The 114,113-nt window shown below is 35.9% G+C and carries 125 protein-coding genes and 2 tRNA genes (1 of these 127 cut by a window edge); 64 read left to right on the top strand and 63 right to left on the bottom strand.

Annotated features, from left to right (window positions below):
• Positions 1-146: 146 nt before the first annotated feature.
• Positions 147-2,225, top strand: coding sequence for an LTA synthase family protein (locus G9C87_RS13505; RefSeq protein ID WP_172281993.1), 2,079 nt, complete (start codon positions 147-149; stop codon positions 2,223-2,225).
• Positions 2,226-2,329: 104 nt separating this feature from the next.
• Positions 2,330-3,190: a neutral zinc metallopeptidase gene (locus G9C87_RS13500; protein WP_172281991.1), complete on the top strand. Its 861-nt coding sequence runs from the start codon at positions 2,330-2,332 to the stop codon at positions 3,188-3,190.
• Between the two features lie 50 nt (positions 3,191-3,240).
• Here the strand turns inward: G9C87_RS13500 and G9C87_RS13495 are convergent, their stop codons facing one another.
• Together G9C87_RS13495 and G9C87_RS13490 are read right to left on the bottom strand one after the other, a co-directional pair.
• Complete coding sequence (locus G9C87_RS13495) at positions 3,241-4,092, bottom strand: GLPGLI family protein (RefSeq protein WP_172281989.1); 852 nt, start codon at positions 4,090-4,092, stop codon at positions 3,241-3,243.
• 13 nt (positions 4,093-4,105) lie between these two features.
• Positions 4,106-5,044 carry a GLPGLI family protein gene (locus G9C87_RS13490; protein WP_172281987.1) on the bottom strand — a complete coding sequence of 313 codons (939 nt, stop codon included), beginning with the start codon at positions 5,042-5,044 and terminating at the stop codon, positions 4,106-4,108.
• 211 nt (positions 5,045-5,255) lie between these two features.
• Here G9C87_RS13490 and G9C87_RS13485 point away from each other — a divergent pair, with 211 nt between their 5' ends.
• The 5 genes from G9C87_RS13485 (at position 5,256) to sufD (ending at position 9,825) form a co-directional block, all read left to right on the top strand.
• Positions 5,256-5,585 carry a HesB/IscA family protein gene (locus tag G9C87_RS13485; protein WP_172281985.1) on the top strand — a complete coding sequence of 110 codons (330 nt, stop codon included), beginning with the start codon at positions 5,256-5,258 and terminating at the stop codon, positions 5,583-5,585.
• A gap of 83 nt (positions 5,586-5,668) precedes the next feature.
• On the top strand, positions 5,669-7,117 hold the full coding sequence (sufB, locus tag G9C87_RS13480; protein WP_172281983.1) for a Fe-S cluster assembly protein SufB: 1,449 nt from the start codon (positions 5,669-5,671) through the stop codon (positions 7,115-7,117).
• 2 nt (positions 7,118-7,119) lie between these two features.
• Positions 7,120-7,629: a GNAT family N-acetyltransferase gene (locus G9C87_RS13475; protein ID WP_172281982.1), complete on the top strand. Its 510-nt coding sequence runs from the start codon at positions 7,120-7,122 to the stop codon at positions 7,627-7,629.
• An 18-nt stretch (positions 7,630-7,647) separates the two neighbouring features.
• Complete coding sequence (sufC, locus tag G9C87_RS13470) at positions 7,648-8,391, top strand: Fe-S cluster assembly ATPase SufC (protein WP_172281980.1); 744 nt, start codon at positions 7,648-7,650, stop codon at positions 8,389-8,391.
• A gap of 126 nt (positions 8,392-8,517) precedes the next feature.
• A complete protein-coding gene (gene sufD, locus G9C87_RS13465; protein WP_172282427.1) occupies positions 8,518-9,825 on the top strand; it encodes a Fe-S cluster assembly protein SufD in 1,308 nt (435 codons plus the stop codon).
• A 67-nt stretch (positions 9,826-9,892) separates the two neighbouring features.
• Here sufD and G9C87_RS13460 read toward each other — a convergent pair whose 3' ends face one another.
• Positions 9,893-10,816: a DUF3078 domain-containing protein gene (locus tag G9C87_RS13460; protein WP_172281978.1), complete on the bottom strand. Its 924-nt coding sequence runs from the start codon at positions 10,814-10,816 to the stop codon at positions 9,893-9,895.
• Between the two features lie 269 nt (positions 10,817-11,085).
• Between G9C87_RS13460 and G9C87_RS13455 the strand changes: the two genes are divergently transcribed.
• The 3 genes from G9C87_RS13455 to gdhA all read left to right on the top strand — a co-directional run bounded on the left by G9C87_RS13455 (position 11,086) and on the right by gdhA (position 14,546).
• On the top strand, positions 11,086-11,853 hold the full coding sequence (locus tag G9C87_RS13455) for a rhomboid family intramembrane serine protease (protein WP_172281976.1): 768 nt from the start codon (positions 11,086-11,088) through the stop codon (positions 11,851-11,853).
• 34 nt (positions 11,854-11,887) lie between these two features.
• Positions 11,888-12,997: a DNA-processing protein DprA gene (gene dprA, locus G9C87_RS13450; protein ID WP_172281966.1), complete on the top strand. Its 1,110-nt coding sequence runs from the start codon at positions 11,888-11,890 to the stop codon at positions 12,995-12,997.
• Positions 12,998-13,187: 190 nt separating this feature from the next.
• Positions 13,188-14,546, top strand: a complete 1,359-nt coding sequence (gene gdhA, locus G9C87_RS13445; RefSeq protein ID WP_172281957.1) for an NADP-specific glutamate dehydrogenase — start codon at positions 13,188-13,190, stop codon at positions 14,544-14,546.
• Positions 14,547-14,801: 255 nt separating this feature from the next.
• On the opposite strand, the gene G9C87_RS13440 is transcribed toward gdhA, so the two are convergent.
• From G9C87_RS13440 to G9C87_RS13430, 3 genes are all read right to left on the bottom strand, one after another.
• Entirely contained in the window at positions 14,802-15,122 is a 321-nt protein-coding gene (locus G9C87_RS13440) for a hypothetical protein (protein ID WP_172281955.1), read from the bottom strand.
• A gap of 119 nt (positions 15,123-15,241) precedes the next feature.
• The gene (locus G9C87_RS13435) at positions 15,242-15,730 is read right to left on the bottom strand and encodes a YkgJ family cysteine cluster protein (RefSeq protein WP_172281953.1); all 489 of its coding nucleotides are present in this window, start codon (positions 15,728-15,730) and stop codon (positions 15,242-15,244) included.
• Positions 15,730-16,701: an ion channel gene (locus G9C87_RS13430; RefSeq protein ID WP_172281951.1), complete on the bottom strand. Its 972-nt coding sequence runs from the start codon at positions 16,699-16,701 to the stop codon at positions 15,730-15,732. Before G9C87_RS13430 ends, G9C87_RS13435 begins: the two co-directional genes overlap by 1 nt.
• Positions 16,702-16,828: 127 nt before the next feature.
• On the opposite strand from G9C87_RS13430, the gene G9C87_RS13425 reads away from it, so the two are divergent.
• Positions 16,829-17,212 carry a group III truncated hemoglobin gene (locus G9C87_RS13425; protein ID WP_172281949.1) on the top strand — a complete coding sequence of 128 codons (384 nt, stop codon included), beginning with the start codon at positions 16,829-16,831 and terminating at the stop codon, positions 17,210-17,212.
• Here G9C87_RS13425 and G9C87_RS13420 read toward each other — a convergent pair.
• The 6 genes from G9C87_RS13420 to hflX all read right to left on the bottom strand — a co-directional run bounded on the left by G9C87_RS13420 (position 17,209) and on the right by hflX (position 22,564).
• Complete coding sequence (locus G9C87_RS13420) at positions 17,209-18,279, bottom strand: calcium:proton antiporter (protein ID WP_172281947.1); 1,071 nt, start codon at positions 18,277-18,279, stop codon at positions 17,209-17,211. The two genes, G9C87_RS13425 and G9C87_RS13420, sit on opposite strands and share 4 nt — an antisense overlap.
• Before the next feature lie 65 nt (positions 18,280-18,344).
• Complete coding sequence (locus G9C87_RS13415) at positions 18,345-18,674, bottom strand: DUF6122 family protein (protein WP_172281945.1); 330 nt, start codon at positions 18,672-18,674, stop codon at positions 18,345-18,347.
• Positions 18,674-19,393 carry a DNA alkylation repair protein gene (locus G9C87_RS13410; RefSeq protein WP_172281943.1) on the bottom strand — a complete coding sequence of 240 codons (720 nt, stop codon included), beginning with the start codon at positions 19,391-19,393 and terminating at the stop codon, positions 18,674-18,676. The genes G9C87_RS13415 and G9C87_RS13410 overlap by 1 nt, the downstream gene beginning before the upstream one ends.
• A 13-nt stretch (positions 19,394-19,406) precedes the next feature.
• Complete coding sequence (locus G9C87_RS13405; RefSeq protein WP_172281941.1) at positions 19,407-20,693, bottom strand: cation:proton antiporter; 1,287 nt, start codon at positions 20,691-20,693, stop codon at positions 19,407-19,409.
• 15 nt (positions 20,694-20,708) lie between these two features.
• The gene (locus tag G9C87_RS13400) at positions 20,709-21,338 is read right to left on the bottom strand and encodes a DUF4919 domain-containing protein (RefSeq protein ID WP_172281939.1); all 630 of its coding nucleotides are present in this window, start codon (positions 21,336-21,338) and stop codon (positions 20,709-20,711) included.
• Positions 21,338-22,564, bottom strand: a complete 1,227-nt coding sequence (gene hflX, locus G9C87_RS13395) for a GTPase HflX (protein WP_172281937.1) — start codon at positions 22,562-22,564, stop codon at positions 21,338-21,340. Before hflX ends, G9C87_RS13400 begins: the two co-directional genes overlap by 1 nt.
• Before the next feature lie 289 nt (positions 22,565-22,853).
• Here hflX and G9C87_RS13390 point away from each other — a divergent pair, with 289 nt between their 5' ends.
• The 5 genes from G9C87_RS13390 (at position 22,854) to G9C87_RS13370 (ending at position 28,370) form a co-directional block, all read left to right on the top strand.
• Positions 22,854-23,894: an MsnO8 family LLM class oxidoreductase gene (locus G9C87_RS13390; RefSeq protein ID WP_228457010.1), complete on the top strand. Its 1,041-nt coding sequence runs from the start codon at positions 22,854-22,856 to the stop codon at positions 23,892-23,894.
• Positions 23,895-24,057: 163 nt separating this feature from the next.
• On the top strand, positions 24,058-24,771 hold the full coding sequence (locus tag G9C87_RS13385) for a LytR/AlgR family response regulator transcription factor (RefSeq protein ID WP_172281933.1): 714 nt from the start codon (positions 24,058-24,060) through the stop codon (positions 24,769-24,771).
• Between the two features lie 150 nt (positions 24,772-24,921).
• Positions 24,922-25,401 (top strand): T9SS type A sorting domain-containing protein, encoded by a 480-nt coding sequence (locus G9C87_RS13380; RefSeq protein ID WP_172281931.1) that lies wholly within the window; start codon positions 24,922-24,924, stop codon positions 25,399-25,401.
• 5 nt (positions 25,402-25,406) lie between these two features.
• Complete coding sequence (locus G9C87_RS13375; protein WP_172281929.1) at positions 25,407-27,953, top strand: beta strand repeat-containing protein; 2,547 nt, start codon at positions 25,407-25,409, stop codon at positions 27,951-27,953.
• Between the two features lie 6 nt (positions 27,954-27,959).
• The gene (locus G9C87_RS13370; RefSeq protein WP_172281928.1) at positions 27,960-28,370 is read left to right on the top strand and encodes a hypothetical protein; all 411 of its coding nucleotides are present in this window, start codon (positions 27,960-27,962) and stop codon (positions 28,368-28,370) included.
• Positions 28,371-28,434: 64 nt separating this feature from the next.
• On the opposite strand, the gene G9C87_RS13365 is transcribed toward G9C87_RS13370, so the two are convergent.
• Complete coding sequence (locus tag G9C87_RS13365; protein ID WP_172281926.1) at positions 28,435-28,869, bottom strand: META domain-containing protein; 435 nt, start codon at positions 28,867-28,869, stop codon at positions 28,435-28,437.
• Positions 28,870-28,954: 85 nt separating this feature from the next.
• On the opposite strand from G9C87_RS13365, the gene G9C87_RS13360 reads away from it, so the two are divergent.
• The 4 genes from G9C87_RS13360 to G9C87_RS13345 all read left to right on the top strand — a co-directional run bounded on the left by G9C87_RS13360 (position 28,955) and on the right by G9C87_RS13345 (position 32,578).
• On the top strand, positions 28,955-31,159 hold the full coding sequence (locus tag G9C87_RS13360; RefSeq protein WP_172281924.1) for a S46 family peptidase: 2,205 nt from the start codon (positions 28,955-28,957) through the stop codon (positions 31,157-31,159).
• Positions 31,160-31,598: 439 nt separating this feature from the next.
• Entirely contained in the window at positions 31,599-31,856 is a 258-nt protein-coding gene (locus G9C87_RS13355) for a hypothetical protein (RefSeq protein ID WP_172281922.1), read from the top strand.
• Positions 31,795-32,328, top strand: coding sequence for a hypothetical protein (locus G9C87_RS13350; RefSeq protein ID WP_172281920.1), 534 nt, complete (start codon positions 31,795-31,797; stop codon positions 32,326-32,328). The genes G9C87_RS13355 and G9C87_RS13350 overlap by 62 nt, the downstream gene beginning before the upstream one ends.
• Positions 32,321-32,578, top strand: coding sequence for a hypothetical protein (locus tag G9C87_RS13345; RefSeq protein ID WP_172281918.1), 258 nt, complete (start codon positions 32,321-32,323; stop codon positions 32,576-32,578). The genes G9C87_RS13350 and G9C87_RS13345 overlap by 8 nt, the downstream gene beginning before the upstream one ends.
• 1 nt (position 32,579) lies before the next feature.
• Here G9C87_RS13345 and G9C87_RS13340 read toward each other — a convergent pair whose 3' ends face one another.
• Positions 32,580-33,071, bottom strand: coding sequence for a hypothetical protein (locus G9C87_RS13340; protein WP_172281916.1), 492 nt, complete (start codon positions 33,069-33,071; stop codon positions 32,580-32,582).
• A gap of 77 nt (positions 33,072-33,148) precedes the next feature.
• Here G9C87_RS13340 and G9C87_RS13335 point away from each other — a divergent pair, with 77 nt between their 5' ends.
• Positions 33,149-33,622 carry a DUF6876 family protein gene (locus G9C87_RS13335; RefSeq protein WP_172281914.1) on the top strand — a complete coding sequence of 158 codons (474 nt, stop codon included), beginning with the start codon at positions 33,149-33,151 and terminating at the stop codon, positions 33,620-33,622.
• 80 nt (positions 33,623-33,702) lie between these two features.
• Here the strand turns inward: G9C87_RS13335 and G9C87_RS13330 are convergent, their stop codons facing one another.
• The 6 genes from G9C87_RS13330 to G9C87_RS13305 form a co-directional block, all read right to left on the bottom strand.
• Entirely contained in the window at positions 33,703-35,238 is a 1,536-nt protein-coding gene (locus tag G9C87_RS13330; protein ID WP_172281912.1) for a YifB family Mg chelatase-like AAA ATPase, read from the bottom strand.
• 91 nt (positions 35,239-35,329) lie between these two features.
• Positions 35,330-35,800: a YbaK/EbsC family protein gene (locus G9C87_RS13325; RefSeq protein ID WP_172281910.1), complete on the bottom strand. Its 471-nt coding sequence runs from the start codon at positions 35,798-35,800 to the stop codon at positions 35,330-35,332.
• 182 nt (positions 35,801-35,982) lie between these two features.
• Positions 35,983-36,957, bottom strand: a complete 975-nt coding sequence (locus tag G9C87_RS13320) for a T9SS type A sorting domain-containing protein (protein WP_172281908.1) — start codon at positions 36,955-36,957, stop codon at positions 35,983-35,985.
• 44 nt (positions 36,958-37,001) lie between these two features.
• Positions 37,002-38,399 (bottom strand): outer membrane beta-barrel protein, encoded by a 1,398-nt coding sequence (locus G9C87_RS13315; RefSeq protein WP_172281906.1) that lies wholly within the window; start codon positions 38,397-38,399, stop codon positions 37,002-37,004.
• Entirely contained in the window at positions 38,392-38,958 is a 567-nt protein-coding gene (locus G9C87_RS13310; RefSeq protein ID WP_172281904.1) for an RNA polymerase sigma factor, read from the bottom strand. Before G9C87_RS13310 ends, G9C87_RS13315 begins: the two co-directional genes overlap by 8 nt.
• Positions 38,959-39,066: 108 nt before the next feature.
• Complete coding sequence (locus tag G9C87_RS13305) at positions 39,067-39,642, bottom strand: DUF4840 domain-containing protein (protein ID WP_172281902.1); 576 nt, start codon at positions 39,640-39,642, stop codon at positions 39,067-39,069.
• 281 nt (positions 39,643-39,923) lie between these two features.
• On the opposite strand from G9C87_RS13305, the gene G9C87_RS13300 reads away from it, so the two are divergent.
• Positions 39,924-40,856 (top strand): NADP-dependent oxidoreductase, encoded by a 933-nt coding sequence (locus G9C87_RS13300; RefSeq protein WP_172281900.1) that lies wholly within the window; start codon positions 39,924-39,926, stop codon positions 40,854-40,856.
• Between the two features lie 84 nt (positions 40,857-40,940).
• Here the strand turns inward: G9C87_RS13300 and G9C87_RS13295 are convergent, their stop codons facing one another.
• Complete coding sequence (locus G9C87_RS13295; protein ID WP_172281898.1) at positions 40,941-41,828, bottom strand: hypothetical protein; 888 nt, start codon at positions 41,826-41,828, stop codon at positions 40,941-40,943.
• Positions 41,829-42,002: 174 nt separating this feature from the next.
• On the opposite strand from G9C87_RS13295, the gene G9C87_RS13290 reads away from it, so the two are divergent.
• Genes G9C87_RS13290 through G9C87_RS13275 form a run of 4 tightly spaced genes read left to right on the top strand, consistent with a single transcriptional unit; the run spans position 42,003 to position 43,904 of the window.
• Positions 42,003-42,512 (top strand): hypothetical protein, encoded by a 510-nt coding sequence (locus tag G9C87_RS13290; RefSeq protein WP_172281897.1) that lies wholly within the window; start codon positions 42,003-42,005, stop codon positions 42,510-42,512.
• Positions 42,509-42,856, top strand: a complete 348-nt coding sequence (locus G9C87_RS13285) for a tRNA-binding protein (protein ID WP_172281895.1) — start codon at positions 42,509-42,511, stop codon at positions 42,854-42,856. The genes G9C87_RS13290 and G9C87_RS13285 overlap by 4 nt, the downstream gene beginning before the upstream one ends.
• 13 nt (positions 42,857-42,869) lie before the next feature.
• Positions 42,870-43,574 carry a 3'-5' exonuclease gene (locus G9C87_RS13280; RefSeq protein WP_172281893.1) on the top strand — a complete coding sequence of 235 codons (705 nt, stop codon included), beginning with the start codon at positions 42,870-42,872 and terminating at the stop codon, positions 43,572-43,574.
• Between the two features lie 3 nt (positions 43,575-43,577).
• Entirely contained in the window at positions 43,578-43,904 is a 327-nt protein-coding gene (locus G9C87_RS13275; protein ID WP_089028448.1) for an SUF system Fe-S cluster assembly protein, read from the top strand.
• 44 nt (positions 43,905-43,948) lie between these two features.
• Here G9C87_RS13275 and G9C87_RS13270 read toward each other — a convergent pair whose 3' ends face one another.
• Both G9C87_RS13270 and G9C87_RS13265 read right to left on the bottom strand, forming a co-directional pair.
• Entirely contained in the window at positions 43,949-44,791 is an 843-nt protein-coding gene (locus tag G9C87_RS13270) for a sulfurtransferase (protein WP_172281891.1), read from the bottom strand.
• Positions 44,792-44,883: 92 nt separating this feature from the next.
• Positions 44,884-45,732, bottom strand: coding sequence for a hydroxymethylglutaryl-CoA lyase (locus tag G9C87_RS13265; RefSeq protein ID WP_172281889.1), 849 nt, complete (start codon positions 45,730-45,732; stop codon positions 44,884-44,886).
• A gap of 186 nt (positions 45,733-45,918) precedes the next feature.
• Here G9C87_RS13265 and pepT point away from each other — a divergent pair, with 186 nt between their 5' ends.
• From pepT to G9C87_RS13230, 7 genes are all read left to right on the top strand, one after another.
• Positions 45,919-47,166, top strand: a complete 1,248-nt coding sequence (pepT, locus tag G9C87_RS13260) for a peptidase T (protein WP_172281888.1) — start codon at positions 45,919-45,921, stop codon at positions 47,164-47,166.
• Between the two features lie 183 nt (positions 47,167-47,349).
• A complete protein-coding gene (locus G9C87_RS13255; RefSeq protein WP_172281886.1) occupies positions 47,350-48,666 on the top strand; it encodes a hypothetical protein in 1,317 nt (438 codons plus the stop codon).
• Between the two features lie 169 nt (positions 48,667-48,835).
• On the top strand, positions 48,836-49,075 hold the full coding sequence (locus G9C87_RS13250) for a hypothetical protein (protein WP_172281883.1): 240 nt from the start codon (positions 48,836-48,838) through the stop codon (positions 49,073-49,075).
• 672 nt (positions 49,076-49,747) lie between these two features.
• Positions 49,748-51,223, top strand: coding sequence for an RCC1 domain-containing protein (locus G9C87_RS13245; protein WP_172281881.1), 1,476 nt, complete (start codon positions 49,748-49,750; stop codon positions 51,221-51,223).
• 289 nt (positions 51,224-51,512) lie between these two features.
• Complete coding sequence (locus G9C87_RS13240) at positions 51,513-52,109, top strand: porin family protein (RefSeq protein WP_172281878.1); 597 nt, start codon at positions 51,513-51,515, stop codon at positions 52,107-52,109.
• 69 nt (positions 52,110-52,178) lie between these two features.
• Positions 52,179-53,243, top strand: coding sequence for a sensor histidine kinase (locus tag G9C87_RS13235; protein ID WP_172281876.1), 1,065 nt, complete (start codon positions 52,179-52,181; stop codon positions 53,241-53,243).
• Positions 53,230-53,967: a LytR/AlgR family response regulator transcription factor gene (locus G9C87_RS13230; RefSeq protein ID WP_172281874.1), complete on the top strand. Its 738-nt coding sequence runs from the start codon at positions 53,230-53,232 to the stop codon at positions 53,965-53,967. Before G9C87_RS13235 ends, G9C87_RS13230 begins: the two co-directional genes overlap by 14 nt.
• A 1-nt stretch (position 53,968) precedes the next feature.
• On the opposite strand, the gene G9C87_RS13225 is transcribed toward G9C87_RS13230, so the two are convergent.
• From G9C87_RS13225 to G9C87_RS13215, 3 genes are all read right to left on the bottom strand, one after another.
• Positions 53,969-54,877: a DUF6268 family outer membrane beta-barrel protein gene (locus tag G9C87_RS13225; protein ID WP_172281872.1), complete on the bottom strand. Its 909-nt coding sequence runs from the start codon at positions 54,875-54,877 to the stop codon at positions 53,969-53,971.
• Between the two features lie 231 nt (positions 54,878-55,108).
• A complete protein-coding gene (gene thiL, locus G9C87_RS13220) occupies positions 55,109-56,173 on the bottom strand; it encodes a thiamine-phosphate kinase (protein WP_172281870.1) in 1,065 nt (354 codons plus the stop codon).
• Between the two features lie 84 nt (positions 56,174-56,257).
• A complete protein-coding gene (locus tag G9C87_RS13215) occupies positions 56,258-56,752 on the bottom strand; it encodes an acyl-CoA thioesterase (RefSeq protein WP_172281867.1) in 495 nt (164 codons plus the stop codon).
• A gap of 112 nt (positions 56,753-56,864) precedes the next feature.
• On the opposite strand from G9C87_RS13215, the gene G9C87_RS13210 reads away from it, so the two are divergent.
• From G9C87_RS13210 to G9C87_RS13195, 4 genes are all read left to right on the top strand, one after another.
• Positions 56,865-58,067, top strand: coding sequence for an NAD(P)/FAD-dependent oxidoreductase (locus G9C87_RS13210; protein WP_172281864.1), 1,203 nt, complete (start codon positions 56,865-56,867; stop codon positions 58,065-58,067).
• An 82-nt stretch (positions 58,068-58,149) separates the two neighbouring features.
• Positions 58,150-58,740, top strand: a complete 591-nt coding sequence (locus G9C87_RS13205; RefSeq protein WP_172281861.1) for a DUF2306 domain-containing protein — start codon at positions 58,150-58,152, stop codon at positions 58,738-58,740.
• Complete coding sequence (locus tag G9C87_RS13200) at positions 58,737-59,645, top strand: YARHG domain-containing protein (protein ID WP_172281858.1); 909 nt, start codon at positions 58,737-58,739, stop codon at positions 59,643-59,645. Before G9C87_RS13205 ends, G9C87_RS13200 begins: the two co-directional genes overlap by 4 nt.
• A 10-nt stretch (positions 59,646-59,655) precedes the next feature.
• Positions 59,656-60,078 (top strand): hypothetical protein, encoded by a 423-nt coding sequence (locus tag G9C87_RS13195; RefSeq protein ID WP_172281856.1) that lies wholly within the window; start codon positions 59,656-59,658, stop codon positions 60,076-60,078.
• On the opposite strand, the gene G9C87_RS13190 is transcribed toward G9C87_RS13195, so the two are convergent.
• From G9C87_RS13190 to G9C87_RS13180, 3 genes are all read right to left on the bottom strand, one after another.
• The gene (locus G9C87_RS13190) at positions 60,058-60,453 is read right to left on the bottom strand and encodes a DUF2809 domain-containing protein (protein ID WP_172281854.1); all 396 of its coding nucleotides are present in this window, start codon (positions 60,451-60,453) and stop codon (positions 60,058-60,060) included. The two genes, G9C87_RS13195 and G9C87_RS13190, sit on opposite strands and share 21 nt — an antisense overlap.
• Before the next feature lie 86 nt (positions 60,454-60,539).
• A complete protein-coding gene (locus tag G9C87_RS13185) occupies positions 60,540-61,199 on the bottom strand; it encodes a thioredoxin family protein (RefSeq protein WP_172281851.1) in 660 nt (219 codons plus the stop codon).
• A 14-nt stretch (positions 61,200-61,213) separates the two neighbouring features.
• Entirely contained in the window at positions 61,214-61,702 is a 489-nt protein-coding gene (locus tag G9C87_RS13180) for a TlpA family protein disulfide reductase (protein ID WP_172281850.1), read from the bottom strand.
• Positions 61,703-61,853: 151 nt separating this feature from the next.
• Here G9C87_RS13180 and G9C87_RS13175 point away from each other — a divergent pair, with 151 nt between their 5' ends.
• The 3 genes from G9C87_RS13175 (at position 61,854) to G9C87_RS13165 (ending at position 62,608) form a co-directional block, all read left to right on the top strand.
• Positions 61,854-62,015, top strand: a complete 162-nt coding sequence (locus G9C87_RS13175) for a bacteriocin (protein ID WP_172281848.1) — start codon at positions 61,854-61,856, stop codon at positions 62,013-62,015.
• 111 nt (positions 62,016-62,126) lie between these two features.
• Complete coding sequence (locus tag G9C87_RS13170) at positions 62,127-62,291, top strand: bacteriocin (protein WP_172281846.1); 165 nt, start codon at positions 62,127-62,129, stop codon at positions 62,289-62,291.
• A 158-nt stretch (positions 62,292-62,449) separates the two neighbouring features.
• A complete protein-coding gene (locus tag G9C87_RS13165) occupies positions 62,450-62,608 on the top strand; it encodes a hypothetical protein (RefSeq protein WP_172281844.1) in 159 nt (52 codons plus the stop codon).
• Positions 62,609-62,651: 43 nt separating this feature from the next.
• On the opposite strand, the gene mutS is transcribed toward G9C87_RS13165, so the two are convergent.
• Entirely contained in the window at positions 62,652-65,237 is a 2,586-nt protein-coding gene (gene mutS / locus G9C87_RS13160; RefSeq protein WP_172281842.1) for a DNA mismatch repair protein MutS, read from the bottom strand.
• Between the two features lie 125 nt (positions 65,238-65,362).
• Between mutS and G9C87_RS13155 the strand changes: the two genes are divergently transcribed.
• Positions 65,363-65,899 (top strand): GNAT family N-acetyltransferase, encoded by a 537-nt coding sequence (locus tag G9C87_RS13155; protein WP_172281840.1) that lies wholly within the window; start codon positions 65,363-65,365, stop codon positions 65,897-65,899.
• Between the two features lie 9 nt (positions 65,900-65,908).
• Here G9C87_RS13155 and G9C87_RS13150 read toward each other — a convergent pair whose 3' ends face one another.
• Positions 65,909-66,787 carry a cupin-like domain-containing protein gene (locus G9C87_RS13150; protein WP_172281838.1) on the bottom strand — a complete coding sequence of 293 codons (879 nt, stop codon included), beginning with the start codon at positions 66,785-66,787 and terminating at the stop codon, positions 65,909-65,911.
• 105 nt (positions 66,788-66,892) lie between these two features.
• On the bottom strand, positions 66,893-67,111 hold the full coding sequence (locus tag G9C87_RS13145; RefSeq protein ID WP_172281836.1) for a hypothetical protein: 219 nt from the start codon (positions 67,109-67,111) through the stop codon (positions 66,893-66,895).
• 50 nt (positions 67,112-67,161) lie between these two features.
• Between G9C87_RS13145 and G9C87_RS13140 the strand changes: the two genes are divergently transcribed.
• Entirely contained in the window at positions 67,162-68,055 is an 894-nt protein-coding gene (locus G9C87_RS13140; protein ID WP_172281834.1) for a bestrophin family protein, read from the top strand.
• Here the strand turns inward: G9C87_RS13140 and G9C87_RS13135 are convergent.
• Entirely contained in the window at positions 68,052-68,651 is a 600-nt protein-coding gene (locus tag G9C87_RS13135; protein WP_172281832.1) for a hypothetical protein, read from the bottom strand. The genes G9C87_RS13140 and G9C87_RS13135 overlap by 4 nt on opposite strands.
• A 55-nt stretch (positions 68,652-68,706) precedes the next feature.
• Here G9C87_RS13135 and G9C87_RS13130 point away from each other — a divergent pair, with 55 nt between their 5' ends.
• The 9 genes from G9C87_RS13130 to G9C87_RS13090 all read left to right on the top strand — a co-directional run bounded on the left by G9C87_RS13130 (position 68,707) and on the right by G9C87_RS13090 (position 76,145).
• Complete coding sequence (locus G9C87_RS13130; RefSeq protein WP_172281830.1) at positions 68,707-69,327, top strand: toxin-antitoxin system YwqK family antitoxin; 621 nt, start codon at positions 68,707-68,709, stop codon at positions 69,325-69,327.
• A 5-nt stretch (positions 69,328-69,332) separates the two neighbouring features.
• Positions 69,333-69,863 carry an RNA methyltransferase gene (locus G9C87_RS13125; RefSeq protein ID WP_172281828.1) on the top strand — a complete coding sequence of 177 codons (531 nt, stop codon included), beginning with the start codon at positions 69,333-69,335 and terminating at the stop codon, positions 69,861-69,863.
• A gap of 184 nt (positions 69,864-70,047) precedes the next feature.
• Complete coding sequence (locus G9C87_RS13120) at positions 70,048-70,698, top strand: CBS domain-containing protein (RefSeq protein WP_172281826.1); 651 nt, start codon at positions 70,048-70,050, stop codon at positions 70,696-70,698.
• 1 nt (position 70,699) lies between these two features.
• Entirely contained in the window at positions 70,700-71,566 is an 867-nt protein-coding gene (locus G9C87_RS13115) for an NAD kinase (RefSeq protein WP_172281824.1), read from the top strand.
• A 70-nt stretch (positions 71,567-71,636) separates the two neighbouring features.
• Complete coding sequence (gene fbaA / locus G9C87_RS13110) at positions 71,637-72,707, top strand: class II fructose-bisphosphate aldolase (protein ID WP_172281822.1); 1,071 nt, start codon at positions 71,637-71,639, stop codon at positions 72,705-72,707.
• An 83-nt stretch (positions 72,708-72,790) separates the two neighbouring features.
• Positions 72,791-73,645, top strand: coding sequence for an acetyl-CoA carboxylase, carboxyltransferase subunit beta (gene accD / locus G9C87_RS13105; protein ID WP_172281820.1), 855 nt, complete (start codon positions 72,791-72,793; stop codon positions 73,643-73,645).
• A 55-nt stretch (positions 73,646-73,700) separates the two neighbouring features.
• Complete coding sequence (locus G9C87_RS13100) at positions 73,701-74,210, top strand: DUF6973 domain-containing protein (RefSeq protein ID WP_172281818.1); 510 nt, start codon at positions 73,701-73,703, stop codon at positions 74,208-74,210.
• An 87-nt stretch (positions 74,211-74,297) separates the two neighbouring features.
• Positions 74,298-75,701 carry a nucleoside recognition domain-containing protein gene (locus tag G9C87_RS13095; protein WP_172281816.1) on the top strand — a complete coding sequence of 468 codons (1,404 nt, stop codon included), beginning with the start codon at positions 74,298-74,300 and terminating at the stop codon, positions 75,699-75,701.
• A gap of 51 nt (positions 75,702-75,752) precedes the next feature.
• On the top strand, positions 75,753-76,145 hold the full coding sequence (locus tag G9C87_RS13090; protein ID WP_172281814.1) for a hypothetical protein: 393 nt from the start codon (positions 75,753-75,755) through the stop codon (positions 76,143-76,145).
• A 15-nt stretch (positions 76,146-76,160) separates the two neighbouring features.
• Here G9C87_RS13090 and G9C87_RS13085 read toward each other — a convergent pair whose 3' ends face one another.
• The 4 genes from G9C87_RS13085 to G9C87_RS13070 all read right to left on the bottom strand — a co-directional run bounded on the left by G9C87_RS13085 (position 76,161) and on the right by G9C87_RS13070 (position 78,910).
• Positions 76,161-77,042 (bottom strand): ferric siderophore ABC transporter substrate-binding protein, encoded by an 882-nt coding sequence (locus G9C87_RS13085; RefSeq protein ID WP_172281812.1) that lies wholly within the window; start codon positions 77,040-77,042, stop codon positions 76,161-76,163.
• A 32-nt stretch (positions 77,043-77,074) separates the two neighbouring features.
• The gene (locus tag G9C87_RS13080) at positions 77,075-77,473 is read right to left on the bottom strand and encodes an ExbD/TolR family protein (RefSeq protein WP_172281810.1); all 399 of its coding nucleotides are present in this window, start codon (positions 77,471-77,473) and stop codon (positions 77,075-77,077) included.
• Between the two features lie 91 nt (positions 77,474-77,564).
• The gene (locus G9C87_RS13075; protein ID WP_172281808.1) at positions 77,565-78,269 is read right to left on the bottom strand and encodes a MotA/TolQ/ExbB proton channel family protein; all 705 of its coding nucleotides are present in this window, start codon (positions 78,267-78,269) and stop codon (positions 77,565-77,567) included.
• 179 nt (positions 78,270-78,448) lie between these two features.
• Entirely contained in the window at positions 78,449-78,910 is a 462-nt protein-coding gene (locus tag G9C87_RS13070) for a hypothetical protein (RefSeq protein ID WP_172281806.1), read from the bottom strand.
• A gap of 169 nt (positions 78,911-79,079) precedes the next feature.
• Here G9C87_RS13070 and G9C87_RS13065 point away from each other — a divergent pair, with 169 nt between their 5' ends.
• On the top strand, positions 79,080-80,876 hold the full coding sequence (locus G9C87_RS13065; RefSeq protein WP_172281804.1) for a DUF885 domain-containing protein: 1,797 nt from the start codon (positions 79,080-79,082) through the stop codon (positions 80,874-80,876).
• 153 nt (positions 80,877-81,029) lie between these two features.
• Positions 81,030-81,476: a DinB family protein gene (locus G9C87_RS13060; RefSeq protein ID WP_172281802.1), complete on the top strand. Its 447-nt coding sequence runs from the start codon at positions 81,030-81,032 to the stop codon at positions 81,474-81,476.
• Here the strand turns inward: G9C87_RS13060 and G9C87_RS13055 are convergent, their stop codons facing one another.
• On the bottom strand, positions 81,477-82,097 hold the full coding sequence (locus G9C87_RS13055; RefSeq protein ID WP_172281801.1) for an endonuclease III domain-containing protein: 621 nt from the start codon (positions 82,095-82,097) through the stop codon (positions 81,477-81,479).
• A gap of 32 nt (positions 82,098-82,129) precedes the next feature.
• Between G9C87_RS13055 and bcp the strand changes: the two genes are divergently transcribed.
• Entirely contained in the window at positions 82,130-82,579 is a 450-nt protein-coding gene (gene bcp / locus G9C87_RS13050; protein ID WP_172281799.1) for a thioredoxin-dependent thiol peroxidase, read from the top strand.
• 84 nt (positions 82,580-82,663) lie between these two features.
• Here bcp and G9C87_RS13045 read toward each other — a convergent pair whose 3' ends face one another.
• The 5 genes from G9C87_RS13045 to G9C87_RS13025 are packed head-to-tail and all read right to left on the bottom strand — an operon-like array spanning position 82,664 to position 86,873.
• The gene (locus G9C87_RS13045; RefSeq protein WP_172281797.1) at positions 82,664-83,197 is read right to left on the bottom strand and encodes a GNAT family N-acetyltransferase; all 534 of its coding nucleotides are present in this window, start codon (positions 83,195-83,197) and stop codon (positions 82,664-82,666) included.
• Positions 83,166-83,828: a hypothetical protein gene (locus G9C87_RS13040; protein WP_172281795.1), complete on the bottom strand. Its 663-nt coding sequence runs from the start codon at positions 83,826-83,828 to the stop codon at positions 83,166-83,168. Before G9C87_RS13040 ends, G9C87_RS13045 begins: the two co-directional genes overlap by 32 nt.
• 27 nt (positions 83,829-83,855) lie before the next feature.
• A complete protein-coding gene (locus G9C87_RS13035; protein WP_228457009.1) occupies positions 83,856-84,938 on the bottom strand; it encodes a mannose-1-phosphate guanylyltransferase in 1,083 nt (360 codons plus the stop codon).
• A gap of 2 nt (positions 84,939-84,940) precedes the next feature.
• Complete coding sequence (locus G9C87_RS13030) at positions 84,941-85,531, bottom strand: SprT-like domain-containing protein (protein ID WP_172281794.1); 591 nt, start codon at positions 85,529-85,531, stop codon at positions 84,941-84,943.
• A 1-nt stretch (position 85,532) separates the two neighbouring features.
• Positions 85,533-86,873 carry a TolC family protein gene (locus tag G9C87_RS13025; protein WP_172281792.1) on the bottom strand — a complete coding sequence of 447 codons (1,341 nt, stop codon included), beginning with the start codon at positions 86,871-86,873 and terminating at the stop codon, positions 85,533-85,535.
• Between the two features lie 97 nt (positions 86,874-86,970).
• Here G9C87_RS13025 and G9C87_RS13020 point away from each other — a divergent pair, with 97 nt between their 5' ends.
• The 7 genes from G9C87_RS13020 to G9C87_RS12990 all read left to right on the top strand — a co-directional run bounded on the left by G9C87_RS13020 (position 86,971) and on the right by G9C87_RS12990 (position 93,782).
• A complete protein-coding gene (locus G9C87_RS13020; protein WP_172281790.1) occupies positions 86,971-88,215 on the top strand; it encodes a bifunctional folylpolyglutamate synthase/dihydrofolate synthase in 1,245 nt (414 codons plus the stop codon).
• Positions 88,216-88,257: 42 nt separating this feature from the next.
• A tRNA-Val gene (locus G9C87_RS13015) sits at positions 88,258-88,332 on the top strand.
• A 33-nt stretch (positions 88,333-88,365) separates the two neighbouring features.
• A tRNA-Val gene (locus tag G9C87_RS13010) sits at positions 88,366-88,440 on the top strand.
• Positions 88,441-88,577: 137 nt separating this feature from the next.
• Positions 88,578-89,561, top strand: a complete 984-nt coding sequence (locus tag G9C87_RS13005) for a hypothetical protein (RefSeq protein ID WP_172281788.1) — start codon at positions 88,578-88,580, stop codon at positions 89,559-89,561.
• A gap of 54 nt (positions 89,562-89,615) precedes the next feature.
• Positions 89,616-90,086 carry a DUF4280 domain-containing protein gene (locus G9C87_RS13000; protein WP_172281786.1) on the top strand — a complete coding sequence of 157 codons (471 nt, stop codon included), beginning with the start codon at positions 89,616-89,618 and terminating at the stop codon, positions 90,084-90,086.
• A gap of 2 nt (positions 90,087-90,088) precedes the next feature.
• Positions 90,089-92,875, top strand: a complete 2,787-nt coding sequence (locus G9C87_RS12995; RefSeq protein ID WP_172281784.1) for a hypothetical protein — start codon at positions 90,089-90,091, stop codon at positions 92,873-92,875.
• Between the two features lie 4 nt (positions 92,876-92,879).
• Positions 92,880-93,782 (top strand): hypothetical protein, encoded by a 903-nt coding sequence (locus G9C87_RS12990; RefSeq protein ID WP_172281782.1) that lies wholly within the window; start codon positions 92,880-92,882, stop codon positions 93,780-93,782.
• A gap of 76 nt (positions 93,783-93,858) precedes the next feature.
• Here the strand turns inward: G9C87_RS12990 and G9C87_RS12985 are convergent, their stop codons facing one another.
• The 5 genes from G9C87_RS12985 to G9C87_RS12965 are packed head-to-tail and all read right to left on the bottom strand — an operon-like array spanning position 93,859 to position 97,518.
• The gene (locus G9C87_RS12985) at positions 93,859-94,761 is read right to left on the bottom strand and encodes a glycosyltransferase family 2 protein (protein WP_172281781.1); all 903 of its coding nucleotides are present in this window, start codon (positions 94,759-94,761) and stop codon (positions 93,859-93,861) included.
• Between the two features lie 4 nt (positions 94,762-94,765).
• Positions 94,766-95,731: a glycosyltransferase family 9 protein gene (locus tag G9C87_RS12980; RefSeq protein ID WP_317168554.1), complete on the bottom strand. Its 966-nt coding sequence runs from the start codon at positions 95,729-95,731 to the stop codon at positions 94,766-94,768.
• 2 nt (positions 95,732-95,733) lie between these two features.
• A complete protein-coding gene (locus G9C87_RS12975) occupies positions 95,734-96,153 on the bottom strand; it encodes a SufE family protein (protein ID WP_172281779.1) in 420 nt (139 codons plus the stop codon).
• Positions 96,154-96,199: 46 nt separating this feature from the next.
• The gene (locus G9C87_RS12970) at positions 96,200-97,294 is read right to left on the bottom strand and encodes a glycosyltransferase (RefSeq protein WP_172281777.1); all 1,095 of its coding nucleotides are present in this window, start codon (positions 97,292-97,294) and stop codon (positions 96,200-96,202) included.
• Positions 97,294-97,518 (bottom strand): uroporphyrinogen decarboxylase, encoded by a 225-nt coding sequence (locus G9C87_RS12965; protein WP_172281775.1) that lies wholly within the window; start codon positions 97,516-97,518, stop codon positions 97,294-97,296. Before G9C87_RS12965 ends, G9C87_RS12970 begins: the two co-directional genes overlap by 1 nt.
• 154 nt (positions 97,519-97,672) lie before the next feature.
• Here G9C87_RS12965 and G9C87_RS12960 point away from each other — a divergent pair, with 154 nt between their 5' ends.
• On the top strand, positions 97,673-100,204 hold the full coding sequence (locus tag G9C87_RS12960; protein ID WP_172281773.1) for an ATP-dependent Clp protease ATP-binding subunit: 2,532 nt from the start codon (positions 97,673-97,675) through the stop codon (positions 100,202-100,204).
• Positions 100,205-100,279: 75 nt separating this feature from the next.
• Here G9C87_RS12960 and G9C87_RS12955 read toward each other — a convergent pair whose 3' ends face one another.
• From G9C87_RS12955 to G9C87_RS12945, 3 genes are all read right to left on the bottom strand, one after another.
• Complete coding sequence (locus tag G9C87_RS12955) at positions 100,280-100,885, bottom strand: hypothetical protein (protein WP_172281771.1); 606 nt, start codon at positions 100,883-100,885, stop codon at positions 100,280-100,282.
• 71 nt (positions 100,886-100,956) lie between these two features.
• Positions 100,957-101,538 carry a Crp/Fnr family transcriptional regulator gene (locus tag G9C87_RS12950; protein ID WP_172281769.1) on the bottom strand — a complete coding sequence of 194 codons (582 nt, stop codon included), beginning with the start codon at positions 101,536-101,538 and terminating at the stop codon, positions 100,957-100,959.
• Between the two features lie 56 nt (positions 101,539-101,594).
• The gene (locus tag G9C87_RS12945) at positions 101,595-102,125 is read right to left on the bottom strand and encodes a hypothetical protein (RefSeq protein WP_172281767.1); all 531 of its coding nucleotides are present in this window, start codon (positions 102,123-102,125) and stop codon (positions 101,595-101,597) included.
• Between the two features lie 200 nt (positions 102,126-102,325).
• Here G9C87_RS12945 and mnmA point away from each other — a divergent pair, with 200 nt between their 5' ends.
• Positions 102,326-103,513: a tRNA 2-thiouridine(34) synthase MnmA gene (gene mnmA, locus G9C87_RS12940; protein ID WP_172281765.1), complete on the top strand. Its 1,188-nt coding sequence runs from the start codon at positions 102,326-102,328 to the stop codon at positions 103,511-103,513.
• 448 nt (positions 103,514-103,961) lie between these two features.
• Here the strand turns inward: mnmA and G9C87_RS12935 are convergent, their stop codons facing one another.
• The 11 genes from G9C87_RS12935 to G9C87_RS12885 form a co-directional block, all read right to left on the bottom strand.
• Positions 103,962-104,705 carry a LytR/AlgR family response regulator transcription factor gene (locus G9C87_RS12935; protein ID WP_172281763.1) on the bottom strand — a complete coding sequence of 248 codons (744 nt, stop codon included), beginning with the start codon at positions 104,703-104,705 and terminating at the stop codon, positions 103,962-103,964.
• A gap of 63 nt (positions 104,706-104,768) precedes the next feature.
• Positions 104,769-105,065, bottom strand: a complete 297-nt coding sequence (locus G9C87_RS12930) for a 2TM domain-containing protein (RefSeq protein WP_172281761.1) — start codon at positions 105,063-105,065, stop codon at positions 104,769-104,771.
• Positions 105,049-105,348, bottom strand: coding sequence for a 2TM domain-containing protein (locus tag G9C87_RS12925; RefSeq protein ID WP_172281759.1), 300 nt, complete (start codon positions 105,346-105,348; stop codon positions 105,049-105,051). The genes G9C87_RS12930 and G9C87_RS12925 overlap by 17 nt, the downstream gene beginning before the upstream one ends.
• A 177-nt stretch (positions 105,349-105,525) precedes the next feature.
• The gene (locus tag G9C87_RS12920) at positions 105,526-106,191 is read right to left on the bottom strand and encodes a hypothetical protein (RefSeq protein WP_172281757.1); all 666 of its coding nucleotides are present in this window, start codon (positions 106,189-106,191) and stop codon (positions 105,526-105,528) included.
• A gap of 79 nt (positions 106,192-106,270) precedes the next feature.
• Positions 106,271-106,834, bottom strand: coding sequence for a methyltransferase family protein (locus G9C87_RS12915; RefSeq protein ID WP_172281755.1), 564 nt, complete (start codon positions 106,832-106,834; stop codon positions 106,271-106,273).
• A gap of 55 nt (positions 106,835-106,889) precedes the next feature.
• On the bottom strand, positions 106,890-107,195 hold the full coding sequence (locus G9C87_RS12910; protein ID WP_172281753.1) for a 2TM domain-containing protein: 306 nt from the start codon (positions 107,193-107,195) through the stop codon (positions 106,890-106,892).
• The gene (locus G9C87_RS12905) at positions 107,182-108,513 is read right to left on the bottom strand and encodes a 2TM domain-containing protein (protein WP_172281751.1); all 1,332 of its coding nucleotides are present in this window, start codon (positions 108,511-108,513) and stop codon (positions 107,182-107,184) included. Before G9C87_RS12905 ends, G9C87_RS12910 begins: the two co-directional genes overlap by 14 nt.
• Before the next feature lie 140 nt (positions 108,514-108,653).
• Positions 108,654-109,304: a hypothetical protein gene (locus G9C87_RS12900; RefSeq protein ID WP_172281749.1), complete on the bottom strand. Its 651-nt coding sequence runs from the start codon at positions 109,302-109,304 to the stop codon at positions 108,654-108,656.
• A gap of 80 nt (positions 109,305-109,384) precedes the next feature.
• Positions 109,385-111,628, bottom strand: coding sequence for a TonB-dependent receptor (locus G9C87_RS12895; RefSeq protein WP_172281747.1), 2,244 nt, complete (start codon positions 111,626-111,628; stop codon positions 109,385-109,387).
• Between the two features lie 93 nt (positions 111,629-111,721).
• Positions 111,722-112,042 carry a GyrI-like domain-containing protein gene (locus G9C87_RS12890; RefSeq protein WP_410499276.1) on the bottom strand — a complete coding sequence of 107 codons (321 nt, stop codon included), beginning with the start codon at positions 112,040-112,042 and terminating at the stop codon, positions 111,722-111,724.
• A 13-nt stretch (positions 112,043-112,055) separates the two neighbouring features.
• Positions 112,056-112,613 carry a helix-turn-helix transcriptional regulator gene (locus G9C87_RS12885; protein WP_172281743.1) on the bottom strand — a complete coding sequence of 186 codons (558 nt, stop codon included), beginning with the start codon at positions 112,611-112,613 and terminating at the stop codon, positions 112,056-112,058.
• A 150-nt stretch (positions 112,614-112,763) separates the two neighbouring features.
• Between G9C87_RS12885 and G9C87_RS12880 the strand changes: the two genes are divergently transcribed.
• Positions 112,764-113,267 carry a superoxide dismutase family protein gene (locus tag G9C87_RS12880; protein ID WP_172281741.1) on the top strand — a complete coding sequence of 168 codons (504 nt, stop codon included), beginning with the start codon at positions 112,764-112,766 and terminating at the stop codon, positions 113,265-113,267.
• Positions 113,268-113,425: 158 nt separating this feature from the next.
• Here G9C87_RS12880 and G9C87_RS12875 read toward each other — a convergent pair whose 3' ends face one another.
• Positions 113,426-114,113 carry the end of a carboxy terminal-processing peptidase gene (locus G9C87_RS12875; protein WP_172281739.1) on the bottom strand. It continues 1,442 nt past the right edge of the window, so only the last 688 of its 2,130 coding nucleotides appear in the window; its start codon lies off the right edge, out of view; it ends in the stop codon at positions 113,426-113,428.

The following is a 114,113-nucleotide window of genomic DNA, read 5'->3' as shown; positions in this document are numbered from 1 at the left end:
TTTGAGGCTACAGCTTATAGAGAATTCAACTTAAGAATAATTTAATTTATTATAAAAAATACAACAAACTACCTGTTTTCATTTTTTCTCTTGAAAAACTGTGCATAAAAACTATCTTTGTAAAAGTTAACATATATCTAATCTGAATGTATTCGCAAAAAATAAAACCATTTTTATACTTAGGATTCTTTTATCTTATCGTATCACTGATCATTAGGATAGTGTTTTTTTTCCATCCAATAACTACAGCAAGCTTTGGCTTTTTTGAAGTCCTTAAAGTTTTAGTAGTTGGTGTGGCTAATGATGTTTTTGTGTTTATACTGGCTAGTACATTTCTGGCGCTTTACTTTTTATTTCTTTCAGATTCAAAATACAAAAAACCTTACGGACATATCATATTGGGAGCTTTAGTGCTCCTTTTTTTCTACATACTTCTTATTCCTAATAATATTTTCAAACAATATGGCGGTTCTATAGCAGAAGTTGCACTTGCTTTTATTGGAGTAAAGATCCTTTGCTTTGCATTAATGCTTTTTTTTCCTTCCAAAAGGATTAAAATCAGAAATATCCTCTATTTTATCACATTATTTATATATGTACTGCTCATCATATTTAATGCAGTAAGTGAATATTTCTTTTATAATGAATTTGGATTACGATATAATTTTATTGCCGTAGATTATCTCATATATACTAATGAAGTGATCGGAAATATAATGGAAAGCTACCCTGTCCTTCCTCTCTTTCTGATTATTTTTGCACTTACATCTACAGTTACATGGTTTATCTTTAAAAAGACCAAAGATGAACTTAAGGAGCTTCCTGACTTCAAGCAAAAACTGGTTTTATTAGCGTCTTTCATAATACTTGCCGGAATCAGCTTATTCTCTCTTACATTCACAACCCAAATCAAATCCTCAAATGTATTTGCAGAAGAAATCGAAGCCAATGGTTTCCCGAAATTTTACTGGGCATTTACCCATAATGAATTGGATTACTTTCAGTTTTATCCGCAGATAGATCAAAAAACAGCAGAACATAATTTTTTAAGCCAATACCCTGAACCTGCCCTTACACGAAATATTACATCCGACCAACCGGAACTTAAAAAGAACGTGGTTCTTATATCCATCGAAAGCTTATCTGCAGATTTTATGCAGCATTATGGAAATGATCAGAAAATAACTCCTTTCCTGGATAGTCTGGCTGACCGATCCATGATGTTTACCAATTTGTATGCAACAGGAAACAGAACAGTTCGGGGCCTCGAAGCCTTAACCCTTTGTATCCCGCCAACAGCCGGAGAAAGCATCATAAAAAGAGAAAATAATAAAAACAAATTTACAACAGGAAATATCTTTAAATCAAAAGGATATGATGTAAAATTCCTGTATGGAGGCTACAGCTATTTTGATAATATGCAGGATTTCTTTGCCGGAAATGGATACGGAATTGTTGACAGAAATAATTTCAAGCCGGAAGAAATAACCTTTGCCAACGTTTGGGGAGTCGCTGATGAAGATATGGCGAAAAAAGCCATTCAGGTAATGAATGCAGAGTCAAAATCCGGAAAACCATTTTTTAACCATTGGATGACTGTTTCCAATCACAGACCTTTCACTTATCCGGGCGGAAGAATAGATATCCCCGGAGATGCAAAATCAAGAGAAGGAGGTGTAAAATATACAGATTACTCCCTTCGCAAGTTTTTCGAGATGGCAAAAAAACAAGATTGGTACAAAAACACCGTTTTCGTTATTGTAGCTGACCACTGTGCTTCAAGTGCAGGAAGTACGGAATTACCTATGGACAAATACAGAATTCCCGCAATGGTTTTTTCAGAAGATTTTATCCAGCCTGTAAAATTTGATAAGCTTATGTCACAAATAGATCTTATGCCAACTGTTTTGGGATTACTCAACTTCAGCTATCAATCGAAGTTCCTGGGTCAGGATGTTCTCAAAAAAGAATTTCAGCCTAAAGCATATATTGCCACTTATCAGGATCTGGGGTTTGTAAAAGACGGATATTTAACGGTAATTTCTCCTGTTAAAAAGATAAAGCAATATTTCCTTTCCCAAAAGAAGGATAAACTTACTCCTGAATTTAGCATTTATTATGATGAAAATCCTTTAAAAAAGCCGGATCAAAAAATTGTTGACGATGCAATTTCCGCCTATCAGTCGACTTCATATTGGCTAAAAACAAACCAGCTTAATCGCTAATGTATTGTAGATATCAATATAGTAAATACATAAGAGGATTTTATAGTCCTCTTATTTTATTTTCAGCATTAAATCTTTAAATTTACATACACAAAAAAATTACTATGAAATGGACAGACGATAGAGGAGGGAACGTTGAAGACCGCCGAGGTTCCGGAGGGAGCGGTGGTATGATCGTTGGAGGAGGATTAGGAACATTAATTATTGCAGCCATTGTTTTCTTCTTAGGCGGGGATCCTTCCAGCATATTAAGTTCAGGGAGCAACATGCCATCACCTACCCAAACAGAGCAAAGAGAGCTAAATGCCAATGAAAAGAGAATTGGTGAAATGGTAGATATGATGAGTGGCTGGAATAACCTTACATGGAATCAGATCTTCAAGGAAAATGGAATGACCTATACACCTCCGAAAATTGTTCTTTTCGAAGAAACAACACAATCAGGTTGTGGTACGGCTCAAGCAGCAATGGGACCATTCTATTGCCCCGCAGATCAGAAAGTATACATGGATATGAGCTTCTTTAACGAATTGCAACAAAGGTTCGGTGCGAAAGTAACAGAATTTACTATAGCCTATGTACTTGCCCATGAAGTCGGGCACCACGTACAGACTTTGTTAGGAACCACCCAAAAAGTAGATGCACTGAGAAGAAGTGGAAGATATTCGGAAGCGGATATGAACAGAGTATCAGTCGCTACTGAATTGCAGGCCGATTTTTACGCAGGAGTCTGGGCGAAAAACATAGATCAGGAAAGGCATATTCTGGAACCGGGAGATATCGACTCTGCGATAGAAGCTGCTCAGGCTGTTGGTGACGACAATATTCAAAAAAGATCCCAAGGATATGTTAATCAGGAAAGTTTTACTCATGGATCATCTGCTCAACGTAAGGAATGGTTTATGAAAGGTTATAATACCGGGGATATCAGACAAGGAGATACATTTAATCAACTTTTAAAGTAACAACTATACTCTAAAAAAACAGCCTGAAGAAAATTCTTCAGGCTGTTTTTTTATTGCAGTTCGATTGGATTACTATTTTTCTTTGCGTCGTCCTTAACTCTCTCCTCCATTCTTTTTCGGAAATCGGCAGGATTTCCACCTCCATTCCCTCTTGGTCCGGATATTCCTCCTCCTCCAATTCTGGTTTGGGCAAAACCTCCTCCGCCCTGTGTCATGAACGATGCCGGATCTGCATAGAACTTTTTCTGCTGTTTGATATAATCTGTCCTTTTAACCTTAATGGTATTTCCAAACTGATTCATCGTAGGGAAAGCAGCGATTTTATAATTCTTCATCAAATCAAAAGAGTAATCACCAAGATCATCTTCTACTTTTATAATAAGGCCTGGAAGTCCGCTGAATTTATAAGGCCCATCCTGATATGGAAGATCTGTAGTAAACCAGGCTGTCCATTTTCTTCCCCCAAAATCGGTCTCTGCCTTTTGAACCTTATAGTCTCCTATTTTTGTGGTCTCAGATAATATTTTCCAGTTTAACGGCCTGTCCTCTTCATATGAATACATATCACGGCCTAACCGGTCTTTAAAATAGATCTTCTGATCCTTTTTATCTTTCTCAACTGTATAGTTGATATTACTCCGTAAGCTTTCCATTTGATCTCTGTTAAAGCCCCTCGCTCCACCACTTTGGAAAGTATTTTGTATAATCGAATCTCTTTTTATCCTGTTTTCTGAATAAAAAACAGATTTATCCTGTGAGATATCCAAATAAGCATTCTCCGTTTTTACATCATTTTTATTTGTAGCATCAGATTTCATAGTTACCTGATATACAAAACGGTTCACCTGTGCAAAGGTTATTTGCATACATAGTATTAAAACTATGATTCCTATTTTTTTCATTTATTTTATATTTTTATTGTAATTCGATCGGATTTTGGCTTCCTGTATTAAAGGATGTATTTTCAGAGCCGAAACTTTGTGCAGGAAGGTCACTGTTCCCCCCATTCATTCCCGTTCCTCCACGACGCATTCCTCCTCCTCTCATTCCGTCTCTTCCACCACCATTCATTCCTCCCTGATGTCTGCCTGCCTCAAAACCTTGCATACCACCGTTATTTCCTCCGTTTATACTTCTTTTGTTTTTACTAAGCTCCAATTCCAACGCCGCTTTATCTCCATGGAAATTGACCCTTGAACTTTTTCTCGCATCAGAATCCATAGGCTCTTCAAAAGAGTTCTTTACAACAACTTTTTTTATGAGATCAAATTTATAATCTCCTTTATCATCTTCAAGCTTTACAATCAATCCTGGTAACCCCGAAAATTTGTAAGGCCCATCAGAAACATTGATGTCTTTCGTAAACCAAGCTGTCCAGGTTCTTCCAGCAAAGCTAGCAGTTGCCTTTTGTGACGAATAGCCATTCTGTTTTTCGACATCATTTGTTACATTCCATTGTATAGGTCTGTCCTCCTGATAATAAATCTGCTTCCCTCCTACTCTGTCATAATAATATACTTTTTGATCCGGAATATCTTTCAGAATATAATAATCAAAAAAAGACTGTTCCCCCGATTTTCCTATTCCTAATTTTGAAAAATCTTTACCCTCTTTTTTATTACTTATCCTTTCATCCCGTTTAAAGTTTGACACAAGAGAGTCCCTTACTAATTTATGTTCACTTATGAATAACGATTGACTGCCTTTGATATCGAGGAAAGTCCTTTCAGTCTTCAGCCCTACCAGGTTAATTGAATCCGGATTTACAGCTGTTTCATAAATATAACGTGTCGTCTGTCCATAGGACATAAACAATAGAAACAACACAAAAATGACCGGTAATTTATTTTTCATAATAGTTCTTTATAGATAAAAAATACTGTCTAAAGTTAAATCGAACCAGAATCACTAATTTTGCCGCAGAAAATTTATCCATTTTTAATAGCAGTGATCATATGTATAATGATCCTCTTATGATTAGAATTATTAAAATAGATATCTTCAATTTGAGATTGCGGAAATTAGTTCGTATTTTTGCAAGATTAAATCATTCTAAATAAATACAATGATAACAGTATCAGATCAAGCGAAGTTAAAAGCCATCCAACTAATGACGGAAGAAGGCTTTGACCCTGCTGAAGATTATATAAGAGTGGGGGTGAAAAGTGGAGGATGTTCTGGTTTGGAATATGTTTTAAAGTTTGATAACGAAAAAACAGAAACAGATCAGATTATTGAAAATAACGATGTTAAGATTGTTGTGGACAAAAAATCTATCCTCTATTTAGCGGGTACAATTCTTGAATATTCAGGAGGTTTGAATGGAAAAGGATTTGTTTTTAACAATCCGAATGCATCCAGAACATGTGGTTGTGGAGAAAGTTTTTCTCTATAGAGAAAAGACATTAGATGCTGGATATCAGATAAAAGACCTGTTCTTCAATCTGAAATCTAACATCTGAAATCTAAAAAAAAATAATGAGTAAATATACAGAAGACGATTTACGCGTCGATTTAGAAAATAAAAAGTATGAATTCGGTTGGGAAACCAAGATCGATTATGAAGATTTCCCAATTGGTTTAGATGAGAATATCATCCGTGCCATTTCTGCTAAAAAAGAAGAACCGGAATGGATGACAGAATGGCGTTTGGAATCTTTCAGAATATGGCTTAAAATGGTAGAACCTACCTGGGCAAATATTAAGTATGAGAAACCAGATTTCCAAGCTATCCGTTATTATGCTGCTCCAAAGAAAAATCCTGAGCTAGCAAGCTTAGATGAGGTGGATCCTGAGCTTCTCAAAACATTTGAAAAGCTAGGTATCAATATCGAAGAGCAAAAAAGACTTTCGGGAGTTGCGGTAGATATCGTCATCGATTCTATTTCTGTAAAAACAACTTTTCAGGAAACCCTAGCAGAAAAAGGAATTATTTTCTGCTCTATTTCCGAAGCGATAAAAAATCACCCAGACCTTGTGAAAAAATATCTTGGAAAAGTAGTTCCAAGAGGAGATAATTTTTATTCTGCATTAAACTCCGCGGTTTTTTCTGACGGAAGTTTCTGCTATATTCCAAAAGGTGTAAGATGCCCGATGGAGCTTTCTACTTACTTCCGTATCAATCAGGCTGGAACAGGACAGTTCGAAAGAACCCTTGTTATTGCGGATGAAGGAAGTTATGTTTCTTATCTTGAAGGATGTACAGCTCCTTCCAGAGATGAAAATCAGCTCCATGCAGCTGTTGTGGAATTAATAGCAATGGACAATGCAGAAATTAAATATTCAACTGTTCAGAACTGGTATCCGGGTAACGAAGAAGGCAAAGGAGGTGTATTCAATTTTGTGACTAAAAGAGGACTTTGCGAAAAAAATGCAAAAATCTCATGGACGCAGGTTGAAACCGGGTCTGCAGTAACATGGAAGTATCCTTCTTGTATTTTAAAAGGAGATGGCTCAATAGGTGAGTTTTACTCCATTGCGGTGACTAATAATCACCAGTATGCTGATACAGGAACTAAAATGATCCACATCGGAAAAAATACGAAATCAACGATTATTTCCAAAGGTATTTCAGCAGGAAAATCTCAGAACTCATATAGAGGGCAGGTAAAAGTAATGCCTTCTGCAAAAGGAGCAAGAAACTTTTCACAGTGTGATTCATTACTGATGGGTAATGAGTGCGGTGCGCATACTTTCCCATATATTGAGATCAAAGACCCGACTGCACAGCTGGAACATGAAGCTACTACTTCAAAAATTGGGGAAGATCAGATCTTCTATTGCAATCAGAGAGGGATTGATACAGAAAGGGCTATTGCTTTGATTGTAAATGGGTTCAGTAAAGAAGTTTTAAATAAACTTCCAATGGAGTTTGCTATTGAAGCCCAGAAATTATTAGAGATATCATTAGAAGGTTCGGTAGGGTAATTATGAAGGAAACTACGGAAAGATTGATTTTAAGAAAACCTGAAAAAGACGATTTTGAAAGATTTTTTGAAATTAATAATGATCCGCAGACTAATTTATATAATCCCAATGGACCAATGAGCCTTGAAAAGGCTACAAGTACATTTAATAGGATGCTGGAACACTGGGAACAAAATAATTTTGGAGCCTGGGCTGTTTCAGAAAAAGAAAATCCGGAAAAAATCATTGGTTTTGGAGGGTTAAGCTATAAAAAGTATGGTGAGACAGAAAAATTAAATCTGGGATATCGCTTTGCTCCCGAAGCTTGGGGAAAAGGATATGCAACAGAATTTTCAAAAAAGACAATAGACTTCGGTTTCAATGATTTAAATGAAAAGGAAATTTTCGGTGTTGTCCGCCCTAACAATATAGCTTCCATCAAAGTATTGGAGAAAGCAGGAATGGAGCAGACAGGAAAACTTAATGATGTCCCGGATCAGCCGGAAAGTTTAGTATATAGAATTCAAAAATAATTTGTTTAAGCAAATAAAATGTTAGAAATAAAAAACTTACACGCCAGAATTGAAGATGGCGCACAAATTTTAAAAGGTATCAATCTTGAAATAAAACCAGGTGAAGTCCATGCTATTATGGGACCTAACGGAGCAGGAAAATCTACCCTTTCTTCTATTATCGCAGGAAAAGAAGATTATGAGGTTACAGAAGGTGAAATTATTTTTGAGGGCGAAAACATCAATGAGGATGCTCCTGAAGAAAGAGCGCACAAAGGAATATTCCTTTCTTTTCAGTATCCGGTAGAAATTCCTGGAGTTTCTGTTACTAACTTTATTAAAGCTGCTTTAAACGAAAACAGAAAAGCAAACGGACTCGAAGAAATGCCGGCAAAAGAAATGCTTGCTATGATTCGTGAAAAATCTGAAAAACTTGGAATTAAAAAAGATTTCCTTTCAAGATCATTAAACGAAGGATTTTCGGGAGGTGAAAAGAAGAGAAATGAGATCTTTCAGATGATGATGCTTAATCCAAAATTAGCTATTCTTGATGAGACAGATTCAGGATTGGATATTGATGCTTTAAGAATCGTTGCAGATGGAGTAAATTACTTTAAAAACGAAGGAAATGCAGTTCTTTTGATTACCCACTATCAAAGATTGCTTAATTATATCCAACCGGACTTTGTTCATGTACTGGCTAACGGTAAAATTATAAAGACTGGTGACAAATCTCTTGCTTTAGAATTGGAAGCAAAAGGTTACGATTGGCTTCTTAACTAATTAGATAAGAAGAAATATTTTTAGTACCGATTTTATCAATCATTACTAAAAGTCAAGCGGAAAAACCGCAAATGGTAATACAATTTTTAAATACATAAAAAAGGTGTGATGGCCGAAATTTCAGTAATGGCTTTATACGATCAAATTATTGACAACCACGATGAGTTTTTGGAAAGTCTTCGTCACAGATTTCTGGATGAAGATAGAAAGTCAGCTCTTCGGGCGTTCGAAAGTATTGGTTTTCCAACCAAAAAAGACGAAGAATATAAATATACCAACCTAAAAGAGATCACGGAAAAAAACTATAATTTTTTCCCTAAAGAAGGTCACAATATTACTAAAGAACAATTGGAACAATTGCATCTTGGTGAAGAAAATTTTGACTGGATTGTTTTTGTGAATGGTAAACTTCATAAAGAATTATCAAAAGTTTCTATTGAGAATGTAGAGTTCTTGTCCTTCAACTATGCTTTGAATGATGAGAAGCATAAAGAAGTATTTGATAAATACTTTAATACAATTGCTGCAGAAAAATCAGCTTTCACGGACCTGAATCTTGCTTACTGCAAATACGGGTTCTTCCTGAAAGTTCCTAAAAATGTAGTTATTGAAAAACCTATCCACGTTTTCTATCTTTCACAAAATCAAGAGGAAAACACCTTCTACAACACAAGAAACCTGCTTATCGTAGAAGACGGAGCAAAAGTGGAAATTATTGAAAGTCACCATAATTTTGATGATACTTTTGTATTAACAAATTCAGTAACTGAAATTTTCACTTATCCCAATGCAAAAGCAGACTGGCATAAGCTTCAGAATGATAATGACACTTCTTATCTGATTGACAACACTTTTGCAAAACAGGAAAAAGATAGTTTAACAACTGTAAACACGTTTTCCTTTGGAGGAAAACTGGTTAGAAACAATCTCGATTTCATTCATAACGGACAGAATATCAACTCATTTATGAACGGAATTACGATTATCGGAAAAGATCAGTTGGTGGATCACCATACTGCAGTTCACCATAATCAGCCGAATTGTGAAAGTTATCAAAACTATAAAGGGATATTTAAAGATAAGGCACATGGTGTATTCAACGGAAAAGTTTTCGTTGATAAAATAGCTCAAAAAACCAATGCTTATCAGCAAAATAATAATGTTTTGCTAAGCGAGGGAGCAAGTATTGATACAAAGCCTCAATTGGAAATCTTTGCAGATGATGTAAAGTGTTCACATGGTTGTACTGTAGGTCAGCTGAATGACGACGCATTATTCTATCTGAGAGCAAGAGGAATCTCTAAAAAAGAAGCTCAGGCGTTATTATTATATGCATTTGCCAATGATGCCATGCAAAACATTGATATTGAACCTTTAAAAGAAAAAATTTCCAGATTATTGGCTGAAAAATTAGAAGTAGACATTGAATTCTAAGAAAATAAATTGATACCAAAAAAGCACTTCGTATGAAGTGCTTTTTTTATTATGATATATCGTTTCTCTATTTCTTGATCCACCATTGATTATCTTTCCTGTCCGATCTCTTCACTCCATTATTCACAGTATAGGCAATGCCAATTCCTAAAGTCTGTTTAAGCTGTGTCTTTTGGATTTGATTATGGTCATAGAGTACATCCACCGTAATATTGGAAGAAATATATTTGTTGATTTTTAAATTGACAACTGCTCCATAAGCGAGCACAAGTCTATCCGGATGATCTAGGTAATTTGAAAATATCGATGCAGTATTAGTCAGATTAATATTCTCCATAAGCTTAATTTTGTAGACAGCATTCCCTAAAAAACCAAATTGCAGAAGAGAGCTGTCGCCATCTGCTTTTAAACCATAATTCCCTGCTTTCTGAAGGTCAGGATCCAGAACAAACGTCCATCTTGCATTGACCGGGCGCAATGTTACCGTCAGATTATCATCTGGTCTGTAGGTAACCCCCAAACCCATGTTAAAATATCCCGGAGCCATGAAATTAGAGATTTTCTTTGCTTGCGGGTTATTCCCGTCTTCATACCCTGCTGAAAATTGAGACTGTAAGCTTGCCCCGGAAGAAATATACCAGCTTTTAGAAAACTGTCTTCCATAGTTGGTAGAAATATTGAGAACATCCTGTGTCTTTCTTGTTCCCACTCCTTTTGTATTATTCTGTCCATAACCCATGATAATAATGTTTTCCCATAGGTCCTTATCTTTTTCATAAGTAAGATTATAATCGATACCTGCAAGCCAGCCAACATTGTTGGCTCCTCCACCAACCCAATTTGAAAAAGCGGCCTGATTGAACATTAATGTATTTTTACCTAAAACCGACCAATGTTTAACAGTGTCTACAACGATTGAATCTTTTTTTATGTCCTGAGCATTTACAAAAAACTGCATTGAAATACCGACAAGCAATAAAAACTTCTTCATATAATAAAAAATTTTTCAATTACAAAAGTATAAAATATAATTTGTGTGAACCCATAATTTATAAAGCAGGTAGCCTGTTTTGTTCACAAATTATCCTTTAACATACGAAAACCGAGCCACTTTCAGGCAATCAAATCTTTTATATTCCTTTAAAATTTAAATCTTGATAAAAATCATTACCTTTTGTCGTAAAAAAAACTTCGTATCTGGAAATCATCGCCAAAATTTCCGAAATTTATTATTGGCTTTTGATTTGACATTATCTCTTCATGTTTAAAAACGCAATTTCCAGAAAAGCTATCATAAATCCACTGCTGATGCTTTCAGCAATGTGGCTGGGGTACTTTTTACAGACACAGGGCTTTTTTCAAAGCTGTTTTGGAGCTATTATACCTCTGCTACCTGAAGGCTTGCTTGGAATAATTACGTCTCCCCTTCTGCATGGAAATATGGATCATATCATTAGCAATTCAATTCCGATCGCCGTATTGATGTTTCTTCTATATCAGTTTTACCCGTTAGTGGCTAATAAAGTATTTGTCATAGGCTGGCTTGCAACAGGTTTGCTGTTATGGTTACTTCCGCCCATAGATATTCTTACAGGAGAATATATGTACACATGTACAATTGGGGCGAGCGGTATTGTATACGTTCTAGCTTTTTTCCTCTTTTTCAGCGGGGTCTTCAAATGGAATATGAAGCTTCTCACCATTTCTTTACTGGTCGTACTTTATTATGGCAGTTTAGTTTGGGGAATGTTTCCGGAGGAACTATTTTACAATCTTCAGGAACCGAGTAAAATATCATGGCAAGCCCATCTATCGGGAGCAGTTGTAGGAAGTATTATTGCATTTGCATTTAAAAACATAGGAGAAAAAAAGAAAAGATATATCTGGGAATTCCCCAATTATTATAGCGAAAAAGATGACAAACTTTGGCAGGAATATAAAGAAAATCACCCTGAAGACTTTTTAGAACTGCCGTACAAAAAAAGAGATGATATCTGGGATCATTTGGATGAATTAAGAAAAAAATAAAACTTAATTTGTTACATTTGGATAAAAAGCACACATGATATCCGAAGAACATCTTTATTCAATCGCATTACGCGAATGTAACCTCATTGGTGACATTAATCTTTCTAAACTCACAAAAGCATTCGGGAGCGCTAAAAACGCCTGGGAACAAGCCAAAAAAGAATATAAAAAGCTGGATGGATTTGGTCACAAAATCGTATCAGATATTGGCAATTTGTCTCATTTACACTTCGCAGAAAAAGAATTAAAATTTTGCGAGCGTAATGGTATTCAGATCAGGTTAAAACATCTGAAAGAACTTCCTTATTTACTCCATGAATGTGAAGACGCTCCTGCTATTTTATACCAAAAAGGAACCTACAATGAAAACTTACAACCATTAAGTATTGTGGGTACACGTACTATCACATCATATGGGAAACAATTTATAAGTGACTTTTTTCATGAAGCCCAATCCTACAATTTTGTTTCGGTCAGTGGCCTGGCTTTGGGAGCAGATAAGGAAGTTCATGAGCAATCCCTGCTTCATAAAATCCCTACGATTGGTGTTCTAGCCCATGGCTTCCATACTTTATATCCGTCCAAAAATAAGAAACTGGCTGACAGAATAATTAATGAAGGAGGGGCTCTTTTTACAGAATTTAATTCTTCCAGGAAACCCGACAGAGAAAATTTCATTCAGAGAAATAGGATTATTGCGGGTTTGTCTCCTGCTACAATTGTGGTAGAAACCGCTTTTGGGGGAGGATCTGTAAGTACAGCAACTTTTGCAAACGGCTACAACAGGGATGTTTTTGCTCTCCCGGGAAAAGTCACGGATCAACATAGCCAAGGTTGCAATCAGCTAATTTCTCAAAATAAAGCAGCAATAATTTCTACAATAAAAGATCTTATTTATACCCTTGGTTTTAACAAGCCGAAGGAAAAAATGGAAGAACTTTTCCCTTATTCTTCCACAAGCATACAACTAACTGATAATCAAAATTTAATCTATAAATTTATCCTAAAGAATCCACAAATAAATTTAGATGATCTAGCCCAGCAAATTACGCTTCCGACACACAAAATTTTGCCCATAATTTTGGAATTAGAGCTTTTAGGGAAAGTGAAATCACTTTCCGGGAGAGAATTTGTGGCAATTTGAAATTTAACTATTTCTTAATATTGCATTATTTCACAAATAACATTTAATTTTTAATAAAATTTAACTACTAATTATTAATTTAATAATATTTTCCCTCATAATTATTAAATTTTCAATAATCATCAATTAAGGTGTTGTGAATCTTGAAAAAAAAATTAAATTTGTTGGCAATAATATTCAACCTTAATATATGGAACAATATAATATTGACCAGAAAATCCAGGAGTTTATTGCAAAAATTGAGGCAAAAAACCCTAACGAGCCAGAATTTTTACAAGCCGTAAAAGAAGTTGCAGTTACTGTTATCCCATTTATCGCTACAAAGAAGGAATATACAGGAATGAAGCTTCTAGAAAGAATGGCTGAAGCTGAAAGAATTATTATTTTCAGAGTTCCATGGGTTGATGACAAAGGAGAGATCCAGGTAAACAGAGGTTTCAGAATTCAGATGAACTCTGCAATCGGACCATACAAAGGAGGAATTCGTTTCCATCCGACAGTAAATTTATCTGTTCTTAAGTTTTTAGCTTTTGAACAAGTTTTCAAAAACTCATTAACTACTCTTCCAATGGGAGGTGGTAAAGGAGGTTCTGACTTTGATCCACAAGGAAAATCAGATATGGAAGTAATGCGTTTCTGCCAGGCTTTCATGACTGAATTATGCAAGCATATTGGTCCTGAAACTGACGTTCCAGCCGGAGATATTGGGGTAGGATCAAGAGAAATCGGATACCTTTTCGGACAATATAAGAAAATCAGAAATGAATTTACCGGTGTTCTTACTGGTAAAGGACTTGCTTATGGAGGTTCATTGATCCGTCCTGAAGCTACGGGATATGGTGTTGTGTATTTTGCTGAGCAAATGCTGAAAACCATTGGCCAAACTTTTAAAGACAAAATAGTTTCTGTTTCAGGTTTTGGTAATGTAGCGTGGGGAGTAATTAAAAAAGTATCTGAATTAGGAGGAAAAGTGGTTACCATTTCAGGTCCTGACGGATACATTTATGATAAAGACGGTATTGAAGGAGATAAAATCGATTACTTATTGGAATTGAGAGCTTCCGGTAATAACAGAGCTGAGGATTATGCTAAAAAATATCCATCTGCTGTATTCCATGCAGGGAAACGTCCTTGGGAAGTGAAGTGTGATGTGGCAATCCCTTCTGCAACCCAAAACGAATTAGATTTCGAAGATGCTAAAATATTGGTTGAAAACGGAGTTTTATGTGTAACTGAAGCTGCTAATATGCCTTCAACATTAGAAGCCATCAATTATTTCTTAGACAGCAAAGTATTATTCTCTCCTGGAAAAGCATCTAACGCCGGTGGTGTGGCTACTTCAGGATTAGAAATGACTCAAAACTCAATTCGTTTGAACTGGACTTCTGAAGAAGTAGATGCAAGATTAAAGGAAATCATGATTGGAATCCATAAAGCTTGTAGAGACTACGGAAAAGAGGAAGATGGCTATGTAAACTATGTAAAAGGGGCAAATATTGCCGGCTTTGTAAAGGTTGCAGAAGCAATGTTAGCTCAGGGAGTTGTGTAAGATAAAAATATAAAGGTTGGGAATCTTCCCGGCCTTTTTTCTTATAGCCTGTTCCCGGGGATAATGGGAAAAAAGTAAAAAGTGAAAGGAAAAAGCATTGATATATTCAATGCTTTTTTTATGTAAAAAAACATACAAGATAACCGAATCTCCCATCATCATTTGGTAGGGAATAATATGCTCCCAGACATTTTATGCTCAAAAAAAATCCTGAAATATATAATTTCAGGATCTTCATTTCAACTTTTTAACAATTTATTTCGACTTTTTCTTCTTAGCCTTCTTCTCTTCTTTAGTCGCTTCAGAAGGTTTTGTTGCCTCAACAACAGTTTCAGTACTAACACTTGTTGTTCCATCAGTCATTTTAGTTGGGTTGGCCGAAGTATCAACAGTAGTGGTTGTACCTGTACTTAATGTTTGATTCGGTGTAGTCGTATTGGAATTAGACTGCATCGTTTGTGGAGTTGTCTGGGTTGTAGTCTGATTAGGATCAACCTTCTTCTGTGTCTCAGTCTGAGCTGATACAGCAATCATTCCTACTAAAGAAAATGCTGCTGTGAAAATTAACTTTTTCATATTCTAATATTTTAAATGGGTGTTTAGTATTTCTAGAACGCCATTTATTTTATTAAATTATATGTAAAGGTCTTATTTAACGTACTTTATATTATTTTAAGATGAATTTTGATTATAGGTTATTTTCCTAAATTTTTCATAATCCGCTCCACAAATTCAAACGCAGCCGGACAAATAACAGTATTTTTTACCATTAACGAATTAATCTGATAAATCTTCTTTCTATCCGTATGAGGATATTCCCTACAGGCTTTAGGTCTCACTTCATATATCGAGCACGTATTATCATCATTCAGAAAAAAGCAGGGTAAGTTTTGTAGTACCTTATCATTATCCTCATCTATCCTCAGGAATTTTGATTCAAAATCTGCAGGCTTCATTCGAAGATGCTTAGCAATGCGCTCAATATCCTTCTCTGTATATAAAGGCCCGGTAGTTTTACAGCAATTTGCACATTGAAGACAATCCACTTTCTCAAATACCTCTTCATGGGTTTCCTGAACAACATAATCAAGATTTTTGGGCGGCTTTTTCTTTAATCCGTCCAGAAATCTCTTATGCTCCTTTTGCTTTTGTAAAGCTTGTTTTCTGTATAATTCTATATCCATTATTCTTTTTCCCCGGTAAAAACAGGAAGATCTGCTTTTTGGTATTCATTAATCTTATCCAGATCCAGAATTGTCGACTGATTATCCTTATTCGGATAATACATTGGGACAAACTTGGCTCCATAAATAATTTCCCCTGTCACATAAGATGACCTTTGAACCACAGTATTGGAAAAAACTTCGTCAAAAGCACGAACCTGAACAATAATCTCTATATCAATATTTTTAAAATCCTCTTCCGAAAAGCTATAGAAAGGAGAATCCTCATTGATGATATGGACAACAGTCCAATTCAAAGCTAAAGTACTTATTTTACTCAATCGGGTTTCCAGCCTGTAGAAGTTGCTTTTAGGGACTCCATCTTCAATAACTTCAATTGCTGCAGATACAATAACATCTGCGTCAGTAAGTGCATTATTTTTATAAGGAGCCAGCCTGAACATCAGCGCAGTAACTCCCTGAAATGGCGAAATAACTGCTATATCAGAAAATCGCAAATAAGCTCGGGGCCTTGAAAACCTTCCATAAAATAAACCCGTTGCAATTGCAAAGGTAAGCAATCCCAGAAAAGCCTCAAATGTAGCCACTAAACTCGCTAAAAACCCCACCGGAGCTATTCTTCCATATCCAACTGTAGTAAAGGTCTGTGAACTGAAAAAAAACACATCAATAAACTCATTTACCGGATCGCTCTTATCTATCCCTGTTAAATGCTGCACTCCTATGGAATAGTAGATTAATGCAAAAACGATATTAACAAGAATATAAGCGATAACCAAATAAGACAGGAAACGGAATGTAGATAAATTCAGCATGGTATGATACCAACTCAACCGGTTAAAAACATTAACCCCTTTTCTCTTAACATTTGGCAGACCGTCTTTATTAATAAACCGTCCGGAGGCATTGCTTCCAAAACCACTGCTATCTGTATCTTTCTGGCGAATCTTTCGCCTAAATCCTCCTGCCATCTTTATAGATCATTTTCTTTTTACTGATGCAACTCATCACATCGTTGCAAAGATAAAATATTGTTTTCATGAAATTTATCAAGTCGATGATTGAATTTGTCAATTGATTTTAAATTAACTTTGAGTTATGAAAAAGCTTGAATCAAGAGAAGATATAGAACTATTAGTCAATTCGTTTTATCAAAAGGTAATTCAGGATGAGACCATTGGGTTTTTCTTTAAAGACATCATTAAAGTAGACTGGGATAAACACCTTACTAAGATGTATTCTTTCTGGGAAACGATTCTTTTTGGCCAGATGAGCTATAAAGGAAATCCAATGGCCGTTCACTTTCCCATCAACGAACTTCATGCAATGGAAAAAAAACACTTCGACCAGTGGCTCTTCCTTTGGAAAAGCACAATTGAAGAGCTTTTCATCGGTGAAAGTGCGGACATGGCCATCTACAAATCTGAAAACATCGCAAAACTTATGTCCTATAAAATGGAAATGGCGAGAAAATTAAATTAAGGAACGATTACAGTAAAAATATAAGCCGCCAGGTTTACCAATAAAACAGTTCCGTATAAAATATTGGTTTTCCCTCTGCTTAATGAGAGCATAACGATAAATACCGATAAAGAAAGCAAAATAATATCCTTTCTATCCAGTCCTAATACAAAAGGTATGTCATACATGATACAAACTATAGACACAGCAGGAATGGTTAATCCAATACTAGCCAGCGCAGAACCTAAAGCGAGATTAACGCTTGATTGTATTTGATTATTTCTGGCTGCCCTGATCGCCGCAACTCCTTCCGGAAGCAAAACCACAGCTGCAATAATTACTCCAACCAAAGATTTTGGCGCTCCAACACTCTGAACCATATTTTCGATGGTCGCAGAAAGCCCTTTCGCCATTAAGACAACAATAATCAGACAGATAACAAGAAATACAAAACTGATAAGAGTCGCTATTTTTGAAGGGATGTAATGTGAATCCGGATCATCTGATGTAATAATGAAATAGTTCCTGTGCCTCACTGTCTGAACCATAAGAAATACACCATAAATAACAAGACAGGCAATTGAAACAAAGATCAGTTGGGCCGTATTATAAAAAGGTCCGTTTACACTTGAAGTAAAGTTGGGAAGAATAAGAGTAAGCGCCAATATAGACACAATACTTACCAGATAGGTTGTAGCAGAAGTTCTCGCAAAAAATTGCTCATAATACTTTACTCCACCTACTAAAATACATATCCCCAATATTCCGTTCAGAATAATCATTACAGCCGCAAAAACAGTATCCCTTGCCAGCGTTACCGCCTGATCTCCTCCTGCTATCATTAAAGAAATAATTAACGCCACTTCAATAATGGTAATACAAAGAGCAAGAATAATTGTCCCGAATGGCTCTCCTACTTTATGGGCTACCACTTCCGCATGATGAACAGCCGAAAGCACACTTCCTGTAAGTAAAATTCCTGCTATTACTTCATAAATGACACCGTTTGCCATCAGACCGGAAAAGTAATACCCTACAGCTAAAACCGGGAAAATAAAGGTATAATGTAAAAGTTCTTTTAATTTCATAAGTGTTTACAAAATACAAAAAATCAATGAAGATTAGAATATTAAAAGAAAAGATTAATGATATTTTAATGACACCAAAGATTGAAATCCTGATAATCAGTTAGCATATGCAATAAAAGTCCGATGCCAATAATTCTTATATTTCCTTTAAAAAAAAGCATCAAAAAGTACACCGCAATTGCATAGTAAGAATGTAAAAAATGGAATCCTATACTGTTTCTGTCAGGATCAAATATGGGATTAGCAAACAGATGATCCAGATCAACTAACATGGTAGCTAGGAGTATCAGGTAAGTTCTTTTCCAGTGATCCCTATAAAATATATATGCTATCAAAACAGGAAATACCAGGTGTAAAAAATAATGTGTTCCTGTTTTCCAAAATAAACAATCCATTAGATCCTTCCTTTTAAATAATCCTGTCGTAGCTCCTCATCCAGTTTTTCAATAGCATACCTCAGGCAGGTCCTGGGCATTTCCTTATAGTACTTATTGAGATAGGTAACTAATTCTCCTTCATTTTTATTTCCCATCTCTCTTAATAACCAGCCATTTGCTTTATGCATAAGATCATGCGTATGGCTCAGATTCGTCGTTACAAATTCCTTTGTCAGATGAAAAAAGCCTTTTTTAATGTAATGCATTGTTCCAACTACGGCTATTCTTTTATGCCACATTTCATCAGAATGAGAAAGATCCCTTAAAAGGTGTTCTTGTTGATTTTCAAAAGCATACCTCCCTAATATTTTATAGCAACTTGAATCCACCAAGTCCCAATTATTAATGTATGGCAGATTTTTAAGATAAAAATCTACAATTTCTTTTTTCTCCTCTGCCACCTTTGTTTTTTCAAATTTACTGATCAGCATAAATAATGCAGTCAATCGATATTCGTGAAAACCGGATGCAAGCAGAACACCGAGCTCTTTCAAAGAGATTTTGGAATAGTATTCTTTCGCTACAATTCTCTGATCAGGAACTTTTACACCTAAAAAAATATCTCCTTCACCATATTCCCCCTTTCCTGTTTTAAAAAATTTCGGGAAGAATTCCGCTTTTTCGGGAATTGATAAAACAGCAAGTGCTTCCTGTATTTCTTTGACTACGTTACTCATAACAATCAATCAATTAAACATCTTTATCTAAAGCAATGCTTCCCTGTTCCAATTCTTCTTTTGCAATCTTTTTAGGATTTGCAACCTTAGCAATGGTAAGTCCCTGTACTACAATAGAAAATACTACCACACAATAAGTAATACTTAAAATAATATTGCTATACTCACTTTTAGGAATAGACATTGCCAGCGCAATAGAAACTCCGCCACGAATTCCACCCCAAAACAGCACTTTTATCGTTTGGGGACTAAACCTTGTCCGGAAGGACATAAATTTTGTAGGTCCCCATATTGAAATAAATCTTGCTACCAACACAACAATAATTGCAATAATCCCTGGAATAATAAAGTGATTCAGATCCTTTATCATGAGCAGCTCAAAACCTATAAATAAGAAAAGTACAGCGTTCAATATTTCATCAATTAACTCCCAGAATTTAATAAGATAATCCTGAGTAATTGATTTCATTTTGAATCTTACGTTAAAATTCCCCATAAATAATCCGGCAGCAACCATGGTGAGAGGGCCTGAAATATGCATCTGTCTTGCGATGAGGTATCCGCCCATGACCACAGAAAGGGTAACCAAAACTGAAATAATATAATCATCAACCTCACGCATTAGTCTTGAAGTAATCCAACCTAACAAAACACCCAATAACAATCCCCCTCCAGCTTCTTTAAGCAGTAACAGTCCAATACTTTCCACTCCTAAATCTACTTCTTTCCCGACAGCTAACTGCAGTACTACAGTAAAAACAACAACCGCCATACCATCATTGAAAAGAGATTCTCCCGCAACCTTAGTCTCTAAAGATTTAGAAACTTTTGCCTGCTTCAACACACTCAGAACAGCCACGGGATCAGTAGGAGATATCAGAGCCCCGAAAACAAGACAATAGATAAAAGGAAGTTTGATCCCCACTAAAGGCAGCAGGTAAAACATTCCGAATCCTACGATAAAAGTAGAAATGACAACCCCTGCCGTGGAGAAAATAAGAACGGGCCTGAATTGTTCTTTAAGGTCATTAATATTAATATGAATTCCTCCTGCAAATAATAGAAAATTAAGCATTGCGCCCATTAACACTTCAGTGAAGTCTATGCTGTTCATCAATTTATGAAGATGCCCAAAAGTTCTTGGCAATACAGTTTCACCAAATAAAACCAGGAAAATTGAAACCACAATGGCAATTACCATGATCCCGATAGTACTGGGAAGTTTGAGAAATCTGTAATTAAGATATGCGAATATGGATGCTAAAACTATTAACGCTGAAAATGAATAATATAATTCCACTAAGTTATTTTTTAATTAAAAGTCCAAATAAAGGACTTTGATATATATTTTGTTATTTTCTTTTTCCCATAAGTCAATAATGCCTTCTTTTACTGTTTTTGAACTTTTTGTATAGCCTTCTCCGATATTGAGAATATTCAGGAAAATATATTCGTCCCCCACAGAATTGACCTGATAGGCAGTCTTTTCGGTCTTTCCATCTCCCGAATTTTTGATTGCGTCGGCAAGTAATCGAAGCTGTGCGAGATGATGAGTAAAATTACTTACATCTTTTTTAGAATCATAAGCACGCAGCAAAATCAGCAGTACATCCATATTGGTCGGATCCTTACCATATAAAATCTTACCCAATCTTATGCAATCATCGAAATTATTATTCTTAAATGCTTCAGCCAGACTTATAAAATCATTATCTGAAGTATTTAGTTTATTTGATTCGAAATTTCTACCGTAGTACAAATACTGAGCTTCTATACTATCCAATGACTTTGGAATCCCTTTGTACTTGAAAATCAGTTTATCATAATTATAAAGTGATTCGGGATTTTTAAGGTTTTTCTCTATACTTTTAAAATCAATTTTCGATTTTTGACCGAAGCCTAAAACCGAAATATTCAGCAGCAAAAGGAAGATGTAATATTTCATTAATTGTTGTTTTCATCTTCCTCGTCGTTATCGAAATACTCAAACAGGAAGTCATTATATGGAAATCTTGAAATATGGATTTTCATGACTTCATCATAGATCAATTTCTTCATCTCCGGAAAATTCTCTTTTGTCAAAGCCGAGATAAATACCGTTGGATATTTAGATTTTGCCATCCAGGTCTTTTTCCATTCTTCAAGGGAAACATTCTTTCTTGTTGACGGCGTCAGATCATCTTCATCCTTCTTCTCATAGCTGAAGTCATCAATCTTATTGAAAACCATAATCATGGGTTTCTGATGAGCATTAATTTCCATCAAAACATGATTAACAGATTCTATATGATCTTCAAAACTTTCATGAGAGATATCTACGACATGGATCAGCAAATCTGCTTCCCGCACCTCATCCAAGGTTGATTTAAAGGATTCAACCAACTGGGTCGGTAATTTTCTGATAAATCCTACAGTATCGGTAAGTAAAAACGGAAGATTCCCGATAACCACTTTTCTGACAGTGGTATCTAATGTTGCAAATAGTTTATTTTCTGCAAAAACTTCAGATTTTGAAAGGGAATTCATCAGAGTAGATTTACCTACATTGGTATACCCTACCAACGCAGCCCGAACAACCTTCCCGCGATTATTACGCTGAGTAGCCATCTGCTTGTCTATCGTCTTTAGCTTATCTTTCAGTAAAGTGATCCTGTCCCGGATAATACGACGGTCAGTTTCAATTTCAGTTTCACCCGGACCTCTCATTCCGATCCCTCCTTTCTGACGTTCCAAGTGGGTCCACATCCTCGTTAATCGAGGTAAGAGATATTGGTACTGTGCCAGTTCCACCTGGGTTCTAGCGTAAGAAGTTTGTGCTCGTTGTGCAAAAATATCGAGAATAAGATTGGTTCGGTCAAGAATCTTCACCTCCATTTCTCTTTCCAGGTTTTTAAGCTGGGATGGAGAGAGTTCATCATCGAAAATTACTGTTCCTATCTCGTTTTCTTTTACATATTCTTTTATTTCAAGTGCCTTTCCACTTCCAATGAAGGTTTTGGAGTCCGGCTGAGTTAATTTTTGAGTGAAGCGCTTTTGTACCGTTGCTCCTGCTGTGAAAGCTAAAAATTCTAATTCATCCATATACTCTATCAGCTTTTCTTCATCCTGATTTTGAGTAATAACACCTACTAAAACAGCTTTCTCGTAATTATGTTCTTTCTTTTCTAGCATTAAGTTCTATCTATGTTTGTGAGTTTTACAAGATACCCTTTTTAGGGATAAAAAGCAAAACGATTTTTAAGACAATCTGAAATTTTAATGTTAATTTAAGCTTTAAATACTATTAATTTGCGGAAAAATAATAATCAACAAATGCTTTTTTTATTACTTTCAAACATTAAACCTTACAAATCCATTAAAACAAAAATAGTACCCGAATGACCGTTTAGAGTATCATTCTGATCATAAAACGATTTTTCATTATATTGAGTCTTCAATTTCAGCTTTAAAACAATATTGTATGGCCAGCCAATCAGAAAAAGATTTTACAAAAAAAACAATGAAATTGAGCATCCTGGACCAATCTCCTGTTGTATTGGGAGAGCATACGCAGGATACCCTTCTTAACAGCATTGAACTGGCCCAATGGGCAGAGCATCTTGGTTATGAAAGCATTTTATTCTCCGAACACCATGGAGTTCCTGGTTATGCAAGTTCAAGTCCCGAAATATTAGCCGCTGTTATTTTAGGCAAAACGCAAAAAATAAAAGTTGGAACCGCAGGGATCATGCTCAGAAATTATTCTGCATATAAAATTTCTGAGATCACAAAATTACTAGCGTCAATTTTTCCCGGACGTTTTGTACTGGGATTAGGAAAAGCACCGGGTGGTCTTAAAATATCTTCACTGGCCCTGAACGGCGATAAACTTCCAACAATAAGTAATATCAGCGAAAAACTCCGAGATATCGCAGCCTATATTTCAGATGATACAAGTATTACGCAAGAGCGTTATGGTGATCTGATTGCTCAGCCTCAAAACCTTCAACATATGCCAGAAGTATGGTGGCTGGGCTCAGGGAATAATTCGGCAAAGGAAGCTGCAAAAAACGGATTAGGATATTCCTTCTCTCATTTTTTGATGGACAACAAGCAAAATGAAAGCACGGAAATCTATAGAAATGAATTTAAGCGTGGTAATCTGAGCAAAACACCTCATTTACAAATTGCCGTTTCAGTTTCAGTCGCTGAAAATTACGACACCGCAAAAAGAAATGCCTTATCCATGGCTTACCAGTTTCTTGAAGCACGCAGAGGCCTAGCTCCTTCCCCATTATTACATCCGGATGATATAGAAGAAAAAATGTTAAGTCCTACAGTAAATGATGATTTAAAAAAAATCCTGAAGAATATAATTATTGCCACTCCTGACACAATTCATAAACATCTCTTTGAAATTACAACATTTTACCAAACCAATAATCTGATTATCCTAAGCAATATTTACGATAAAGAATCCCGTTTCAAAAATTTTGAATGGATTAGCAATTGTGATGTATAAAGCCACCACCGTTCACCACTTTGTGATTATTATTCCAAATCACGCATTTTAATATTAAAATAAACACAAAACACTAAAAACCAAAATAATTTTAATAACTTTATAAGGAGATTCTTGTTTTATTTACATTGATCTATAAAAACTAATTAACATCCGGAGAATCATGATTGCCAATATTAAATGTATGATTATTGATGATGATGAACTGGACAGGCTGGTTCTTCAACATCATATCAATCAGTATGATAACATAGAAATTGTTGCATCTTTTGATTCAGCCGAAAAAGCAATTCCATACCTTGATCTACCAGTAGACGTCCTGTTTATTGAAACCAAACTCCCCGGAATGAGCGGAATTGAATTCTGTAAATTAGCCTATAAAATCCCTATTTGTATTTTCATGAGTTCCCACTGTGAGTTTGCTGCCGAGGCTTTCGAACTGGATATACTCGACTTTATTAAAAAACCTTTAAAAACCGATCGTATTCATCATTCGTTACAAAAACTTTTGGATTTTCTTGAAATGAAGGAAAAGAGTGAATGTCTTGATATTTTACTTGGTGAAAATACGATTAAAATCAAAGAAGGGAGTACAATTCTACAAATCAAAATAACAGATATTCTTTATCTGGAGGCATTAAAAGATTACACCAGAATTGTAACTTCTGAAAAAAAACATTGTATTCTCGATTCCCTTGGAAATCTTCTTCATCAAAACCACTTCGATTCTTTTGTAAGAATACACCGCAGCTATGCCGTTCCAAAATATCTTATCCGAAGTAAAACTTCTCACGAAGTGGAACTTACCCATAAGATTAAGCTTCCCATAGGAAGAAGTTATAAAGATAATCTGGCATTTTTCAACATGCCCAATTAAAGTATTCCTTTATTTCTTTTTCGGATTGTCATTTGTCGATTTTTCGTGTCGTTTATCTATTTTCCCAATATCAGCATCCGGGATGTGGTAATTTAGTCTTCTGAAATTCATTAACCCGAATTTATAAACTACTAACCAAAAAAAACTCACATGAAAAGAACATTTATTTCCGGCTTCCTTTTCATATTGTTTATTGTAACCGGACAGCTTAAAGCTCAATCAGCTGTTTTAACTACAGGAACAACTGTCTCAGGAGGTAATGGCTCCATTTCTTATAGTGTCGGCCAGGTCACTTATCTCTCTAAGGGAAGCGGATTCCAGGTTATGGAAGGAGTACAGCAAGCTTTTGAAATTACGACCCTTGGCACCCATGAAACGTCATCTGCAGAGGACGGTATTTTACTCTATCCTAATCCCTTTAGAGATTATCTATATCTGGATTTTACAGTAAACAGCTATAAGAACTCAGATTATCAATTATTCGATGCACAAGGTAAGTTGATCAGGAGTGAAAAAATTATGCAGACAAAATCTGAATTTAATTTTTCTTCTCTTCCATCTGCCATGTACATTATAAGAATTAATCAGGATGGTAAAAACATTAAAACATTCAAAATCATAAAAAAATAACTACCATGAAAAAAAATCTACTCATACTAGGGCTTATACTGGGCTGTTTTTTAGCCTTTGGACAAGTACCTGAAAAAATGAGCTATCAGGCCGTTATCCGAAATCTTTCGGGACAACTGACCATCAATCAGAGTATTGCAGTAAAAGTAAGTGTTCTTCAAGGCTCAGCCGCAGGCCCAGTGGTATACTCAGAAAGGTTGACCGGAAATACCAATGCCAATGGTTTAATCAGCCTTGAAATAGGTACAGGAACTGTTCTTACTGGGACATTTGCCGCGATTAACTGGACCACTGGAAATTATTATTTGAAAACAGAAACAGATCCGTCAGGAGGAACCAGCTATACGATATCAGGCACCAGCCAACTTCTCAGCGTTCCTTATGCAATGTACGCAAAATCTGCAGGAGGCGGTGGCGGAAGTTTTACCCTTCCATATTCAGCTACCGTAAATAGCACAGCCAGTCTTTTTGCTTTAACCAATGATGGTGATGGAGCAGCCATTGAAGGCACCAACAATACAACAACTTCAAGTATCGCTTCAATAAGGGGTGTTGTAACCAGTACTTCTGCCGGTGGATTTTCTTCGGGAGTCCGGGGAATCAATAATGGCACAGGAGGATTAGGAGTGGGGGTCTGGGGCAGTCAGAACGGAAGCGGATGGGGAGTATATGGAGTTACCCCTAATGGACTGGGTGTTTATGGAAATGCATCGGGAAATGGATACGGTGTATATGCAAACAGCAACGCAGGAACAGGACTTGCCGCAATAAGTACAAACGGGGTTGCTGCTAATATTTCAATAACTAATAATTCCAATGCCAACAGCGCGATTATTGCCTCAACCGCGGGTAACGGAACGGTTGTCAATATTTCTACGACAGGAACCGGTGCGGGATTGAGAAGTACTTCAGGAGCTGGTTTTGCCCTACATGGGATTACAAGCCAAGTATCCTCTGCAGGTGTTGTAGGTGATAACAACGGCAACGGAGAAGCCGTGGTCGGAAGAACAACTAGTGATATAGCTGGTGCTGTAGTCGGAAGAAATGATGGTGGAGGATATGGCGTGAGGGGGTTTATTGCAACAAATAGTACCGGAACAGCGATAGGTGTTTTAGGCCAGGTTGGACTCAACAACAGTAAAGGTAAAGCTGGCCGATTCGAAAATTTCAATCAAACCAATGAAAATAATACACTTGAAATCGAAACCAACGGAAATGGAAATATTCCTGATAACACACAAGGAAATGCTTCTTCATTCCTCGTTAACAATACCAATAGTGTCGCCGCTGCCGTAAGAGGTGAAGTAAAAACCATATTCGGCAATTTTGGAGCTGCCGGTGTTTTTGGAATATCCTCAGGGACCGGAGGTTTCGCAGGCTTATTCCATGCTTCTAATACGGCCGGAAACGGTCCCGCCTTGGTGGCACTCACCGATGGAAATGGAAATGCAATCACTGCCAATGCCGGCAAAAACGGTAATGGTGTGGAAACAAATATTGATGGAAACGGAAATGCTTTATACGCATGGGTTCCATCTTTTGCAACTGGGCGTGCCGGTAGATTTGAAATTTTCAATGAAGACAATGATACCGAAGTAATCTCTGTGAAAACTGTTGGTAATGGTACTGCAGGAAACTTCAAGGTGGATCGCACAACCGGTACCTCACCGGCAGTAAAAGGTGAAGTGAATTCCATTTTTGCTAATTTCGGTACTGCAGGTATTTTTGGTCTTTCATCAGGAACCGGTGGCTATGGAGGCTTATTTTATTCATCAAATGCCAGTGGAAATGGGCCGGCTGTATTAGCCCTTACGGAAGGGAATGGAAACGGGATTACCGCCAATGCGGGTGGTAGCGGCGATGGTATAGAAGCATCATGCGACGGAACAGGTAATGCGATCTCAGGTTTTATTCCCAATTTTGGAACAGGTAAGGCCGGTAGATTTGCTAATTTTAATAATGCCAACGGACAACCTGTTGTACACATAACCACTACTGGTACCGGCTCCACACTTCTTGTCAATCATCAGGGCCCATCTGGTAATATTTCTGTCTATCAAAGTGCATCAGTTAATGTTGCCCGGATCAATAAAGCAGGAAGAGGCTTTTTTAATGGCGGAACACAAAACAGCGGTGCGGACGTTGCAGAAGCATTTGATGTGGAAGGAAATGTTTCTGAATATGAGCCCGGCGACATTTTAGTGATTTCAACAGACTCTGACAGAACGATAGAAAAGTCCTCAAAGCCCTACTCTACACTTGTAGCAGGAGTTTATGCAACCAAACCCGGGGTTTTATTGACTGAAGAAAATATCGATGCAGATCTGTCCGGAAAAGTTCCCATGGGAGTTATCGGAGTGATCCCAACAAAGGTTTGTCTTGAAGGAGGAAAAATTAAAAGAGGAGACCTTTTAGTAACCTCTTCAAAACCAGGAGTTGCCATGAAAGCAAATCTCAAAAAAGTCAGAATTGGACAGGTAATCGGAAAAGCTCTCCAGGATTACAATCAGAATGAAACGGCAAAAATTAAAGTACTAGTAAACATTAAATAAAAAATTATGAAATCATTATATACCATCGCATTACTATTATCAGGACTAAGTATGTATGCCCAGGAAAATAAAACTTCTGAGCCGCAGGATCAGGCCCTTATTTTAAAAAATGCAAAGGAACAGGAAGCTAAGCTCATTAAAGATTATGAGCAGTATAATAAAAACAATCCTCCACACAGCGGGCTGGTATCAGATTATGGACTTGAAGTTAAAAAACAAAATCTAAAACCTAAAAACACATCGGACAATTCAGGAAAATTACTTCCCAATACAGCTAGTTTTGATGAGGTCTTAGCAACAATTCCTAACCGGCGTTCACGTAAAGCAAGTCAACCTATTAATAAGAAAATAACCGTTACGGGACTTTCTAATACGGCAACACTTGAAGAAATAAAAAAAACTATTCCTAGAAACTAATAACCGAAAGAAGTCCGCTAATTAGCGGACTTCTTTTATCTGTACATTTTTCAAAAAATTACTGTTAATCCCAATCTGAAGCAACAAACTTCATCACTATCCCTTTATCATCATACAAAGTAAGAAAATGACCTTCCACTGAATACCGCGTAATCCTTTCAAAGCTATTAACAAACGCTCGCTCAAGTTTCATATTCTGACAAGCCATCATTGTACTTCCAACTCCGGAAATCTTCATTTTCCCATTTTTTCTGAACTCTCCGGTAAAAAACATTTTATTACACCCCATGAATGCCCCTCCACGAATCTTTTCTCCTTCCATTGCTCCTGTAAGATTAATTCCCGCGCGGCTTTTAACCATTTCTTCTTTATCAAATTTCCCAAAAGATATAAGCATCCATTCCCTTTGAACTGATGGGTTTTTACCCGGAACTGATGAACAATTAATCATCATTCCTAAAAACAAAACTCCTAAAAGATTTATAAATATTTTTTTCATGCAGCCTATCCTTCCATTTTCATACCAATCACGGCCGGAATATCGTAAAAATTAGTAAATTAGCGACACAAAATTATTTTATAAAATGAAAAGACTATTTCTACTATTCACTTTTTTATTGGGCTTTGCCCAGATGAGAGCGGATGAAGGTATGTGGCTGCTAATGCTCATTAAAAGATTAAATGGTGTTGACATGCAAAAAGAAGGTTTGCATTTAACTCCAGAAGAAATTTATTCCGTAAACAATTCTAGTTTAAAAGATGCTATTGTAAGTTTTGGAGGCTTCTGTACCGGTGAAATTGTTTCTGATAAAGGACTGATTTTCACAAACCACCACTGTGGTTATGGTGCTGTTGCAGCAGCTTCTACTCCGGAAAAAGACTATCTGAAGAATGGATTCTGGGCCATGAAGCAAAAAGACGAATTCAATGCTAAAGATCTATATGTTAGATTCTTAGTGAGAATGGATGATGCTTCGCAAAGAATCAATGCTAAGCTGAACAACAAAATGACTGGCGAAGAAAGAAAAGCTGTAATTGATGCTGAAACTAAAGCTATTCAGGCTGAGAATTCTGAAAACGGGAAGTATACAGTAGTAGTAAAAGATTTCTTCAATGGAAACGAGTTTTATTATTTCGTTTATCAGGATTATAAAGATATAAGATTGGTAGGTGCACCTCCTTCATCATTGGGTAAATTTGGAGGTGATACTGATAACTGGGAATGGCCTAGACACACAGCAGATTTTACGGTTTTCAGAGTGTATGCTGATGCAGCAGGAAACCCTGCTGAGTACTCTCCAAGCAATACCCCTTTAAAGCCTAAACATTTCCTGCCGGTTTCTCTTAAAGGAATTAAGCCTGGAGATTTCTCTATGATCCTTGGTTACCCAGGCAGAACAAACCGTTATTTAACTTCTTATGGAATTCAACAAATGGTAGATAAGGACTATCCGGCTTGGGTAGAAGCTTCTAAATTAGCAATGGATGTGATGAAGAAGTACATGGATAAAGACAAGGCGACTCAGATTAATTATGCTTCTCAATATGCATCAGTAGCAAATTACTGGAAAAACAGACAAGGAACTATCGATGCTGTTATCAAAAACGGGACAATCACCGATAAGCAGAAAACTGAAGCTAATTTCAAGCAATGGGCTTTACAACCGGCAAATATAGAATATGACGGAGTTTTAGATGATATCTCAATCTATTATAAACAAGTTTCTAATAGAAATGTTGAAAGAAATTATGCTACCCAACTCTATAGAAATGCTAAATACATCAGTCTTGCTTCTCAAGTAGGCTCTGTACTTAAGTCATATGCTGAACAAGATATGGCAGGAAGATTAGCAATGAAACCAAAAGTTGAAGCTGCGGTAAAAGCTGCTTATGAAAACTTTAATACTAAGTTAGAAGGAGAAATGCTTAATTCAATGGTTGGTCTTTATCAGTCAAGAGTAGATAAAGATGTAGCATCTCCAACTATTATGGCATTAGATTCTAAAAATCTTTCGAACGTTGCTTATTCATCTATTTTTGCTAATAAAACCTCTGTAACTAACTTTATTTTAAATCCGGATCGTTTAAAGCTAGACGCTGATCCACTTTTAAAAATAGCTAACGGGGTCACTACAGATCAAAGGTTATCTTCTGAAAAATTCTCTAAAATTGATGATAATTTTGCTAAAAACAACCGTATATTCTTAGCTGGTTTAATGAAATCCATGCCTGAGAAAAAGTTCTATCCGGACGCTAACTCTACTATGAGATTAACATACGGAACTGTTGATAAATTACCTATCAGAACAGACAGAAACTACTTCGGTGTTACAGATAACTATTATACTGACATGACCGGTTTGGTAGGAAAATACAAAAAAGGAGATGAAGAATTTGATCTTCCTCAAAGAGTAATCGATCTTTACAACATGAAGGACTTCGGTCAATATGCTGATGCTGCCGGTTATATGCCAGTTAATTTCCTTTCTAATAATGATATTACAGGTGGAAACTCCGGGTCTCCGGTAATCGATGGTGACGGTAACCTTATAGGGATCGCATTTGATGGAAACAGTGAAGCTTTAAGTGGTGATATTGTTTTTGAACAAGAATGGCAAAAAACAATCAACGTTGATGTACGTTTTGTTCTTTGGACTATCGATAAGTATGCTGGTGCAAGAAGATTAATCGACGAGTTGAAGCTGGTTAGAAGTGAAAACACTCCAGCTGACACTAAAACCCGTCCTGCAAAAGCTGAACATGTAAAATCTACCAAAAAGAATAAATAATCTTTTTTTTAAATTTTAAAAGCCGTGAGATTCTCTCACGGCTTTTTTTATATCGTTTAATGAAATAAATACGTGATTGAGTTACCCCTCTGCACCATAAAATTTTGTGATTTTTACGCCGTTTTATAGAATAAAGACAATACGAGATCGTTACAAATAAGATGACGGAGTTAAATTTTCAGCAATAATATGCAGTGCTAAAAAAAGATTATTTAAGAAAAATAAAAACAGTTAATTTATTTTAAAATGAAAATTTTATTAAAAAATAGCAAAATGTAAATATTTATTTACTATTTTTGATTTCATTACGCAGTGATATAAGGTTTTTATAACAGAAAATTTTATTATTATTACACAATGAAAAGAATTAGTCTATTTTTTTTAAGCTAAATTTAAGTTTTAAGACTTATCTTTAAGTTGTTAAAAAAAATATATTGTTATGAACTTAAAATTAATTTTATCCGGGATCGCATTGCTGACACTTTTGGTAGCATGTGATGACAGAAGTAATGAAGACGCTCCCGCCTTACAATCGGAAGGCACAAAAGCAGATTTAAAAGCGGCAAAAAATGTAAAAATCGTTAGCGATACCGTAACAAAACCAGTAGAAAAACCAAATGAGCCAGATTCAAAAGATGGAACAAACAACAGTACCGCCGACACAATCGACCCGACAAAGCCGGATAGGCCTAAGTAAGCTGATTATTCAGATTACGATGTCTGCATTCGTGTTGATTTCGGCGATCTTACCTTTTCTGAATAATATTGTGGGTTATTTTATTGATGTTAATGTCCAGCTGGCAAATAATGCCGGCGAAAGGCGTTTGGATTTAGATTCAGCAATCTATTTTCTATCAATCCCATCGTGCATAATCCTCCTTGCATTAGGAGGATTATTCAAAGCTCATAGATATACCTTCTATGTGGTTTTTGTTTCCGGATATTTTCACTTAGCGACCTATATTAAGTTTATATTTTTCAATAAGAATATAATTTCCGGATATGCTGATATAGCGATTATCGCCATTATTGCTATAATTGTTTATCTTATCTATCGATTAGACAACTATTATAGAGAAATAAATGTTATTGATAAATTTAATAATAGTACCTTAGAAAGGTTTTCTTCCATATTATACAAACGTAACGATATCACAAAAAATGAGTAATCACAGAGAAAGTTTAAAAATTCTTGTTGCTCTTAGTGATAAACTTTGGGAGGACTACATTGCGGAAATTTTGTCCGAAGAGCAATATCTTGAGAAAATGCGATTGGTAAAAAAAGAGATCAATAATGGATTTATTGGTACCATGCAGGATTTGGAAGTCTTTACTAACGAACTCGGCTACCTCATTCTTAATACCCGAACTAAAACATTATTATCAGGATCTGAAAAAATCATCGTAAACAAGAACTAGATTACTTTGATCTTGATTCTTTTTCCTCGACCTGAGCTAAAATTCTTTCCAAATATTTGCTTTGCTTAGCGATAGAGGCTTCCAGTTTCTTTTCCATTTTCGATATCTGGTTCTGGATGAACAGCAAGCTTTTATCCTGTGTGTTGTATTGGGCATAAATATTAGCTAATAGGTCACCTATATCTTCATTAAAATCTTTACTCTTCAACATATGATCAGGTTGTAATTCTTGTTCTTCAACCTCATATACTTTCTCTGAACTACTTAAATCTAGTACCCCCTCTCCTTTTATAAGCCAATGTAAGTGAGCATTCAGCTCCGGATACACCTCTAAAACTTTAACAACCTTATCAATACCAAGGTCACTTTTTAGTCCTGCTCCTTTGAAATTAGAAGCAGACATACCTGTTTCCCTGTAAAAAGACTCCTTTTTAATGCTCTTTTCCTCCAAATAAAATAGGATTCTTTCTTTTATGGTTGTTATTTTGTCCATTTTATTTTATTTTGGTCTAAATTTTGACTATATTTGTGCAAAGATATAAAACAAAATTAAAATAAAATTCTAAAAACATGAAAAATTTCGTTGAACCATCACATGCTTACTACAAACATTTTGAAGCATCTGAATCTTTCCGTCAATTTAAACCTTCTTCCATAACAAAAACTAAAACCATGAACAACAAACACAATATTCGTCGAAACTCAGCGAATGAGTTATATAATGTTTATTCAGTTGCTCAGGATTTACACGACTATAAGGAGGAATACCAATTTACAGAAGGGATTAATGATATGATTAATTTTGAAGACTGTTTGTGGCTATTTGATCTTATACTGGAAGAGCAGCCTCATTCCGATTCCGAAACTCAAATATGGACATTAAAAAGAGTTCTTCCCCATTCCTTTACACTTACATGCAAAAATAAAGCAGGTCAAAAATTAGCCGAGATTAAGAATATTGAGGCAAGTTTTTATTTTGATGATCTTATTGTAATAAAAAAAGATAAATTATTCTGTTTACCGGTTGAAGAGAACATTTACTAAACATACAGATTTTGCATATCAGTATGATGCATTTACAATATAAAAAAATGATGAAGGCTTTTACCCCATATAAGTCCACATCAAACATTCCAAAACTCCCGATCCAAACTTCTGTATTGTATGGCTTCAGAAATATGATGTGAGAAAATATTTTCAGATTCATCAAGATCTGCAATTGTCCGTGCAACCTTCAGAATTCTGTCATACGCTCTTGCGGACAGACCCAGCTTGTCCATCGCTTGTTTTATCAGAGCAAATGAAACCTCATCTAAAGCACAAAATTGCTCAATTTGTCGCGAGCCCATTTGCGCATTGTAACTAATTTCTAAATCTTGATATCTGGCCTGTTGGATTTCTCTGGCTTTCAGTACCCTTGCTCTGATCGTTTCACTTTTTTCACCCTTTCTCTTTTCAGTTAATTGCTCAAATTCAACTTTTTGGATTTCTATGTGGATATCAATACGATCTAAAAGAGGGCCTGATAGTTTATTCATATAACGCTGCATTTCCGCAAGGGATGAAGTATTATTAGGATCATCCGGGAAGTATCCGCTAGGACTTGGATTCATCGATGCAATAAGCATAAAGCTCGAGGGATAGTTTACTGTAAACTTTGCCCTTGAAATGGTAACCTCACGATCTTCTAAGGGCTGTCGCATCACTTCAAGCACTGTTCTTTTGAACTCAGGCATTTCATCAAGGAATAAAACACCATTATGTGCGAGGGATATCTCTCCTGGCTGTGGATAGCTTCCCCCACCGACCAAGGCTATATCCGATATCGTATGATGAGGTGATCTGAAAGGACGAATGGTCATTAAAGAAGTTTCAGCACCTATTTTCCCGGCAACGGAATGTATTTTTGTTGTTTCTAAAGCCTCCTTTAAAGTTAGTGGAGGTAAAATACTGGGAACTCTTTTTGCCAGCATTGTCTTTCCGCTTCCGGGTGGACCTATCAAAATTATATTATGCCCTCCTGCTGCGGCAACTTCCATTGCCCTCTTTGCCGTTTCCTGCCCTTTTACTTCTGAAAAATCAAAAGGAAACTGATTTACTTTTTCCTGGAATTCTTTTTTTATATCCAAAACGACCTTTTCAATAGGTATTCCTTCATTAAAAAAATCAATCACCTCTTTGATATTACTGACTCCGTAAACATCAATCCCTTCCACCACAGCAGCTTCTCTGGTATTTTGTATGGGTAAAATAATCCCTTTAAAACCTTCTTCCTTTGCCTGGATTGCGATGGGCAAAATTCCTTTAATGGGCTGCAAACTCCCATCCAATGAAAGTTCTCCCATAATGAGATAATTGTGGATATTTTCAGCAAGAATTTGGTCTGATGCAGCTAAAATCCCTATCGCAATACTTAAATCATAAGCGGAACCTTCTTTTCGAAGATCTGCGGGAGCCATATTAATTGTAATTTTTTTTCCGGGAATCTTGAAACCGACGTTTCTTAAAGCAGCAGAAATCCTATAGCTGCTTTCTTTGATTGCATTGTCGGGGAGACCTACTAAATGATAACCAACTCCTCCCGTATCAATATTAACTTCAATAGTAATCGTTTGTGCTGCAACTCCATGAATTGCACTTCCATAAATTTTAATCAGCATAAGTGTGTTTTAATGTAAATATATCATTTTTTATAAATGAATGAAATATCAATCATTAAAAACCCTGGAAAGAATCACTCTGTTGTATTTCTCACCTGTCTTTAGTGACGTCAACCCACTTTTTAAAGCCTGAGAAAATCTCCAGTTCAGAAATTGAGAGTTTTATAGCTGAGTTAGCACTTCCACAAGCCGGATACACATACTCAAACTCTTTAAGTGAAATATCCAGAAAAACAGACACTTGCGAATTGACACCAAAAGGACAAACACCACCAACAGGATGTCCTACCAAAGGTTCCACATCTTCAAAAGCAAGCATCTTTGCCTTTAATCCAAATTCATCTTTAAACTTTTTATTATCAATCTTCCGGTACCCTGCGGCTACAATCAAAATAACATCATTATTCTCATTGTACAATGAAATAGATTTTGCTATTTTATTTCCACTAATGTTCAATGCTGCAGCAGCCAGCTCCACAGTGGCACTGGAGGTATCAAATATCATCACTTCGGAATCCTTATTCCATTTTTTCAAGTGAAGCTTTGCTTTTTCTATTCCCATTTTATGATCAACAAATGCTAATTACATCTTGTTAAATATAATTCATTTCTTCCAAAAAAAGAAGGACTCATCACGCTATATTGGTTCTGTTTCCCTATAAAAAAACCGGTGCAGAATAAATTCTGCACCGACTCCACAATTATTGAAAAAACTAACATGAGTTATAAAGGGGCACTCATATTTTACTTTTTAATGAACTTATTTTTGTACATTTTATCTTTAGAATCTTTGGAAACAATAATATAATTACCTATAGCAAGACCGCTTACGTCAATCGGTTGATTATATGTGTGGTTCTTTTTTTGTAAAACAAGTCTTCCGGAAGCGTCAATTATAGAAACTTCTTTATACACTTTATCTGAGTCTTTTCCAATGAATATAAACTGAGTCGCAGGATTTGGATAGATACTCATTTCATTACCTTTTTTAGGATCGACTTCTCCTGTTCCAAGGTTACAAAAGTTCCAGTTTCCAAAATTCAACTTCACAAAAGATTGTAATCCCAGGAACTCGCACTGATCAGGACAGTACGCAGTACATGCATAAAAACCATACTCTCCCGACTCTGTTGCCACATAAGTATCTCCGGTTGCTCCGGAAATTATACATGGATCTCCGGAAACAGGAGGTATATTGCTTGGCGCACATTTGTACCATGTATGTACCCCATACAATACTGGAAAAATATCGTCAAATTGTACCGATGCGCCATTGCATACATTGTATTCTCCAGGCCCAATTTCTTCATAGGTTCCCGGTGTGAGTGTCGTCATCATAGCCGGAAGTGCATAGGCATATCCATCAGCCATAATTTCTGCGCTTTGTGCTGTACAATCATTAAGGGTAGCTTCTACTTTAAAATAATAAAGCATATCACTTGAACCATTAATCGTCAGAGTCTGGGAGGTAGCCCCAGAAATAGGAACCCAAGGATTAGTATTGGGGGACTGCCATGTCCACGCCTGTTTGTACCATTGATAACTACCATAAGTTTGTGTTGAAAGTACTTCTGATTCCGTGTTGCAAAACACGACTTTATTGGGAAATTGAGCTCCTAATCTAGGACTGGTAATGGTAGGTGTGAATGAACACTGCGCACTTACTTTTAAGAGATTTAAAAGTAAAAACAGTGATAAAAAAATTAGTTTTGTTTTCATAGATATTAATTTAATTTTGGTTGTTATTTTTCGGTCCTCACAAATCAATCAAGTAATACTCTTATTCCGAATTTGACATTAAAATTCAAAGGCTTCTCTTTATAGATTGTATTCAAAGCACCATCGTTTTTAAAATGATAGCCTACACCGGGCTCTGCATATATGCCTATTTTGTCAACAAGTTTTAGCTGCAGCCCTAAAGCTGTATTTAACGAAACCTGTACCGGTTGGTTTCCAAGCTTTTCTTTTGTTTCTCCATTCACTTCATTATCAACAATATATTGTGTCTTAAAGCTTCCTCCAACGGACTTTTCAGCAAGCGCTCCTGCGGTAACATAGCCCGTAAAATTCCCTTTCTGGATAACGTTGTAGTTAACCTGAACAGGAATGCCCAAATAATGTATTGTCTGCTCACTTTTTACAAAGTTCGACTGGCTTCCGGAATGAAGTTCAGAAGATAGTTTAGTATAGTTTAAACCAGTCCCTATGCCCCACTTTTTACCCAGATTATAATAAAGAGAAACGCCAAGATTCAGAGGAACTTTATGTCTTACTGTTGCTTCTACATTTTGACTCTGGTTAGCCACAAGAACTTTTACAAATGGATCTTCAGAAAAAGCAGATGCACTCCATACCTGATCAAGAGTTAACGGACCACCGCTGATTGTAGCATATCCAGGAAATTGTTGTGAGTTAGATGAGGCTTTACCTGTCAGTAAACTAAGCATCCATGACTTTTTGGTCTTCTGTTTTTTTTCTTTTAATGTATTTGCCAATGATTTGTCCTGAACACCTAAGTCTGTTTCAGAAATAAGTTTGTTAATCTCCTCTTCTCTATTAATAGGTAAAAGATTCTTCATTTCACGAATCCCGGGAATCTGATTTTGAATTAAAGGAGCATATTGTCTGTGCAGGCCAGCCAACAAATCCGTTTCTTCCTTTACCGATCTATACTGGACATTTCTTACACCACTCCTATTCCCATATGCATATACATTCGTTGAAAAAATATCCTGATCTAGGGGACTATCTTTCTTCTGCCCAAACTCCTTTAGGACATCGGACTCTTCTTTTTCGTTAAATGAGGAAATATGATTATCTGGGGTCTGAAAATTACTTTCAGCCGAACCCTTATCTTCTGACTTGGCAATTTTGGGTTTAACATTATTGTTTACCTCCCATAATTGTTTGCCCACAATAAAAAATAATGCAATCGCAGCGGCTATACCGGCAATACGATAAATGAATGCCCCTCTTTTTTTATTTGAATCTGAGTCTTCACTATCGATCGCTTTATTTGCTTCAGTAAAAAGCCCAACAATATTTTTATCCTCATCTTTATTGAATAATTCATCCTTGATGTTATCCCATAATTCATCCGGAACATCACCTTCGTGATCTTCCATCTTCCTGCGCAGATCGTTTAACCATTGATTACTCATATTGCGCTTTTATTAACATTTTATATTCTTTAACTTTCTGAACAAGCATAGCTTTAGCTCTGTGAAATTGCGACGCCGAAGAATTCTCTGCTATCCCCAACAATTCCGCAATCTGTTTATGGCTTTTATTTTCAAATACATAGAGATTAAAAACAGTCCTATAGCCTTCCGGAAGTGAACGGATCATTTCCATCATAGCCTCCTGTGGCATCTCTTCTATTTCCGGTTCCTCATCGTCCGTTATATCCGGAATATCAGAATCGTTCATCGTTACTTTAAAATCTGAATGTTGTCTGATATGTTTTAGTGATTCATTGACCACAATACGGGTAATCCAGGCTTTAAGGGATCCGCTTCCCCGATACTCAAATGAATCTATTGAGCGGAACATTTTGATAAAACTATTCTGTAGTACGTCATGAACGTCATCCTTATCAATAATATAGCGAGAGCACACATAAGAAAGATTCCCGGAATATGCTCCGAAAAGCTCCTTCCATGCAGCTTCTTCTTTTAAGAGAAGACGATTAACTAAAATCTGCTCCTTATTTGCCTCCATTGATTATGTTTCCCTGACGCCTCGTTTAATGATTGATAAATCTTAATGCAAAAATAGGTTGCAACATTGCAAAGCGCAACCTATTTTAATTTTGCATCTAACTATTACTTAATTTTTTATACAATATGGAAAATCATATTTAATCATTTCATACGGTGTCAGCACTGTTCCGTCTACCGTAATTTTTTCTGCGACCAAACCAAATTTCATTGCATAGTTCTGGCCAACATAAAATCCTTTTTCTTTCGCTGTAAATGTCACAATTGTTTTTTTCACCGCTCCATCCATTGGAATATTGAGCTCTAAAGTCTTAGGGGTAAAAGTTAATTCCACTGCATTATAATTTGCATTTACCACAGCCGTATAATTAAGGTTATATTTTACTTTTCCTATTGCCGTAAGAGCAGCTTCAGTTTTTGCAGGGTCTTTTACTACGGCTTTCACAATTTCTTTTACGGGAAGGTCTGTGAACTTTATGGTGTCTTTCTTCACAGCAAAACTTACTACCGCCTCAGCTTTATTGTTTCCCTGACTTGTTATTAGCCTTCCTTTATAATTTCCAATAACATCTTGTAATTTTACTGGTGGAATATCTGGTCCGTCATTGTTACATGAAATTAAGCTAAGTCCCATAAAACCAATCAACACAGCCATAAAAGCTTTAAGTACTATAAATTTCTTCATTTTTTAAATTTGTTGCATTAAACACTATTTTATTTATTTTGAGTACTCACTTATATAAACCCTCTTTTCTTAAAATCTTGCACAACTTTTAAAATAAAAATGAAAACGCAAAAGTAAGCAACTGATTATCAGTTAAAAAAAAATCACAATATCAATACTTTAATAGTAAACCAGTAAATTCAGGCTTCGAAATAATTACCCCTTTGCATATCTAAAATATCCTGGAATGCTTTTTTAAAAACCAATAAAATCCATACATTAGATTATCATAAAAAAATAATATGAAAGCCATTATAATCAATGAATTTGGAACAGCCGACCAACTTAAAATCGCAGAGATAGAAAAGCCGGTAATTACTTCTGATCAGGTTTTAATAAAAGTAAAAGCCGTAGGAATTAACCCTGTAGAAACAAAAATCAGAGCCGGCTCACATGTTTCATCTAAAACGCTTCAGTTTCCTGCCATTTTAGGCAAAGATTTCAGTGGGATTGTTGAGGAAGTGGGAAAGAATGTTCAAAACGTTGAGATCGGAGATGCTGTTTTTGGATTAGCTACTCAAACTTACGCCGAATATATTGCCGTCAGTCCGGATGTTTTCGTAAAAAAGCCTGAAAATATCACTTTTGAAGCAGCAGCTGCTGCTCCTTTAGCTGGTCTCACCGCTTATCAGGCTATTCATGATCATTTAAAAGTTCAGTCTGGCGAACACATTCTGGTTCAGTCCGCAGCGGGAGGAGTTGGTCATTTTGCCGTTCAGCTGGCTAAAATAGCCGGTGCTTCAGTGAGTGGTACAGCCTCCGGTAAAAATATTGAGTTCATTAAAGAGCTTGGTGTGGATCAGCCTATTGACTATAAAAATCAAAGATTTGAGGAAATCTTATCCGATCTTGATGCTGCCCTTGATACTATGGGTGGAGAAGTATTGTACGGATCAATCAATTGTGTAAAGCCCGGAGGAAAAGTCGTTTGTTTACCTTCCTATACTAAAGATGATCCTAAAGCAATTGAACTGGCACAAAAACGCAATATCAATCTGATGTGGACCATGCTTACTTTTAAAAGGGAAAGCCTGATGAAATTATCAGAACTGATCGAAAGAGGATTACTGAAGATTTTTGTTGGAGAAATCTTGCCAATGAACGAAATAGCAGAGGCACACAGAGAAATTGAGACCCATGGTACAAAAGGAAAGATAGTTGTCCGGATCTCATAACTATTATTATTCTTGTAAAACTTCTAAATAAAAATACGAAAGAGGACAAATGCCCTCTTTTTTATTTAAACCAACATTTTATACTTATTGCTTTATAATCAAAACGGATTTCGAATATGATTGTCCGGTTGGCAAATTAATGTGTCCATTAGACCCGGCTGGCGTACCTAATGTCAAATTTCCATTTATCTGAGGTCTTTGAATCATAAGACGTATCTGTGAGTTAGCATTTAAGTAGAGTGCTATTGGTGAGATACTTATGGTTGTCCCTACACCTGCAGATGCTCCTATAAATGTATTTCTTACACCCGTTAATTGATTCCAGCTTCCGCCTCCGTTTGTGGAGACTTCAAAGAATAAATTCATAGCGATGTACTGACTAACCGTTGTAAAATCATTTCTAAAACCATTAAAGCCAACAAACCCAGACACTAAATAATATCCATCTTCCAGAATGGTAAATGTAGATGTAGAAGCGTTAAATGAAGTTGCCGATTCTATTAAACTATCATTAGAAGAAAATTCAACCAATTGAGAAGAGTTAGTTGTCTGATCCAAAACCTGTTGACCGCTGGATCTGTAGTTTGTTAATATAGTACTTGATCCTCCTGCTTTAGCTTTGACGATTTTTCCGGTTGAGTTATTAACTAACACATGTGTAAATTGCCGGGACGCATTTTCTTCTTGTAAATTCTCTAAATAAAGCACATCATTTGTACTGGCATCACCAACGATGTGCAGTTTTCCGCTCGGGTCTACTTTATTTATTCCAACATTTCCGTTATCCAGTACCGTTACCAGTTCATTCGAAGAAGAATTATTGATTTTCAAAGCTTTACCAGATGCAGTATTTCCTTTACTTATAACATCTAAGGTAGCCGGCGGCGTGCTTGTATTAATACCAACCTGTGCATTTAAATTCATAAAAGAAACAGATAATAGTACAGTAAGGGTAATTTTTTTTCTCATCATAAATAATTTTTTTCTATATTTCATCAAAAAACATACCATTTTACAAATATTAATATCATAATTTATTATCTTTTTTTTTATTCCTCCAAATATATATTAACAATTATTATATAAAATAACCTAATTTGAGGTCTATTTTTAATTATTTAATACATTTGTTAAAACATCAATAGAATGAACTTTAAACAGATCAATTTACACCTTGAGGCATATAAGGAACACGATCAGATATTAGAAGCGGCCAATTATCTGATTCGCACTTTTAACCTGGAACATGAGAACTTTGCCGGTTTTGGATTCAGGGAGGAACTCTCCCCTAATTCCATGCTACTGACTGCCGAAGGACAATTGGGCCAACCTCAAAAGGTAATGATCCCCAGAAATTTATTCGATTTTGATTTGAATCTTGTTCTGAATATGCTGGCGCATGAAATGCTTCATGTAAGGCAGAAAGCTCCTGGTCATTTTATTGTAGATAAAAATGAAAGGGAATTTCAGGCATATTCGGAAATGCTTTTTCATCGGATTTTTCCGCAAATTCCTGAAGTTTCGGATTTTCATAAAAAGTTTTTTGGGAATAAAGCTTTGGAATACTACAGAAGGATGGGTACAGATTCACAATTACAAAAAAATTATGCAGACCAGAAATCAGAAGTTGAACAATTAATAAACCAATTATCATGATAATAAAACCGGATATCTCCTGGACAGATTTTGAAAAAATAGATATACGATGTGGAACCATTATTTCCGTCAATGATTTTGAAAAGGCAAGAAATCCCTCTTACCAGTTGGAAATTGATTTTGGCCCCCTCGGTATTAAAAAATCTTCAGCTCAGATCACAGCATTATATCAAAAAGATGATCTGATCGGAAAACAGATTTTAGCCGTTGTGAATTTTCCAAGAAAACAGATCGCCAATTTTTTTAGCGAATGCCTGGTATTAGGCGTTTACGGAGAGGACAAAAGCGAAGTTACAATTTTAACACCTTCACTTCCCGTAACAAACGGAATGCAGGTGGGATAAAACAAAAATATTTATGATACAGCACATTCCTTTAGAAAAGATCTTATTTCTTGATATTGAAACAGTTCCGAATGCAGGATCATGGGACGACTTATCCGAAACAGACCAGAAGCTCTGGGATAAAAAGACCAAATTTCAACGCAAAGATGATATTTCTGCCGAAGAGTTTTATTCTGAACGAGCAGGAATAATGGCTGAATTTGGGAAAATCATCTGTATTACCATAGGAATGGTAGAAAAGAATGACACCTTAAAGATAAAAAGCTTTGCTCATCATGATGAAAAAAAGCTCCTTACCGAGTTTGGAGAAATATTCAACAGTCCAAGGCTACGGGATGTAATTTTATGTGCACACAATGGAAAAGAGTTTGATTTTCCCTGGATTGCACGTCGCTTTCTGATCAACGGAATGCAACCTCCGGTTCCTTTTCAGATGTTTGGGAAAAAACCTTGGGAAATCCCTCACATCGACACGATGGACCTTTGGAAGTTCGGAGATTATAAAACCTTTATTTCCCTTGAATTATTAGCGCATGTTTTTGGAATTCCAACGCCTAAGGACGATATTGACGGCTCAATGGTTTCATCAATCTACTACATAGAGAAAGACTTGCAAAGAATAGTTGACTATTGTGAAAAAGATGTCTTAACTTTGGCAAATGTTTTTCGCCGCATGCGGCAGGAAGATTTGTTGAAAAGAAATATCAATCAAGATTAAAAAATGAAATTTACAGACGATCAAATTGCTGATATAGGAGAAGAAATTATAAGAGTACTTAAGTCCGTATACGATCCTGAAATCCCTGTGGATATTTATGAATTGGGACTTGTGTATGATGTACAGATTTCTGAGGATGGCGATGTTAAGATTATCATGACTCTTACAACTCCAAACTGCCCGGTTGCAGAAACATTACCACAAGAGGTAAAGGACAAGGTTCAGAGTGTAGAAGGAGTAAACAGTGTTGATTTAGAACTTACTTTTGAGCCAAGCTGGAATAAAGATATGATGAGCGAGGAAGCCAAATTCGAACTAGGAATGCTTTAAAAATCAGAATAGAAGATAAAAAAACCGCAGGAATTCCTGCGGTTTTATTTTTCAGTCTCTGTTGCTATATTTTTTCCTTCTCTTCTGCTCCATTCGCTCCATGAACCTACATACAGATTAGGGATTGGTAAGCCCGCATACTCCAAAGCTAATATAGTATGACATGCCGTGACCCCGGAACCACAGTGAACGATCAGGTTTTGAGATTTGTCTTTTAATAATTTTAAATATTTTTCTTTTAAAACTTCTGGTTTAAGGAAATTACCGTTTTCATCAAGATTTTCAGAAAAAGGAATATTAATTGCTCCGGGAATATGTCCTGCTATCAGATCAATCGGTTCAGATTCTCCATTATAACGGTAAGCATCCCGTACATCAATTACTGTTGAAGAGCTATTTATTAATTCATTTTCAACATCTTCCAGGCTTGATGTTGGCAGAAGCCATCTTTGATTTTTCATCGGTGCAGTTTTTTCATAAACCTCCTCTCCTGATGCACATTCCACACCTTCTCTTTCAGCCGCCTGGAATCCACCATCTAAAACCTGAACCTCTTTAAGTCCAAAAGAACGTAACATCCACCATGCTCTTGCAGCCGCATTGGCACCATTTTTATCATCATAGATAACAACATGGCTATCCTCAGAAATCCCCAGGGCAGCCAATGTTCTACCAAATTCTTCAATCCCGGGTAAAGGATGCCTTCCTCCAAAAGCTGCATCTTCTCCGATTTCAGCAAGATCTGTATCTAGATTGATGAATCGCGCTCCCTTAATATGCTTTTCCAAATAACTCTGGTATATATCTTTACCTACTCGTGCATCAAGGATGATTAGATTTTGAGTTTCTAAATTTTTTAATTGTGAAGCTGAAATAATCGGGGACATACAATTCTTTTGTTAATTAGGTTCTGGTTAAAGCCGAATGATATATTAATTCAAAAACGGGCTAAAGCCCGCCTACTGATTGATTTTATATTTTAAAAATGAAAAATATCTTTTGCTTTATTATATGAGCTCTCGAAGTTTAAAAGATTAAGATTATGGTCTATTTTTTCTACACTCATAAAGTTGATTACCTGTTCGGTAGGCATATTACCAACCAGATCATCTTCCGCCATAGGACATCCTCCAATTCCTTTAATAGCGCTATCAAATCTTCTGCATCCCTGATCATAAGCCGCCTTTAATTTTGAATAAGAATCTTCATATCGGTTATGAAAATGTCCTCCAAAATTAATTTCAGGATGTTTTACGGGTATTTTTTCGAATAAAAGGGCAATTTTTTCGGGAGTTGCAACACCTGTTGTATCGGACAACAAAATATTTTCAATTCCGATCTCCGAAAATCTTTGAGCCCAAAACTCTACATCTTCCAATTTCCACATTTCTCCGTATGGATTTCCGAAAGCCATGGAAAAGTAAATATTCAGTTCCTTATTCTCTGATTTTACAAGCTCCTGCATTTTAATGATCTCATTAAAAGCTTCTTCCTGGTTTTTGTTGGTATTCCTGTGTTGAAAAGTTTCAGATATTGAAAAAGGAAACCCAAGAATATCTACAGACGGATGCTTTAGTGCTTTTTCAGCTCCTCTGTAATTTCCTATAATGGCAGAAATCTTCGTGTTTGATAAAGATTTGTCTATATTTTCAGCAACCTCATCAGAGTCAGCCATTTGCGGAATAGCTTTTGGAGAGACAAAACTGAGGCTATCCAACACATCAAATCCCACTTCCATCAGAGAGTTGATGTAATCAATTTTTTTATTTGTGGGAATAAATTCCCCCCAGCCTTGCATGGCATCCCTAGGACATTCGGTAAGAAACATTTTCACTTTAGATTTTCTCAAATATAATAAAACTTAACAAGTTTATCTACGATCAATACAAAGCTAACATAATTTTGATTTTCAATTATTTATATATGATTCAAAATTTCAATAACTGATATTCAGCCGCAAATAATGTATTCTGAGCAGCAAATTTGCTAACTTTGTTGAAATTTATATCGTCTAATGAGTACTATAGAATTCAACCAATTATGGAGAGAGAAGTTATTGAACCGTTTTCTTAACTATGTAAAAATATATTCAACAAGTGATGCAGAGAGTGAAGCAACTCCTTCTACTCCGCAGCAATGGGACATCGCTAATTATATTGTTGAGGAATTAAAAACAATCGGTCTGGAGAATGTTTCTATTGATGACAATGGTTATATTATGGGTTATGTTCCATCTAATCTTGAGAATAATGACCAACCCACCATTGGATTCATTTCACATTATGATACTTCACCTGACTTCAGTGGTGAAAATGTAAATCCTCAGGTTTGGGATAACTATGACGGAGGGGACCTGCTTCTTAATAAGGCAACCGGATTCACTCTTTCCTCTTCAAAATTTGAAAGTTTAAAAAAATATATTGGACAAACGTTGATCACAACAGACGGGAATACCCTTCTTGGAGCTGATGACAAAGCCGGATGTGCAGAAATTGTTACGGCTGCTGAATACCTTATTGCTCATCCGGAGATCAAGCACGGAAGAATTGCGATTGGTTTTACACCTGATGAAGAGATCGGAAGAGGTGCTCACAAGTTTGATGTAGCAAAATTCGGGGCAGAATGGGCTTATACAATGGACGGAGGTGAAGTTGGGGAGTTAGAATATGAAAATTTTAACGCTGCCGGAGCTGTTGTAAAAATCCATGGGTTAAGCGTACACCCTGGCTATGCTTACGGAAAAATGATCAATGCATGTCTTTTAGCTGCTGAGTTTGCACAATCTCTTCCAGCGAATGAAACACCATCTACAACTAAAGGATTTGACGGGTTTTATCACCTGATGGACATTACTGCTGATATTTCTGAGGCCAAGCTTCAATATATAATCCGTGATCATGATGATGAAAAATTTGAAGCACGAAAAAAATTCATTGAACAAAAAGTTGCAGAATTTAATGAAAAACACGGGGAAAGAACTGCAGAAATAGAAATTAAGGAACAGTATCGCAATATGAAGCAGCAATTCGAAGGTAAAATGCACATCATTGATCTTGCAGCCAAAGCAATGAGGGAAGCTGATATTGAGCCTAAGATAAAAGCGATCAGAGGAGGTACAGATGGGGCACAATTATCTTATATGGGACTTCCTTGCCCAAATATCTTCGCTGGTGGAATCAATTTTCATGGCCCTTATGAATATGTTGCATTAGAAAGCATGGAAAAAGCTACTGAAGTTATAATCAATATTGTAAAGAAGTAATAAAGCATTTGATTTAAATATTAAATATAAGCCTCTGTTGGAACAGAGGCTTTTTTATTTCCAAATACAATCATCTCATTAACAAATTATTACATGCATAACGGTTTTCCTATTTTCTACTTCTCTTGGCAGTGATTAAATAAAATTAATCTGTAACTTAGAAGAACTAAAAATCTTTCGCTTATGAAAAACAACTTTAACAATTTCAGAAATTATAGAAGATTTTTTAACCTTATAATTCTTTCTATATTCACAGCAGCAATTCTAATTTCTTGTTCACAGGACAATTTGAACGAGGACCCGGTAGTATCTCAAACAGAATCCGGTAGCTTCAAAACTCTGGGAAATCTTACTTTACAGAAAAATGTCATTATCCTTGATGATGAATCCGTATCAGCAATTTCCAAACTGGATAATCAGAATATTACCTTTAGTAAAGCAACCGATCAAACTGATGACATTAAGGCAGGAAGCGTTTTGGTTGGAACAAAAATAGAAGGAGATCAGGTAAAGACAATCCTTTCTAAAGTACAATCTGTAACTAAAACAAACAACCAGTATTTTGTACAGACATCAAGCGCTAAACTTGAGGAATTTATATACAGTGGAACGTTAAGCGGTGTTTATGATCCCTCAGGTAAAGCTCCCATCAGCGTTAATGGAAAGATGGTGAACTATGTTCCGGTAGAAGGCCTTATCTCTCAGGAAGTAAATAATAAAATCATCAATATTGAAGCTAAAAACCTAAGTGATCAGAAGCTGGTTACTTTCAATCGTTTTAACTTTAATAGGACTTTTCCTATCAATCAACAGGTTGGTCCGGTAGGGTTAGCTTCAAGCGTAAACGTAAAAGGCGGAGTAACTCCTAAAATTGATTACAATATTACATTTTCATGGGGACATCTGACCAACTTTTCTGTAAACTTTATCATGGATGATATTGTTTTACAGTCCACTGCGGATATCCAGGCATCAGTAGGATACACGGTAAGTACTACAGATTTTATAAGTATTCCTATTGCACCTATTGTATTAGGTCCAACAGGGCTTGTATTGAGTCCGACAATATCTGCGGGCCCTTTTCTTGGAATCGGGGCAACCGGCAAAGCGAAAGTCAACCTTCTTGACGTAGGAGGAACAGCTAATTTCCTTGTTTCAAAAAATCCCGCGCTAAACATCAGCCTGGAAAAAAGATCTGATTTCAGTATCACTTCTCTCGAAGGCACTTTATCTGCGGAAGTAGGTCTGGAAGCAAAAGGCGCTGTTGGTCTACAGTTTCTAACGGTTCCTATTGCCAATTCAGGACTAAGAGGCAGAGCCTCAACTATTGCTTCTTTAGGTGTACAGCTAATTCCACAAAGGAAAGGGATTATTGATCTAAAGGCAAAAATCCAGGCAGATATGTTCTATGGGTTTGGAGTCTTCCCGTTAAGATATGAAGGAACCATTCCTCTTTTCCAAAGAGAATATCCTCTATATCACAAAGAGATCGAATTTTAATATATTATCACTTAAATAAAAGAGAAGCCACGACAATTGTTGTGGCTTCTTGCCTTTAGATTATAAATACTGTCATTTAGCTTGTAAGTATTTTATACACAAATAATTCTATTTCAAATTAAATTTATTTTTTTAATATATTTATTATTACAAAAAATCAAATTACATTATGAAAAAACTAGTAAGAAAAGATCTGCTAACAATTCTCGGTAGTGGAGGAAATGGCTGCCACAACAGCGGAGATTCTGCGTATTGCTGGACAGATTGTGAATGCACTTATGGTAAGGCATGTGAAATGCAGGACGATGGTAACCCTGGAACCTGTGTAAGCGTTGGCAGTCCTGGTGGTGGAAACCCCGGAAGCGGAGGCTGCCCCCCGGGAATGATTTGTGAAGAAGAACCATTTTAGTAATAGTCAATCGGAAAAGTATTTTTCCGATTTTTTATTTGCGCCATTCATCGGATAAACCAATTAAAGAGAACTGAATTACATCCTTTTATAAAAATATATGCACTTCTTATCTTAAATTTCATTTTCAAAGATTCTAAAGCTGTATTGCCACGGGTTCTAGTTCTATCTACATCATAAATTCAGCAATAATTTCTTTACAAATCCAAATAAACAAAAAATTACTTTCACAAAACCAATTAAAAAACATGATATAAATCATGTTTTTAATAAAAGTCAGATGCTTTGTAAACAATAAAAGCTTTTGTAGTTTATTTTTTTGATTAATTAAACAAAAACAACACATACAAAATACTAAATATCAACGAAATAAGTAATTTTTTACACTTATTAAGCTGAAAAATATTTTATATTTTCGCGCTGGAAAAAAAATTTTTATAAAAAAAGGAGAAAGATTTATTTGTTCCCACAATTGCCTCAAATTACTTGTTCTTTTTAGCATCGTTGATCAGCACTAAACTTAGTTAAGATGCTCATTTTTAATGCAAAATTGGCATTTACAGCAAAAAAAAAGAAGTAAAAAATATCCATCTCCTGTTATTTAAAAATGTAAAGAAAAAGATGAATACAATTCATCTTAATAATATTATATAATCAATAAAAACACAAGCAATGACTAAATTAAAAAACAAACTACGGTTGTTGGCGACAACATTCTTTTTCACTAGCATAACATATGCTCAGGTTGGAATAAATACCACCTCCCCACAAGGTATTCTGCACTTACAAAACATACCGAGCAAACAAATGGGATTGGTAATGCCAAGAGTAGACTCTATAGACGTTGCAGTAAGCAACAGCAATACGACTCCGGTAGAAGCTACTGTTGTTTATGACAATAATAAACGATGCCTTAGGTTAAAAACAACAAGTGACACACAGGAATGGACTTCTTGTCTTATAGATGAAACAGAAGTTGAAAATTTAATCCAAACAGAAATAACCTACAATGGTAATAAGCCTGCCAGAGCCAGTAAGGTAGCGGCTGCAGACCTATATGCAGCAACTTATCTAGATCCTTATAAAAATAATTATGTCTATGGTATGGGACTCCAGTCTTCCAATCAATTGGGAGCTTTAACAGATGGATCAAAATATCCATCCCTTGTTTTGGGACGATCTTGTAAGGAACTTACTATGGGACGATATAATGGAATGGCTATTACTACGGGTGGAGAACTCTGGGTATGGGGTCAAAATACCTATGGAAAAAACGGAACCGGAAACACCAACACCGTAGCCTCACCCCGACAAGTTGCACTTCCCGGAGGGATTAAAGCTAAAAAGGCAAGAACTGGACAATACAATTCTCTTGTTTTAGGGGAGGACAATCAGCTCTATGTAACAGGATATAATGGATATGGTGTTTTAGGAGACGGAACAACAAGCGGTCAAGCCAATACCTTTACAAAAATTAACTTCTTCAATGGAATGGAAGTTATAGACATGGACGTATTTATCTATGGAGCCATTGCAGTAACCAGTGATGGAAATGTTTACACGTGGGGGCTTAATAGTACGACGTACAGAAGATTAGGTCTTCCAACCAATGTAGGCACCGCTTCTACCCCTACCCTCCTTAATCCTCAATTTACTTTGAATTCAGGAGAGAAAGTAGTGAAAGTACAAGTTGACGATTACTCTAATTATGGCGGAGGATTTATTACAGACCAGGGTAGATTCTTTGCTTTTGGATATATGTTCTATTTTGGAGGAGGAAATGTATATTCTGGTCCGACAAATTTAACTCCCAATCTTCAATCCGGAGAACGCTTTACAGAATTCTCAATGAATAATGGGGTGGCTTTCATCACCAACCAAAACAATATCTATGGGGTTGGCTTCAATACCAACGGCCGTTTTGGAACAGGAAATACTACTAATTTAGACAACATTACCAACATTACTCCGGCACACCTGAATGGTTTTGAATATAGCGGAGTGACCTTAGGATACAACAACATGTATCTTCCGGCTTCTAATAAACGAAATGTACTGTATGGAGCAGGGCAAGGTGCTTACAGACAATTAGGAAGACTTAACGAGTCTGGATCAAATATTTTGGTTCCTGTATATGAAGATAAGTAAATTGATTACGATACTCATTTAACTGATATTAGTTATTTAAAGGCTGCTTTAAACTAAGGCAGTCTTTTTTATGCACAAAGAATAGCCTTTGTTATTGCCTAGCACCTTTAGACAAAGGTACAATCAGGATACTTTATCAATGATTACATGAAATACCTGTTAACAGAGATGGGCCCAACTTAATACAAAAGCTCCCTTTTATCAAAACACCTATGCTCTTCATCAAATAAAATTTCATTTTCATGCTCACTGCTGTTGTTTTGCACCAGATTTAATACTATTTATTATTATGAAACAACGTTTTTTAGCAGTAAGCTCTTTATTGCTTTGCATTACCTGCTCAGTAGAAGCCAACGCACAACAAACACCAATCGTTCATATTGGAGTTAAAGCCGGTACAAATTTCACTAAAACATCTTCTGCCTCTTCTGACCTGAGCGGAAAATATGGAATGGGATATCAGGCGGGTCTTATGGCAAGAGTAGACTTTAACCGGATATACCTTCAGGGAGAAGCTATATTCAACAAAAGAAAAACATCATATGACTTAAAAGATGGAAGTTCTTCGCAATTGAAATGGAATTCAATCGATATCCCTGTTGTAGCAGGTTATAAGATCGTAAGTTCCAAAGATTTTAATGTCCGAGCTTTTGCCGGAGGAGTTTACAGTTATGGATTTAATGATAATATTTCTACCTCAAAAGCACTGCGCGAAGGTTTAAAAAAATTCGATAAATCCAATATTGGTATTACCGGTGGAATTGGTGTGGATTATAAAAACTTCACCGTTGATCTGAGGTACGAAACAGGACTCACCAGCATCAGCAAAGAATTTAAATCCAAACCTCACAGCTTCTCGCTTGGTATCGGATACTTCCTGTTCTAAAAACTTAAATTATCTTTACCATTAGAAACTGCATTTCCTGCAGTTTCTAATTTTTTACCCTATCAAAATATGCTTAAATCTTTTATCGTAAGAAAACATCTATTTGTTATTGGTTTCTGGCTGATTTTCGGGATAACCATGTGGATTAATTTCCAGGCAGATTCCGGCAGATACAATTCACTTATCCAGACGTTAGCCATTGTAATAAGCTCCTTTATTTTTACTCAGTTTTTAACAAAAAAATTACTCCCACAAGCCTTAAAAGAGAGGAAAATGAAAAAATTCCTACTCCAGGCAACGATTATGATTCTTTTACTGAGCTTTATTTACTCTTTTGTTTTTGCTTATATAGAAGTAGATTCCAGAACACCCCTAGCTCCTGGTTTTAAAAGTCACCTCCCTATTTTATGGAAAGGATTTTATTTAGCTCTTCCTGCATCCTTTCTTATTAATGGAACAGCATGCGGAATAACATTTTATCAGGAACACGGAAAAATTGAAAGGGATCACATTCTTTTGCAACAAGCCCATCTGGAAAATCAGCTTAAGCTATTACAGGACCAGATAAATCCCCATTTGGTTTTCAATATTCTCAATCATATTCATATCCTGATGAAAACCAATACTGAGCTTGCTTCATTTTTGTTGCTAAAGTTTTCAGATATCCTGAGGTATCAGCTTTATCACTGTAATCAGAATCAGGTCCTGCTTAAAAAAGATGTTGAATACCTACAAAATCTTGTAGAAGTTGAAAAATTGCGTTGGGGAAATGAACTGGATGTAAAAGCAACCTGGGAACTTTCCACCGATAAAGCGACTATTGCTCCGCTTCTTCTCGTTCCTTTTATTGAAAATGCCTTTAAATATGTTTGCCGCTTGCCGGGGCATAAAGGTTATATTTTAATTTCATGTAAGGAAGAAGATAACCAGCTTTCTTTTTATGTGGAAAATTCCTACTCCAGTATGACTGTTCATAAAAGTAAAGATGGTGCTCATGGAATAGGGCTTAATAATGTACAGAAAAGGCTTGACCTTCAGTACCCGGATTCATACTCTCTCAACGTAGAGTCTGATAATCATGTTTACAAAATTTCTTTAATCCTAAATCTCTCTCAGGAAAATGTCAAACAATAATATTCCCAAAATGAAATGTCTGATTATAGATGACGAACCCCTGGCAAGATTCTATCTAAAAGACATGGCGGATCAAATTGATTTTTTGGAAGTGGTGGATACCTGTGCTACCGCATTAGAGGCTAATAACAAAATACAAGAGAATCAAATTGATCTCATCTTTCTGGATATTAATATGCCTTATCTTACAGGCCTTGATTTTTTGGAACAACTGGAGAATCCGCCCTTATGTATTTTCACAACTGCTTACTCAGAATATGCCTTAGAGGGCTACAGACTACAGATTGTAGATTACCTTTTAAAACCTATAGCGTTTAATCGTTTTTACCAGGCAGTAAATAAGGCACAGCAGCAATTCATCTTATTTGAAAGATCCAAAAGAAATATTTCTCTGGATGATCCTTACTTATATGTACGTCAATCCGACACCTTTATTAAGGTTTCCTGGGTAGATATTTTATATATTGAAAGCATGCAGAACTACACCAAACTGCATTTTAAAGATAAAACACTTGTCATTCATCAGACAATGAAAGCTATCGAGGAGTCCTTATCCCCTGAGCATTTTTTTAGAATCCATAAATCATTTCTCATCAATATCACTCATATTGAAATGATTGCAGGAGGCAGGCTTTATATTAATAAAACAGAGCTTCCTATTTCGAGAACCCGTAAAGAAGAATTGCTTAACCAGGTAGTCTATAAGAAGCTCATAAGTAAATAAATTAAGGGAGATTCCAGCGAAGAGAAACAGCCATATAAAAGGTGGAAGCAAAACGAGGATCTTCCATCTTTTTTGATTTAAATATGCTTTTGATCTTACGGTCATTTTCACTAAAGCTCCTCAGGAGAGCGGTTCCTCCGGTAAGACGTAGACTTACATTTTTGCTGATCTGTAATTCAGGCCGTATCCCTGCTGTAATTTGCTGATAGCCCAGCAGCGTGGATTTTCCTCCTTTATTCCTTTCTACAGTCATCCCGTTTAATCCAACAACTGCCTTGATAGCAAATTTATCTGAAAACTGGTAGCCCGCCTCCATTCCTTCAGGAAAGTTGATGTTGAATTTGATTTTATTTCCCGTTTTCCAATCGAAATAAATCCAGGGCATAATCATGGGTACTCCAAATGCAGTAGTAAGAACTGGCCCTGCTCCAAGCGCAAGATTAGGAGTAAAGTTTTTTATAAACAATAAACCTCCCTGGCCTAAAACATCATCAAAGTTTACATTTTCAAGGTCGGTATAAACGCCGGCTGAAGCGGTAACCATCATGCTCCATTTTCCACCCAAAGGTCTTATATGTTGTAATCCAACCTGCGCATTCAGCATCTGATCAGGAAATAAATGAGTTTCATAGTTCTTATGGGACAGTTTAGCATAAGATCCGTTAACAAGTAATGACCATGATTTTATTTTTCCTTCACTTATTTTTTTCATGGAAAGAGGAATGCTGAAGCTTATATCCATTCTCTTAAAATCACTTTTGGAATCCGTTTTCATACTATCCTCAGGACGGATGTAACTTGAATAAGGAATATATTCCGTTTTTAATTCTCCGGATAATCCGGATTGTGCGTTTAGCAGGCAACTTAAATGAGTAAAACCATAAAAGGCAATCAAAAGACCCTTCTTCATAATGTAAAATTTTCACAAAGAGAGGGTATTCAAAAAGCGAAACAAAAAATACTTGATTAAGTGTGTACATCTTGTGATGACCTGAAATAACTGCATGACCAATAGATGCCATACGCTTGTTCCTGTCCTTATTTATGATCTCATGCGGCTTAGTCTCAGCGCAGCAATACAATACAAAAGCCACAGTACTAGTACTGTGGCTTCTAACAATATTGAAAATTAAGTATTACTTTATTCTCCCTGCTGGTTTCCCAAAAAAGCATCCCAGCCTTGCGCCGTAAGCGGTATCAGCTGGTTGGAACCTCTGGCCACCATAAAATTCCCGTCCTCTTTATCTACAGCATGTCCTATAATCGTAAAATCAGGGTGGTTTTTTATTTTATCAAAATCTGCCGGTGCGATTGTAAATAATAATTCGTAATCTTCACCTCCACTTAATGCTGTTACAACAGGATTCAAATTCATTTCATCAGCAGTTGAGATCGTAAGGCTATCCATAGGGATCTTCTCTTCATATAGCCTGAATCCGACTTTTGACTGGTCAGAAAGGTGCAGTATTTCAGAAGCAAGCCCATCAGAAATATCGATCATAGAAGTTGGTTTTATATCCAGCTCTTTAAGGATCGTTTTAACATCTGTTCTTGCCTCTGGCTTTAATTGTCTTTCCAGAATATAATCGTATCCTTCCATTTCCGGCTGCATATTTGGATTTGCCAGGAAAACGGCATGCTCTCTTTCTAAAATCTGTAATCCCATATAGGCTCCCCCAAGATCACCGCTTACTATCAATAAATCGTTCGGCTTCGCACCACTTCTTTTAACCAGATTCTCTTCATCTTCAATTCCTATAGCGGTAATACTCATTACCAACCCTGTATTAGAACTGGTGGTATCTCCTCCTATTAAATCTACTTTATATCTCGCGCAAGCAGCCTGGATACCGGAATAGATTTCCTCTAAAGCTTCTACCGGAAACCGGTTGGAAACGGCAAGAGAAACTAAAATCTGTGTAGGAGTAGCATTCATCGCCGCTACATCACTTAAATTGACAACAACAGCTTTGTATCCTAAATGCTTTAATGGAACATACCCCAGATTAAAGTGAACACCTTCTGCCAATACATCAGTAGTAAGGACCACTTTTTTTCCGCCCGGATTGATAACTGCTGCATCATCTCCAACTCCAAGCTCCGAAGATTCATTGGACAAAGGAAAATGTTCGGTTAAGTGTTTGATTAATCCAAATTCTCCTAATTTGGAAATGGGTGTTAGTTCCTGAGATTTATCTTCAAACATATCTTTTTTATTTATAAATGATGACAGATAATTGATAAATGATGTTCGATATTCTTTTATCCATGATCATTTATCAATTATCATTTATTTGTTAAACTCTGAAGGATCAATATTATGAGGATGGAAAGGGAACTTTTTAAAATCCTCTCTGGTTAAAACTTCAGTGTCTGGTGTTTTATATTTATTCATTGCTTCAATAACATCATCCGGAGGAGTGGTCATTTTTCTCAGCATCATATCAATCCATACCCCTGTAGCTTCAGACGTTGCACAATGCACACCATCCGGAGTATAGAATTTGTGTATAAAACGGTAGATGGAAGAATCTTCCGAGCAACCGCCTATTTCCACACTCACGATCACCGTCTGATCAGCATAGATTTCTTTAAAAAAAGAATATCTTTCATGAAGCATAACAGGTCCTATCCCCCATCGACTCAACTGGGTAACTCCCATTTTTTCTTTTGTCATAAAAGCCATCCTGGCTTGTGCACAATACTGCACATAAGATGAATTTGCTAAGTGTTTGTTGGCGTCAAGATCGCTCCAACGCACTTCGAAGGTATGGTAGAATGTCATTTGAAATTGTATTTAGAATAATAAAATTATAATCTTCAAAAATACTCAAATAAGATGGTTTATAAAAATTGTACTTTTGGAAAAATAATCTTCACCATAAGATTACAGGTACATGAAACAAATTATTATTATCGGAGGAGGTGCAGCGGGGTTTTTCTGTGCATCCAACCTTGACGAAACCAAATATAAAATTATTATTCTCGAACAAAACTCGGATGTCCTCCAGAAAGTAAAAATCTCAGGAGGAGGTCGTTGTAATGTAAGTCACGCTTGTTTTGACCCCAAAGAATTGATTCAGTTTTATCCTCGTGGGAACAAAGAACTTCTAAGCGTTTTTACCAAATTTCAGCCCGGAGACACCATGGAATGGTTCGAACAACGAAACATTTCGTTGAAAATAGAAAATGACAACAGAATCTTCCCTGAAAGCAATTCTTCACAGACTATTATCAATACTTTTCTCAACGAAGTTCAAAAGAAAAATATAGATGTAAAAACAAAATCTATTGTAAAAGAAATTGTAAAAGATGATGAAAAATACATTGTAAAGACCGGTTCGGAAGACCTTGTAGCGGATTACATTATTTATGCTACAGGAAGCTCTCCAAAATCACTGAAAATTGTAGAAAGTTTAGGACACAGAATCATTAGCCTTGTTCCCTCACTTTTTACTTTCAACATTAAAAATGATCTTCTGAAAGACCTTGCAGGAACCAGCTTTGAAAATGCAGAAGTTTCTATACCAAAGTTGAAAACAGCGGAAAGTGGGCCGCTCCTGATAACACATTGGGGATTATCCGGACCTGCCATACTGAAAATTTCGGCCTGGGAGGCGATCAATCTGGCAAAGGTGAAATATAACTTTGAAATTGAAGTAAATTTCATTTCAAAAACACTAGATGAAGCAGAGGAGATATTCCAAAACTTCAGACACAGCAATCCTAAAAAGACCATAGGTCAATCGAAAATATTTGAAGTTACCAACAGATTCTGGCAGAAAATTCTTGACACTTTAAAAATAGATCTCAACAAACAGGTAGCTCATATTTCCGGAAAGGAAATGCAGGCGATCCTTATCAGTCTCTGCTCTAAAAAACTTCAGGTTACAGGCAAATCAACCTTTAAAGATGAATTTGTAACTGCTGGAGGAGTGGATTTAAAAGAAATCAACTTTAAAAATATGTCTTCAAAGATCCTTCCCCGGTTTTATATTGCCGGTGAAGTATTAAATATTGATGCAGTAACGGGTGGGTTCAATTTTCAGGCATGCTGGAGTGAAGCATGGTTGATTGCACAGGATCTGAACATGAAATGATTATCTAGTCAATTATAACAAGGATGTAATTGCAGTGTTTTTAATTCAAAAGAAATATCAGAATATTCTTAAAATCCTTTTAATGATAGGATTCGGTTATTTCTTTTGGCTTATGCTTCAAATTACCCTGGAATATATTCCTATAAGCCCTGAAGTAAGCTTTTTACAGATCAAACAGACGGAGGTAAGTCATAGACCTGAATATCTTTACCTCTTCTACACTCATGTTTATACCAGTATATTTGTACTGTTACTGGGCTTTTTAGCGATTCTGAGAAAAGATTTCGGTTTGAAAAACCTACACAAAAATATAGGAAAGAGCTATATTTTTGTGATATTATGCCTCTCTGCTCCCTCGGGAGTTTATATGGGTATATTTGCCAATGGAGGATTCCTTTCAAAATTTTCTTTTATTATTCTGGGAATCCTGTGGTGGATTACGACCTTCAAAGCCTTTAAGCTGGCAAAACAAAAAAAATTCCTCCTCCATAAGCAATGGATGTGGAGAAGTTTTGCATTGACACTATCTGCTATTACTTTAAGAATGTGGAAAGTTATTATTGTATATTTATTTCATCCAAATCCGATGGATGTATATCAGATCATTGCCTGGCTTGGTTGGATTCCTAATATCCTTTTAATTGAGTTTTTAATCACAAAAAAAATACTATGAAAATTTTAAATTACACTCTCGTATCTCTGTTAGCAGTTGCGTTATCAAGTTGTAAAAAAGAAGCTAAAAGTGCAGGCCTTGCAATGGCAAAAAAAGACTCTGTTGTAATTCCGGAAATCCATAAAGAATACTATGGAATCTACACGGGTGATTTCGGCGGAAAGGAAAAAGTGATTGACGAATATGACGGCAATGAATATGAAGATAATATATTTAAAAAAATCTCTGTAAAAATTAACAAGATTACCAAAGACAGCGTATATGGACAAAGCATTGTAAATGGCAACCAGCGACCATTCCGTGGCATTTTTAATGAAGGAACAAAGTCTTTTGTACTGGATGAACCCGGAAATGATAAAACCGACGGAAGATTTGAAATAAAGCTCAATAACGATAGCTTAACAGGTAAATGGACAGCCTTCAATAAAACAGCAGTAAAGTCCCCTTCAAAGACGTTAAAGCTTATCAAAAAAGATTTTGTGTATAACCCTAACTTTATGCTGGACGAAAACTCTGACCTGGTAGATTGGTCGAATCCTAAAGATTTTATTGAAAAGTATACTGATGAAGAGACGGGAAAAACAGAAAGCTATACAACCTCGAAAAACAGGGTCGCTTCTGAGGCTATTTTTAAAATCAATGCTTCCAAACAGAAGTTAACAGAAAAAGATCTTAAAAACCTGAGAAAACTTGATATGGAAATCATCAAAAACTCTGTCTTTGCAAGACATGGATACTCATTTAAAAAAGAAACCTACAGAAATTTCTTTGAACATACAGACTGGTATATTCCCGTTTCGAATAATGTAGATCATGACCTTTCCCCAGTAGAAAAGGAAAATGTTGCTTTATTAAACCGTTTCATCAAATATGCCGAGGATAAATACGACAGATTTGGCCGTTAAAAAATAAAAGATGATAAAAAAACACCTTAGCCTTTTTGCTTTAATTTTCTGCATGGTCTTTCTTTCTGCACAAAAAGACTCCGCCTCCACTCAGAAAAACCATTCGGTTATTTCTCCCGACGAACTTGCCGGATACAAAAATCCCGAATTTCCTGGTGGTCATCAGGCATTTGTAAGAAAGATTCAAAGCAATTTCCAAACGTCATTATTAACCAGGCTCAATATCAGTACAGCAAAAGCGGTAGCTACATTTATAGTAGAAAAAGATGGCAGCATGAGCCAGATACAAATAGAATCCTACGAAAATGAAATCATAAAAAAAGAATTCCTGAAGGCTCTTCACAGTGTACATACAAAATGGATTCCCGGAGAAAAAAATGGAGAAAAGGTCAAAATGAAAATGAAACAGCCTCTAATTTTCTGGTTGGAATGATTTATTTTCAGCTACTTTTATGATAAGATAGAGAAATAAACATCCTATCGCATAACATGCGATATCTACCCATGAAAATGAATTTCCTATAACAATATACATCAGGCTTCCTTTTTGGAAGCCTGCTTTTTCTGCAACATTAAAATACTGAGCAAATTCAATGATACATGAGAATATAAAAATTCCTGTAATAAGTTTTGTATTATCAATTGTAATGAAGCTTTTGACAAAAGTATAAAGAAGGATTACAACAATAACATCTCCCAAATAGGCCCTGACAAAGAAAACATTTTTTAATGCAGTAGCAATTATAACTTCTGTCAGAAATAGTAGAATCGTCTGAATAAGGTATTTGATATTAAATTGTAGTTTCATTTTCCGGGTTTAACAAAAGTCATTATACTGGATATAATAAAGCGGGCATATGCCCGCTTTATTCATTTTTTATTACAAATAGGAGATTATTTTTTTACTTTTACGGTACATCCTATGGCAACCGTTTTTGTCATTTTAACAGGTTCTCCCTTTAGTAAAGCATTGACTGCATCTTGTGCATAATACTCTGAAACATCATTGGGATTGTCGTAATTGTTATCGATTGCTCCTATATATTTAACAATATTCTTTCCATTTTCTTTTTGTAAAATAAAAACATGCGGCGTTTTAGTTGCCCCATACTGAGGATAAATTTTTTGTCCCTCATCCACTAAATAAGGAAATGTAAAACCTTTTTGTTTAGCCCTTTCAATCATTTGCTGGTACCCATCTTCCGGTTGTACATTCGGATCATTCGGGTTAATGGCAATTACGGGATAACCCTGTTCTTTGTATTTTTTATCCAGCGCAATAATCCTGTCTTCGTATTTCTTAGCATACGGGCAATGGTTACAGGTGAAAATAATAATAAATCCTTTAGCACTTTTATAATCACTAAGGGAAACCATTTTGCCATCAATATTTTTCAGTTTAAAATCTGTTGCCTCATCTCCTATTTCGTATCCTTTTTCAGATCTTATAAAACTATATTTCTCTTTTACTGTGTTCTCATTATTCTTTGCGGTAAAACTCAATAAGCCGAAACCAATAATAAAAGATGTTATGATAATTTTTATGTTCTTCATAGTATTATAAATATTTAAAGTAAATTTTTATTAATAACAGACTCAAGTTCAGTTTTGCTCATTTCTCCATCATTAAAAAAGATCTTTTCGCCTCCTTTATAAAACAAAGTTACGGGAATATTTCCATCCCAGCTTTTTTCGAACCGGGGAATCCATGTATTCATTCTTTTGATATCATCCAATAAAATAACTTCAGCAGTAAGCTTTTTATTTGTGATAAACTTTAGCACTCTTTCCTTATCCGCTAATCTGTCGAGTGAAACTAAAATCATTTTAAATTTCGGATTGTCTCTATTCTTATTATTTACTTCCATAAAATCAGGAAGTTCTTTTACACATGGAGCACAAGTCGTTGACCAAAAGTTCAGGACAAGGAACTTATCGGTTTCCTGCTGAATACGTTTTTCAAGCTCTTCATATTTCACAGAAGAAATTTCAGTCTGCTGCGCCTTTGAAATGGTAACCCCTAATGATAGGAATAAAATTTTTAAGAAATGCTTCATATTCAAAATTAATAAAAAGTTTCATTAATTAATGATTTTCAACTAATTAATATACCTGAATTCAGGTATTTTTCATGAATTTCATTCACCAATTATGGATATATCAGAATTAAAAATGTAATTTAGTTTAGTCAAATTAAAAGTTTTTATTATGAAAAAATCAAACACTAAATCAAAAAAACTAACTAAAAAAGAGTTGAAAGAAATTAACGGTGGAAGAGTTGTCTGCCCAAGGGTAATCAGCTGCATTGACCGTCATACAGGTCAGGAACGCTATGGTGTGCCAGGAGTTCAGGATGATTATTGCTGCTAATTGGTTGTACTAATAGCTAACCAAATAATAACAAATCTACGATGACACCATTATCTGGTGTCATTTTTCACACAAAACAATGTACTTTTAAACAAATTAAATATTATAATTATGAAAAAATCAAACATCAGAATCACAAAATTAACTAAAAAAGAGTTGAAAAAAGTTAACGGAGGTGTGGGACATGATTGCCCTGTTGTATTTAGCTGTTTTGACAGAAATACAGGGGAAGAATTAATAGGAGTTCCGGGAATACAAGATGGATATTGTTGCTAATTGCACCATCCGACAGGCAATAAAAAGTGCAGCTACAAATAGAATGATATGACATCCTATTTTAAATTTACCCAATAAGCAACTAAAAACCAATCACTTTATCTTGTCCTGTTAAAATAAAAATGTACTTTAGTTATACCAAATTAAAATTTTTTATCATGAAAAAATCAGACAATCAGAAAAGAAAATTAACAAAGAAACAACTAAAGGAAATCAATGGCGGAGCCGGTAATGACTGCCTCATAGAATGTTTTTGCTTTACTCCCGACGGCGAACCTCGTGTGGGAATTTGCAGAATGGATGGAAGCTGTTGCTAACATTATCCATATCAAAAAAAGAGAGCTAGTAAGCTCTCTTTTTTTATCCTCCAATCATTTTCTTAATTGCATTAAGCTTCATTAAAGCTTCTATTGGGGTTAGCGTATTGATATCTATTTTAGTAAGTTCTTCTCTGATATTTTCCAAAACAGGGTCGTCTAGCTGAAAAAATGATAACTGCATATTTTCATCTGTCACTCTTTTAATACTTTCCGATGAAGTTCCCTGAGTTCGGCTTGCCTCCAGGGTTTTTAGAATCTCATTAGCCCTGTTAACAACTTTCGCCGGCATTCCGGCCAGTTTTGCCACATGAATACCGAAGCTATGCTCACTTCCACCCGGGACCAGCTTTCTCAGAAAGATGATATTCCCTTTATTTTCCTGTATGGAGACATGGAAATTTTTCACCCTTTCAAAATTAACTGTCATCTCATTCAGCTCATGGTAATGGGTTGCAAATAATGTCTTAGCCTGACTTGGATGCTGGTGCAGATATTCTGCAATAGCCCAAGCAATTGAAACTCCATCATAGGTTGATGTTCCACGACCGATTTCATCCAGCAGGATCAAACTCCGTTCTGAAATATTATTAAGAATGTTAGCCGCTTCATTCATCTCAACCATAAAAGTAGATTCACCGGCAGAAATATTATCTGTCGCCCCTACTCTGGTAAATATCTTATCTAAAAACCCTATTTCAGCATGTTTTGCAGGCACAAAACTTCCTATTTGCGCCAGAAGACAGACGATCGCCGTCTGACGAAGAATTGCAGATTTACCCGCCATGTTTGGGCCAGTAACCATAATGATCTGTTGGGAATCCTTGTCTAAAAAAATATCATTAGGAATATATTTTTCTCCCAAAGGAAGAGCATTTTCAATAATTGGGTGTCTTGCCTCCTTCAGATCAACAATGTAGCCATCATTCAAAATAGGCTTTGTATAGCTTTCTGAAACAGCAAGCTCCGATAATCCTACCGCTACATCGAGCTGCGCAATGATATTCGCATTTTCCTGAATCTGGTCCATATAAACCATTGTTTCAGAGCACACATTCCTGTATAACTCATTCTCTAAAACACTAATCTTTTCTTCAGCTCCAAGAATCTGACTTTCATATTCTTTTAATTCTTCAGTAATGTAACGTTCCGCATTAACGAGTGTCTGCTTTCTCAACCAATCCCCTGGAACTTTATCTTTATGAGTGTTCCGGACCTCTATAAAATATCCGAAAACATTATTAAAATCTATTTTAAGGCTTGAAATCCCGGTTCTTTCTATTTCCCGTTGACACATTTCATCGAGAAAGCCCCGCCCTTTGCTTTGAAGGTTTCTAAGCCTGTCGAGTTCTTCCGAAATCCCCTCTTTAATTACTTTCCCTTTTGAAATATTTACAGGAAGTTCTTCATTGAGCCTATCCTGTAAAGACTGAATCAGTTCTCCAAGATCATAAAGCGGTTCAATCCATGCCAGCACATCAGCAAACGGATGAAGCAAGTCCTTAATTGTATGGATATTAACTAAGCTCTGACGAAGATAACCGATTTCTTTCGGGGAAATCTTTTCTGCTGCTAACTTTCCCATCAAACGATCGAGGTCGGAAATAGATTTCAGCAATTGAGAGATCTCATATTTTAATCCATCGTTCTCATTTAAGAAGTCAATAAGGGATAACCTCCTTTGAATTTCATTAACAGATTTGAGCGGAAGAATAATCCTTCTTCTTAAGAGCCTGCCTCCCATTGGGGTTGAAGTCCTATCAATAATATCTAACAAAGACTTTCCTTGTGGGTTGCTTGGATATACAATCTCAAGATTTCTTAATGTGAAATTATCCATCATCAGGAAATCATCTTGCGGGATCACCTTGATTTTAGTGATGTGGGCTAGTAAGTTATGATGAGTATCTTCTACAAGGTACGCAAATATAGCTCCTGCCGCTGTAATTGCCAGGGACAGATTTTCTATACCAAATCCCTTTAATGAATTGGTTTTGAACTGTCCCGTTAATTTCTCATATGCAAAATTGTATTGAAAAGCCCAATCTTCCAGTTTGAAAGCACTTTTATTTTTCAACTGTTCAGGGATCTGAACACTTCTCTGATAGATAATTTCGCTGGGATCGAAAGTGCTTACGATATGCAAAAGTTTTTCGAGAGTTCCCTCACTTACCAAAAATTCTCCGGTAGAGATATCAACCAGTGCGATTCCAAACTTTTCCTTTTCTTTATGGATCGAAAGCAAGAAATTGTTCTTCTTGGAACTAAGTACCTGATCATTAAAAGTAACTCCCGGGGTTACCAGTTCTGTCACCCCTCTTTTTACAATACCTTTTACCATTTTAGGATCTTCCAGCTGATCGCAGATAGCCACCCTAAGTCCTGCACGAACTAGCTTAGGCAGATAAGAATCTACTGAGTGGTGTGGAAATCCTGCCAGTTCAATATGACCTTCTCCGTTCGCTCTTTTGGTAAGCACAATTCCAAGCACCTGAGAAGCACGGATTGCATCCTGTCCAAAAGTCTCATAAAAATCTCCCACTCTGAATAATAATAGGGCATCCGGGTATTTTCCCTTGATGGTATTATACTGAGCCATTAATGGAGTCTCCTTCTTCGTTTTTGCCATAATAAAAAATGAAGGTCAAATTTAAAAAATAAATTCAGGGTTAAAAAATTGTTTCTCTATTAATCTTACGAGCTCCTCTTTTGTTTTGATTAATTTTTTATTGTACTTTTCGATAAAATTAAGTAATGGATTTTCCAATATTAGAAACAGACAGATTAATTTTACGACAACTTACCCGGAATGATGCTAAAGATTTATTTGAATATTTTTCTTTAGATATTGTGATGGAATATTATGATCTGGCAACTTTTACAGAATTGGGAGAGGCCGAAAAACTAATTGACACATTTAATAACGATTTCGAAAATAATAAGGGATTTAGATGGGCTATTGAGCTGAAAGGCGAAAATAAGGTTATAGGAACCTGTGGCTATCACAATTGGTTTCACGAACATTTTAAGGCGGAAATAGGATATGAACTGAATCCTGAATATTGGCAAAAAGCCTATATGAAAGAAGCGGTAAAACCTATTTTATCTTTCGGATTCGAAAAAATGAATCTTCACCGAATAGAAGCTTTTATAGATCCTGCTAATATCTCTTCTGAAAAACTTTTGTTTTCAGCTGGTTTTCAAAAAGAAGGGACCATGCGCGATTTCTTTTTTGAAAAGGGCAAGTTTGTAGATGCTACTATTTTTGGCCTTTTAAAAGACAGAAAATAAAAGAGTATTCTACCGGCCTTTTCTCAGATGTCTTTCTAGTGCTTCAGTACTTTTTTCGTACGCCCATTTCTGTTTATAGTTTACCCATTTTGCTTTAAAAACTTTTCTCAAAAGCTTATCGGTATACCTCATGATAAATACATGATAAAGCATACTGGCAAAAACTTTAGGTTTGTTGGGGAGTGCGCGTAGCGATAGTGAAAATCCCGGCTCAAGATACCTGTTGAAATGCCAGAATGCTCCCGGAATAAAGAGTGCATCTCCATGCTCCATGAAGATTTCATATCCTTTTGCATATTTCAAGGCTGGAAACTTTTCATAATCAGGATTTTCATAATCTACATCATAAACAGTATGAACCGATAATGGTACTTTATACAGAAAGGCAGATTGTTCCTGATCAAAAAGCAGAATCCTTTTTTTTCCTTCAAAATGAATGTGCATAAAATCCCCTAAATCCACATCATAATGCATTAAAACATGAGCCTCACTTCCTCCAAAAAATAAGGTTGGAAGTCTTTTAAAAAACTTCATTCCAAGATCAGGATAGGTAAAGTTCTTTAATAACTCCGGAAGCCTGTCGGTAATGATATAGAAAAAAATACGAAGGTCTGAAGGTTTACTTTTAATCGTATCGATATAATCCTTCATTTTCATATGGGTAACAGGAGCATCTGAGCTTTTAGAAGCATTAGCAGGTTTGTTATCATATAACGGAACTTCCTGCTCCCCTGCTTTTTCACGAATGTAAGCAAGGTTCCACAAATCAAATGCATCCCAACGTCTTGCAAAATTTTTGATCAGAACGGGCTTCTTTTTTTTGAAATAATTTTTCTGAAAATCTTCTTTACTGATATCGTTGACAACATCTACTTTTTCTAGAATCATCCATAATTGATTTAATGCGAAATAAAAGTAATGTTTTTTTTGAAATTTATAAAAATTTTACCTTTTACAATTTCCTGTTTCTTTGAAATTATTATCAATTAAAAATCAGGAAAAAAGATATACCAACACGGAAATAATTCCTCCAAAAAAGATAAGAGCACATCCGCCCGGCCCGTTCTGAAATTTCTTTCTGCTGTATTTATTTACATAATGTCCGCTTACCCAGGTACCATCTCTTTTATAGTGCCCTTTTCTATAATATCCCATTTTTAGTTTTTTTACAAAGAAAATAAGCTCGAAGAAGACCTCATTACGGGTTTCCATAAAGAAAGTATAAAATGAAAAAATTTATCTTTGTAAGATCAACCTAATTTATGAGAGTTTATAATACAAAACATTTCCTGAAAATACTTTTCAGCCTACATAAAAGCGATACCCTGAAGATCCTTTTTCCAACAATGCTATTGGTGGGAGTATATTCTTACGGAATCGAATATCTTGAGGTGGAGTATCTTCATCTCACGTCAAAATCTGCGGTAAGCAATGTAGGTATGATCCATTCATTATTAGGGTTTGTACTTTCTTTACTATTGGTGTTCCGGACGAATACGGCTTATGACAGATGGTGGGAAGGAAGAAAGTTATGGGGAAAACTGGTGAATGATACCCGGAATATTGCCATAAAGCTCAATTTAATCCTTGACAATGACAGACATAGTGCAGAACAGGTGGCAAGATACTTGAAGTTCTTTCCTCATTTTCTCGCCAAGCACCTTTCTAAGGAATCTACAAGACTTGCATTGGATGAAGATTATTCTGAGATCGAAAAATCCCTTAAGCACCATGGCCCCAGTGAAATTGTAATATTACTCAGCCATAAATTAAATCAGCTAAAAAAGGAAGGTAAAATTACAGATGTAGAAATGGTATATCTGGACACTCAGCTTTCAGGGTTTCTGGATATTTGCGGAGGTTGCGAAAGAATCAAAAATACACCTATTCCTTATTCTTATTCATCTTTTGTAAAGAAATTCATCATCTTATATGTATTGGCTTTGCCTGTAGCATATGTTATCAGCATTGGTCTATTTATGATTCCTTTGACTGTATTCGTGTATTATGTCTTAATGAGTCTTGAACTTATTGCCGAAGAAATTGAGGACCCTTTCAATAATGATGAAAATGATATTCCGATGGAAACCATTGCTCAGAATATTGAAAAAAATGTCCATCAGATCATGGGATTAAAAAATAAAATCAACCTTTAGAGGTTGATTTCTTTTAGTTCGCCATCTTGCTTGATTTCTACAAATTTACTTTCGCGATTTGCCGACGAATAGTTATAGAAAAAAGTCTGGTATATAGGAGTTGAATAAAGGTATCCTCCGTAAGCATTATAAGCATCCGACTGTCCTGTTTGCTGCTGATAACTTGCCGTTGCAGTAAAATTCACAATCGTCTCGAGATAATAATTACCCGGTTTTAATTTTTCAAATTTAAATCTGCCATGATCATCAGTCAGAGCTTCTATTCTGTATTTAAAAGCTTCATCAGACATGTAGACGGTTGTTTTCTTATTCTCATACTTTTTCCTCATCTTATAAAACTCTTCAAAATAAGGGGTTACAGGAAAAAGCATAACAACTGTTCCTTTTGGTGCATAATGTTTTTCCCCCAGTAAAGGTTTAATTCCCCAGTTGTTTTTTTGTTTGGTAGACGCCACTCCTTCAATGGTAGAATTTCCAAAACCGATCATGTTTTGAGCCAGTTTTTTATCAAAGAAGGCCTGTGGATAATATGTATTCTGAGCTTTTGATAGTATAAAAGCAGAGGTTAGCATCCCGAATACAAGTAAATTTTTCATGTCATATTTTTTAATCAAATATAACTATTTTACTATTTTTGAAATAAAAAAATCTATGAAATACATTTTTCTTTTATTATTTTCTGCATCTTCTTTGGCAATAGCACAAAAACCATGTGGATTTAAAGACGGACTACAGGAAGGAACCTGTAAACAGTTTTTTGAAAACGGACAGGTCAAAGAAATCGCTGAATGGAAAAAGGGAAAACTGGATGGTGATGCAATCTTTTACTATGAAAATGGAAAAGTTCAGGCAAAAGGAGAATACAAAAAGGATTACAAAATAAAAGAATGGGCATACTACGATAAAAATGGTATCCTGACTTCTAAAGAGGTTTTCAGAAACGGAGAAAAAAATGTCTATGACAATGCTTCTACCGGTACGTTTTATTCACCTTCCGGCACCATCACCGAAATTTCAAATTATAAGTTCGGAAAGCTGAATGGTGAAAGCAAGGTTTTTTATGAGAACGGAAAATCGGTAAAACAAATTGGCTACTACGAAAACGGGATAGCCACAGGAAAATGGAAAATGCTTTATCCATCAGGAAAAGTTCAGCGTGAAACAGAGTTCGCCAACGATAAATGGAATGGAACACGCGTTCATTACCGTGAAGACGGAAGCATTGAAAAAACAGAAATATATAAAGACGGAAAATTAATCTCTACAAAATAATATAATTGGTACATAAATTAAAACTGGAAGAACTCAACAGAATAGATGTTGAAACATTTAAAAAGGTTGAGAAAATTCCTTTGATCGTCATTTTGGATAATGTAAGAAGTATGCACAATGTAGGAGCCACGTTCCGAACAGCCGATGCTTTTCTGATTGAAAAAATAATTCTTTGTGGTATTACTCCGCAACCACCCCACCGTGAAATTCATAAAGCAGCTTTAGGAGCTACAGAAAGTGTAGACTGGGCATATGAAAATGATATCAACACAGCAATCCGGGATTTAAAAAGTCAGGGGTTTGAAATTATTGGCATAGAGCAAACCAGTAATAGTACTATGATCACAGATTTTACCATCGATAAGACTAAAAAATATGCCTTGATACTGGGTAATGAGGTAGAAGGAATAAGTGATGAAGCTTTGGAAAACATTGATGTATTCCTGGAAATTCCTCAACTAGGAACAAAACATTCATTGAATGTAAGTGTATGCGGAGGGCTCGTTATGTGGGAGTTTACAAAGGCTTTAAAATAAAAAACTGCATATGTCGAATAGACAGTGCAGTTTGAAATAAATCTAATAAAAAGTAAAAATGAAAGGCGACAAAGATACTTTATTTTTATTTACAAACAAATTTTTGGCCCGGATTTTTCATTTTCACGAAAAAAAAAACGAATATTACAAAACAGTTTCGTTTAATTTTTTATAAATTAGCACAATGTTTATCAAGGACTATATCTCAAAGGATTTCCCATGTTTTAGCCTGACTGACTCAATAGAATCAGCAAGAAGTACATTAGAAGACTTTGGATATACTCATGTTTTCATTAAAAAATCCCATCACTTTTACGGAGCTATTGCCAGAGAGTTTCTTTATGACGCTGAAGGAACATTAAAAGATCTGGAGCACCAGGTTGAACGATTTGCTATTCTTGAGGATAACAATATCATGGACAGCATTCGTTTATTTTATACCTTCAATTCGAATGTAATTCCGGTCATCAATAAAACAGAAAAATATTTAGGATATATCATGTGTGAAGATGTCTTTCAGGATTTATCACGCTATCCTTTGTTTTCTGAATCAGGAGCTATACTTACTGTAGAAGCTCCCGCACGAAAATATTCCATGACAGAAATTGCCAATATTGTGGAAAGCAACAATTCTAAATTCTACGGTGGATTTATCAGCTTTATGTCGGAAGAAGTGGTTAGGGTAACCATAAAGATCAGCAATGAAAATCTTGCATCTATTGATGCCACGTTCGACCGGTATGATTATAGAATTGTTGAAAAATTCTACTCTGATGAAAAAACAGACCTGTTTAAAGACAGATTTGGCTTTTTCCAAAAATTTATAGAAATATAACATGAAGGCAGCTATATATTCTCAAAAAAAAGATCTTGATACTTTTTTATATTTAAGCAAATTCGTTTCAGAGCTTGAGAGCAGGGGCGTAAAATCTGTTTTATACGATGAAATGGCTGAAGCCCTTCAGTTTTCAAAAATTTTCGAAACCTTTAATAATAAACAGGATCTTGTAGAGAAAGAAGTTGATCTTTTTTTCACATTCGGAGGAGACGGAACGATAGTCAACTCTTTAACCTTTATTGAAGATCTCGAAATTCCTATTGTCGGAGTAAATACAGGAAGGTTGGGTTTTTTAGCCAGCTTTACCAAGGAAGAAGCATTCAAAGAACTTGACGCAATTCTGAAAGGAGATGTAAAAACCAGCCGACGCTCTGTGATCGAAGTGGTTTCCCCAAGATCTGAAGAATTTTTCCCATACGCTTTGAATGACGTTACCGTTTCAAGAAAAGAAACAACGTCCATGATCACCGTAGATTCATTTATCAATGATGAATTTCTGAATGTATTCTGGGGAGATGGTGTTATTGTCTCCACTCCTACAGGTTCTACAGCCTACTCATTGAGTTGTGGTGGACCTATTATTTCTCCTAATAACGAAAACTTTGTCATAACTCCTATTGCGCCACATAATCTGAATGTAAGGCCATTGGTCGTGAATGACCGTGTTGAGATAAAATTCAATGTAGAAAGCAGGGTATCCCAATATTCTCTTTCTCTTGATTCAAGACTAATACATATAGAGACTGATCAGGAAGTCGTTATAAAAAAGGCTGATTTCCAGATTCTTTTGGTTCAGCCTAATAATTTAAGTTTCTATGAAACAATCCGCCAGAAACTACTTTGGGGGCGGGACAAAAGAAATTAGCATTTAAGCAAATTTTATTACCTTTACAACAACTTTACAAACACCTAATAATTTATTTAAAAAGTAAAACATGAGCAGAATTTTTCCGGCAGGAGTTGCCACAGGTCAATTGGTTACTGATATTTTTCAGTATGCTAAAGAAAATAAATTTGCGTTACCAGCTGTAAACGTTATCGGTTCCAGCAACGTAAATGCTGTTATGGAAACTGCAGCAAAACTAAACTCTCCTGTTATTATTCAGTTTTCAAATGGTGGAGCTGCGTTCAACGCAGGAAAAGGATTAAGCAACGACGGACAAAAGTCTGCTATTTTAGGAGCAATTGCCGGTGCTAGACATATTCACACTTTGGCAGAAGCTTATGGAGCTACTGTAATCTTACATACAGACCACTGCGCAAAAAAACTATTGCCTTGGATTGACGGTTTAATGGATGCTAATGAAGAGTATTTCAGATTAACAGGAAAATCCCTTTATTCTTCCCATATGCTGGACCTTTCTGAGGAGCCTTTAGAAGAAAACATTGAAATTTCTGCTAAATATTTCGAAAGAATGGCAAAAATGCAGATGACTCTGGAAGTTGAAATCGGTGTTACAGGAGGAGAAGAAGATGGTGTTGATAACTCTGATGTAGATAATGCAAAATTATATACGCAACCGGAAGATGTAGCTTACACATACGAAAAACTAAAGGCTGTTTCTGATAACTTTACTATTGCTGCGGCATTCGGTAACGTACATGGAGTTTACAAGCCAGGAAATGTTGTTCTTACACCAAAAATTCTGGATAATTCTCAGAAATTTGTTCAGGAAAAATTCGGAACCGCTGCAAAACCGGTCAACTTTGTATTCCACGGAGGTTCTGGTTCTACTTTAGAAGAAATCAGAGAAGCAATTGATTACGGTGTGATCAAAATGAATATTGACACGGATCTTCAGTTCGCTTATACAGAAGGTGTTAGAGATTATATGGTTAACAATATCGATTATTTAAGATCTCAAATCGGAAACCCTGAGGGAGAAGAAAAACCTAACAAAAAATTCTATGACCCAAGAGTTTGGGTAAGAAAAGGTGAAGAAACGTTCTCTACAAGATTGGTTAAAGCTTTTGAAGATTTAAATAACGTAAATACTTTAAAATAAGAACTGTACATTTGTATTAGTGTAAAACGTATTCATACATTTGCACTAATACATTTTACATTTATACATTAATACAAACAAAAATGGCATTCGACTGGTTTAAAAGAAAAGCAAAAAACATTACCACTTCTACTGATGAAAAAAAGGATGTTCCTAAGGGCCTTTGGCACCAAACTCCATCAGGAAAAATAGTGGAACACGAAGAGCTAAGGAAAAACAATTATGTTTCTCCTGAAGATGGATTTCATGTAAGAATAGGAAGTGCAGAATTTTTTGATATCCTTTTTGATGAAGGTAAATTCACTGAACTAGATGCTAATGTTGAAAGTATAGACATCCTAAACTTCAAAGATACAAAGCCGTATGTTGATCGTCTGAAAGAAGTAAAAGCAAAAACAAAACTTACAGACTCTATCAGAAATGCTGTAGGAACAGTGAAAGGCACTGAAATGGTGGTTTCTTGTATGGACTTTGCTTTCATCGGAGGATCTCTGGGATCTGTAATGGGAGAAAAGATAAGAAGAGCTGTAGATTATTGTATCGCACATAAACTTCCTTATATGATCATTTGTCAGTCCGGAGGAGCAAGAATGCAGGAAGCAACTTATTCTTTGATGCAGTTGGCAAAAGTACAGGCTAAATTAGCACAGCTTTCAGAAGCGGGCTTACTGTATATTGCTTATTTATGTGATCCTACTTTTGGAGGAATTACTGCATCTTTCGCAATGACAGCAGATATCATTATGGCTGAACCTGGGGCTCTGATCGGTTTTGCTGGACCAAGGGTAATTCGCGAAACAATCGGTAGAGATTTACCGGAAGGCTTCCAGACATCTGAATTCCTTCAGGAAAAAGGATTTGTAGACTTTATTGTGAAGAGAACAGAAATTAAAGATGTGGTCTCTAAAACAGTAAATTTATTAGCAACACATGCTTAAAAATTTGTAACAAATACGATATAATCTCTCTCTCATTAGGGAGAGATTTTTATTTATGAGAACCTTCAGAATATTTTTCAATACCATTCGGGCCATGAGTTTTAAAAAGATTCTCCGTCTTTTATCTCTTGTTCTGCCACATCCTTTATTTTCCATATTGAGTTTTTATGCGACTGTTAAAGCCTTCACCATTGCACAGGCTCGTTTTCCTGAAACAGCTTCAAATAATGGAATTGGCAATGCCTTCAGACATGCATTATGGTGTTGTTTTATCTTGATGTATTGTTCCAAGATCTCCTCACCTCAAAAAGCTCTTGATTTCTGCAAAAAAGTAACAGATTTACACGAAGAATTATTTCCAAATAAACCTTTGGAAACCAAGATGGACCTTCATAATAATAAGATCGGAATGGATTATTTTATGGAAATTCTTCCTGGTATTCACCGGCAGTTTTTTGAAAAAAGTTTTTTTATAGATGCTTTGGTTAAAAAGATGGACGACGCAAAAGTCCTTAAAAACCTCGATGACCATTTTGAGGGCCATCTTGTATATCTTGAAGAATAAGCCGGTTTAACTAAAAAAACATTGGCCCCTTTGTGTCCTTTGTAGTTTAAAGTATTTTTGATAAGTTTAAACAATTAATTCAATCAAATGGTTTTAAGCAGAATTTGGTCCGCTTTTATTATCGTTGCTATCGCCATTGCAGGCATAAAATATATCTCTTCAAGTCATTATAATACCATTTTCAATGATATGGTCGTAGGAAAAGGAGGAGATACAGTACAGATCGCATCGCAAAAAATGAATACGCTTTCTCCCATTATCAGGGACAGTCTCATGAAGAAACCTGATTTTGCAGAAGACAGAATTCATTATAAAACAGACTCATTACAACAAAACGTAAAGGTATATCGTGTTCAGGAAGCTGACGGGGTCATTGGGACGGCAGAAACTGCAGTTAAAATATGCATCGGGCTAATAGGCATCATGACTCTTTTTGTGGGTTTTATGAGTATTGCGGAAAAAGCAGGTGGAATCAATTTGCTCAGCCGGCTTATTCAGCCTTTCTTTTCAAAACTTTTCCCGGAAATTCCTAAAAATCATCCTGCTTTCGGCCATATGCTAATGAATTTCAGTGCGAACCTGCTGGGACTTGACAACGCAGCCACTCCTTTCGGACTTAAGGCCATGGAAAGCTTACAGACCTTAAACCCCAATAAAGACACCGCCAGTAATTCCCAGATCATGTTTCTGTGTCTTCATGCTGGTGGAATGACGCTGATCCCGGTTTCTATCATTGCTATAAGAGCCTCCATGGGCTCAAAGACGCCAACGGATATCTTTCTTCCATGTATGATTGCTACTTTTACCGCAACACTGGCAGCAATGATCATCGTTTCTCTTTACCAGAAGATCAATCTGCTTCGTCCAATCGTAATTGCATATGTCGGTGGAATTTCAGCAATTATAGGTTTTTTGGTTTTATACCTTGTCCGGTTGAGTAAAGATGAGCTGGATACATTCAGCAAGGTTCTAAGTAACGGCCTTATTTTGTTTATTTTCTTAGCGATCGTGCTTGGAGCAGTTTATAAAAAGATCAATGTATTTGATGCCTTTATTGATGGCGCAAAAGAAGGATTTACAACTTGTGTTAAGATTATCCCCTATTTAGTTGGAATGTTGATCGCTATTTCTCTTCTCAGGACCTCGGGGGTTTTCGATGTGATCATAGATGGAATGAAATGGGTTGCCAATGCAGCCAGTTTAGATGCAAGATTTGTGGATGGATTACCCACAGCTTTAATAAAACCTCTTTCAGGGTCGGGAGCACGCGGAATGATGGTTGACACCATGTCCACATTCGGAGCAGATAGTTTTCAGGGCAAATTAGCAGCAGTTCTGCAAGGAAGTTCAGATACGACGTTTTATGTAATTGCGGTCTATTTCGGGGCCGTAGCGGTTAAAAACACAAGATATGCGGTAATTGCAATGCTTCTGGCCGATTTAGTAGGTGTTATCACGTCAATTGCGCTGGCTTATTTATTTTTTGCGTAGTATATATCATTTTATAACCATTCAATAACCAAACAAACAAGCAACCAGAATATGATTACAGATAAAGAATTTACATTACGCCTGATCCGTCAACTGACACAGGCCCTGGAAAAACTTATTTTAGACAAGCCTGAAGAAAGTTTGATGCAAAAAGAATTGGATTTTGATTCTCTGATGAAGGATATTTTTAAAATAGATTTTACGGCAATCTCTTCTAAGACAAAAGAAGAAATCATAGAAATCGTGAATGAAAGACAGGAAAGGGATCATAAAGACTATTATGAAATGCTTGGAAACCTTTTTTATTTTAAAGGAAAGGAAACAGAAAACCGCGATTTTCAGGATAAAGCAAAAACCTTTTATGAACTGTATCTTCAGACAAGTGGAATCTTTGCCCTTCCTATAATCAACAGAATTAATGAAATAAAAAAAGCACTTGAATAAAGTGCTTTTGTATTTTTAGAATGTGATCTTATAGGTCCCGGTGGATGATGTACTGGCCTTTTCAGCTTTTACATATTTTTTAACCCACGCTACAGAGGTTGAAGATACACAAGGATCCGATATTCCCCCTACTCTTCTTGCAGAGACTACATTTCCGGCCTTATCAACGGTGTAAGCAACTGTAACGGATCCACTGGCTGTACAGTTGTGTTGTGGTTGTGCTCCTCCTCTGCCCATTGTTCCGGGGATGTAGCCAATCAATTTTCTGTCGATTCCTACTTTACTGTCTCCATTTCCATCTCCGCCTAAAGGATCTCCTGCATTTCCTATACCTGTTCCCGTTCCTTGACTGCCCGCTTTTGTTCCTCTTCCTTTTATCAGGTTACCGATTGCCGCATTCCCTTTTCCATCTCCATTTCCGGTTTTAGAATTTGCTGTGGCTCCGGAAGTCTTTTTAGTGTTTTTCAAAGCGGATGAACTTGTCGTTTCTTTTTTATTCGATTTTGATTCTTCTTTTTTCGGAACGCTCGCTTTTTTACTATTTCCGGTGATTACTTTATCTTTGGGTTCAGATTTCTTAGTTTCCGTCTTGGGTTCAGGTTTTACTACGGTTTTAGTTTCAGGAACAACGGCTTCTACAGGTTCGGGAGTAACTTCTTCCGATTTTGCAGCTAAACTTCCTTCCTGTTCTGCCGGTTCTTCGATACCATTTCCATTCCGGTTATCTCCAAAGTTTACCAACATAGTGGTTACAACCTCAGGCTCCTTATTCTGTTCCGGCTTTAATTTATATAGAAAAACAAAAAGCAGGATTGCAGACCATACCAGGATAGAAAGTATTCCACTTTTTATCCGGTCCCGGGTTTCCTCATTTTTGTTTACAGTATAACTTTTCATTTTTTACTAATTACCAGGATCTTAAGTTCCGGTTATTTATCTTTAACAGTTGCAAGAGCAATATTGAATTTATGCTTCTCTGCAATTTCCATGGCAAAAACAACATCTTTATGCAACGTGTTTTCGTCTGCCCGAATCGTAAAAGATTTATTCGTTTGATTGGTTAAATTACTGACAATCGTTTGTTCAAGCTGTTCCCTTGATACAGGCTTATCGTCAATATAATAAGTTCCGTCAGGCTTAATGGTTACTGTAAGGGGATTCGGTATATTATCATCAGCAGTGCTTGTCTTTGGCAAGTTTACGTCAATAGCGCTTTGATTAGCCGCTGAAGATGTTATCATAAAGAAGATCAGCATGAGCAAGATGACATCAGTCATCGCCGCCAAACTAAACTCCGGATTTGCTTTATTTCTTCTTTGAATTTTCATCTGTTTATTCTAAATTTTTACGGGTCAGATGGAATCGCTCTTAATAACTCTATACAATGAATTTTTTTCACAGCGATTTCATAAGAAAGATTTATAAAGGTTTGTTGATAAGATCCAAAAATTCACCAGACATGTTCTGAGCTCTCAAAACAAATTTATCAATCCTTGTTAAAAGGATATTGTAAAAAAAGTTAGCAGGAATCGCTACCGCCAAACCAACAGCCGTTTGTCCCAAAGCAGTATAAATACCTTCTGACAGTGTTTTTGGAGAGAAAGACCCTGTTGCATGTGACAAATGGAAGAATGCCAATATCATCCCGATAACCGTTCCCAAAAGTCCCAGCATCGGAGCAATACTTGGTACCACTGCTAATAGATTAAGGTTCTTTTCCATGTTGGCTACTTCAACCTGAGCCTGGGACTCCATAGCACTTACAATATCTGAAACAGGTCTTCCCAATCTGGAAATCCCCTTTTCCAATATTCTGCCTTCCGGTGAGTTTTGCCTTTTGCAGTAATCTACCGCTGATTCAATTTTACCTTCTTTAATAAAATCTTCAATATTATTCATAAAATTGGAATCTGTTTTTGAGGACAATCTTTTAATAAAGAAAAACCGTTCAAAAAACAGATACACTGAAAACACACCAAGCAGTAATACGGTCACCATCACTATTTTAGCGAAGGCTCCTCCATGGAACATGATATTCCAAAATGAAAATTCTAAATTGTCTGTGGCAACTGCGGGTGTTGCAATTTGTGCAAATAAGATCTGAGTAAGTTCCGTTAACAGCATTAATGTGAATATTTTATAATGAATTTAAACGACAAAAGTAATGGAATATTATTAATTCATGTCTTAAAAAATGCTTAAAAACAACTTAAATTTTCCATTGCCACATAAACAGCAAATTTCCTTCCAAAAAGAATTTTGAAAAGAAATTGAATATAAAATTATTGAGGAAGATAAATTTTTTAATCTTCGTCTACCTCAATATTATCCTGTTTTAGTTCACATTTAAGTCTAAAAGCAATCGGAGTATCTGATCCTGTGTAAAAATCATCAATCGTCCCCTTCCAGATCAGATCCAATTCGCCTTCTTCATTTTTTTCAAATACCAACTCATTATCGTAGATAAAAGCATCTTCATCGTCGAACAAATCCACCTCTGTAAAGGTTTCATCTTCAGAATCATTGATGTTTATCGTTTTTCCTTCAAGGTCCGCAGAATCAATAGGAAAGTCGAAAACTTCTAGTGAGAGTTGTGGAAAATTGTATTGTAAAGAATCATCTTCTACATGATCCAAGCCATCATCCGTTATGATTTCAACTTCAAGGAAATGTTGTTGATTACTATAAATAGCCTTGCAATAAGTACTTCTTATATTGTATTTTAACGTTTCGTCCGGATGGTAAATTTTTAAAATCCCTTTCATTATTTCTTAAAAAAGAGCTGTAATAATATGATTGTTAAATGTTTTAAGCAAAGATAAAAAATAGATTGAATTTGAAAAATATTTTGAAAATTATTTTTTCCAAAATCATGATCCTATCTTTTTTCTGATCCTCCAATAATACTTACTTTTGTTACATAAAGATTCTGAAATGAAAAATTTTTTATCAAAAAGTATTTTAAGCCTAGGATTGGTGATAAGCCTGACAGCGTGTAAAAAGTCTGACTCCCCTTTAACGAAAGTAACTCCAACGAATTTAGACTCCATTGCTTCTAACTATTATGAACAATATCTGAAGCTGTATCCTCTTGATGCTACTTCTCAAGGAGACACAAGGTATAATGATCAATTACCTATTAATATTGATAAAGATTTTATTTCAGGAGAAATTGCTTTTTATAATTCTATTCAGAACCAATTAGATAAAGTGGATTATAAAAATCTCTCTGATGATGATAAAGTAGTTTATGATGTACTGGATTATACCTTAAAAGACAAAATAGAAGCCTATGCGTATCATCCGGAATACATTCCATTCAGCCAGTTTACAGGACTTCCTCTGAACTTTCCCCTGTTTGGCAGTGGAGAAGGAAGCCAGCCTTTTAAAACAGAAAAAGACTATGCGGACTGGTTGCAGAGAATGAATAAATTTCCGGTGTGGATGGACACTGCAATAGAAAATTTTAAAGAAGGAATTAGCAATAAAATAGTTTTGCCTAAAAAGCTCATTGTAAAGATGATTCCCCAGATGAAAGCTGAAGAAATCATTACTCCGGACTTTGAAAAAAATATATTTTACGGTCCTATCAAAAAATTCCCGAAGAATTTTACCCAGGCACAAAAAGAAAAGTTCACCACACTTTACAAGGATGCTATTCTCAAAAAAATCATTCCTGCCTACACAAAAATGGGTAACTTTTTAGAAAAGGAATACTTGCCTAAAGGCAGAGATACAGATGGTTACAACAGCTTACCAAAAGGAAACGAAATTTACCAGTATTATGTAAAAAGCTGGACAACAACCAACAAGTCTCCTGAAGAAATTAATAAAATCGGTATTCAGCAGGTGGCCATGCTTCGTTCAGAAATGGAGAAGGTAAAACAGCAGGTCGGATTCACAGGAAGTCTGGAAGAGTTTATAACATTTGTAAAGACAGACCCTAAGGCAATGCCTTACAAAACGTCAAAAGAAGTTCTGGCTGGTTTTAACGGAATCTTAGCCAAAATAACTCCGAAACTGAAAACCATGTTTAATGTAACTCCGAAAACAAAATTTGAGATCAGACAGACGGAAAAGTTTAGAGAGGCCACCGCAAGCGCTGAGTATACTCCCGGAACTCCTGACGGTAAGAGACCGGGTATCTTTTATGTTCCCCTTCCGGATCCGGCAAAATTCAATGTAACTTCCGGAATGGAATCCCTTTTCTTGCATGAAGCGATACCGGGACATCATTATCAGGTTTCTCTTCAGCAGGAAAACACAAAGCTTCCTAAGTTTATGAGATTCGGGTGGTTCGGAGCTTATGGAGAAGGCTGGGCGCATTATTGTGAAACATTAGGTCCTGAGTTTGGATTGTATACAGATCCTTATCAGAAAATGGGATATTTAAGCGACCAGATGCTGAGAGCTGTAAGATTGGTTGTGGATACAGGGCTTCACACAGGAAAAATGACCAGAGAGGAAGCAATTAAATACTTTCTAAGCAATATCTCTTATGATGAAGCAGGAGCAACTGCAGAAGTGGAAAGATATATGGCAATGCCAGGACAAGCGTTGGGATATAAAATCGGTTCTTTAAGAATACGTGAGTTGAGAGATCAGTATCAGAAACAGCTAGGAAAGAAATTTAATCTGGCCAATTTCCATGATGAAGTTCTAAGCCAGGGTTGTCTTCCACTCGATGTTTTGAACAGAAAAATGGAACTTTGGGCGAAGAAGCAAAAGTAATCTTTTAAAGAAATAAAAAATTAATATTTTTGATGGAGCAGTTTATTAAAATTGCTCCTTTTTTTTTAAGTTTAATGGTAATTAATTTTTTGCAAAGAAGCTTTATGATTCCTTCTTTCAAAGACACAATCAATAACATACAAAACTATAAACATGACAATTGAATCTTTACAATCTCTCTTTGCCAGAGATTTAAATAAACTAAAAGCAGAAATTGAAGCTTACCATAATGAAGCATCTATTTGGAAAACAGATAAAAACATTGCTAATTCTGCAGGAACCCTATCTCTTCATCTGGTCGGAAACCTGAGCCATTTCGTAGGCGCTATCCTTGGAAATACCGGATATATAAGAAACCGTGAACTTGAATTTTCTTTAAAAGATATTCCAAGAGCAGAGTTACTTCGACAAATTGAAAATACTCTTGAAGTTGTAAACTCCTCTTTAAATAACCTTACAGATGCTGACCTAGAAAACGAATATCCTTTTGAACCATTGGGATACAAAATGACAACCGGATATTTTCTGATTCATCTTATGGGACATTTAAGCTATCATTTGGGACAGATCAATTATCACAGAAGATTACTGGATAGCTGATTATTTTTCAAACATCATCTTGGTAATGAAATCTTTATCTCCTTTTCCCCGTGCCGGAGAATATTCTCTTCCATAGAAAATGATCTGGAGATGAAGTTTATTCCAAACATCCTCCTTCCAGATATTTTTGGCATCCTTTTCTGTTTCCACAACATTCTTCCCTGAAGTAAGCTTCCATTGGGTCATTAATCTGTGGATATGCGTGTCAACAGGAAATGCAGGAAATCCGAATCCCTGGCTCATGACCACTGAAGCTGTTTTGTGTCCTACGCCTGGTAAAGCCTCAAGTTCCTCATAAGTTTGCGGCACTATACCATTATGCCTTTCAAGTAATAATTCCGCCATCCTTTTCAGGTTTTTGGCTTTAGTATTTGACAGCCCGATCTCTTTGATAAGCTCTTTGATCTCGGAAACTTCAAGCTTCGCCATTTTTTCCGGTGTTCCTGCTACTTTAAAAAGTTGTGGTGTTACTTCATTCACCTTTTTATCCGTAGTTTGTGCTGAGAGTGCGACGGCGACCATCAATGTATAAGCATCGGTGTGCGCAAGCGGAACAGGAACTTCAGGGTATAATTTTTCTAATTCAAGCTGAACAAGCTCAGCTCTTTGCTTTTTTGTCATGTAACCACTAAATTTGAACAAAAATAAACAATATGTTGAAAGTAGGCGACAAATTACCCGAATTTGAAGGGACCAATCAAGATGGAGAAACAATAAATTCATCTAAACTCATTGGAAAAAAACTAATTATCTTCTTTTATCCGCAAGCCAACACTCCAACTTGTACTGTGGAAGCATGTAATCTGAGTGATAATTATTCGCAGCTAAAAAAAGCAGGATTTCAACTTTTAGGTATCAGTGGAGATTCTGTAAAAAAACAGAAAAATTTTCATAGTAAATTTGCTTTTCCTTATGATCTGATTGCAGATGAAAATCGTGATGTTATCGAAAAATTTGGTGTTTGGCAGGAGAAAAAGACTTTTGGCAAAACGTATATGGGAATCGTGAGAACTACTTTTATCTTTGATGAAAAAGGGATCTGCACAAGAGTTATTGAAAAAGTAACCTCGAAGACTGCAGCAGAACAAATTTTAGAAGGATAAAATTATATAGTAAAACAAACCTTTAAACAAAGTCCATACTAGGAAGGCTGTTTAAAGGTTTGTACTATTTATTTTAAAGAAATTTTATTCGGTTTCGTAGTATCTCAATTCTTCATTATCCCCTGGAAGACTTACGTATTTTTGAAATTTCAATCCCAGTTTTTCAATTAGCTTTTGAGAAGAAAAATTATCTTTAGAAGTAATGGCAGATATTTTCTTTAACCCGAAGTCATCCATACCGATAGATTTAACTTTTAAGGCAGCTTCATAAGCATATCCTTTGCCTTCGAATTCATCCAACAAAGAAAATCCTATATCTAATATTTCCAGTCCTTCCCGTTCGAAAATTCCTACTGCACCCACCTTATTATTTCCTTCTTTAGTTATAACAAGATAGTTTCCAAATCCTAACCGTTCCAATTGAGGGAGAAACCTGTTTTTGATATAGGCTTCGGCATCGGAGTCATTCTTAAGATGACGGTCACCAATAAACTTTATAAACTTTGGTCTGTTGTAAAGATCAAATATAAACTCACGGTCATCCACTGTTATCGGACGAAGGATAAGTCTTTCTGTTTCGTAGAAATTACCTTCTTTTGGGTGATTTTTTAGACTCATCTTTAGATTCTTCTTTTTTTTCGATTTTTAAAAGCCTTGGATTATTAGCACATTTCTTATTATAAAGCTCTATATAAGTCCCATTATCTTTTACCTGAGTAACTGCTCCTGAAGCTTTATTTACAGTTAATGTAAAATGGGTTTTCTGATAAGGACATTCCTTTGATGTTAATTTCCCTAAATCCAGATAATAGTTAGATTGATCTACATAATAATTTCCTGCTACATCCTTAAATTCTTCATCGATCATATAACCATCCACAGTAGCTAAAATGGCTGCTTCCTGAACATTATCTATCTTTCCGACAAACTTTTTTAAGGCATCAAGATCCGTAACGTAATTAATTTTTCCACCGGAGGAATAAACGATGTAATAAAAGCTATCTTCATCCGGAAATAAATCAAATCCTGATGTCTGCGGAATAAAGTCTTTTTTAGCTCCTGAAACTTTTAATTCCTGATCTTTTCCATAGGTATTGTAATTCAACACCCAAAAGTCAATTTTGTCGTTAGGCTCTATTCCCTGCAAAACATTAGGAATGCTCGAAAATTTTATTTTTGCCTGAGAATAAGCTGATATTCCTAAAAGAATAAAAGCAATTACCATACATCTTGAAATTAATTTTCTCATAGTTCCGAGATTAATAATGGAGAATTACTACATAAATTTTTCCCCTTTTTTAAAGTTTTTCAGATCCAGAACATAATCTTTTATAAGCTGATCGTTATCTCTGGGACAAATAAGCAAAGCCTTATCCGTATCTACAATGATGTAGTTTTCTAATCCATCTATAACTACCGCCTTATTGTTGCTTTTTACACGAACGATATTTCCTTTGGAATTGTATGCCAAAAGATATTTTAGTTTTACTGTATTTTCGTTCTCATCTTTTTCAGCATTTTCATAAACCGAGGTCCATGTTCCTAAATCACTCCAACCCAGATCGGAAGGTATTACATAAACATTTTTTGCCTTTTCAAGAATTCCATTATCAATGGATATTTTCTGTACCTTAGGGTAAATAAGTTCTATACAATTATCCTCTGCCTCTCCATTATATTCACATGCCATAAAATGCTGAGTCATTTCAGGAAGGTAAGTTTCAAAGGCACGATGAATACTTTTCACATTCCAGATGAAAATTCCGGCATTCCAAAGGAAATCACCACTCTCTAAGAAACTCTGTGCTATTTCAAGTATTGGCTTTTCAGTAAATGTTTTAACCTTAAAATAATCTGCGCCCTTTTTGTCTACAAACTGAATGTAACCATATCCGGTATCCGGTCTGGTTGGTGTAATTCCCAATGTAACAAGATAATCATTTTTAGAAGCCAGATCAAAGGCCAACTCAACTTTCTCAAGGAAAATATTTTCCTTCAATATCAGGTGATCTGCAGGTAAAACTATTATTGTAGCATCAGGGGCAATTTCAGCTATTTTATTGGCCATATACAAATTACAGGCAGCGGTATTCTTCATCAGAGGTTCTCCAACAATATTTTTTTCCGGAATTTCAGGGAGCTGCTGATGGGAAAGATTCACATATTCCTTATTGGTAATAACAAATATATTCTCATCAGGAATAACCTTACTGATCCTGTCATACGTCTGTTGAATCATGGTACGTCCAACACCTAAAATATCCTGAAATTGTTTTGGAAACTTCTGCGTACTCATAGGCCAGAATCTACTACCAATTCCACCTGCCATGATAACACAGTATTTATCTGATTTTGACATGCTTAACTACATTTTTCTACCCTTGCCAGAGGTTTGAAAGAATACTTCCTTCCAGTAGCCAGGTTCTTACAAAGATAGTTTTTTTTAATCAGACCTTCTAAAAAATACTTTTCGTTTCTATAGATGAAATAATCTCCTTTCTGCAACTCTTCTATAAACTGAAGCTTATCATCTTGTTTTTCAATATGGAAATATTTGACCAGATCCGGACTGGCCATAAAGTTAGCCTTTGGAGATCTTGAAAATTTTACAATAATTGGCTGAAGAGCATCTTCATATACCTCAACACTTTCAAGAAGCATTCGTCTGAAAGTATCTTTCCACTCATTACCATGTGGAGAAATTCTTCTGCCATATTTTTCAAAAGCAATGAGATGGGCCAGCTCATGAGTCAGAACAAAGAAAAACAGTTGAGGCGCTAATGTAGAATTGATTGTAATTTCATGGGAATTATCCGGGAACTTTCTGTAATCTCCCAGTTTTGAATTCCTGTTTCTTGTAATCTTTATATGGATATAGTAATCTGAGAACCAGATTTTTAAATACTGAAGCGTGTTCTGTGGTAAATATTTTTCTAGTGACTGGATAGACATTTTACAAACTTAGTGGAATTCCTGCATAGAAATTCAACAATTTAAGACTAAAAAGATAATTATACTTAGCCTGCGCCACCGAACCCGCTGCATTAGCGTAATTATTTCTTGCCACGTTTAGGTCAAAAATGGTAGTCCGCCCTGCAGCATAACTTTTATCTGCAAAATCCAATGACAATTTTGTGCTTTTTGCAGCTTCCACAGCAGCAATATAAGCTTCATAATTAGCTTCTACGTCGAACTGGGCTTTCTGTACATTTTGTCTTACCGTCTGTTTTTGTTGTTCTAACGTATTCTTTGCCGCACTTTCATTAATTCTTGACTGCTCTACCTGAAGTTTTGTAATTCCCTTGTTGAAAATAGGAACGCTGATAGATAAGCCTGCCTGTTGCCCGAAATTATCTTTATATTGCTGAAATAAGTTTCGTTCCGCGATATAAATCAATTCATTTCCTGTATTATTGGTATTAAGCAGGTTATTGTAAAAACTTCCGATCCCTGCACTTGCTGTTACCGTAGGCCAGTATGCTGTTTTAGATACTTCAGTTTGAGCTTCCGCAGATCTTATTCTGCTTTCCGCTGCTTTTATTTGCGGTTGATTTTCGTATGCTGTGTTCAAAACCTCATCCACAGATTTTAATTGTGGGGCCAGATCATCTGAGACAACTACATCTTCAACATCAAAATCTTTGTAATCCTGCAATTGTAAAAGTTGAGCAAGTGCAAATAGACTTCTTCCGGTGTCAATTTCAGCTGTTTTGAGGTTTTGTTTTTCTCTTGCCAATGCAGATTGAGCTTCTGCAAGCACTGTTTCAGCAGTGGTTCCTACCTGGGTAGTGATTTTTGCCCTGTCATATTGTTTTTGAGCATTGTCAACAGCACTTTGTGAAATTTTAATAATTTCTTTTTTAAGTAATGTTGTTAAATATTGCTGTGCGATCTGCAATGAAATATCATTCTTTATGGTTTCGATATCATATTGACTTGCTTCTACATCAAACTGTGTTTTTCTGACAGTTTTTTCCAGTCTTCCATTATTATAAACCAGGATATCAGCTCCCAGACTGGCATTATTACTGAATCTGTCATTTCTAAGACTTCCTGTTCCGAATGACGTCTGTCCAAAACTGACTGTATTTCCTATACTTGCTGATAAAGAAGGTAAATATCCTTTTTTAGCAATTTTAAGATTAGAATCCTGGACTTGTTTAGAGTATTCATTTTGGATAACCTGAAGGTTATGCTTCACAGCATAATCCACACATTCTCTTAAGGACCATTTTTTCTGAGCATTCATACCCAGGAAAGTTAATCCGAAAACGATAGTCCAAACTTTTTTCATATTAAGATTTTACCATATTAGACGTACCAAATATAAAAAAGTTACACATTTAAAAATTATTGTTTCATTTTAATAAAACTTTTGAGAATTTTGCATCATGACAACCAAAGAATATCAGGAAGCCGTTGATTGGCTTTTCGTGCAGGCACCCAACTATCAGATTGACGGAGAGAAGGCTTATAAGCCTGGACTTGACAATATAACCAAGCTATGTGCATTTTTTGACAATCCACAGGAAAAAATAAAATGTATTCACATCGGAGGCACCAATGGTAAAGGTTCAACCAGCAATATGCTTGCTTCTATTCTTCAGGAAGCCGGCTACAAAGTTGGAATATACAATTCTCCACACCTTATTGATTTCACAGAGCGTATCAAAGTAAACGGGAAAAACTGTAACAAAGAATTCGTTTTTGATTTCATCACAAAATTAAAAACATTACCCAACGATATTTTGCCTTCGTTTTTTGAATTTACCACTATAATGGCTTTCGAATATTTTTATCAACAGCAGGTAGATTTTGCAATTATCGAGGTAGGTTTGGGAGGAAGACTGGACTCAACCAATATTATAAGGCCTTTGGTATCTGCTATTACTAATGTACAGCTGGATCATCAGAATATCCTGGGAAATACTATAGAAGAAATAGCCCGGGAAAAAGCAGGTATTATCAAAAACGGAATCCCTATTATATCCGGGGATGAAAATGAAGTTGTAAAAAATATCATCCGTACTAAAGCGGATCAAAATAATGCAACATTTATCGATGCAACCACATTCTCATCGGGTCTCCCTTCGGATCTGAAGGGAAACTATCAACAGAAAAACATCAGGGTGGTTTTAGCGTTAACTGATGAGTTGTTAAAACTGAATGTTGAAATTTCTGAGAAAAACATTACAGACGGATTATTGCATGTTCATGAGAATACCGGATTTATCGGCAGGTGGTTTGAATTTTCAAAAACCCCGCTTACTATTTGTGATACAGCGCACAACCAAGCTGGTCTGGAACAGGTCTTCTCGCAGCTTAATTCCATTGACTGTAAAAAACATGTCATTTTAGGTTTTGTCAATGATAAAAAAATAGATGAAGTGATGAGTTTATTACCTGAAAATTCTACATTCTATTTTGCAAAACCATCGATTCACAGAGGACGTCATCCGAAAGATTATGAAGATTTGCTTATCAATGCAAAAATAATTTATAAAATTTTTGATTCTGTACAGGAAGCGTATTTATCTGCAAAACAAGAATGTACAAATGGCGAAATGATTTTTATTGGCGGAAGCAACTTTGTAGTAGGAGAATTTTTAGAAAAAAATTTGGAGATTTCCAGATAAGTCGTATATTTGCACCACTCTAAACGAGAAAACAAGTATAGAGGGTTCTTAGCTCAGTTGGTTCAGAGCATCTGGTTTACACCCAGAGGGTCGGGGGTTCGAATCCCTCAGGACCCACAGAAAAGGAAACGAAACCTTTCAAAAAAATTCGGGTTCTTAGCTCAGTTGGTTCAGAGCATCTGGTTTACACCCAGAGGGTCGGGGGTTCGAATCCCTCAGGACCCACAGAAGATCTCTCAAGAAATTGGGAGATCTTTCTTTTTTGATCTTACCTTAATTCCTTAAATTTTCAAGTCTTTTCAATTCAATTCATTAAATTTGATCAACACAACACATGTCTGATAGGTTAAAATGTTTTTGCTATGGATGTTATATTATCAAAAAAAGAAATATTAAGACGATTAAATACTTTGAGAATAAACCCTTTAGGGCTCCCCTCAAGAAAGTATGGAGTTTCAATAAAGTATTTTTCAAATGATGAAGAAACGCCGGATAAAAGGGTTGATTATGAAATTACTACTGAATTAAACCTCGAATACGGGAAAGGTTTTCTAACAATTGATAAAAAAAACATCTACTTTAATCAGCATCAAGCCGATAACATTAGCGAGCTATTAGCCGAATCCATTTCGAAATCCCTATATCCTGTCCAGACCCAAATCAATGAAAAAGGAACGGGCACTAATGAAATTACAAATTTTGATGAAATTAAAACCCGATGGTCCCGCGAGAAGTTAAAATTATCTGAAAAGTATTCGGGACAGCCATTGGAGAAATTCTTATCCGCTGTTGACCATAAAATGGAAAATAAGAAAGAAATTGAGAACGGCCTGCATTATGACTGGTTCTGGAATCTCTTTTTTCATCCTAAATTCATTGATTATGGAGACACCAGAAAAACATCAACAGCATTATTTCTGGCTGTAATTCCTTATCAGAATCCTCTAAGATTCCCCGGAATTCAGACCATTCAAAAGATCCCGACAGATTATCATTCTTTTATTATTGAATTCAAAAGTGAAGAAATACCTGCGGACTTATATTTTATTCCTGCAAATGCTTTTAATCAAGATGCATATTGGATGTCTCTTAAGGTCACCTTTGATTTGGATGTATACCATCATTTTCCAATGCATACCAGGGCGTACTTTGAAGTTTTCACCAGGGATTATTCAGGGGAAAAAAAATTAATTAAAAGAATCAGCTACAATCAGTTTCAGCTCCATAACGGAGAGTATTCTGACAAGAAACTAAGTAAGGATAGCCCTTTTATTACCGGCGGACTTGTGGTTTCAGAGCCTAACAAATGGGGATTTTATAAAAACATATATGAAAATGACTGGTAAAAATCCATTTGTATAAAAAACACTAATTTTACAAACCACACAAATTACATTAATATGTCTTTAAAAGAGAAAGTAGTACAGGGAGCCTTGTGCCAATGTCAGTTTGGTACTACTCCCGATACATTAAAGGTACTTACGCAGCAAAAATTCTTCATCAATGACCTTAATGGCAGCTCTAAACTGGCTGCAACACATAAAGATATAGGATCTACTTTTGAAAAAAACAGCTTTGGTTCATGCAAAAAAAAACTCAATACACCTTGTGTAGCTGTTGTTACTGAATGGAGTGGTTATTATGAAAAAGAAAAATACTCTCCACCTGATGGCTATGTTTTACTGGAAGACAGCAAAGCAACATGCCCTATCGGTGGTAAAGACTGCATCAGCATTATTAAAACCGGACAAATTGGAGAACCTTCCAAAAGCAATATAAAAAAGGCAGATGAAGAGCTTCAGTCACATGTAAATCCTGTTATCAATATGTCACAGCATGATACGCAGGAGTTTTATAAATTTGGATTTTAAGTATGGGTACAGCTGGGATTAAAAAAGCTCTGATCAAGGAGCCCAAAGAAAACGTCAGGAAGTATGGTTCCGGATCCATTGTGGAACTAAGCCCTGCCAGAAACTCGTTTACCGCTTACCTGGATAAAACCTGTCTGGGAAAAGGAACCCGAAATCCGGAATCTACAATGAAGGAAGTGAAGTGGTTCCTTATAAGAGAGCATATCTGGACATCATTTAAACAACTTTACCCAAACCTTGGGCCGAATGACTTTTTTACAACAATAAAAGCCCAAAACGAAGAAAACAAGGATTACAAAATATTTGAAGGAAACAACAAAGTATTCACTGCCGGTGACATTCAAACAAGTGCTAAAAGTATTGGAGTCATCTATCTGTTAATCCCTTATAGTAATTTCCCTGAAACAGATGGTACAGAAGCCATGAGAGTGGTTGTTATTGATAAACCACAGGTCTTATACTGTCATTTTAAATTTCCTAAAGGAGGGTATATTCCTTTGACAAATAACGAAAAAAAAGCGTTGTATGGGCAAACAGTAGATGTAGAAGTTTATACGCATATGCTTCCCGACTGGAACAACAGCCTTTCAAAGTTCATTTTTGATGTTGAGCTTATTAACAAAGGTAAGGTCGTTTCCAAACAGCAAAGAATTGAAATTACCAATCCGGGACCATTCGTTTACAACACGGTAAAATCTTTAAAGTTTCAGTTGAATACCGAATGGCAAAAAAATCACAATAAAGAAAAGAAGGATGAAAAGTTCTTTCTAAGGTTAAAAGGTTATGTAGGATTCACAGGACCTGTTCTTCTACCGAAAGGTTTTCTTACCCAGGAAGGTGAATATGATTCTGAAAAAGACACTTCAAACTGGGGAAGAATGGAAAAAGGAAAATGGATCTTTAACACTTCTCCCGACTTACTGGTTCCTTATAATGATATGAGTGCCCTTTTCGGTGAATTTGAAAAACAAAAAAATAATCAGATTCAATATATAGGAGACATTGAATATCTTAAAAAAGAATATGATCCCTGCGGATACAGCAAAATAACGATAGCCGATGAGGATGATAAAAAACGATCTCCCTATGTTATATTTGATGAAGATGCTAAAGACAGGATAGACAATACACGAAATACTTTTGACCTTGTAACAGGAGATAAAACAAAGAAAAAAATAAGCATAACCCTGGATAATCTTCAGAATAAAAATGTTTTATGTACAGGAGTTTTACTTCCTAAAGACCAAAAACATAATATCCCGCAACATGTTTTTTTGTTAGATACTGTTCTGGTTCCTCATTACGCAAATAAAGCACTATCCGTAAAAAATGATCCCACACAAGCAAATGATACTGATGCTTACGCTGATGAAACGAAAGCCCCGTCAGGAAATGTAGCAGATGTACAGGGATGGAAAGAGAATGAGGATTACAGCTTTATTGGAGAAAATAAACTCCAACTGAACCTTTCCTACATTTACAACAAAACTACAGCTATCGGAGATAAAGAATTCAATGATATTCCTGTGGCAGAATCCTGGCTGGTCAATTACTTCTGGCTATCAAAAGAAAAAATACAAACGTATTTTGTTCCTGTTTCTACTTGTCGGTATCCTAATCAACTTGTTAAAATCAGGATATTCCCGGATGTAGAATGGTCACTAAACTTCCTTTACAATACCTCCGACCCTGTTTGGTACGGAAATTCTGAGCCAACCTATAATATCTATGGTACGGAAAGTAAAGCAACAAGAGACACCATCTCAGTAGGAGACCTTAAAACAAAAGGGGATGTTGTTGCCCTGGCCGACTTAAGAAGAGAAGAGAGAAACGAAAACAAAAATATCAAAGACGGACAAAAAAAAATTGCCACTTCTGCTAACCGTTACATGGGAGATATGAAAGGGAACTTTGGACTTTCCGCCAAGGTCTCATATAATGGAGGTGTCTCCCATGAACTCAGTTGGAAATTTGCCGAAAAGTATCGTAAAATGCTGGGCATTTTAAAATCGGTTTATGATACGGTAGATGATATTGCAGGAGCAAAAGAGGCCAGAAAGGGAGCAGAATCCCTTCCCCCTTCACTGGCAGGAAGAAGGAGCATGATGAGCCTTTCGCTCCTCCCTCCTGCTCCATCAGCAGGAATAAGCTGGAAATTTGCAAAAACAGGAGACTTCGTTGGCCTTGAACTTGCCGGAAAGGTAAAATGTTCTCCCCTCATTGGGGGTGAGCTTAAAATTGATTTATTGGCCTTAGCTGATAAAATTCCTGTTTATGGAAAGTTTATTACTTTCCTGGACCTAACGACCTGGCTCATTGAAAAAATATCCATGAATGCCTTAAGCATTACCTATCGTATTGATTTGATATTTTATGCAAATCTGGCAATCGAGGAAGCCTATGTAAAATGGAATGATGCAAAAGAAGGCAATAAATTCGATACCGATTTAACCCTTTCCGGAACACTGGGAGGGAAACTTGAACTTGAACTGGGCCTTACCATGAGCGCTAAGCAGATCAATAAGTTTCCTGAGGTAGAGCTTCAGGCCGGGGTAAGAGCAGACTGTTCATTCAAAATTACAGCAAGCCCTAATTTCGATTGGGATAATAAATTTGACTTTACAACCAAGTTCTCAGGACTTATGGTTACTGTTTATTACAAATTTTCCATGAAGAGGAACTCCAAAAATAAAGCTCCGGAAACACTTGATCCTTTTAAACTGATCCCAAGCTACTCCGGAAATCCAGTCAGCATGACATTTGGAGCCGGAGAAGAACATAAATATTAATACAATGAACAAAAAGATATTATTTGGCTTATTGCTATTCAACATGATAAGCTGTCAAAAAAAAGATACAGCGTCTCATACATCTCCATCAAACAAAAGTAATTACGAAAAAAAAACAACACAAAATATGGCTTCTCAACCTTTATATGCATTAAGCCTTGATGCAGCTGGCGATTTTCAGGTTTACATTAATGATATCCTGGTTGCCTATTATTACAAAAGCGGCGGAACATCGTTGACCTTGCCTATTAATCGTGAAATTTTAGGCCCGGGAAAACAAACCGTTAAAGTTATTTTGAAGTCGGATAAAGAACTGGATGAAAACGAGCTTAAATATTATAAATTCAGAATTTTAAAGTATGCTTCATTTGATTCCCCTGACTATGAGGTAATAGTAGATTGTAAGTTTAATGCAGAAACCAGTAAGCCCTCAAAAGAGATTACTCAATCCTGGGATTTTACTTCTGATGTTCCCTATCAGGTATCAGGATGGTCCCACTCCGCTGTTCTGTTGAATGAAGATAAAGATGCTCTTCTGAAAGAGGTCTTAGAGACTTATAATCATTTCAGGGAAATTCTGCAGAAAAAAGATATTGGTAGTTTTCTCACAAAAACAAAAGTCCGAGATGCCGAAATTGACAAGGCCTTATATCTTTCTTCTGCTGAGAGCAAAAAGGACCAGGCAGAAACATCGGAAACGATTCAGAATATCGTTGAAGTTTTACCGATAGACAATTATAAAATGGTTTTTTATGGCAATGGAAGAATGGTTGCTTTAATCAGGACTGATGAAAAAAATAAAGATGAATCAGCTTTGCAGGCAAAACTTAAAGACAAAAGTACAGAAATCTATGAATTGGTACTTCATCGTCCAAAAAAAGGCGCGCCTCTCGAAGTAATAAGATAATTAATTTTTAATCGTAGCATTGGCATTTTGTCAATGCTTCATTTTTACCTGAAATGATTCTAATAAAGAAAATCTTTCAGATATCCGCTACATTCAGTAGTAATCCCAGCTTATAAAAATCAAGGTATTTAAGGTTGATATTTCCCTTTAAAAGCTTACGCTCTATCCTTGGCATGCTAACCCTAAAGAAAATGGTAAATAAGCTTTTTAAACCAAGCCTTTTTATAGCCTTGTACGCTTTTACCAGTTTAATTTCGGAAAGTTTTGCTCTGAGTTGTTTGTCTTGAAGCATTTGAGATAAACTACCTACCGATTCTTTTACTTTTTCAAGGTAGAGTTGATTATCTTCTACATCATTGTTGAATACAGGATTCTGTAGATGGTTAATTTTTATATGACTGGATTTTAAGTCCATTGCAAATAACAGATCTTCGTACCCATATCTTTGAAATTCGGGATTAAACGGAACTTTCTTGAGGATATTCCGATCAATGATAAAATTATTTGTTTGGAAGCTCAAGTAAGGATTTTCCACACGAAGCGAAACCGGTAAATTCTCACGCTCTACGGCAAATTTCCATCTTAAATAATGGTTTTGATCAACCGGTGATTCTGAGACAACTCGCCCTCCGTAGATCACCTTTGTATCCGGATTCTCTTTTATAAATTGTATGTAATTTTCTAGAAAACGGTCACTTGTTATCTTACCGTCACAATCAAGAAAAAGTAAATAACCTCCCTTTGAATAGGAAAGAAACAGATTGCGGATTTTTGATCTCCCAATGTTTTTATCCAGATAGATCAATTTTTCTACCTTATCTTCTAGGACTTTATTAATCTGTTTAAATTGTTCTTCAGACCGATCATCGATTAATATGATTTCTGCATTAAAAGCCTTTGCTGTAATTTCTTTTCCTAAATCAGAAACTAATTCCCGGACATCAAAATTATAGACAGGAATGCAGATTGTAATTTTCATTTCATCAGATTTTTTCAATGATTTTCTGAATATTAAGTTCTTCCAGACATGCCCAATCTCCTCTGAAACATTCCTTATCTCCAAATACTGAACAAGGCCTGCATGTTAAATCTTTAATTTGCACCACATCATCTTCACTCTGTCCAAACCCTAAAAAACCGGCATAAGGATGTGTAGATCCCCAGATAGAAACGCATCTTGTTCCCACAAGGCTGGCAAGGTGCATATTGGCAGAATCCATTGAGATCATCAGTTTAAGTTCTGCAATTGTATCCAGCTCCTGTTTAAGGTTTAATTTCCCGGAAAGACTTTGGGTATTCGGAATTTCACGTTCCCATCTTTCCAGGGTTTCTGTTTCATTTTTCCCGCCTCCGAAGAAATATATTTTATCCTTTTGGGCTAAAATTTTAACAAGTTCATAGGATTTATCCAAGGGAAGCATCTTTCCTTTATGCTGTGCAAAAGGAGCAAACCCGATCCCGGACTTTTGCTGTGTTGATGGCCTTAATTTATTGGATAAGTTCACTTTAAACCCCATTTCCCGGAATACGTCTGCATACCGCTCGACGGTTTTTTTCAGTTGTACTTTATCCAGATTCCAGACATCGGTAAGAATTTCCTTTTCTTCTTTTCCTTTATTGATCTTGAATACTTTGTATCCCTTTCTCCTATAGATTTTATCCAGAACCTTCGTCCTGATTACATCATGCAAATTAGCTATGAAATCCGGATGAAATTCTCTGATTAACTCATTGGCCAATCTGTTCAATCCAAAAAAACCCTTATAATCATCCAGGTTAATTCCTTTAAAAATAATGTTGGGAATATCTGAAAACAAGCTTTCAAAATTTTTTCTGGAAACCATTACGATTTCTACATCAGGGTTTTGTTCAAGGAATTCACGAAAAACGGGCGCTGTCATCGCAACGTCGCCAAAAGCGGAAAAACGATATGCTAAAATTCTTGTCACAACTACGACTTCAGTTGATAGGCAACTGCATAAAATTTAATCTGTTTAGTCATTGCCATTAGTCCATTGGCTCTGGAAGGAGAAAGAAACTCCTGAAGTCCGATCTCTGAAATAAACTGGAAATCCGAATCCAGAATTTCCTGTGTAGAATGCCCGCTGTAAATATTAACCAGAAGAGAAACAATTCCTTTTGGTAAAATACCATCAGAATCAGCATCAAAATAAAGTTTACCGTCTTTAAATTCAGCATCAATCCATACTTTACTCTGGCATCCTTTAATAAGATTAGCATCTGTTTTCTTGTCTTCTGAAAGCCCTTTCAATTCTTTACCAAGGTCAATAATATATTCATACTTCTGCTCCCAATCGTCAAGAAATGCAAATTCGTCTATTATTTCCTGCTGTTTTTCTTTAATGGTCATCTTTTAACAATTCTTTATGCAAAGATACCATTTTTGTAAAGATAATTTATTGAGATACCTTTCTAAAAACTTCCAGAAGTTTTAGTTCTTCATTTTCCCAACAAAGCAATTCCGAGGCTTTTTTCAATTCATCCTGATAACCCTTTCTTCCCTTATTTAAAATTCTGAAAACAGCATCTGCAATATTTTCCGGCTGATGGTCCTTAATGATCTCTCCGACATCAAACTGCATTCTTATATTACGCATTTCAGGGAGATCAGCCATAATTAATGGAACTCTTGCCTGAATACAATCCAACACTTTATTCGGGAGGGAGTATAAGTAGCTGTCCCCGCCGTTTTCCTCGATACTCATCCCGACATCTGCGGTAAGAGTAATTTTTCTTAGATCTTCAGGCTCCAGCTTGCCCAAAAACTCAACTTTATGCTGTAGATTCTCACGAGCTACCAGCTCTTCATATTCCTTCTTTTTGGGACCATCTCCTGCAACCTTGAAAACAACATCATCAATATGATGCATAGCTAGAATTGCCTTATCAATTCCCCTAAAAGGATTTATTGCACCCTGGTATAAAAATACTTTAGGCTTATTATCGGAAATATCTATTGGAAAGTTTATTTTTTTGGGTGCATTTTGTACCACTGTAGCCTCTACATTATATTTTTCTTTAAACCATTTTGCATAACTTCCGCTGGCTGTTATCATGAATTTTAAGTTAGGAAGTACTTTTTTTTCCAGGTAACGCCATATTTTTTGTGACATTTTGCCCTGAATGGCTGGCATTTCGGAAAAAATTTCATGACTGTCAAAAATTAAAGGGATCTTTAATTTTTTTGCGATAAGATAATTGGGAAGAAGAGCGTCAATATCATTAGCATGAAGAATGGTATTCTTATCAGCTTTCTTTTTCAGCTCTTTGTACAATTTCCAGTTAAATTCAAAATAAGCCGTCTTTAAACTTTTAGAAACCAGCATAATCCTTGAGAAAGGATAAGGTCTTGTGATTTTCTCAGCTCCACCCCAGTCGTTTCCGATCAGTTCCAGAGAGTATCCGTTTTCATACAAGGTGTGACAGACCTTTTCTATTCGCTGATCTGTATACAGATTACTAAAAGCAGATGTAATTATCTTTTTTTTCATTAACTTTTCTTTCCGGCCATTAAATGGTAAATCTGTATGAAACAGATCAATCCGTTGGGTATAATAACCGGCCAGAGCATTCCGTTAAAGATACCATAAATGACAAAACAAATACAGCCGATCATATTTACGATTCTAATTTTTCTTACATCTTTCAATATAAAGCTCAACACAAGAAAAAGTGAAGCAGAATATCCAATATAAGCAGCAATTTCGGGGTTCATAAGAAAAATTTAAGGGACACAAACTTAGTCATTTTCAATAAGATAATAAAACTTTTTTCTGCCATAAAGTCATTAATTGATTTTTGGTAAAATATTTGTAATTTAGAATAATGAATAAAAGATAATTCTATCTTTATTCTAATTGAGATATATTATGGATTATAAGTTTTCACAAGGTTTGAGCCAAGTGTTCAAACAGAGCAAAAATGAAGCTAAAAGGCTGAAAAGTGAATTTCTTAATACAGAACATCTACTTTTAGGTATTATAAAAACAGAAAACTCTGCAAAAGAAATCCTTCAAAACCTTAATGCCGATTTAACACAAATCAGAAGAAAAATTGAAACTCTAAATACAGCAAGTCTTAATCCTATTTCTGAGGAGGTAACCAATATTTCTTTCACGAAAATGGCAGATCATGCCGTTAAACGTGCAGAGTTAGAATGCCGACAATACAAAAGTAATGAAATTAATACCGTTCATTTACTTTTAGGTATTCTTTATAAATATGAAGATCCCACCTCAAATATATTAGGCGCTTACGATATCGACTATGAAGGCGTTTCAAGAGAATACCAGACAATGCTTAAAAATTCCGGACAATCACCTCAGATGAGTGCTTATGATGATGATGATGAAAGAGAAGAATTTGAGCAGATGAGAAAACCGGCAGGAAATTTAGGCGCTGCAAAGAGCAAAACTCCTACGCTGGATAATTTTGGTAGAGACCTTACATCTTTAGCAAGAGATGGGAAATTGGATCCTGTAATCGGACGTGAGAAAGAAATCGAGAGGGTTTCTCAGATTCTTTCCCGCAGAAAGAAAAACAATCCCCTTCTTATCGGAGAGCCCGGAGTGGGTAAATCTGCTATTGCAGAAGGATTAGCTTTAAGAATCCAGCAAAAAAAGGTTTCCAGAGTTCTTTTTGGTAAAAGAGTGATCACACTGGATCTTGCAAGTTTAGTTGCAGGAACGAAATACCGTGGTCAGTTCGAGGAAAGAATGAAGGCGATCATGACGGAATTGGAAAAGAACAGGGATGTTATCCTATTCATTGACGAGCTTCACACTATTGTAGGTGCAGGAAGCTCTACAGGAAGTCTGGATGCCTCCAATATGTTTAAGCCGGCTCTTGCAAGAGGAGAAATTCAATGCATCGGAGCCACTACCTTGGATGAATACCGTCAATATATTGAAAAAGACGGAGCATTAGAGAGAAGATTCCAGAAAGTAATGGTAGAGCCTACCTCTATTGACGAAACCATTCAGATTTTAAATCAGATCAAAGATAAGTATGAAGAGCATCATAATGTGATTTATACACCAGAAGCCATATTGGCTTGTGTGAATCTTACATCAAGATATATTACAGATCGTTTCCTACCGGATAAAGCGATTGATGCAATGGACGAAGCAGGTTCCCGTGTTTATATCAAAAACATGAAAGTTCCTACCGAAATCATTGAATTCGAAAAGAAAATTGAGGACATCAAAGAAATGAAGCAGAAAGCTGTAAAAGCTCAGGATTATCTTGAAGCCAGAAAGCTTAAAGATGAGGAGGAAAGACTTCAAATGGAGCTTAATGCCGCACAAGATCAGTGGGATAAGGATGTAAAAGAGAAAAAAGAAACGGTTACAGAAGAAAACGTTGCAGAGGTAGTTTCCATGATGAGTGGTGTTCCTGTAACCAAAGTTGGTAAAAATGAGCTTGATAAATTAGCTCAGATGGACAACAACCTGAACGGAAAAGTTATCGGACAGGAAGATGCTGTAAGAAAAGTAGTTAAAGCTATTCAACGTAACAGAGCGGGTCTTAAAGATCCAAATCGTCCGATCGGAACATTTATCTTCTTAGGAACAACCGGTGTTGGTAAGACTGAGCTTGCCAAGGTAATGGCAAGAGAACTTTTCGATTCAGATGAAGCATTGATCCGAATTGATATGAGTGAATATATGGAAAAATTCGCCGTATCAAGGTTGGTAGGTGCGCCTCCGGGATATGTTGGATATGAGGAAGGAGGTCAGCTTACTGAAGCTGTGAGAAGAAAACCTTATGCGGTAGTTCTTCTTGATGAGATTGAAAAAGCTCACCCTGATGTATTCAATATCTTGTTACAGATTCTGGATGAAGGACATGTTACAGATAGTTTAGGTAGAAAAATTGATTTCAGAAACACGATCATTATTCTTACTTCAAACATCGGAACAAGAGACCTTAAAGACTTTGGGGATGGTGTTGGATTCGGAACTTCTGCTAAGAAGTCAAATACAGACAACAGAGCAAGAAGCACAATTGAAAATGCCCTTAAGAAAGCATTTGCTCCTGAATTCCTGAACAGAATTGATGACATCGTGATCTTTAACTCTCTTGAACAGACTGATATCAAGAAAATCATTGATCTTGAATTAAATAAGCTTTACACCAGACTTGATAAATTAGGATATAAAGTTGATTTAACTGAAGCAGCTAAAGATTTTATTTCTGAAAAAGGATGGGATAAAGATTTTGGTGCAAGACCATTGAAAAGAGCAATCCAGAAATACATTGAGGATTTATTGGCAGAAATGCTGGTAAACAAGCAATTAAATGAAGGAGAAACAATTGTTCTTGATGTAAATGAAGCTAAAGACGGATTAACCGGCAAGGCTCAAAAGACCAAAAAGACGACTGAAAAGTCTTCTCAATAAATAAATAATTTTGTTAAAATAAAAAGCACGGAAGTATTTTCCGTGCTTTTTTATTATTTTAAATTTTATTAGCTGTCATTCAATAATATCTGAAAGCTTTTTATTCTTCATTTTTAAAAGACGCTTTAAAGAAATAAAATGGGTAAAGCCGGAAAGAGGAACTCCAAATAGCGGAATCATGATTAACGGTAACTGAATAATCGGAGCCATTTCATTATTTTCTGTAATGGTAAGAAAAACCCCCGTTCCTACAGCAATAATAAAATCTAGCGAGCCAATAATATTGAAAATATAATAGCTTAGCTTGGTACGTCCGAAAACAAAAACGGTGGCAGCAAGGATTCCTGAAATAATATCTCCATAAGCCGCATTATTAATAAATGTTTCTGACAGTTTTCCAGTATATGAAATAAAAATCCAGCCCGCAAAAATTCTCCAAACATGAAAAAGAGCAATCCCCTTTAAAGGAATAGAGTCGGAGAAAGTTCTAAAAGAAGGTTTGGACTGATAAATAATAATCAAGACCAAAAGTATTGAAGCAATTAAGACGCCAAAAAGCAGGCGCGGAATAAGGCTGAAAATATTAAAAAAACCTAATAAAAAACTTCCTGCTCCCCAAAAGATCAGAATAAGCGCGATACGCTTTTCCAAGCCCGTCTGTTGAATGTTTTCTGTTTGCATAATGTATCATTTATTATGCAAATTTCAGCTTCATACTTTATAAAAAAATTACCAATTGGCAATTTTTTATATTATTTTCTCAACCGGCTTAAAGAAGTATTTGTAATTCCAAGATAAGATGCAATAAATTTTAAAGGAACATTCCGGAAAATATCTGGCGATTCTAATAATAAATTTTCATATCTCCTTTCGGATTTTTCTTTAATCATGGAAACGGTACGTTGTTTAAGCTCCGTAAATCCTTTCACCAAAATAGCTCTTCCAAATTCTCTAAACTCTGGTAAGGTATGAAAAAGTCGTTGGCATTTTTCGTATTTTCCAATCCAGACAATACATCTTGTAATTGTTTCAATATTTTCATTTGACGGTTTTCTTTGAAAATAAGATTCTACTTCAAAAACCATTTCATTAGGCTTGAATATATTCGTTGTTACCTCATTTCCATCAATATCCAACACATATGAACGCATGTAGCCTGTCTCGAGAAAAATATAATCAGAATTAATGCTTCCTTCTCTTAAGGTAAGCTGATGTTTCGGTAAAATTACAGGTTCAAAATTGTCGGCAATAAGATTGGCAGTAAAATCTGATACAGGATAAGTATTTTTAATGAAACTTATCAAACCATTAGTTGAAAAATTTTCGACCTTCATTCCTGTAATATTTTAACAATCCATTTTTTGATATTGATTAAAACACCGCAATAAAACTACAATCCTACAACGAATCCAATGTTCGGAACCAATCCACTTGAAAAAACACTTGAATTCTCTTTCCATAAAACATTGTACATCAATCCCAGCTGCATAAAGGAATTCCCCCCTATCCTTTGCATATATCCTCCTCCCAGATATAGTGCCGTTTCTTCCCGGTTATCTTTATAATCATAAAATTTATCATGATAATTTATAAAATAATGTTGAAGATTCGCCCCTACATAAAAGGATCTTGCGAAATAGTAATTCACAAAAGGACCAACCCCGAACATCGTTGATCTATAATAGTCTGATGTCTGCCAGGAAACACTTCCCAATACTCCCGCTTCAAGATCATCGGTTAACCGGTATCCTACCCTCGGAGCTGCCTGAAGAGAAAATGCGCTGTTGCTTCCAAAACCTAAACCGATCCCACCTCCGAAAGTCCATCTGTTGTTTTCAGTCATTGAGGGAGCTCCCACTGTGACCTGGGAAAATATTGATATTGAGCACATCAGCATCAATGGAATAATTATTTTTTTCATACTCTGATATTTAATTATTAATAAAGATAATATGCAATTGCTTTCCTGCGAACTCATAATCCCTTAAAATTCCGGGATTTTATATTACCATCGTTTTTATCAATGCTTAAAATTATGGTTTTTTTGCGAATCTTTTTAGTTGTATTTTTGCCGGATCAAACTAAGAACTCCCGTTAAGAGTTTCGTAAAATTGAAATAGAATGAAAATAGTAGTAGGCCTCTCAGGAGGTGTAGATTCTAGCGTTACAGCCTATTTGCTGCAACAGCAAGGGCATGAAGTAGTGGCTTTGTTTATGAGGAACTGGAATGATGCTTCCGTAACATTAGAAGATGAATGTCCCTGGATAGAGGACAGTAATGACGCGTTAATGGTAGCTCAGAAGCTTGGAATACCATTCCAGGTTATTGATATGAGTGATCTTTATAAGGAACGTATCGTCGATTACATGTTTGCAGAATATGAAAAAGGGAGAACCCCGAATCCTGACGTACTATGCAACAGAGAGGTTAAATTTGATGTTTTTATGAAAACAGCAATGTCTTTGGGCGCGGATAAAGTTGCGACAGGACATTATGCTAGGGTAACCTCAACTTTTGATGAAAACGGAAAGGAAATTTTTCATTTACTGGCAGGTAAAGATAACAACAAGGACCAATCCTATTTCCTTTGTCAGCTGAGTCAGGATCAATTGTCAAAGGCTTTGTTTCCTATTGGTGAACTTACAAAACCCGAAGTTAGGGAAATCGCAAAAGAAATCGGGCTGGTAACAGCGGATAAAAAGGACTCTCAGGGACTATGTTTTATAGGTAAAGTAAGTCTTCCTCAGTTTTTACAGCAGCAACTCAAGCCAAAAGAAGGTGAAATTGTAGAAATTTTCAGCGATTCTCCTTTATTTTCGAAAGAAAAGCCTTCATTTTCCTCGAAGGAAGAAGAACTCCAGTATTTATCACAAAAGATCAGTTATAAAAAATCTGACGGAAAGGTAATCGGAAAGCATCAGGGAGCTCAATTTTTCACGATCGGCCAAAGTAAGGGGCTTGGTATAGGCGGACATAAAGAAAGCTGTTTTATCGTGTCCAGAGACATCGAAAACAATATTATTTTCGTAGGAGAAGGTCATAGCTTCCCAGGACTGCATAAAAAAGCTTTAAAAATAAATAATCCTGAACTTCATTGGGTGAGAGAGGACCTAAGACTTTCCAATGGTGAATCCATGGAAGTAATGGCCAGGTTCCGATACAGACAGCCTCTTCAAAAGGCTACGCTATACCAGTTTGAAGATGCTTTTTATATAGAATTTGAAAATCCGCAGTCCGCCATTGCTGAAGGACAGTTTGCATCATGGTATATGGAGGATGAATTGATAGGAAGCGGAGTTATTGCATAATATAAATGATTTTCAGTATACTCGCCAAAAATTAAAACTAAACAGTATATAATAAACCCGGAGCACTTTGTTTCGGGTTTATCTTTGTTTTGAGGAAATAAGTATTCAGAAAATTGTTTAATTGATTTAATATAATCCATTATAAATCATTGCCTTTATTTCAAATCAACATTGTATTTTAAGGATAAAAAATATCAACGAAGAACTTAAGAATCCAGAATAAAAATTCCATGAATTGCATTTTATAAGTACATGTATTAGTTTTTAATATAAGAGCTTATTGTCCTATTCAAAATTCTTCAAAGAAGAAATTTCAACCTGGCTCAAATAGCTTTCCAATTGGTAGTGGCGTGTTGTCTCTTCATATCAAACAACTTGAAGACACTAATTCTAACCTAATAGATTACAAATAGTTAATATTGATAACTGAATATCAAAATCTTTTATTTTAGCCTACCAGCCACTCTTTAAAATCTTTCACACGATCCCGGCTTATCGTAATTTCCTCTCCCGGCTGGAATTCCAGATCAACCTTATAATTTGGAGAAGTATGAATATTTCTGATATAATCAGAGTTAACGATAAATTGCCTGTTCACACGGAAGAATTTTTTCTCATCCAATGTCTCTTCAAGTTCATCAAGTGTAAAATCTGAAGGGTATGTTCTTTCCCGTGTCTGAAGGTAAACAATCTTATTTTCACTAAAAAAACAACTTACCTCACTGGTCTGAATAATTTTCAGGTTATATCCTATTTTCACCAAAATTCTGGAAAGGGTGGATTTGTCCTTTTTTATCAGCTGTTTAATTTCTTCAGAACTAACCGGGTTCCCGGAAGGAAGAAAAGATTTAAATTTATCTATAGCTCCTGCCAGATCATCTTCCAGAATTGGTTTTAATAAGTAATCAATACTGTTCAGTTTAAAGGCTTTAAGAGTATATTGATCAAAAGCCGTCGTATAGATGATGAATCCTTTTGATGGAACTTTTTCAAAAATATCAAAAGACAATCCATCTCCTAAAACAATGTCTGAAAAGATCAGTTGCGGATGTTCATTTTCAGAAAACCAAGAAACACCTTCTTCTACCGATTCTATTTTTGCAATTACCTGTATATCAGGAAATATACTCAACATCCGCTCCAATTTTCTTGAAGCTGGTTTTTCATCTTCAATGATGACAGTTTTGATCATAAATAACGGTTTTAGTTTTTCAAATTACAGCATTAAAAGTAGATAAAAGAATCCGGTTTTGAACTATATTTTCGGCTTACCCTTATGAAGTTGCTTGTCTAAGATTCTTTGTTCCCATTCGGAGTCAAAAATAAATAGCCTGACTGCTTTCATAGCTAATATTATTCCCCATATAAGCAAAAGGATCGATCCATGAAAAGGAGAAAAATCAATTGTTCCGTCCTCAAAATAATCATTGAAAAACAAAATCCCTGCGATAACGCAAAACCATGCAAGGTTTTTATAAAAACTCTTCAATCTTTTGACGCGTTCGTAGGCCTGGCTATATTCCATTGTATTTTTATTAAAGTACTTTTCCATGATTTCTTTTGTCTGTTTCCATTAACTCTTTTATTTTTCTTTCCTCCCATTCTTTCCCTATTCCAAAGACGTTTATGGCGTGAACAATAATACCTATCCCCCATCCAAGCATAGGCCAGTAGAACCATAAGTGGTCAGGTGATGTTAAAAGGTTTAAAACAAATAAAAATGGGATTACTAAACAATAGGAAGTCAGATTCCCATAGAATGCCTTTAATTCTTTTACACGTCTTACTGCTTTTTTATAAGTCAGATTTTCCTTGTCGAATGATAATGTTTCCATACTATTGAATTTTGATTATTTATTTTCTTGAATCAAATGTATCACGAAAACCGCCTTCAAATCAACTATATCTTACTGAGTCGTCGAATATCCCTTCTGAATAGCAAAAATCCCGACTCAACTGAAATCGGGATTTTTTTATATAGATAAAATATTTAAAATCATTTAAAGCCTACATTAATTCCGACGTATATTTTCCCATTCACTAAGCTCCTTTGGATGATCCTTATCATTTGGATAATTGGCTCTTACAAAGTCAAACTGCTCTTTTGTAAGTAAGACCATCATTCCATCGTTCCCCGATCTTATCGGATAAAATTTTTCCCCTGCATTTTGCATACTTAATTGATCATTTAGCATTCTAATAAAATTGACAACCGAAATATCCCAGTCATACATACCAAAATCATTATCATAGGCTATATACTCTTTTCCATTTAGCTTTATCTTATGCAACCAATGTTTTTTATTTTGTTTACTGAATTCATCACTTACTTTAAGCTCTAATCCGAGCTTATCAAATGCTTTTCTTACAATCTCTAAATACTCAATTAATCCTTCGCTTTCAAATAGCACCTCACAGTCAATAGAATAGAATCTATTGTCAGTAAATGTCGTACTATCATCTCTTTCTTTACCTTCAAAAAAATGAAGCCGCTCATACGAATCCTTAAAATTAGCTTTACTTTCTTCCAGATCTTCTTTTTCAGTCAGTCCAAAAAAATGAAGATTTTCTAACTCTATAATAACTTGATCTCCTGTCAGTCTAACCTTATTTTCTTGTCCTTTTGAATTACATCCTAAAAGCAAAATAGCAAATAGTGAAATTATCGTTTTTTTCATTTTTTATTTATTTAAAATATCAAATAAATATAATATAAAGTACTGGTTAAAAGTTAATTATTGTTTTTTCTCCTAAAATTCAATAAATAAATGGAATAAGCTTTTTTGTTGCTTTCCTGTATTGTATATAATCATCACCAAACTGTCCAATGAGCACCTGTTCCTCAATTTTAATCCTGTAACTAAATGCTATACATGGAGGAATAAATGCCAGGGCAAGGGAAATCCAGTTATTTAGATATAAGCCTAGTCCCAGGAAAGTTAACAATGCAAAAGTATAGGAGGGATGCCTCACGTAATGATAAAGCCCGTCTTTTTTAATTTTATGATCTTCCCGTATCGTCACATCTACAGTAAAATATTTACCTAAAGACCTGATGATAAGATACCGGCATACAATTCCAATGATAATGAGGGCCTGTCCGGTATATACAATCCAGACTGAATCTGTAATCACAAAATCAGATATATGAGACACCATCACAGCACTTCCGATTGAAAAGAGGATAACTATCCAAAGAATACTGAGAGTGGATTGATCTTTTTTCTGATCCTTATCTGCTGATTTCAATTTTTGTTTATAGATGATTTCACTAAGAAACCAGACTGCCATAGAAGCGTAAAATAAGATTTGTAGATTCATTTGTTATTGTTTTTATTCTTAAAAGTAGCAAAATGACGATTCGCTTTTAGCGATTTTATAATTTTTTATCCTTGTTCATCAGCTCCCTGATCTTCTTCTCTTCCCATTTCTTAGCAAAGTCCATTCTTGGCAGAAAAACAGAGAGTGCATGGGCAATAAGTCCTACTCCCCAGAATATCGCTGTAAAGAAGTTTTTAAACTGGAAATAGCTTTCTCCCGGGTCCAGGTTGGAATAATTGAAATAAGCAATTATAATATTTACACCAATGTAAGAGAATAAATGAGCATAAAATCCTCTTAGTCTCTCTACCTGTTTTTTAGCCTGCTGATACCGAATATCATTTTCATCAAACGTTTCCATTGTTTTTGTTTTTTTGTTTATCCATAATTTCCTGAATTTTCTTTTCCTGCCAGGATTCTCCAATGCCGAATACCTGGAAGGCATGAGAGGCAACACCAAATCCCCAACCCAGAAGAGGCCACCAAAACCAATGATAACGGCTCTGAGTATAAAGATTGATAAAGATTAAAAAGGAAATAACAAGGCAGTATGAAATAAGATTGGCATAGAATCCTTTGATCTCTTTTACTCTTTTCTGAGCTTTTTTATAGGCCTTATCTTCATCTTCAGGTTTAATACTGACAACGTTCGGTTTATCTGATAGAACCGGAAGTTTCACTTTAAAATAATCATCCGATTTCTCAATAAAAACATTTCTTTTGGTCAGCAGTGAGTACCTTTGTACAATATTGGCAAGTCCAATTCCGGCACTTTCTTTAATTTGTTCCCGAACCTGCAGATTATTTTCAATACAAAGTGTATCATTCTCCGAAAAAACTTTTATAATCAATGGTTTTGAAGAGGTTGCAAAATTATGCTTGATACAGTTTTCAAGAAGCAATTGAAGAGAAAGCGGAACGACATACCTCCTGTAATCTTCTTTCCGGACATCAAAAATAAAATCTACACTGTCCTCAAACCTTGTTTTCAGCAATTCGCAGTATGTTTTTGCAAATTCTATTTCATCTTCCACAGTAACAAGTTCCTTATCTTTTTGCTCCAGTACATAGCGGTAAATCTTTGACATAGAAGCTGTAAACTTTTGTGCCTGTTTTGGATTTTCATCAATCAGGGCACTTAGTACATTTAATGAATTAAAAAGAAAATGCGGATCGAGCTGATTTTTAAGGGTTTCAAACTGTGCATTGGCAGATTTTGCAATCAATTTCTGTTCTACCACTTCTTTTTTAGAAGTTTTCTTGAGCTCTTCCATGAAACCCCTGGCATGAAGAAAAGCTGAGATAAGAAGAGCAATATTCACCATGAACCAGTTGATGAAATTATATTTCCCAGAAAAGAACTCTTCTGACGTTGCATCTTTCTGGAAAAGAACAAAATTGATGTAATTGCAAATATAGACGAGAATAATATTGGCTATAAGGATCGAAATAACGCTTATAACGGCTCTTTTGGTGGTAGCTTCAGACCATGGAACCTTTTTATTTAAATAATCATTAAGCATGCCGTTTCCCATCCCCAGCACAAAAGAATAAAGACCAGAAATAAAAAAGGAAAGCATTAGATTGTCAATGGTCTTCTCCTTTGTAAAAAACAGGAAGAAGAATAATGCCGTTCCTATGGTTACCCAAAGCAGAACAATAAGGTTTTTGCGTTTCATGAGTTTATTTCTTGGTTCAAAATTAGCGGATAATAAATGTACCAAAAATTATTTTTCACTGAACCGTCAATTTCCTTTACTGAAAGGCAAAAATAAAGTCTTCCTGAATCGGGAAGACTTTATTTTCTTTTTATAGGCTGTTATTTTACGGGCTGGCTTATAAAATATTCTGCCTCTCCTCTTCCCCAGTTAGGATCCATGGAAGATTTTGGCTTATAGGCATTGTACTGCTCCAATGATTTCTTGAACATTTCCAGGCCTTTTGTTTTACTTCCTCCGTATTGTTCCGGAGTGAAATAAGTATCTTCCGCTTTTATCAGAGCTATTCTGGGATTGCCCGGATCTAGCTTTTCAGCGATTTGAAGTTCTTCAGCAGCCTTCATTCCGTCTGTCATATACCTTTGCTGGGGATTGACCATCATTCTTAAAGAATAAGCCATTTTTCTTAATAAATGAATCTCTGCATTATCGGCACCTGCAAGATTCTGTGCGTTCGCAAGATGCTTTTCTGCCTGGTTGGCCACCTCATCCAGATCCTGGGTTTTTCCTTCTCTCATCATTACCCTACCCTTCTGGATATAAGAAAAAGCAGCATAATAGCTTGGTAGCCATTTCCCGCTTTCCTTACTTTCTATCCTTTGGAAATCATTCGCTAATGCCTGGAAATCTTCCGGTGTTTTGCAGGTTTCGATCTTTGCGATCTTTTCAGACATTATTTTTTCGTAATCAGACTGAGCAAAAGCAGTTAGGCTCATGCAAACTAAAGCAAAACTTAATAAATACTTTTTCATTGTTTCTTAATTTTTTAGGGTTCGTTTTATGTACCGAAAGGTATGTATTTCATCAGTAGGATGATCCCTTTCGTTATTTATTATAAGTTATTATTGATGGCATCCTGTGTTTTGTCTACTCCAAAGCTTATAAATGCCCCTACAAAAACAAAGGTATTAATTGGTGGGACAATAGCTGAACTTCTGGATCCGTCCTGTGAAAAATTGTATCCATACATATTCCTGGTTCCGAGCACATTGGAAATACTTAATACAAAAACAGTAAATGCTTTAGCATCTTTTTTACCCAGATTCGGAAGATAATTAAAACTTAAATTTAAAGCATTATAATCTTTCAACCTTCCTTCATTTCTGGTAAAATTAACCACATTTCCATTGATATCTTTTGTGGCAATATCATAATATGGGCGTCCTTTGGCATAGGTGTAAGAAAGATTGACCCCTAATTTCCACTCCGGAATGAATCTTTTACCCACTACTGAAAGGGTATGTTCTGATGCAAAGTTGGGCTTTAAGCTTACCGGATAATTCATAAAATCCCTTTTCGAGTCCAAAAAAGAATAGCTGATCCAGTAGTCAATATTTTCAAATGTTTTTTTATCCCTCCAGAAGAGCTCTAACCCTTTTGCATATCCGAATCCGTCATTATTAATCGCAGTCTGGACCGGTTGATTCTGATTCTCAATATTGGCAATGTTTTTCACTTTTATAAGCTGGTCATATTTTTTATAAAAAGCTTCAAACCTTAAACTTCTGCCTTCTGATGCTCTTTGAACCTGTAGAATATAATGTTGCGATTTTTGAAAATCAAGATGTGCAGGTCCGTTAATGTATTTACTTTCAGGGTTCTGGTAAAAAAGGCCATAAGCAAATGACGTGGTCCAGTTTTTTGCCAGGCGATAAGCTAAGGCAAAGCGGGGAGCAATGTTACTTTTATTTAGAAAAGAAGAATTTTCTGCCCTTATTCCTATTTTAGCTGAAAACTCATTACTGAATCCCAGATCTGTTTCTGCAAATACAGAAGAAATAAGATCCTGATAATGTTTATTGACTTCTTCAAATTTCAGCTTTTCGTCAGTATTATTCAATTCAAATCCACCCCGAACACCGCTTATTTTATTAATTTTTCTTTCCAGAACTGCTTTAAAATTAATATAATTACCATCTGTCAATAGCTGCGTTTTATCAGTTTCTATAGTATTGGTCTCTCCAGAAAAATTGAGGTCGGACCTGTTATAAGAATAAGAAGCGCCGGTATTCAGAAGGTATTTTCCAAATTTTTGTTTAAAAGACAGGTTATGGTAGGTGTTTTTTCCATTTATTCTTACCAATGCATAATCAGATCCCGGTTCAAGACTTTCTGTTCTTACCCCCATTTTATTCGTGTCATACATTCCGTAATACTTTAAAAATCCTCCTGATTTTGTTTTTATCCTGAAATTTGCATCTCCGTTAAATCCCTGGGGAGCATCTATAAAATCTGTATTGAAATTCAGAACTTTTTGCATCAGGCTCAAAAGAGAATATCCCAGAGTAGCACCATAAGAATGATTCTTATCTCCACTCAGTTTTTGGAACCCTGCATTCAGGAAGATGGGTGAAATCCCGAAATCATAAGAGCTCTGATCTGGAAGATCTACACTTTCCAACATTAAAGCTCCGGAAAGAGCCTGTCCGTACAAAGCTGAATATCCCCCACTTGAAAACACATTCCCTTTAAAAAGAGATGTATTGAAACGATCTCTTCCTGCAATACCTGGTACCGAACTAGAGAAATAGTTATTGATAAGGCTTCCATCCATAAAAATCCTAGATTCCGTTCCGGTACCTCCCCTGATAAATAAACCCTCGGATTCCCCTACTTTTTGCACTCCCGGAAGGTAGGTTAATGCAGAGGAGATCTGGCCATCCGCTCCTGCCGTTGTGTAGATATCGATTGGTGTTAATAATGCTGTTGCTCTTTTCCTATCACTTGCTTCTATTGCTCCTGCTGAGATTACTACTGCATCGATTTCATTGATCTGCTCTTTCAGTTCTGCATCCACAGAGATATCCTGATTTTCAATAACAATCTGTTTTTCAATATCATTATATTTCGGATGGGTAAAAGAAAGTGTATGATTTCCTTTTTCTGATGTTTCAAAAGAAAATTTTCCGTTAGAATCTGTAGTTGCCCCATCATAAGTCCCTTTTAGGGTCACATTTATTTCACCAATCCCTTTATTTCTAAACGTTACCCTTCCTGTAATTTTTACCTGGGCATAGCTCAGACAAAATGATAAAAGGGTGATGAGAAATAATAATCTTTGCTGTCGGGTTTTCATTGTTGTTAATTTTCGGATCAAAAATAGGACAGAAAATACCTTTCAGCGAAAAAAATATGACTGAAAGGTATAGATTGTATACTGAGTGGGAAATTAGTGTATCGGAATGCAAAAATCAACATGCATCTTTCCTTCCGGATGTTCCCTGAAATTCGAATGATACACTTCGAATGGGTAAGATTTCCTAAAAGTATAATGGTTTTCATTCATCCACATAAAAAGGGATACCCAGCATTGTTCAAAATCATCTAATGTAAACTCTCCGCTGCCTACAATGAACCTTCCCGCTTCAATGGTTTCCGGGAAAACTTCTCCATCCTGTTCTTTTAGCTTATCATCCAATAGCATTCCTGCGTGGATCCTTACTTTATCCGGAGGAGTCACTTTAAAACTATCATGATATACCGATATCATTTTTACATCATCTCTAGGAAACAGATGTTTTCGCCTGGCCCATTCTATAAGAAGGTTCAACGTTTTTGATCCCAATGCTCATGACTGAAGCCAGGTGCATTTCTTTAAGGGTGGTTACTTTAATTTCTATATTCATTTTTCTCCAGTTTAGCAGGTTTTCTACATTGCAAATGTACTGGTGAAAAATTGTATCAATTTGTCCGTTCTTGCTCTCTATAGGTAAAATCTTGTGAAAATTTTCCGGGACTGACCTTCGAAATTCGGATGGTGATTTTCCGTAATATTTCCTGAATGTTTTATTGAAAGCCGAATGGTTAGAAAAGCCAAGATCCATATAAATATCCTTAATGCTCAATTCCCTTCTTACCGCAAGATACAATGCGCTTTTTTCTGTTTTTTTTCTGATGACATAGCTTTGAAGCGTCTCCCCTGTAATAAGCTTAAAAACCCTGTGAAAATGAAAAGGAGAATACGCTCCCAGTTCTGCTACTTTTTCAAGGCTGAGTTCAGAATCAAGGTGATCTTCTATATACCGGATGATCTTTACGATCCGTTTTTTATGTGCTTCCAATGGTTGTTTTCTACAAAAATACCGAGATTATGCACATGAGACTTGTCTTTTATTGCGGGATTTCCGAAAACAGACCGGAATCATAAAGTGTTTTAAAAAATTATGTCTAAATTTAGGTAATTATAAAAAATCACTTAAAATCATTTCAAAATGAAGCTACAAAAATTTGTATTATTAACAGGACTGGCTTTATTTGCTGTTTCTTGTGGAACAACAAATACCTATATGGTTAACGCAAAAAGCGGAACACAGACAGGAGGTACAGCCAAGTTTACGCAGAAAGGTGATGAAGTTATCATGAAACTTGATGTAACGAATTTAACACCGGGAATCCACGCTGTACACATCCATGAAAAAGGAGATTGTTCAGCTGCTGACGGAACTTCTACAGGTGGACACTGGAATCCTGCGAAAGATGATCATGGAAAGTGGGGAGCTGAACACTTCCATATGGGAGACATTGGTAACCTTGTAGCGGATCAGAGCGGAACAGCAACACTTACGTTTAAAACCAACAAATGGTGTTTAGGATGTACTGATGAATCCAAGAATATTATTGGAAAAGGTCTGATCATCCATGCAGACAAGGATGATTTCCATACCCAACCAACCGGAAATGCCGGTGGACGTGTAGGATGTGTGGAGATCAAGTAAGATGTAAAGCTTGATTATTACAACACAAATAAGCCGTACGGCTTATTAAATACAAACGGAAACCTAATGGTTTCCGTTTGTATTTTTACCGATCATATTTAGTGAAATTCATTGAAAAGTTTATAAAAAATAACCCAGCTCTGAGAGCCGGGTTATTTTTATGATTTTACATTCATATCTGCAATAATGTTCATTGCTTCCTGAAGGTAGATATCTTTTTTAAGATTTTTGATCCACATTTCAGATTTCTTCTTAAATGCTTCATCTTTTTTCTCTCTTTCGATCTCGTTTGGATACATGGTGAATTGTAACCCGTTTACAAATTTAGTGAGTGCTTTGAATTTTTCAATCTGAGCTTTTCTCTGCTTCATGACTTCATTAAACTTCGTAATATTAAGGGTAATGGTTTCCTCTTTATCCAGCTTCTCTCTCCATTGAGCAGATTCCAATAACAACTGATAGTTTGAGTTTTTAGCCATTCTATCGTTACTAGCCTTCTCTAATGCTTTGATATCAAAATAATTTAACTTTTGGAATTGCGTTCCAGGAATTTTATCCCAAGCCAGCGCAAAATCATCATATCTTTCTCCAATTTCAGCATAAGTAAAGAAGTCCTTCATCTGGATATCGGATACAATTCCTTTTCTTTGGGTAGATTCTCCCGTAATTCTGTAAAATTTCTGAATCGTTAATTTCAGTGATCCGAAATCATCTTCAGTATTTAAGAATCTGTTTAGGTCTACGAATGTCTGAACTGTCCCTTTACCAAAAGATTGTGGAGAACCAATAATCATTGCTCTTCCGTAATCCTGCATTACTCCGGCCAAAATTTCTGAAGCCGAGGCA

This window comes from Chryseobacterium sp. LAM-KRS1 (genome assembly GCF_013184525.1).
Lineage (GTDB): Bacteria > Bacteroidota > Bacteroidia > Flavobacteriales > Weeksellaceae > Chryseobacterium > Chryseobacterium proteolyticum.
The sequence above is the reverse complement of the archived record's forward strand: the minus strand, read 5'-3'. Positions and strand labels throughout refer to the sequence as shown.

Excerpts from the sequence above, each read along its gene's own strand:
- G9C87_RS13505 (WP_172281993.1), top strand. The coding sequence starts at position 147 with ATGTATTCGCAAAAAATAAAACCATTTTTATACTTAGGATTCTTTTAT.
- G9C87_RS13500 (WP_172281991.1), top strand. The coding sequence starts at position 2,330 with ATGAAATGGACAGACGATAGAGGAGGGAACGTTGAAGACCGCCGAGGT.
- G9C87_RS13495 (WP_172281989.1), bottom strand. The coding sequence starts at position 4,092 with ATGAAAAAAATAGGAATCATAGTTTTAATACTATGTATGCAAATAACC.
- G9C87_RS13490 (WP_172281987.1), bottom strand. The coding sequence starts at position 5,044 with ATGAAAAATAAATTACCGGTCATTTTTGTGTTGTTTCTATTGTTTATG.
- G9C87_RS13485 (WP_172281985.1), top strand. The coding sequence starts at position 5,256 with ATGATAACAGTATCAGATCAAGCGAAGTTAAAAGCCATCCAACTAATG.
- sufB (WP_172281983.1), top strand. The coding sequence starts at position 5,669 with ATGAGTAAATATACAGAAGACGATTTACGCGTCGATTTAGAAAATAAA.
- G9C87_RS13475 (WP_172281982.1), top strand. The coding sequence starts at position 7,120 with ATGAAGGAAACTACGGAAAGATTGATTTTAAGAAAACCTGAAAAAGAC.
- sufC (WP_172281980.1), top strand. The coding sequence starts at position 7,648 with ATGTTAGAAATAAAAAACTTACACGCCAGAATTGAAGATGGCGCACAA.
- sufD (WP_172282427.1), top strand. The coding sequence starts at position 8,518 with ATGGCTTTATACGATCAAATTATTGACAACCACGATGAGTTTTTGGAA.
- G9C87_RS13460 (WP_172281978.1), bottom strand. The coding sequence starts at position 10,816 with ATGAAGAAGTTTTTATTGCTTGTCGGTATTTCAATGCAGTTTTTTGTA.
- G9C87_RS13455 (WP_172281976.1), top strand. The coding sequence starts at position 11,086 with ATGTTTAAAAACGCAATTTCCAGAAAAGCTATCATAAATCCACTGCTG.
- dprA (WP_172281966.1), top strand. The coding sequence starts at position 11,888 with ATGATATCCGAAGAACATCTTTATTCAATCGCATTACGCGAATGTAAC.
- gdhA (WP_172281957.1), top strand. The coding sequence starts at position 13,188 with ATGGAACAATATAATATTGACCAGAAAATCCAGGAGTTTATTGCAAAA.
- G9C87_RS13440 (WP_172281955.1), bottom strand. The coding sequence starts at position 15,122 with ATGAAAAAGTTAATTTTCACAGCAGCATTTTCTTTAGTAGGAATGATT.
- G9C87_RS13435 (WP_172281953.1), bottom strand. The coding sequence starts at position 15,730 with ATGGATATAGAATTATACAGAAAACAAGCTTTACAAAAGCAAAAGGAG.
- G9C87_RS13430 (WP_172281951.1), bottom strand. The coding sequence starts at position 16,701 with ATGGCAGGAGGATTTAGGCGAAAGATTCGCCAGAAAGATACAGATAGC.
- G9C87_RS13425 (WP_172281949.1), top strand. The coding sequence starts at position 16,829 with ATGAAAAAGCTTGAATCAAGAGAAGATATAGAACTATTAGTCAATTCG.
- G9C87_RS13420 (WP_172281947.1), bottom strand. The coding sequence starts at position 18,279 with ATGAAATTAAAAGAACTTTTACATTATACCTTTATTTTCCCGGTTTTA.
- G9C87_RS13415 (WP_172281945.1), bottom strand. The coding sequence starts at position 18,674 with ATGGATTGTTTATTTTGGAAAACAGGAACACATTATTTTTTACACCTG.
- G9C87_RS13410 (WP_172281943.1), bottom strand. The coding sequence starts at position 19,393 with ATGAGTAACGTAGTCAAAGAAATACAGGAAGCACTTGCTGTTTTATCA.
- G9C87_RS13400 (WP_172281939.1), bottom strand. The coding sequence starts at position 21,338 with ATGAAATATTACATCTTCCTTTTGCTGCTGAATATTTCGGTTTTAGGC.
- hflX (WP_172281937.1), bottom strand. The coding sequence starts at position 22,564 with ATGCTAGAAAAGAAAGAACATAATTACGAGAAAGCTGTTTTAGTAGGT.
- G9C87_RS13390 (WP_228457010.1), top strand. The coding sequence starts at position 22,854 with ATGGCCAGCCAATCAGAAAAAGATTTTACAAAAAAAACAATGAAATTG.
- G9C87_RS13385 (WP_172281933.1), top strand. The coding sequence starts at position 24,058 with ATGATTGCCAATATTAAATGTATGATTATTGATGATGATGAACTGGAC.
- G9C87_RS13380 (WP_172281931.1), top strand. The coding sequence starts at position 24,922 with ATGAAAAGAACATTTATTTCCGGCTTCCTTTTCATATTGTTTATTGTA.
- G9C87_RS13375 (WP_172281929.1), top strand. The coding sequence starts at position 25,407 with ATGAAAAAAAATCTACTCATACTAGGGCTTATACTGGGCTGTTTTTTA.
- G9C87_RS13370 (WP_172281928.1), top strand. The coding sequence starts at position 27,960 with ATGAAATCATTATATACCATCGCATTACTATTATCAGGACTAAGTATG.
- G9C87_RS13365 (WP_172281926.1), bottom strand. The coding sequence starts at position 28,869 with ATGAAAAAAATATTTATAAATCTTTTAGGAGTTTTGTTTTTAGGAATG.
- G9C87_RS13360 (WP_172281924.1), top strand. The coding sequence starts at position 28,955 with ATGAAAAGACTATTTCTACTATTCACTTTTTTATTGGGCTTTGCCCAG.
- G9C87_RS13355 (WP_172281922.1), top strand. The coding sequence starts at position 31,599 with ATGAACTTAAAATTAATTTTATCCGGGATCGCATTGCTGACACTTTTG.
- G9C87_RS13350 (WP_172281920.1), top strand. The coding sequence starts at position 31,795 with ATGGAACAAACAACAGTACCGCCGACACAATCGACCCGACAAAGCCGG.
- G9C87_RS13345 (WP_172281918.1), top strand. The coding sequence starts at position 32,321 with ATGAGTAATCACAGAGAAAGTTTAAAAATTCTTGTTGCTCTTAGTGAT.
- G9C87_RS13340 (WP_172281916.1), bottom strand. The coding sequence starts at position 33,071 with ATGGACAAAATAACAACCATAAAAGAAAGAATCCTATTTTATTTGGAG.
- G9C87_RS13335 (WP_172281914.1), top strand. The coding sequence starts at position 33,149 with ATGAAAAATTTCGTTGAACCATCACATGCTTACTACAAACATTTTGAA.
- G9C87_RS13330 (WP_172281912.1), bottom strand. The coding sequence starts at position 35,238 with ATGCTGATTAAAATTTATGGAAGTGCAATTCATGGAGTTGCAGCACAA.
- G9C87_RS13325 (WP_172281910.1), bottom strand. The coding sequence starts at position 35,800 with ATGGGAATAGAAAAAGCAAAGCTTCACTTGAAAAAATGGAATAAGGAT.
- G9C87_RS13320 (WP_172281908.1), bottom strand. The coding sequence starts at position 36,957 with ATGAAAACAAAACTAATTTTTTTATCACTGTTTTTACTTTTAAATCTC.
- G9C87_RS13315 (WP_172281906.1), bottom strand. The coding sequence starts at position 38,399 with ATGAGTAATCAATGGTTAAACGATCTGCGCAGGAAGATGGAAGATCAC.
- G9C87_RS13310 (WP_172281904.1), bottom strand. The coding sequence starts at position 38,958 with ATGGAGGCAAATAAGGAGCAGATTTTAGTTAATCGTCTTCTCTTAAAA.
- G9C87_RS13305 (WP_172281902.1), bottom strand. The coding sequence starts at position 39,642 with ATGAAGAAATTTATAGTACTTAAAGCTTTTATGGCTGTGTTGATTGGT.
- G9C87_RS13300 (WP_172281900.1), top strand. The coding sequence starts at position 39,924 with ATGAAAGCCATTATAATCAATGAATTTGGAACAGCCGACCAACTTAAA.
- G9C87_RS13295 (WP_172281898.1), bottom strand. The coding sequence starts at position 41,828 with ATGATGAGAAAAAAAATTACCCTTACTGTACTATTATCTGTTTCTTTT.
- G9C87_RS13290 (WP_172281897.1), top strand. The coding sequence starts at position 42,003 with ATGAACTTTAAACAGATCAATTTACACCTTGAGGCATATAAGGAACAC.
- G9C87_RS13285 (WP_172281895.1), top strand. The coding sequence starts at position 42,509 with ATGATAATAAAACCGGATATCTCCTGGACAGATTTTGAAAAAATAGAT.
- G9C87_RS13280 (WP_172281893.1), top strand. The coding sequence starts at position 42,870 with ATGATACAGCACATTCCTTTAGAAAAGATCTTATTTCTTGATATTGAA.
- G9C87_RS13275 (WP_089028448.1), top strand. The coding sequence starts at position 43,578 with ATGAAATTTACAGACGATCAAATTGCTGATATAGGAGAAGAAATTATA.
- G9C87_RS13270 (WP_172281891.1), bottom strand. The coding sequence starts at position 44,791 with ATGTCCCCGATTATTTCAGCTTCACAATTAAAAAATTTAGAAACTCAA.
- G9C87_RS13265 (WP_172281889.1), bottom strand. The coding sequence starts at position 45,732 with ATGTTTCTTACCGAATGTCCTAGGGATGCCATGCAAGGCTGGGGGGAA.
- pepT (WP_172281888.1), top strand. The coding sequence starts at position 45,919 with ATGAGTACTATAGAATTCAACCAATTATGGAGAGAGAAGTTATTGAAC.
- G9C87_RS13255 (WP_172281886.1), top strand. The coding sequence starts at position 47,350 with ATGAAAAACAACTTTAACAATTTCAGAAATTATAGAAGATTTTTTAAC.
- G9C87_RS13250 (WP_172281883.1), top strand. The coding sequence starts at position 48,836 with ATGAAAAAACTAGTAAGAAAAGATCTGCTAACAATTCTCGGTAGTGGA.
- G9C87_RS13245 (WP_172281881.1), top strand. The coding sequence starts at position 49,748 with ATGACTAAATTAAAAAACAAACTACGGTTGTTGGCGACAACATTCTTT.
- G9C87_RS13240 (WP_172281878.1), top strand. The coding sequence starts at position 51,513 with ATGAAACAACGTTTTTTAGCAGTAAGCTCTTTATTGCTTTGCATTACC.
- G9C87_RS13235 (WP_172281876.1), top strand. The coding sequence starts at position 52,179 with ATGCTTAAATCTTTTATCGTAAGAAAACATCTATTTGTTATTGGTTTC.
- G9C87_RS13230 (WP_172281874.1), top strand. The coding sequence starts at position 53,230 with ATGTCAAACAATAATATTCCCAAAATGAAATGTCTGATTATAGATGAC.
- G9C87_RS13225 (WP_172281872.1), bottom strand. The coding sequence starts at position 54,877 with ATGAAGAAGGGTCTTTTGATTGCCTTTTATGGTTTTACTCATTTAAGT.
- thiL (WP_172281870.1), bottom strand. The coding sequence starts at position 56,173 with ATGTTTGAAGATAAATCTCAGGAACTAACACCCATTTCCAAATTAGGA.
- G9C87_RS13215 (WP_172281867.1), bottom strand. The coding sequence starts at position 56,752 with ATGACATTCTACCATACCTTCGAAGTGCGTTGGAGCGATCTTGACGCC.
- G9C87_RS13210 (WP_172281864.1), top strand. The coding sequence starts at position 56,865 with ATGAAACAAATTATTATTATCGGAGGAGGTGCAGCGGGGTTTTTCTGT.
- G9C87_RS13205 (WP_172281861.1), top strand. The coding sequence starts at position 58,150 with ATGATAGGATTCGGTTATTTCTTTTGGCTTATGCTTCAAATTACCCTG.
- G9C87_RS13200 (WP_172281858.1), top strand. The coding sequence starts at position 58,737 with ATGAAAATTTTAAATTACACTCTCGTATCTCTGTTAGCAGTTGCGTTA.
- G9C87_RS13195 (WP_172281856.1), top strand. The coding sequence starts at position 59,656 with ATGATAAAAAAACACCTTAGCCTTTTTGCTTTAATTTTCTGCATGGTC.
- G9C87_RS13190 (WP_172281854.1), bottom strand. The coding sequence starts at position 60,453 with ATGAAACTACAATTTAATATCAAATACCTTATTCAGACGATTCTACTA.
- G9C87_RS13185 (WP_172281851.1), bottom strand. The coding sequence starts at position 61,199 with ATGAAGAACATAAAAATTATCATAACATCTTTTATTATTGGTTTCGGC.
- G9C87_RS13180 (WP_172281850.1), bottom strand. The coding sequence starts at position 61,702 with ATGAAGCATTTCTTAAAAATTTTATTCCTATCATTAGGGGTTACCATT.
- G9C87_RS13175 (WP_172281848.1), top strand. The coding sequence starts at position 61,854 with ATGAAAAAATCAAACACTAAATCAAAAAAACTAACTAAAAAAGAGTTG.
- G9C87_RS13170 (WP_172281846.1), top strand. The coding sequence starts at position 62,127 with ATGAAAAAATCAAACATCAGAATCACAAAATTAACTAAAAAAGAGTTG.
- G9C87_RS13165 (WP_172281844.1), top strand. The coding sequence starts at position 62,450 with ATGAAAAAATCAGACAATCAGAAAAGAAAATTAACAAAGAAACAACTA.
- mutS (WP_172281842.1), bottom strand. The coding sequence starts at position 65,237 with ATGGCAAAAACGAAGAAGGAGACTCCATTAATGGCTCAGTATAATACC.
- G9C87_RS13155 (WP_172281840.1), top strand. The coding sequence starts at position 65,363 with ATGGATTTTCCAATATTAGAAACAGACAGATTAATTTTACGACAACTT.
- G9C87_RS13150 (WP_172281838.1), bottom strand. The coding sequence starts at position 66,787 with ATGATTCTAGAAAAAGTAGATGTTGTCAACGATATCAGTAAAGAAGAT.
- G9C87_RS13145 (WP_172281836.1), bottom strand. The coding sequence starts at position 67,111 with ATGGAAACCCGTAATGAGGTCTTCTTCGAGCTTATTTTCTTTGTAAAA.
- G9C87_RS13140 (WP_172281834.1), top strand. The coding sequence starts at position 67,162 with ATGAGAGTTTATAATACAAAACATTTCCTGAAAATACTTTTCAGCCTA.
- G9C87_RS13135 (WP_172281832.1), bottom strand. The coding sequence starts at position 68,651 with ATGAAAAATTTACTTGTATTCGGGATGCTAACCTCTGCTTTTATACTA.
- G9C87_RS13130 (WP_172281830.1), top strand. The coding sequence starts at position 68,707 with ATGAAATACATTTTTCTTTTATTATTTTCTGCATCTTCTTTGGCAATA.
- G9C87_RS13120 (WP_172281826.1), top strand. The coding sequence starts at position 70,048 with ATGTTTATCAAGGACTATATCTCAAAGGATTTCCCATGTTTTAGCCTG.
- G9C87_RS13115 (WP_172281824.1), top strand. The coding sequence starts at position 70,700 with ATGAAGGCAGCTATATATTCTCAAAAAAAAGATCTTGATACTTTTTTA.
- fbaA (WP_172281822.1), top strand. The coding sequence starts at position 71,637 with ATGAGCAGAATTTTTCCGGCAGGAGTTGCCACAGGTCAATTGGTTACT.
- accD (WP_172281820.1), top strand. The coding sequence starts at position 72,791 with ATGGCATTCGACTGGTTTAAAAGAAAAGCAAAAAACATTACCACTTCT.
- G9C87_RS13100 (WP_172281818.1), top strand. The coding sequence starts at position 73,701 with ATGAGAACCTTCAGAATATTTTTCAATACCATTCGGGCCATGAGTTTT.
- G9C87_RS13095 (WP_172281816.1), top strand. The coding sequence starts at position 74,298 with ATGGTTTTAAGCAGAATTTGGTCCGCTTTTATTATCGTTGCTATCGCC.
- G9C87_RS13090 (WP_172281814.1), top strand. The coding sequence starts at position 75,753 with ATGATTACAGATAAAGAATTTACATTACGCCTGATCCGTCAACTGACA.
- G9C87_RS13085 (WP_172281812.1), bottom strand. The coding sequence starts at position 77,042 with ATGAAAAGTTATACTGTAAACAAAAATGAGGAAACCCGGGACCGGATA.
- G9C87_RS13080 (WP_172281810.1), bottom strand. The coding sequence starts at position 77,473 with ATGAAAATTCAAAGAAGAAATAAAGCAAATCCGGAGTTTAGTTTGGCG.
- G9C87_RS13075 (WP_172281808.1), bottom strand. The coding sequence starts at position 78,269 with ATGCTGTTAACGGAACTTACTCAGATCTTATTTGCACAAATTGCAACA.
- G9C87_RS13070 (WP_172281806.1), bottom strand. The coding sequence starts at position 78,910 with ATGAAAGGGATTTTAAAAATTTACCATCCGGACGAAACGTTAAAATAC.
- G9C87_RS13065 (WP_172281804.1), top strand. The coding sequence starts at position 79,080 with ATGAAAAATTTTTTATCAAAAAGTATTTTAAGCCTAGGATTGGTGATA.
- G9C87_RS13060 (WP_172281802.1), top strand. The coding sequence starts at position 81,030 with ATGACAATTGAATCTTTACAATCTCTCTTTGCCAGAGATTTAAATAAA.
- G9C87_RS13055 (WP_172281801.1), bottom strand. The coding sequence starts at position 82,097 with ATGACAAAAAAGCAAAGAGCTGAGCTTGTTCAGCTTGAATTAGAAAAA.
- bcp (WP_172281799.1), top strand. The coding sequence starts at position 82,130 with ATGTTGAAAGTAGGCGACAAATTACCCGAATTTGAAGGGACCAATCAA.
- G9C87_RS13045 (WP_172281797.1), bottom strand. The coding sequence starts at position 83,197 with ATGAGTCTAAAAAATCACCCAAAAGAAGGTAATTTCTACGAAACAGAA.
- G9C87_RS13040 (WP_172281795.1), bottom strand. The coding sequence starts at position 83,828 with ATGAGAAAATTAATTTCAAGATGTATGGTAATTGCTTTTATTCTTTTA.
- G9C87_RS13035 (WP_228457009.1), bottom strand. The coding sequence starts at position 84,938 with ATGTCAAAATCAGATAAATACTGTGTTATCATGGCAGGTGGAATTGGT.
- G9C87_RS13030 (WP_172281794.1), bottom strand. The coding sequence starts at position 85,531 with ATGTCTATCCAGTCACTAGAAAAATATTTACCACAGAACACGCTTCAG.
- G9C87_RS13025 (WP_172281792.1), bottom strand. The coding sequence starts at position 86,873 with ATGAAAAAAGTTTGGACTATCGTTTTCGGATTAACTTTCCTGGGTATG.
- G9C87_RS13020 (WP_172281790.1), top strand. The coding sequence starts at position 86,971 with ATGACAACCAAAGAATATCAGGAAGCCGTTGATTGGCTTTTCGTGCAG.
- G9C87_RS13005 (WP_172281788.1), top strand. The coding sequence starts at position 88,578 with ATGGATGTTATATTATCAAAAAAAGAAATATTAAGACGATTAAATACT.
- G9C87_RS13000 (WP_172281786.1), top strand. The coding sequence starts at position 89,616 with ATGTCTTTAAAAGAGAAAGTAGTACAGGGAGCCTTGTGCCAATGTCAG.
- G9C87_RS12995 (WP_172281784.1), top strand. The coding sequence starts at position 90,089 with ATGGGTACAGCTGGGATTAAAAAAGCTCTGATCAAGGAGCCCAAAGAA.
- G9C87_RS12990 (WP_172281782.1), top strand. The coding sequence starts at position 92,880 with ATGAACAAAAAGATATTATTTGGCTTATTGCTATTCAACATGATAAGC.
- G9C87_RS12985 (WP_172281781.1), bottom strand. The coding sequence starts at position 94,761 with ATGAAAATTACAATCTGCATTCCTGTCTATAATTTTGATGTCCGGGAA.
- G9C87_RS12975 (WP_172281779.1), bottom strand. The coding sequence starts at position 96,153 with ATGACCATTAAAGAAAAACAGCAGGAAATAATAGACGAATTTGCATTT.
- G9C87_RS12970 (WP_172281777.1), bottom strand. The coding sequence starts at position 97,294 with ATGAAAAAAAAGATAATTACATCTGCTTTTAGTAATCTGTATACAGAT.
- G9C87_RS12965 (WP_172281775.1), bottom strand. The coding sequence starts at position 97,518 with ATGAACCCCGAAATTGCTGCTTATATTGGATATTCTGCTTCACTTTTT.
- G9C87_RS12960 (WP_172281773.1), top strand. The coding sequence starts at position 97,673 with ATGGATTATAAGTTTTCACAAGGTTTGAGCCAAGTGTTCAAACAGAGC.
- G9C87_RS12955 (WP_172281771.1), bottom strand. The coding sequence starts at position 100,885 with ATGCAAACAGAAAACATTCAACAGACGGGCTTGGAAAAGCGTATCGCG.
- G9C87_RS12950 (WP_172281769.1), bottom strand. The coding sequence starts at position 101,538 with ATGAAGGTCGAAAATTTTTCAACTAATGGTTTGATAAGTTTCATTAAA.
- G9C87_RS12945 (WP_172281767.1), bottom strand. The coding sequence starts at position 102,125 with ATGAAAAAAATAATTATTCCATTGATGCTGATGTGCTCAATATCAATA.
- mnmA (WP_172281765.1), top strand. The coding sequence starts at position 102,326 with ATGAAAATAGTAGTAGGCCTCTCAGGAGGTGTAGATTCTAGCGTTACA.
- G9C87_RS12935 (WP_172281763.1), bottom strand. The coding sequence starts at position 104,705 with ATGATCAAAACTGTCATCATTGAAGATGAAAAACCAGCTTCAAGAAAA.
- G9C87_RS12930 (WP_172281761.1), bottom strand. The coding sequence starts at position 105,065 with ATGGAAAAGTACTTTAATAAAAATACAATGGAATATAGCCAGGCCTAC.
- G9C87_RS12925 (WP_172281759.1), bottom strand. The coding sequence starts at position 105,348 with ATGGAAACATTATCATTCGACAAGGAAAATCTGACTTATAAAAAAGCA.
- G9C87_RS12920 (WP_172281757.1), bottom strand. The coding sequence starts at position 106,191 with ATGAAAAAAACGATAATTTCACTATTTGCTATTTTGCTTTTAGGATGT.
- G9C87_RS12915 (WP_172281755.1), bottom strand. The coding sequence starts at position 106,834 with ATGAATCTACAAATCTTATTTTACGCTTCTATGGCAGTCTGGTTTCTT.
- G9C87_RS12910 (WP_172281753.1), bottom strand. The coding sequence starts at position 107,195 with ATGGAAACGTTTGATGAAAATGATATTCGGTATCAGCAGGCTAAAAAA.
- G9C87_RS12905 (WP_172281751.1), bottom strand. The coding sequence starts at position 108,513 with ATGAAACGCAAAAACCTTATTGTTCTGCTTTGGGTAACCATAGGAACG.
- G9C87_RS12900 (WP_172281749.1), bottom strand. The coding sequence starts at position 109,304 with ATGAAAAAGTATTTATTAAGTTTTGCTTTAGTTTGCATGAGCCTAACT.
- G9C87_RS12895 (WP_172281747.1), bottom strand. The coding sequence starts at position 111,628 with ATGAAAACCCGACAGCAAAGATTATTATTTCTCATCACCCTTTTATCA.
- G9C87_RS12890 (WP_410499276.1), bottom strand. The coding sequence starts at position 112,042 with ATGATATCGGTATATCATGATAGTTTTAAAGTGACTCCTCCGGATAAA.
- G9C87_RS12880 (WP_172281741.1), top strand. The coding sequence starts at position 112,764 with ATGAAGCTACAAAAATTTGTATTATTAACAGGACTGGCTTTATTTGCT.